The sequence below is a fragment of the Thiopseudomonas denitrificans genome (assembly GCF_002866065.1).
GTDB lineage: Bacteria > Pseudomonadota > Gammaproteobacteria > Pseudomonadales > Pseudomonadaceae > Thiopseudomonas > Thiopseudomonas denitrificans.
On record NZ_LNJZ01000009.1, the window covers coordinates 403,701 to 516,343 of the forward strand.

Consider the following 112,643-nt stretch of genomic DNA (forward strand, 5'->3'; position numbering starts at 1 on the left):
ACCCGCGTACCGCCGACTTCGTACTGGAACTGACAGAACGCATCGTGGCAGAAAAACAACTGACCACCATGATGGTCACCCACAGCATGCGCCAGGCGCTGGATGTCGGTGACCGCACCGTCATGCTGCATCAGGGCCAGGTGGTGTTGGACGTCAGTGGAGAACAACGCAAAGGCATGCAGATCACCGATCTGCTGCACATGTTTGAAAAGGTACGTGGCGAGAAAATCAGCGACGACGCCCTGTTGCTGGGCTGACCCGCTGACCGCACAGGACGTGCAGAATGACCTGCGGGAGCGGGCTCATCCACGGCCCGTGCTGCGCACACGAACCGCGAGCAAGTCCGCTCCTGTACAGGAGCAGGAAAATACCGGCAGGCTTATATGCCCGTTCAGGAGTTGAGGTCAACCTCGCAGGAAGCGGACACCGTATCCAGCTTCTGGCCAATCTCCGCATTCAGCTCGGCAGCCGTGAAACCGATCTTGTCCAGGTAGGATTCAAGAGCAACCACATGGCCCTTGATGTACCGGGAGTACATCTGGCAACCCAGCGGCTTGCCATCATCGGTAATCACCGCATTGCTGTGCAACTTGAAAAACGCCTCCGAATAGCGCAGGGCCGCATCCACATAGCACGCCTTGTATGCCTGACGCGCAGCCGCTGCCGTCGCCTTTTCAGCCACATTCTTCGCTGCAAGGCCGGCAATGTGAGTGCACTCATACACTGGCAAATCACCTTCTGACGATTTTTCCCAGGCACCCTGAAAACTCTTAAGATAAGGTTCGGCAACCCCGGGCATGGCTGCATCAGCCAGCGCCGGACCGGCCAGCACCATTCCCAGCATGCACACAGACAGCATTTTAACGTTCATACATTCACCTTTTTGGCTCTAACAATTCCGCATCATCGCAGCTCTTGCCCGCCTGTATCATCTTGCTCAGGTAGTTGCGCAACCCTGACCACAGAAGACTCGCCGCGTCTGCCGGGCACGGAAATCCTACTCCTGTTCATTACAAAAATGGCGAACTGTGACATTATGCCGCCCTGCCTGACAGACAAAAAATACCGCCACCGCATGGCCTCAAGCCTTGCACAGCTGCTCAAGATCAATCACCAGCCTGTTTTGCTGCCCCAGCAGCCGGACCAGCACCACTGCCCTCTCCTCGCCACTGTATCCCTGAAATATCGCCTCGTAATCCCTGAACGGCCCGTCGGTCAGCTGCACCCTGTCTCCCTTCTGCAGCACCTCTGCCGTCTGCGGCACGATAATGCGTCGCCGGATATCCTCAACAATCGCATCAGCAACCACCACCGGCTGCTCGGCAAAGCGCAGAAACCCGCGCACGCCATAGGTCGAACGTACTCTCCCATATAATCCGCCGGCCATCCCCGTTTTGAGAAACAGGTAACCCGGAAACAACACCTCATCCACCAGGCAGCGCTTGCCGCGCACTATGCGCTCCGCCCGCAGCATGGGCAAGAATACCTCGCCCCCCTGACCCGACAGGTTTCGTGCCGCCCGCAGCTCCTGGCGGGGCCGGGTCAGAACCACATGCCACTGTGCAGTCATGGCTTCACCCATGCTTGCTACTCCTGTCTCGCTGACCATTTCCGGTCTTGATTCTGACGATCGTCTTGCTGCAATCCGGAACGGCCACGGCCACCCGGTACTCGTCGGCCCTGGCCGTCATCTGTTACGCCCACCTGACGCCTGTCCACTTTCGGAATGCTGTCAGCATAAACCCGTTAAATTCTTTCGACACTTTTCCGACACTTCTACCCGAGAAAAGAAAAACCCCTGAAAATGTCTAGCATAATCAGGGGCTTAACTTTGCTTGTTGGTGGAGCCGGGGGGATTTGAACCCCCGTCCGCCAGCACTCCGCTATCGGTTCTACATGCGTAGTCATCTCTATTAGGTTAACTCCTCACCGCCCGAGTGACAGGGTGTTTGGAGCGAGCTGCGTAAGTTTTAGCCGTTACGCCCGCAGCGTGCTTGGCGGCGATCCTGTTCTATCTGACTGTCCTGAATTCGGGTTTACAGGCATCCCCTAAGGACAGCTGGCGGGCTTAAGCCGCCAGAGCGTAGTTGTCGTCGTTGGCAACTATCAGTGTGCAACAGTGGATTTACGAGTTCTGTTACCAACTCGGCATGCCCCTCAAGTTTTGCAACCGGCGTCGAATCCTAATCGGCCCCGACAGGGTTGTACCTGTGGTTGGAGCGGGATGATAACAGCTTTGCAACGCACTGTCGATTCATCCCTTCCGCTTATCCGGTTAATGGGGACGCTCCGGAATACTTCAAGCCTTGCGTTGCAATAATGCCGAACCCCAGGACAGGCCGACGCCAAAGCCGCTGATCAGCACGTTTTTCCATTCCGGATTGCTGGCGTAGTGTTCCAGCAGCATGGGAATGGATGAAGACACCGTATTGCCGGCACCAAACATGTCCCTGATCACCTTGTTGCCATGCTCGTCGCCCAGCCGCTTGGCAATCGCGTCGACAATGGCACCACTGCCCTGATGCAGGCAGATCGCCTGCACGTCGTCAAAGGTCAGGCCGGCCTCGTCGAGCACTTCCTGCATGTGCGGGATGATCTTCAGGCTGGCAAAGTTGAATACCTGCCGGCCGTTCATGTGGAAATGGCCGTCACGCACCACCAGATATTCGGCACCGCCACCGTCACCACCAAAGGCACTGGCTCCCAGCAACCATTGTGGCTGGTCGCTGGTCATCCAGGTGGCGGTAGCCGCATCGCCAAACAGCAAGGTGGTCATGCGGTCTTCGCGGTCCATGATCTTGGAATAGGGGTCGGCGGTAACCAGTACGGCATTTTTCAGACCGGTGGCCTGCATGAAGCCTTTGGCCACATACAAACCATACACATAGCCCGAACAACCCAGGGACACGTCAAAACAGGCCGCTGTGGTCGGCAGGCCAAGTTTGTGCTGGACAATCGCCGAGGTATGCGGCAACTGTTCGGCATCGCCGTTTTGCGTGACCACGATCAGCGCCTGGATGTCCTCGCGTTTCAGTTGCGCATTGTTGTCCAGCAAGCGCTCAACCGCCTTGACCGCCAGATCAGAGGTTTCTTCGTGATCCGCCTTGACCGAGAGGGTTGTGGTGCCGAGTTTGGCATTGACAAAGTCCTCGTCACGCCCGAATTTCTGTGCCTGGGCAATATTGTCGATCCGCCCTTCGGGGATGTAACTTGCAATGCTGCGAATACCGATCATTGTGTTTTTTCCGATTTCTGCTCGCCGGGGCTGACTCACAGCCCTACATTAGACCACCAGGTCACCCGCAGGCAAAAAAACACACGTCCAGACGTGCGTTTGCCAAAATGCCTGCCTTGCTCGGGCAGACCAAGGATAGACGCAGCAGTTTAATGGCAAGACACATCCAGCGCCATAGACCAAAGGCCGTAAGCATGACGATACCCTTCCCGGCCAGTGTGCCCGGAGCACTGTTGTGGCATAATGCGCCCCTTTTTCAACTTTGCTGTATATGGCCATGCAACCGCCCCGCGATACCCTGTTTGATACCCCGCTGCATCAGGTTCCCGATTTCGTTTTCAACGAGGATGTTGTCCGTGTCTTTCCGGACATGATCAAGCGTTCGGTGCCCGGTTACCCGGCGATTGTGGAAAACAGCGGCGTGCTGGCCGCACAATTTGCCAGGCCCGACAGCCTGATCTACGACCTGGGCTGCTCGCTCGGTGCCGTCACCCAGGCCATGCGCCGCCATGTACGTCAGCATGGCTGCCGCATTGTTGCAGTGGACAACTCGGCAGCCATGGTTGAGCGCTGTCGCGAGTACCTGCAGGCGCAGGATGCCATGCACCAGGAGCTGCTGCCGGCCGAGGTAATCGAGGCCGACATTCTGCAATTGCAACTGCAGCCCTGCTCGGTGGTCGCGCTCAATTTCACCCTGCAGTTCATCGCTCCCGGCCAGCGTCTTGAGTTGTTGACCCGTATCCGCCAGCAACTGTTGCCCGGCGGCGCGCTGATCCTGTCGGAGAAGCTGCGCTTTGCCGATGAAACGGAACACCAGCTGCTCAATGAACTGCACCTGGCCTTTAAGCGTGCCAATGGTTACAGCGAGCTGGAAATTGCCCAAAAACGCCGCGCCATCGAGAAAGTGATGCTGCCCGACAGCCTGGAAGAGCACCGCCAACGCTTGCAGGATGCCGGTTTTGGCCGTGTCCACCTGTGGTTCCAGTGCATCAACTTCGCCTCGCTGATTGCCCTGCCATGATCGACTTCACCTCCTTTGCCCGTCACCTGGACCGCACCCCGTTGAAAGCCTGGGCGCGCTCGGTACAGGACCAGTTCAACCAGCACTTTGACACCGGTCATGGCGACCTGCCACGCTGGATGAATGCGGTACAGGCGATCCCGCCGTTGCCGCTGGAGCAGCACGAACTGCTTCACAGGCTGCAGCTGGACGGCCCTTGCAGCGATGCCGAACGCGAACAGCTGACGGCAGCCCTGCGCGGCCTGCATCCGTGGCGCAAGGGGCCATTCCACCTGTTCGGCCTGCATGTCGATACCGAGTGGCGTTCGGACTGGAAGTGGGAGCGGGTGGCACCGCACCTGCAACTGGAGGGCAAGCGCATCCTGGATGTAGGTTGCGGCAACGGCTACTACATGTGGCGCATGCTCGGCAGTGGCGCCAAAACAGTGGTCGGGGTTGACCCCAACTGGCTGTTCTTCTGCCAGTTTCATGCCGTCAAGAAATTCCTGCCACATGCGCCGGCCTGGCATCTACCTTTCGCCCTGGAAGACCTGCCGCCAAAACTGGAAGGTTTTGACACGGTTTTTTCCATGGGTGTGCTCTATCACCGCAAATCACCCATCGACCACCTGCTGGCACTGAAAGACTGCCTGCTGCCCGGTGGCGAGCTGGTGCTGGAAACACTGGTCGTCGAGGGAGACGAGCAACAGGTGCTGGTGCCCGAAGACCGTTACGCGCAAATGCGCAACGTCTGGTTTTTGCCATCGGTACCGGCACTGATGCTGTGGCTGCGCCGCGCCGGCTTTCGTGACGTGCGCTGCGTCGATGAAAGCATCACCACCGTTGCCGAACAGCGCAGCACCGACTGGATGCAGTGGCAATCACTGGAGTCTTTCCTCGACCCGGCCGACCACAGTCGTACGGTAGAAGGCTTGCCGGCTCCCCGCCGGGCGGTGGTTCTGGCGCGCAAACCGTCCTGATCCGCCATCCCGACACTCGACACTCGACACCTGCGCCATCAGTCTTAAGGGCAACTTTAACTGTCAAATGTCGAGCGTCAGAATACAGGCGATTTTCGACTAAGGGCGAGTTACAATTTCCTGCCAAACCCTGCACATTCAGCCAACAACAAAAACAGGGCAACAATAAGGAGCCTACCTTGACGCGCTTACTGATCGCCATGGCATTCTGGACTGCGGTTCTCCCTTCCCTGGCTACCGCCGAACCTGACGACTCCATCCTTATCGGCCTGAGCTACCCCCGCACCGGCCACTACCGCGAAGAAGGCCTGGCACAGATGCGCGGCGCCCTGCTGGCCATTGACGAAATCAATCGCGATGGTGGCGTACTTGGCAAACCGCTGCGGCTGGTCAACCGCGACAGCGCCGCCCGGCCGGAAAAGGCCCGCCGCAACGTTGACAGCATGGTCGCCGAAGGCGCCGTCATGCTGTTTGGCAGCGTCTCCAGCGCGGAAGCCATCGCCGCCGGCGAGCAGGCCAAGACTCATGACCGCCTGTACTTTGCCACCATCGGCTACTCCAATGATGTCACCACAGAGAAAGGCCATCGCCATATCTTCCGCGAAAGTACCAGCGCCACCATGACCGGCCGCGCCCTGGGGCAATACCTGACGCAGCATTTCCCCGACAAGAAGTATTTTTACATCACGGCGGACTACAACTGGGGGCACACCTCGGAAGACTCTCTGCGCAGCAATACCCACACCACCGACCGGGCACTGCACCCGGGCGTGACCATTCCCTTCCCGACGGCCAAACAGTCCGACTACAGCACCGCCCTGCAACAGGCCGATGCCAGTGATGCCGACGTCCTGGTACTGGTACTGTACGGCCACGACCTGGTGCGTGCGATACGTACGGCCGACAACATGGGCCTGAGCCGCGACAAACAGATCGTCGCGCCCAACCTGACCCAGTCCGTCATCGAGCAGACCGGTTCCAGCATCATGGTTGGTGCCATTGGTGCCGAGCACTGGCTGTGGCGTGTTCCGGAGCGGGAAAACTCCAAGACCGGCATGGCCTTTGTGGACAACTTCAATCAGAAGTACGGCATATATCCGCCCAGCGCGGCAGCTTCGGCCTATACTGTCATCCACCAGTGGGCCGATGCGGTCAGGCGCAGCCAGACGCTGAACACTGCAGCCGTGACCAAGGCGCTAGAAAACCACACTTACAGCCTGCTCAAGGGCCCTGCCCAGTGGCGCGGGCTTGATCACCAGAATGTTCAGCGGGTCTATGTGGTCAAGGTCAACGACCGTTCCACGGTGATCCAGCACCCGTCCAAACAGGACTATTTCCAGATCGTGCATCAACTCGATGGTGAGGATGCCGTCATCAGCCCCGATGAGTGGCGCAGCGCCCGCAGGGTGGCCGGCCAGCCGGAGACCCTGCAATAGCACTGTACATGACGCTGGCAATACCGCCGGACCATCGGGCATTTTGTAAAAGGAGTATCACTTGAAACATCTACTGACCGTTCTGGCGCTGTGGACCTTCGCCATTCTGCCACCTGTCGCTGCAGCCGAGCCTGCGGAGCCGGTTGTCATCGGTCTCAGCTACCCGCGCACCGGACACTACAAGGAAGAGGGCTTGGCGCAGATGCGGGCCGCCCTGCTGGCTGTCGAGCAAATCAACGCGCGTGGTGGCGTGCTCGGCCGACCACTGGCACTGACCCATCGTGACAGCGCAGCCCGTCCGGAAAAGGCCCGCGCCAATATCGACAGCATGGCAGCCGAAGGAGCCACCATGTTTTTCGGCAGCGTCTCCAGTGCCGAAGCCATTGCTGCCGGGGAACAGGCCAAACAGCATGACCGCCTGTACTTTGCCACCATCGGTTACTCCAATGACGTGACCACGGAAAAGGGCCATCGCCATATCTTCCGCGAAAGTACCAGCGCCACCATGACCGGTCGTGCTCTGGGCCAGTACCTGACCCGGCACTTCCCCGACAAAAAATATTTTTACATCACGGCAGACTACAACTGGGGCCATACATCCGAATCGTCCTTGCGTGAACACACCGACACCCTGGACAGCAATGTGCACCCGGGCGTGACGGTGCCTTTCCCCAATGCCCGCCGGGTCGACCACGTCTCCGCGCTGGAACAGGCCGCCGCCAGTGATGCCGATGTGCTGGTGCTGGTGCTGTATGGCAACGAGCTGGTGCGTGCCATGCGTATCGCCGACAGCATGGGCCTGAACCGCAGCAAGCAGATCGTGGTGCCCAACCTGACCCAGACCGTGCTGGAGCAGATCGGTCCAAGCATTTCGGTAGGCACCATAGGTGCCGAACACTGGCTCTGGCGCGTACCCGAACAGGAAAACTCGCAAGCCGGCCGTGACTTTATCGAGCACTACAAGAAAAAATACGAACACTACCCTTCCAGCGCGTCGGCTTCGGCCTACACCGTCATCTACCAATGGGCCGATGCGGTTGAGCGCAGCAGGAGCTTTGCTACCGGTGCCGTGCAGAAAGCACTGGAAAATCATAGCTACAGCCTGCTCAAGGGCCCGTCCCAATGGCGCTCCTTCGACCACCAGAATGTACAGACGGTATATGTAATCAAGGTCAACGACCTTGCCACCGTCATCGGGCATCCCTCCCGGCAGGATTATTTCGAAATCGTGCACCAGCTCAATGGTGAGCAGGCAGCCATTGGCCACGAGCAGTGGCTGGCAGCCCGCAAAGCTGCCGGCCAGGCAGAAACCCTGCAATAAAAACGCTGCACCCACCCAACAAAATACCCGGCATTTGCCGGGTATTTTGCATGTATCGCCGGGCTGAAGCCGGTACCACAGACCCGCGCAACCTACAGGTTCAGGCCGCTTTCCCGCTCCCAGACACAGCGGATACGCAACTGCTCTTCCGGTGTCAGCAGCTCGAATGACTCGGACTGCCAGCTGAAGCGGTGCGAGCCATGGCTCTCCGCCTCCAGATGGACCACAGCAGTCGACCAGTACAGGCGCTTGAGCAAGCCTTCAAACTGTTTCACCCAGCAGTCCCACTCATATTCCACCGAGCGGTACGTGGCGGCAAAATGGATCACCTGGCTGGTCGGTGACAGCTGGTCCAGTGACGGACTGACGGAAAACATCTCCCGGTTCAGCAGCGCCCAGGTTTCGCTGTGCGGGAGCTCGCCCAGCACCCCGCCATTATGTCGGCTGCGGGCCTGCTGACGCTCGAAGTCCTGCATCGGCCAGTCGCGGATGCAGCCATAAACCACGGATTCGCTGAACACCTTCGCCTCCCGCCCGTTACTCAGCAGCCATCACGGGCATCTGCATACGCCTGCTCCGCCTTGGCAAAACGTGCGGCCATGCTGTCTGATGGTGCCCTGTCAAACAGGCTCACCAGCACAATGGCCAGCGCCGACAGTGCAAAGCCGGGAATGATTTCATACAGGCCAAGGCCGATGAACTCCTTCCACACCACCACGGTTACCGCTCCCGCCAGCATCCGGCCAGTGCACCGTTGCGGGTCATGCGCGACCAGGTCACCGACAGCAGCACCACCGGCCCGAAAGCAGCACCAAAGCCGGCCCAGGCGTAAGCCACCAGCCCCAGCACCTTGCTCTCGGGGTTGGCAGCAATCACCACCGCCACCAGCGCAATCACCAGCACCATCAGCCGGCCGATCCAGACCAGTTCCTTTTGCGAAGCGTTCTTGCGCAAAAAGGCTTTATACAGGTCTTCAGTCATGGCGCTGGCACTGACCAGCAACTGGCAGCTCAATGTACTCATGACGGCGGCCAGTACCGCCGCCAGCACCACACCGGCCACCCAGGGATTGAACAGGATCTTGGCCAGTTCCATGAACACCCGTTCGCTGTTCTGCGTCACCGCGCCGGCCTGCTCCGGGTTGTCGGCAAACCAGGCTATGCCGAAAAAGCCGACGGCAACCGCGCCACCCAGCGTCAGGATCATCCAGGTGATACCAATGCGGCGCGCCGCAGGAATACTCTGCACTGAGCGGGCGGCCATGAAACGCACCAGAATGTGCGGCTGTCCGAAGTAGCCCAGCCCCCAGCCAAACAGGGAAATCAGGGCGATGAAGGACAGCCCCTCAAACATGTTGAAGCCCTGCGGGCGCACCTGCTCGATGGTAGCCAGGGTCGCTGGCAGGTCACCCAGCGCCAGCACCACAAACAGTGGCGTGACCAGCAGGGCAAAAATCATCAGGCTGGCCTGTACGGTATCGGTCCAGCTGACGGCAAGAAAGCCGCCAATGAACACATAAATTACCGTTGCCGCCGCTCCCAGCCACAGGGCCGTGTCATAGTCGAGACCGAAGGTACTTTCGAACAGGCGCGCACCGGCCACCATGCCTGACGCACAATAAATGGTGAAAAACACCAAGATCACGGCCGCCGACATGATGCGCAGGATGCGACTGGAGTCTTCGAACCTGTGGGTAAAGTAGTCCGGCAGGGTCAGGGCGTTGTTGTTGAGTTCGGTGTGCACACGCAGGCGTCCTGCCACCAGTAGCCAGTTCAGGTAGGCACCGGTGACCAGGCCAATGGCAATCCAGCTTTCCGACAGACCGGACAGATACACCGCGCCGGGCAGACCCATCAGCAGCCAGCCGCTCATGTCGGAGGCACCGGCCGACAGCGCGGTAACCCAGCTGCCCAGGCTGCGTCCGCCAAGAATATAGTCCGAGAAGTTTTTCGTTGCCCGCCAGGCAACGAAGCCGATCAGCACCATGGCCGATATGTATATGGTGAACGTAATCAGTACGGGAGTGGAGACAGCCATGCGTGTTTTTATTCCATTTATCCAGAAACGCTGCAAGATTACCCTGACTGGCCGTTTTTTTACAGGCCGGGCGCAGCAAAGCGCTATCCGGCCACTGTTCGGGTTAACATGATGCATCCATGTTTTTATCTGCAAGGAAACCGGTCAATGAGCAATACGCCGCCCGTGCGCGCTACACGCCCAAGCCGGGCGGGCACACTGCTGCGCCTGTTGCTGTTGCTGGCGCTGCTGGTCACTGCCCTGCTGGCATGGCTTCCAGTCCTGCTGCCCCAGGTGCTGCAGCAACAAGGCATCAGCCTGCATTGGCAAGGTGCACGCTGGGGCCTGCATGGTCTTGAATTGCGCCAGCTGCAGCTGGAGCATGAAGGGCAGTCACTGCAGGCGTCCGATGTGCAACTGGACTGGCGTTGGGCAGGGTATCCGCTGCAGTCGCTCAGCATCGGCGAGCTTAAGCTGGCCGCCGTCCTGCCCAAGCAGAACGATACAACAGCAACCGATGGCGATAACGGACTGGCCGCACTGGCCCCCTGGTTGCCGCAACAGCTATCCATAGACAGCCTGGAAGCCGATATTGCCGGTGTGGGCCGCATTGGCGGCTCGCTCCGGGTACAGACTGATGCCGGTCGCCCCCTGTGGCAACCCGCCCGGCTTGAGCTTGATTTCGAACTGACCCGGCTGAACCCGCAGTGGCTTGACGGCATCCCGCCCGAACTGCAACCCGAGCAGCTGCGCATACGCACCCTGACCCGGCCCGACAGCGAATCAGCACCGGATGCCTTGCAATCATTATCGCTCGACATTCACAGCCTGGGCCGGTCACAGGCACAGCTGTCAGGCATTTTGAACCTGCATCACGACTCCGGCTGGCGCGGAACGCTTGAGCAGGCCCGCCTGCATCTGGAATTGCCCCGGCTTGAGCTGGCCGGCGTTCCTCTGGAGCATCTGCAAACCCAACTGCATTTTACGGCCACAGCCGATGAGCGGGGTTTCGGCCTGCAGCTGTCACAGCCGGCCACCCTGACCGTCAACCAGCTGGATGCCGACCCGCAAACCCGCCTGCAGCAGGTGAGCTTGACCCTTGCCCGCCTGCAACTGGACGGTGAGTGGCAGACAGGAGGCAATATCAGTCTTGAAGCTGACTATCATGCCGCCGCCGGGCAATTACAACACCCCCTGCTGCGCGCACAGGGCTGGAATGCGACCGGCACGCTATCCGGCCACCTGTCAGATCTGCAAGCCACTGCTGCCGTCAGCAACGCCGACGGCCTGCAGCTGAACAGTAACTGGCTACTGCAGGGTAACGACCTGGGCGGACAGGTGACGCTGACTGATGTTTTCTTGCGGGCCGGCAATCCGCTACAAAAAACCCTGCCCGACTGGCCGGCACTGGTGGAGTTCGACAATGGTCGCCTGGGCGGACAGGCCAGCATCAGTCTGCCGGCCCGCAAACCATTGCAGGTCACCGGCCAGCTCAATGGCAACGGCCTGGGCGGCATTGTCAATCGCAGCGAAATGGGCGGGCTGGATTTTACCGCGTTTTTCCGTCTTGACCAGGGCGGGCAGCTGCGTCTGGACATGCCCCGGCTGGTGGTGGGCGAGCTTGATCCGGGCGTGCCCGTCCGGCAGCTGACGGTACTGGATGGCAGCTACAGCGGGCATCTGGATCATTTGCTGCAGGGCAGCGCCAGCTGGAGCAGCATCAGGGGAAGCCTGCTGGGAGGCGAATTCAGCGTCAAAGCCAATCGCATCCGTCTGGATGCCGATAACCGCTTGCAACTGCAGCTGGCCGGCATCCAGTTGCAGGACGCTTTGGCCCTGTACCCGACCGAAGGACTCTACGGCCAGGCCACGATTGACGGCAGCCTGCCCTTGTTGATCAACTCACAGGGCGTCTTTGTCGAGCAGGGACAGCTACAGGCACGCCAGCCGGGTACGCTCCGCTTCCAGTCCGAACAGATCCGCTCGCTGGGCAGGGCCAACCCGGGCATGCAACTGGTCGCCGAAGCACTGGATGATTTCCACTTCAATGTGCTCAGCAGCAAGCTGGATTACGAACCTTCGGGTAAACTGTTGTTCAATGTAAGACTGGAAGGCAAGAATCCGGCGGTCGAGCAAGGCCGCCCGATCCATCTGAACCTGAATCTGGAAGAAGACCTGCCAGCCCTGCTGGCCAGCATCCAGCTCAGCAACCATGTCAGCGAAACCATTCAGGAGCGGATTCGTCAGCGCCTGCAAAACCGATAAGGAACCTGTCATGCCCCTAGCCAAACTGATCACCGGACTGCTGCTGGGCGCTGCAGTGGCCGCCTGTACACCTACAGTGCAGGTCGCCATGCCCAGCGAGCCGATCAACATCAACCTGAACGTCAAGATCGAACACGAAATCTACATCAAGGTCGACAAGGCCCTGGACAACCTGTTCGACGAATCCAGCGGCCTGTTCTAAGGAGTCAGCCATGTCAATGCGTACTTTTTTTGCCACTGCGGCACTGGCCGCCAGCCTGCTGGCTACCCCGGCATGGGCACTCGATCTCAACGGTGCCATGGGCAGCCTGCCCCAGGCCAAGGCCGCCGGCCTGCTTGGCGAGCAACCCAACGGCTATCTGGGCGTGGTCAACAACCAGAACAATGCAGCCGAAATCGCACGCCTGATCAACCAGGCACGCAAGTCCGAGTACCAACGTCTGGCCAGGGACAACAACCTGCAACTGCCGGATGTGGAAACCATGGCGGGCAAAAAAGCCATCGAAAAAACCCCCGGCGGGCAGTACATTCTGGTCAACGGCCGCTGGATGACGAAGTAATCACCCCGGGCCCTTCCCTTTTGCGCGGGGCTCGCCTATAATGCGCAGCGTTTCGGGCAACCGGAACTTGTCGGGGCGTAGCGCAGCCCGGTAGCGCACTTGCATGGGGTGCAAGGGGTCGAGTGTTCGAATCACTCCGTCCCGACCAAACAACCCCAAAAAAAACCGTTGATTTATCAGCGGTTTTTTTATGCCTGCCGTTCAGGTGTCGATAAAGTGTCGAAAAAATCCAGACATCATCACATGCCAAACTGCCTGTCAGACAAACCCGCTTTCATGGAGTAATCACCGCATGACCCCATATCCTGCCGCACACTGGCATGCCCGTAATTTCATTCTGCTGCAGCTGGCCAGTTTCATCCTGCTGCTGAGCTGGGCCATGCCTGCTACCAAACCTCTCTGGCACGCAATCGATGAGCCGGTTTTTCGCTTGCTGAACGGTTCGCTGGGACACCTGCCGGCCTGGGACTTCCTTTGGGCCCTGCTCAGCACCCGTATCGCCGACCTTCTGGCAGCCCTGATCATGCTGTGCAGCCTGATTCTCGGCGGCATCATGTTTGACAGGCACCACCTGCTGCGTGCCCTGCTAACCTTTATCTGCCTGCTGGTATTCACCCTGGTAGTACGCACGCTATTCACCCGCGCAGTGGATACAGCCGGGCTGCAGCATGCCAGTCCGTCGGTATTCTTCGGTGACGGCTTCAGCCTGAGCCGGGCCTACCCCTGGATGGAAGAGATCATGGAAATCAAGGATCGCTCCAGTCGCAGCTTCCCGGGTGATCATGCCTCGGTATTGCTGTTGTGGACTGCGTACCTGAGTCTGTTTGTGCGCGGCAAGCGCCTGCTATTGGTATGGTTGACCGGTATCTTCCTGCTGCTGCCAAGGCTGGTTGCCGGTGCCCACTGGCTCAGCGACAATCTGGCCGGCGGCGGTTTTGTCGTGATGCAGACACTGGCCTGGGGTTATTACACCACGGCAGGCAAGCAGGTTTACCGGTTGCTGAACGCGCTGGCGATACCCTGCATCCGCCTGGCACGCAAGATTCCGGGCATCAACCGGCTGGCCATCATCCGGCTGGAGCAGTACTGACACACAAAAAAACAGGCGTGCCGGAAACCCCGTCACGCCTGTCTGGCCAACCAGGCCGGACTCTTATTGAGCGCCCAGCTTTTTCAGTTCCTCGTCGCGCAGTTCACGCCGCAGGATCTTGCCTACGTTGGTGGTAGGCAGCTCGTCACGGAACTCAACCTGGCGGGCAACCTTATAAGCGGTCAGGTTCTTGCGCATGTGGGCAATCACCTCGTCACGGGTCAGGCTTTCGCCCGGACGCAGAACTATGAACACCTTGATCGCCTCGCCGGACTTCTCGTCAGGCACACCAATCGCCGCACACTGCAATACCTGCGGCAAATCCGCAAGCACGTCTTCAATTTCATTGGGGAACACATTGAAGCCGGATACCAGGATCATGTCCTTCTTGCGGTCAACCAGGCGGATGTAGCCATCCTCTTGGATAATGCCGATATCTCCGGTACGCAACCAGCCGCCGGCATCCAGCACTTCGCGGGTGGCATCGTCGCGCAACCAGTAGCCCTTCATGACCTGAGGCCCCTTGACGCATAGCTCGCCCACCTCACCAAGCCCCAGCTCGCGACCTTCGTCATCAATGATCTTGCACAGGGTTGAAGGCGCCGGAATGCCGATGGTGCCCAGCTGGATGTTCTGGATCGGGTTGACTGATGCGATGGGGCTGGTCTCGGTCATGCCGTAACCTTCACAGATCGGGCAGCCGGTGACCTCTGTCCAGCGTTTGGCGGTAGCGATCTGTAGGGCCATGCCGCCGGATACCGTCATTTTCAGCGCGGAGAAATCCAGCTTGCGGAAGTCCTGGTTATTGCACAGTGCGGCAAACAGGGTATTGAGCCCGACAAAACCGCTGAACTTGTATTTGCCCAGATCCTTGACCATCGACGGCAGATCACGCGGGTTGGTAATCAGCAGGTTGTGGTTGCCGGTCAGCATCATCGCCATGCAGTGAAAGGTGAAGGCATAGATGTGGTAGAGCGGTAACGGCGCGACCACCGTTTCCTCTCCATCGTTGAGGTTGGATGCCATGATTGCCTGCGCCTGCAGCATGTTGGCAATCAGGTTGCGGTGGGTCAGCATCGCGCCCTTGGCAACGCCGGTGGTGCCACCGGTGTATTGCAACACCGCGATATCCTCACCGGTCGCTTCCACATTGCAGGCTACCTTCTTGCTGCCGACTGCCAGCACATCATTGAGTTTGTGCGCCTTGGGCAGGTGGTAGGCCGGCACCATTTTTTTTACATACTTGACCACACTATTGACCAGCAAGCGCTTCAGCGGCGGCAGCATGTCGCCAACCTCGGTCATGATCACCGTGCTGATGCCGGTTTTGGGTACCACCTGCTCGACCAGATGCCCCATGTTGGCCAGACTGACCAGCGCCTTGGCACCGGAATCGTTGAACTGGTGTTCCATCTCGCGGGCGGTGTACAACGGATTGGTATTCACCACCACCATGCCGGCACGAATGGCCCCAAACACTACCACCGGATACTGCAGCACGTTGGGCAGCTGGATCGCAATACGGTCACCCGGTTGCAGGTCGGTATGGTTCTGCAACCAGGCGGCAAAGTCACCGGACAGGCGGTACAGCTCTCCGTATGTCATGGTCCGGCCCATGTTGCTGAACGCAGGCAAGCCGGCATAGCGCTCGCAGGATTGGCTCAGAACAGCCTGGATACTGGGATACAGGTCGGCATCGATTTCTGCCGGAATGCCGGCCGGGTATTTGTCCTTCCAGAAGTTTTCGTTCATGCGCGGCTCCAGGGCAACTGCAAATGGTGTGTCATTTCATGACGTACGCTGGCAAGGCTGCAATGAACACAGCACGGCTTGTGGATAAAAAACCGGCACCAACTGTCTATGACAATAATTGTTGTTATCCTGCTTCAGTTCGAGGATTCAGGCAAGTCAGGTTAGCAGCTTCATCCTCGGCAAACCAGCACCACAAACTCAACTTTAGTCACAATAGACCCCGCAAATAAATACCAGTCACAAACAGGGAGCTGGGCAAGCGCTTCCAGCTCCCTTATCATGGCAAAAGCTGCACCATGACAATCTGCTGCAGCCTCACCCGCTGACCAACGGGAGGACAGCACCATGCACGATACCTCCTTCTGGCTGCCGACCCTGGATGCGACCCGCATTCATGTGCACCATTGGCAAACTGACGGGCCTGCCAGGGCCAGCCTGCTCATCAGCCATGGCATGGCCGAGCACGGCGGCCGTTACCAGATGCTGGGCCAGGCGCTGGCGAACGCCGGTATTGCCGTATACGCGCCGGACTTGCGCGGTCACGGGCTTACCGCCGGGGAAGGACTCCATGGCCATTTTGCCGATGTCGATGGCTGGAATCTGGTGATCGAAGACCTGCGCGCCCTCAACCATTACATTCGCTGCGAAAACCCGCACATTCCGCTGTTCATGCTCGGACACAGCCTGGGCAGCTATCTGGTCATGAGTTACCTGATGCAATACAGCTGTAGCGTACAGGGCGCCCTGCTGTCCGGCCCGCAGTACCTGCGCACCACCCTGCGTTACCGGCTGGCCCGGCTGATTGCCCGCGCCGAATGCTGGCGTCAGGGCCCCCGCGGGCGCAGCAAGCTGCTGCACGCCCTGGTTTTCCGTCCGATACAACGCTCGATACAGCCGCAACAAAGCATTCACGACTGGCTCAGCAGCGATCCGGCCGCGGTACAGCAATATCTCGCTGACCCCATGTGCGGCTTCATGTGTACCAACCAGCTCTGGCTCGACGTACTGGATGGATTACAGCGCATCACGCCCATGCAGAGCATGAGCCAGATTCACCATCAGTTGCCGCTGTTCCTGTTTGGCGGCGAACAGGACCCGCTGCACCAGGGCAAGCGGCTGCTCGACCTGGCCTATGCACTGCGCGAATCCGGACAGCGCAGCGTGGATGTCAAGCTCTACCCGGGCATGCGTCATGAGCCGCTCAACGAGCGTCATCGCGCACGGGTCTTTACCGATATAATCGCCTGGATCAGGCAACAATGTGACGGCTTGCCTGCCCCGCACCCGGACAGTCCGGGATCACACCTTCAATAGAAACCGGTCATCCGGTAACCCGGACTGCGGATAAACCCGCATCTGTCCGGCAGGCAAGCCTTGCCATTTCCCCACAGACATTTATATTCACTGCCTGCACTCCCTTTTTCCAGGTTTCCATGGAGCCACTCATGTCAGACACCGTTTATAGCACTTCTTATGACGACCTTACCGTCGGGCAAAGCGCCAGCCAGACACACTGCGTCACTGAAACCGACATACAGCTGTTTGCCGCCGTATCCGGCGACAACAACCCCGTTCACCTCGACAGCGAATTTGCCGCCGGCAGCCGCTTCAAGGAGCGCATTGCCCATGGCATGTTCACTGGCGCACTGATCAGCGCCGCCCTTGCCTGCAAGCTGCCCGGTCCCGGCAGTGTCTATCTGGGCCAGCAGCTGAGCTTCCTGCGCCCGGTAAAGATAGGTGACACGCTGGAAATCCAGCTGGAAGTGCTGGAAAAACTGCCCAGGAACCAGGTACGCATCCGCACCCGCGTGATCAATCAGCAGGGCAAGGCTGTGGTTGATGGCGAAGCCCTGGCGCTGGCACCGGACAGCTCGCAAGCAGTGCGCATGCCTGCCATCCCCAGGTTTGCACGGCAAGACTGACCCGGGCCTGACAGCCCGGATACACGCATCCCAGGAGACCCGCAAGGCAGATAATGAACACCGAGAAACGTTACGAAATTTTCCGCCGTTTTCGTGAAGACAACCCCAAGCCGGAAACCGAACTGAACTACTCATCCGACTTCGAACTGCTGATCGCCGTGCTGCTCTCGGCGCAGGCCACCGACGTGGGCGTCAACAAGGCCACCAAAAAACTGTTTGAAGATGCCCCCACCCCCGAAGCCATGTTCGCGCTCGGCGTGGAAGGGGTAACGGAATACATCAAGACCATTGGCCTGTTCCGCACCAAGGCCAAAAACGTCATCGAGACCTGCCGCCTGCTGATTGAAAAGCACGCCAGCCAGGTACCACAAACCCGAGAAGAACTGGAAGCCCTGCCCGGTGTCGGCCGCAAAACCGCCAACGTGGTGCTCAATACCGCGTTCGGCCAGATTGCCATGGCCGTTGATACGCACATCTTCCGGGTCAGCAACCGCACCGGGATCGCTCCGGGCAAGACTGTCCTCGAAGTCGAAAAGAAACTTTTGCGCTTTGTCCCCAGGGAGTTTTTACTCGATGCACACCACTGGCTGATTCTCCACGGCCGCTATGTTTGCCAGGCGCGCAAGCCGCGTTGTGGTAGCTGCCGCATTGAGGATCTGTGTGAATACAAGGGCAAAACCATCGACTATTGATGGCCGAACACAAAAACAATCATGCCGATAGAGAAAATCTTTTTTACTTTTTTACACGCCCGAATTATAAGACGCCCACAACAGTTGTCCTGCAATGGAGGCTAAACAATGAGCAAAGAAGATCTGGAACTGGATGATGATTTCATCGACGAAGACGGCGAGGAAATCAATGAAGTCGACCCTGCCACAACAAGCAAGAACAGCCTGACCAAACGTCGGGTGATCGACAACCTGCTGGACGAACGCCGGCTGAGCAAGGAACTGGCCGACTACGACTACGACCTGGACTGACGCAACAGGCCCTGCCTGTTGCACCCGGTCAGCCCCTCTAACCGCCAGCCTTTTTCGCCTTGTATCCCTGTCCGGCAAGCCATGGCAGAATCTTGTCCACCTGGTCACCCTGAATCTCTACCACTCCGTCCTTGACGGCCCCGCCAACACCGCAGGCCTGCTTGAGCTGCCTGGCCACATCCTTGAGCTGCCCAGCATTCAACGGCAGTCCCGTGACCAGTGTCACCACCTTGCCGCCACGCCCCTTGCTTTCACGCCTGACCCGCACATTGCCGTCACCCAGCAAAACGTCATCTTCGGCACAACAGCAGGCCTCCAGTGGCTGCCCGCACTCGGGACAATGCCGGCCCGCATCGGTGGAATACACCAGCGAGCCCAGCGCGGCAAACGAACCGGTTTTTTTCATTCGATCAACTCCTCAATTCCGGCAGCAGCCGTGCACCTCGATTACAGCCAGCGCCTGACCTTTTTGCAGTAGCGACTGTAGTCGGCGCCAAAATGTTTTTGCAGCAGCACCTCTTCATGACGCACGATGCCAAACTGCAACAGCAACACCAGCAGCGGAAACAGCATCAGCCACCACAGGTTGGCAGTCAGCAAACCCACTCCCAGATAGATGACCAGCAATGCAACATACAACGGATTACGGCTGACACGGAACGGGCCCTCACACAGCAGCTGCTGCGGTTTGCCATAGGGGTTCAACGTAGTCTTGCGCCACAGCATCAGCCAGACGGTCCAGAGCAGCAGCACCATGCCGACATCCACCAGGAACCAGCCGCCATACCACCAGCCAATCTCTGCCGGCAGCGGCATCGGCCATAGATGCCCCAGCAAGGCGGCTATGCCCCCAATGGCAACAAACAGCACCGGAGCGGGAACCACAAAATAAGGTCGTTGCATGTCAGACACCTTCAAGGATCGGTCCGCCTACAGTTTACCTTTCCCGCCAATAAAAATCTGCGCAGCTGACAGACATAAAAAAACACCTGGCAGCCGGGCTACCAGGTGTTTTTCATAAAAGCATGCGCCGTTATTTCTTGCGCGTACCACGACCGAAATAACTGATGTTCTGCTGTCCGCTTTGGCCGGTCGGGACTTTCTCGATCTTGCCACCCTGCTTGAGAAAAGCCTTGCGTTGCGCTTCAAGCATGCTGCTGCGCGTCTGGGCATGGCTGATTTCATTAATGGCCTCACTTCCTTTGCGACTCATCCTGGCTCCTCCTCTCTCTTCATTAAAGGTGGAAGTATAACACGAGACTCTCAACCAGACAAAATCGATAGCAATTAGCTATAAGTAAGATCAGCCACGCGGGTGGTGCTCGGCATGCAATGCCTGCAACCGCGCCTGGGCCACATGAGTATAGATTTGCGTTGTGGACAGGTCACTATGACCCAGCAACATCTGCACCACCCGCAAGTCTGCACCGTGGTTGAGCAGGTGAGTGGCAAAGGCATGCCTGAGCGTATGCGGCGACAGGGGCTTGAGGATCCCCGCAGTTTGCGCATGCAGCTTGATCCGGTGCCAGAAGGTCTGGCGCGTCATCTGCTGGCCACGCTGGCTGGGAAACACCACATCACTGGTCTTGCCACCCAGCAGCAACGGCCTGCCTTGCGCCAGGTATTGCTCCAGCCAGTCCAGCGCCTGCTCGCCCAGCGGCACCAAGCGCTCCTTGCTACCCTTGCCCATGACCCGTACCACTCCCTGACGCAGGCTGACTTCATCCAGCCGCAGACCGACCAGTTCGCTGACCCGCAGCCCGCTGGCGTACAGTACTTCAAGCATGCAGCGATCACGCAAACCCAGCGGCTGATCCGTCTCCGGTGCCGCCAGCAATGCCTCGACATCCGCCTCGCTCAGGGTATCAGGCAGACTGCGACCGATTTTTGGCATATCCACCAGTGCACCCGGATCCTGAAGGATTTCGCCCCGTTCCAGCGCCTGCTGATAGAAACGTCGCGCCGCCGACAAAAAACGCGCGGTCGAACTGGCCTTGTAACCCTTGTGCAGACGCCAGCCCAGGTACTCCAGCAGATGCTCGCGCTGCACTTGCAGCATGCCCAGCCGGCGCCCGGCCAGCCAGCTGGAAAACTGCTCAAGATCGGCCTGATAGGCCGCCCTGGTGTTATCGGACAGGCCATCATGCAGCCAGAGCCGTTCAAGAAAATTTTCAATCAGTTGCATGTCATTCGGCATGATGGACATTCACCTTTTCCGCATTGATACATGCTGCCTAATAATTTGAACTGACAAACAGCCGAGGTTCCTGTGCGAATAAATTCGCACCTACAGCCGCTCCTGTCTGCTTTACACGGACCAAATGCAGACTCGAATTCATTCGAACAAACCAGAAGCCGCCAAACAACAGCGGTTCCTGTGCGAATGAATTCGCACCTACAGCCGCTGGCCTGCATTTACCCGGACCAGGTGTAGGTTCGAATTTATTCGAACAAGACGTGGCATCAGGTCACAGCATAAACTCCGGACACAAAAAAGCAGCCCGAAGGCTGCTTTTCTGAACACCGGTCTTAGTTGAGCTTCTCTTTGATTCGAGCAGCTTTACCAGACAGGTTACGCAGATAGTACAGCTTGGCCTTGCGCACGTCACCGCGACGCTTGACGGTAATGCTGTCAACCAGCGGGCTGTAAGTCTGGAAAGTACGCTCCACACCCACACCACTGGAAATCTTGCGCACGGTGAAGGCACTGTTCAGACCACGGCTACGAATGCCGATCACGACGCCTTCGTAGGCCTGAAGGCGCTGACGATCGCCTTCCTTGACCTTCACCTGCACGATTACAGTGTCACCCGGCGCGAACGCAGGGATTTCTTTGTTCATTTGTTCAGCTTCAAGTTGCTGAATGATCTTGTTGGTCATTTGTATGCTCCGTAAGACAAACCTCAGGGTTTGCCATCGATACCTAAATCGTTCCGCTGGGCAAAGTATTCATCCAGCAGCCTTTGTTCTTCTCCAGAAAGCGAGCGGCCATCCAGAAGATCAGCGCGACGCTCTGCAGTTCGGCCCAGGGCCTGTTGCAATCGCCAACGCCGGATATGTTCGTGGTTGCCGCCAAGCAGCACCAGGGGAACATCTTTACCCGCATACGTAACCGGTCGCGTGTAGTGCGGGCAATCGAGCAAGCCGTCGGTAAAGGAATCCTCCACCGCAGATTCCGCATGGCCCAACGCGCCAGGCAGAAGCCGTATCACGGCATCCATCAGCACCATCGCCGGCAGCTCGCCACCGGACAGTACATAGTCGCCAATGGACCATTCTTCATCGACGTGCGCCTCGATAAATCGCTCGTCAATGCCTTCGTAGCGTCCGGCTATCAGGATGAGTTTCTCCTCCTGCGCCATCTCGCCTACCGCTGCCTGCTTCAGAACCTGACCCTGGGGCGACAGGTAAATCACCCGCGCATCCTGGCCCAGCTCCGCTTTGGCCGCAGCCAGAGCACGCTCCAGCGGTTCGATTTTCATGACCATGCCGGGGCCACCGCCGAAGGGCCGGTCGTCCACGGTCTGGTGGCGATCCTCGGTAAAGCTGCGCGGGTTCCAGCACTGAATGCTGACCAGCTCCTGCTGTACCGCCCGCCGGGTAATGCCATGCTCGCTGATCGCTGCGAACATCTCGGGAAACAGGCTGATGACTCCGATTTTCAACATGTCGGGGTCAGAAGTCCGCATCCCATTCAACACTGATCACACCCTCGTCTAGATCGACCTGCTCAACACAGTCATCGGTATAGGGCAGCAAGCGTTCACGACCATCCAGGCTACCGGCACAGGGCCGCACCACCAGAACGTCGTTGGCTCCGGTTTCGAGCAGATGACTCACCTTGCCCAGCAATTGCTGTTCACGGTTGACCACCTGAAGACCTACCAGCTGATGCCAGTAATATTCACCCTGCTCCAGTTCGGGCAATTCACTGCGCGGCACGCAAATCTCGAAGCCGGTGTAAGTCCGTGCAATTTCACGGTCTTCCAGTCCTTCGATTCTTGCCACCAGTCCCTTGCCCTGGGAACGGGCACTGGCCAGCCTCACCTGCCTGGTCTCTCCGTCGCGGCGCAAATGCCAGAGCGGATAGTCAAACAGGTTTTCCATCGGATCGGTAAAGGAATGGATCTTCACTTCTCCGCGCACACCATGCACAGCACCGATTTTACCCATTACGATCAAATCGTCCGCGCTCATGTACGTTTACCTCGTTCGCCTGGACTTCAAGCAGTCTGGGCAGCAGCTTCTTTCAGCAGTTGCTCAACGCGCTCGGATGCCTTGGCACCCTGGCCCAGCCAGTAGTTGGCGCGCTCCTGGTCAACAGACAGACGAACTTCTGCACCACGGGCAATTGGGTTGAAGAAACCGATACGCTCGATGAAACGGCCATCACGGAACTTGCGGCTGTCGGCCACGGTCACGTGATAGAAAGGACGTTTTTTAGAGCCACCACGTGCAAGACGGATAGTTACCATTAAACTTCTTTCCTGTAGTTGAAAAATGAACAAAGCCCTTCGCATGCGCAAGGCACACACGAAAGGCCGCATATTCTAAGCGCAAACGCAGGGTTTGCAAAGGGCTATTTCGGAATTCTAGAGTTTCGGCATCCCGCCCATACCCGGAATCATGCCGCCCAGGCCACGCATCATCTTGCCCATGCCCTTGCCCATGAATTTCTTCATCATTTTCTGCATCTGCTTGTGCTGCTTGATCAACCGGCCCACATCCTGCACCTGGGTACCGGAACCCAGTGCGATGCGGCGGCGGCGTGAACCGCTGATGATGTCCGGGTTGCGGCGCTCTTCCGGAGTCATGGAGTTGATGATGGACTCCATCTGCTTGAACTGCTTTTCGGCATTGCCCTGCAGGCCCTGCACCTGGGACAGGTTGACGCCCCCCATGTTGGGCATCTTTTCCAGCAGACCACCCATGCCGCCCATGTTGTTCATCTGTTGCAGCTGGTCGCGGAAGTCTTCAAGGTCGAAGCCCTTGCCTTTCTTGAGCTTTTTGGTCAGCTTTTCCGCCTTGTCGCGGTCCAGCTTCTGCTCGGCCTGCTCGATCAGGCTCATCACGTCGCCCATGCCGAGAATGCGCGAGGCGATACGGTCAGGGTGGAACGGTTCCAGGGCATCGGTCTTCTCGCCCATACCAAGGAACTTGATCGGTTTGCCGGTAATGGCACGTACCGACAGGGCGGCACCACCACGGGCATCACCGTCAACCTTGGTCAGCACCACACCGGTTAGCGGCAGCGCTTCGTTGAACGCCTTGGCGGTGTTGGCGGCATCCTGACCGGTCATGGCATCAACCACGAACAGGGTTTCCACCGGTTTCACCGCAGCATGCAGGGCGGTGATTTCGGCCATCATCTCGTCATCGATGGCGAGACGGCCGGCGGTATCCACCAGCACCACATCGATGAACTTGAGTTTGGCTTCCCTGATGGCGGCATTGGCGATATCAACCGGCTTCTGGCTGATATCCGACGGGAAGAAGATCGCATCGACCTCGCCAGCCAGGGTTTCCAGCTGCTTGATCGCGGCCGGACGGTAGACGTCGGCAGACACCACCATCACGCTTTTCTTCTTGCGCTCTTTCAGGTGCTTGGCCAGCTTGGCCACAGTGGTGGTTTTACCGGCACCCTGCAAACCGGCCATCAGTACCACGGCGGGTGGCACGGCACTGAGCGACAGCTCTTCGTTGGCCGCGCCCATCATGGTTTCCAGCTCGCCCTGAACAATCTTCAGGAACGCCTGGCCCGGCGACAGGCTGCGGGATACTTCAGCACCCACGGCACGGTCACGCACCGCATTGACGAAGTCCTTGACCACCGGCAGCGCCACGTCGGCTTCCAGCAGTGCCATACGCACTTCGCGCAGGGTATCCTTGATGTTATCTTCGGTCAGCCGGGACTTGCCGGTGACATGACGTAGCGTTTGCGAGAGACGTTCGCTAAGATTGTCGAACATGTAGAACCTCAATAGTGGTAAAGCCTGCAATGCGCAACAGTATACCTGATTCCGCAGGCGGCTTTGCACCCGTCCGCCTCCCGGAATCCTGCGTATGCGTCCACTGGTTTTAGCCTCCGGCTCTCTCTATCGCCGGGAACTGCTGCAGCGCTTGCAGCTGCCTTTTGTCTGTCACAGCCCGAATATCGATGAAACCCCGCATGCGAATGAAGAGGCCGTCACACTGGTGCAACGTCTGGCTGTCGCCAAGGCCTGCACCCTGCGCAAACAGTTTTTACAGCACCTGATCATCGGCTCGGACCAGGTAGCCGTGCTCGACGGGCAGATCATCGGCAAGCCGGGCAGCCGGGCGGCCGCAATTGCCCAGCTGCAGACGGCCAGCGGACGCAGCCTGACTTTTTATACCGGGCTGTGTTTACTGGACAGTGCCAGCAACCGGCTACAGGTTGATTGCGTCCCCTTTACCGTGCATTTCCGCCAGCTGACTGATGCGCAGATCGAGCGCTATGTGGACAGGGAGAAGCCCTTTGATTGTGCCGGCAGTTTCAAATCAGAGGGGCTGGGCATCAGCCTGTTTCGCACCACCGAAGGCGAAGACGCCACCGCCCTGGTCGGCCTGCCGCTGATACGGTTGTGTGACATGCTGAATCAGGCGGGGATCGAGGTTCCGTAGAGTTCAATTGCTGTAGGTGCGAATTTATTCGCACATGGTTTTGAGTCTAGAGTTGTGCGAATAAATTCGCACCTACAGATCAAAGCCGAATCAACAGGTTCAGGACTGTTCCGTTCCAGCCACCGGCAGGCGCCACAGATAGGTGGTAACCCCGACCGCCGTCAGCAGCATGGCCAGTTTGGCCCAGATGAAATCAACCCAGAATACGCCAAACAGGATACTCAGCCAGAGCAGGCTGATGGCCAGATACTTGGCCCGCATCGGCAGGCCCTTGCCGGCCAGATAGTCGGCAATCATCGGCCCGTAACGGTGGTGGGAGGTGATCCAGCAGTAGAACCGCTCCGAGCTGCGCGCAAAGCAGGCGGCAGCCAGCAGCATGAAGGGCGTGGTCGGCAACAGGGGCAGGAATACGCCAAGCACACCCAGGCCAACGCTGAGCCAGCCCAGGGCAAACAGCAGGGAACGCAACAGCGGGTTGGCAACCAGCCGCACTTCCCGCCCTGCAGTCTGTCCGCTCACGGATCAGTCACGCGGCTTGAGCAAAACCGGCTTTTCCTCGGGAGCCTGCAACAACAGGAACAGCGTGGTGAGAATGTCGGGGATCTGTACCAGCATGCTGGCAACCAGCTCCTCGTCATTGGCGATTTCGGCAAAATCCGGCTGCTCGTCAAACAGGCCCGAACCGACCATCACCGGCAGCAGCAGTTCGCTGACTTCTTCCTCATCATCCTCGAACCAGATGTCCTCCCGCAGGAAAACACCTTCCATGAAGCCGATGCACCAGGCACGAATATCGGAATCGGCCGGTTCATCGCCCAGATCGAACTCGCAGGGAAACTCGAAGTCCTCGTCGCTGGCCAGCTGACGGGCAATCTGTGCCTTCAGCTGACGCAGGGCTTCGGTGATCTCTTCCTGCTCGGCCGTGTCCTGGTACTCCGGCTCCTGGCCGAACAGCTCCAGCATCCACTCTTCTTCCTCTACCAGATCGGGGCAGATGGACAGAGCAGTCAGATAGCCATGTGTCGCCACATAGTCGAGCGCTTCCTCGTACAGGTCATCGGCATCAAGAAAAGCGCGCAAGCGGGCCTGCTGTTCGGAGAAAGACATGGGCTGTTACCTTGTTGGCTTCAAAATGAACATCATTGTAGACCAGCATCAGCAGTACGGCCAGAGCCGGCAGAGCCGGAACAACAAAGTTTTGCGGAAAATCGTATAATGCCGGCCGGTTTTGGAGATCATCATGTCAGGGCAAGCCCTCAGCATTCTTAAAAGCGTTTTCGGTTACGATGCCTTTCGCGGTCGCCAGGCGGACATCATCAAGCAGGTGGCCGATGGCGGCGATGCCCTGGTGCTGATGCCCACCGGCGGCGGCAAATCACTGTGTTACCAGATCCCGGCATTGATGCGTGATGGCATCGCCATTGTCATCTCGCCCCTGATTGCGCTGATGCAGGACCAGGTCAGCCACCTTGAAGAGGCCGGCATCAGTGCCGCCGCCCTCAACTCGGCCATGAGTATCGACGAGCGCCGCGACATTGCGTCACGCCTGCGTCGCAACGAGATCAGGCTGCTGTATCTGGCGCCCGAGCGCCTGCTGCAGGAGCATACCCTGTCGTTTTTGCAGCAGCTGCCGATCAGCCTGTTCGCCATCGACGAGGCCCACTGTGTTTCCCAGTGGGGCCATGACTTTCGCCCTGAATACCTGCAGCTGGGCCAGCTGGCCGGGCTGTTTCCCGGCGTGCCGCGCATTGCCCTGACCGCCACCGCCGACACCCGTACCCGCCAGGAGATCGTGCAACGCCTGCAATTGCAGGATGCCCGCGAATTCATCTCAAGCTTCGACCGGCCCAACATCTTTTACCGCATTGCACCGAAGAACAATCCGCGCAAACAGTTGCTGGATTTTCTCGCCGCACGCAAGGGCGACTCGGGCATCGTCTATTGCCTGTCACGCAAAAGCGTCGACAGCACTGCCGAATTTCTGGTCGAGAAAGGCTACAGCGCCCTGCCCTATCATGCCGGACTGGACAACGAGCTACGTGCCTTTCACCAGCAACGCTTCATCAATGAAGAAGGCCTGATCATGGTGGCCACCATCGCCTTCGGCATGGGCATCGACAAGTCCAACGTGCGCTTCGTCGCCCATCTGGATCTGCCCAAATCGATCGAGGCCTACTATCAGGAAACCGGCCGCGCCGGCCGCGACGGTCTGGCAGCTGACGCCTGGATGGTCTATGGCCTGCAGGATGTGCTGTTTCTCAAGCAAATGCTGGCCAGCTCGGAAGGCGAAGAGCGTTTCAAGCGCATCGAACAACACAAGCTCGATGCCATGTTGGCCCTCTGTGAAGAGACCCGCTGCCGTCGCCAGACACTGCTGGGCTACTTTGACGAGCAACTGGACAAGCCCTGCGGCCATTGCGACAACTGCATCGAACCGCCAAGGACCTGGGACGCCACCGAAGCCGCACGCCAGGCACTATCAACCGTGTACCGCACGGGCCAGCGCTACGGTGTTGGCCATTTGCTGGATGTATTGCTAGGCCGGGAAAACGACCGCATCCGCTCCATGGGCCATCAGCACCTGTCGGTGTTCGGTATCGGCAAGGCGATCGGCGAGCACCAGTGGCGCTCGCTGTTTCGCCAGCTGGTGGCGCGCAATCTGGTCGATGTCGATGTGGAAGGCTTTGGCGGCCTGCGCCTGAACGACTCCTGCCGTCCGCTGTTGCGCGGCGAGGTCAGCCTGCAACTGCGCGAAGAAACTGCCAAAGCGGCCAAGCCGCAGCGCAGCCAGGCCAGCCAGCTGGTACGCGCCCACGAACAGGGCACCTGGGAGCGCCTGCGCACGCTGCGCAAACGGCTGGCCGACGAGCACGGCGTACCGCCCTATGTGATTTTCCCCGACTCGACCCTGCTCGACATGCTGCGCCAGCAACCGGGCAGCATGAGCGACATGGCACAGGTCAGCGGTGTCGGCCAGGTCAAGCTGGAGCGCTACGGTGCCGAGTTCCTGGCCGTTTTCAATGACACCGACACCGCTCCGGCAATCGCCGAACCTACACATGACCTGCAACATGAAATTGTCACTCTGGCCCGCCATGGCATGACGCCAGAGCAGATCGCGCGCCAGCACAGCTGTTCGCTGAAAAACGTCTACAGCCATCTGGCCCGGGCCATCGGCAACGAGCAGCTGAGTCTAGAGCAGGCGCTGGATCTGCCCGAAGAGCTATTGGGCGAAATCCAGGATGCCTTCCTCGATGGCGACGGCGAGCTACCATCAGCCAGCGAAGTAGCACGTCAATTCGCCAGCCTGGACGAAGGTGTGCTCTACTGCATCCGCGCCGCCCTGCAAGCCGAGTTTGGCCAGGCCTGAGCCTGTCTCCGACGGGTTATGACATGCTGGCAAGCACGCATGAGCAGGTGTCTGCGCATGCAGGACCGGTTGACGCTTTCAGGCTAAAATACCCCACTTTTTATTTATCATCAGGTTATTCCGCACCATGAACATGCCCCTGCTCTGGGTACTCACCCTGCTGCTGATATCCGTCATCCTGTTTGTCCGCAACAAGCCGCGCATGGATGTCGTCGCCCTGTTGATGATTGTCGCCCTGCCCCTGACCGGCGTGCTGACCATGGAAGAAACCCTGGCCGGCTTCAGCGACCCGAGCGTGATTGTCATTGCTGCCCTGTTTGTCGTTGGCGAAGGGCTGGTGCGCACCGGCATCGCCAACCAGATGGGCGAACAGCTGGTCAAACATGCCGGCAACAGCGAAGCTCGCCTGATCATCCTGCTGATGGTGGCCGTTACCGGACTGGGCTCGGTGATGAGCTCGACCGGGGTGGTGGCAATCTTCATTCCGGTGGTGCTGAGCATGGCCAGCCGCCTTAATATCCACCCCAGCCGGCTGATGATGCCGCTAAGCTTTGCCGGTCTGATCAGCGGCATGCAAACCCTGGTCGCCACACCACCGAACATGGTGATTCACAGTGAACTGGTACGTAATGGGCACGAAGGTTTCAGCTTTCTTGCCTTCACACCCATCGGGCTGGTCATTCTGGCGCTGGGTACCGGCTACATGCTGCTGGCGCGCAAATGGCTGGGTAATGACAGTACCGACAAGGACAGCAAGGAACCGCGTCACCGCATCCAGGACCTGGTTCGTGAGTACCGGCTGGAAGGTCGCGAGCGCCGCCTGCGGGTCAAGGCCAACTCGATCCTGACCGGCCAGACCCTCGACGAACTGCAGCTGCGCAAGCAGTACGGCATCAATGTGATCGCGGTCGAGCGCCAGCAACGCTTTCGTCGCAACCTGCTCAGTGCCACCGGCAGCACCGAAGTACGCGCCGGCGACATTCTGTTGGCCAATCTGGTCAGCCCGACCATTGACCTGCTCACCTCATACTACGAACTCGGGGTGGAGCCGCTATCGACCGAAGACAGCTACTTTGGCGACCATAGCCGCATTCTCGGGCTGGCCGAGGTAATGCTGCCGCCCGACTCGGGCCTGATCGGCAAGACCATCCAGGAGCTGGGTTTCCGCTCCCGCCGCAAGCTGAACGTGATCGGACTGCGCCGCAACCGTGCAGCACTCGACGGCCTGCTGGTGGATGAAGTGCTGAAAGCCGGTGATACCCTACTGGTTGCCGGCAACTGGAAGCACATCCATGCCCTGCAAGGCTATACCCGGGATTTTCTGGTACTCAGCCTGCCGGCCGAGGTCGACCAGGGCGCTCCCGCACTGGTCAAGGCGCCGCATGCGTTGTTCAGTCTGGCGGTGATGGTGGGTCTGATGGTGACCGGAGCGGTACCCAACGTGATGGCGGTACTGATCGCCGGCCTGTTGATGGGAGCCTTTCGCTGTATCAATATGGACTCGGCCTACAAGTCGATTCACTGGCAGAGCATCATCCTGATTGTCGGCATGCTGCCCTTTGCCACCGCGCTGCAAAAGACTGGCGGTATCGATCTGGCTGTGCAGGGGCTGATGGGGGCTTTTGGTGATGCCGGACCACGCATGATTCTGGCGATCCTGTTTGTTGCCACTGCCGTGACCGGACTGTTCATCTCCAACACCGCCACAGCAGTGCTGATGGCTCCGGTGGCAATTGCCAGTGCCGGTGTGATGGGAGCTTCGCCGGCCCCCTTTGCCATGACGGTGGCGCTGGCTGCGTCAGCTGCTTTCATGACGCCGGTGTCCTCACCGGTCAATACGCTGGTACTGGGCCCGGGGCAATATCGCTTTTCCGATTTCTTGCGTATCGGCGTGCCCTTTACCCTGATTGTACTGGTGGCCACTGTTCTGCTGGTTCCGGTGCTGTTTCCCTTCTAGAGCTGCAAGCTATTAATGCGGCAATCTAATAGAGCATAGTGTATAATCTCAACATTATGAAAATAGATGCCCGAAAACTGAGTCCTGAAGAGCAGCGTGAAAAGCGAACTATCGCTTTGCGCATGCGTGAACAGGGCTATACATTTAAAGCCACTGCTGAAGCAGTGGGTGTTCACATGCGCACTGTCGCTAAATGGACTGAAACAGCAGCACAAGAAGGTAAACAGGCGGCCATTAAAGGTGGTCAGCGTGGAGCCAAAGCCGGTGAGCGGCGCAGCTTGAGCAGTAGTCAGGAAGTTCTCATTCAGACGCTGATTACCGACAAAATGCCCGACCAGCTCAAGTTGGGTTTTGCTCTGTGGACACGCGATGCGGTGCGCGAGCTGATTCAGGAACGCTGCGACTTTCTGATGCCGGTACGTACTGTAGGCGAGTACCTCAAGCGCTGGGGTTACACTCCACAGCGTCCGCTAAAGCGGGCTTATCAGCAGAATCCAAAGGTGGTGCAGCGCTGGCTGGATGAGGAATATCCGCTGATTGCCCAGCGTGCAAAGGTCGAAAACGCCGAAATCCAGTGGGCTGACGAGACTGGAGTACGTAGCGACAGCCACGGTGGCCGCAGCTTTGCACCGGCAGGCAAGACACCAGTACGACTGGTTAGCGGTAGCCGGTTTGCAACCAATATGATTTCTAGTGTTACCAACCGAGGTAAATTGCGCTTCATGATGTACCGGGAAACGATGACATCCCAGGTGTTGATTCGCTTTCTGGATCGCCTTGTTCGCGGCTCGGAAGGCAGAAAAATATTTCTGATTCTCGATAACCTGCGAGTGCACCACAGCAAGAAAGTCGCAGCTTGGGTCGAGGCCAGAAAAGAGCAAATTGAGTTATTTTTTCTGCCCGCTTATGCGCCAGAGCTCAATCCAGACGAATACCTGAACGGCGACCTTAAACAACAGTTAAAAACTGGCAGGGCTGCGCGTACGCAGGCTGAACTTGAAGAGCGGGTTCGTTCAATACTAAGGCGTATCCAGCGGAGGCCGGGACGAGTTTCTTCTTACTTCCGACACCCCAAGATTGCTTATGCCGCCTGATATGGCCTATTTAATTGCCGAGGTAATATGCCCGGGTTGCGATTTGCGGTATCTGTACACCGATACCGCCGACCAATTCCGTGCACGCAGCAAGAATTAAAAGCAATTCTCTGCTATGCCAGTATGACTAACTTCATGCAAACGGTTTGTACACCCGACCACATGGCATGCGGTCTTACCAGGAAAGCAAAAAGCCCTGCAGTTCAAATGCAGGGCTTTTTGCTGGATAAGCAACGGGGTTGCTCTTGTGCTTTAAGCGTATCGCAATCATCCGAAAACAGCGCTGCTGCTTGCGCAGCAGCGCCGGAGCATGAGTGGAGCAAACCCTGCTGAATCTGCGCACCATGACTGCAGGCGCAAATCCGGCAAGGCCTCCCCGCCCCGCAGCAACATCATTGCTGTTGCTGTGGTTCTTGCTTGTCTGCTTCCTCAGCCTGTACGGCCGACTCGGCATCAGCCACTACAGTGGCCGCCGGCTCCGCTGTTTCAGGTGCAGGTGTTTCAACCGTTTCAGCTTCCTTCTGGACCTCCGCAATCGCTGCGGCTGGCTGCTGCTCCTGCGCCGGCTCTACCGGTTCAGGTTGCACGGCTTCCACCGTGGTTTCAGCAGCAGGCTCTTGTGAGGCCCCGGTAACCAGCTCCAGTTGCTCCGCCGGGGCGGGTTCTTCCTGTGTTGCAACCTGTTGCCGGGCTTCTTCAGCTTCACGGGCGGCCTGTTCACGAGCCAGTCGCTCGCGACGGCGGCGTTCACGCGGATCGTTGGCTGCACGGCCCTGGCTTGCGGGTGCAACAGGCTCGCTGGCGACAACGTCAGCCACAGGCTGAGCCGTCTCTACTGCTGCCGGTGCAGCCTGCTGCTCAGGGCTGGCTTGCTCCTGACGTGCGGGGGCCGCTGCTTCAACAGCTTCAGGCTCGGTGATCTGCAGCAGTTTTTCAGGCTCTTCCAGTTTCAGTGCCGGTGCCTGCGCTTCTGTCACGGCCGGATCGAATGCCTGCACGGCGATCACAGGAGCGGCAACTGCCGCTGCCTCTGCTGCCGGCTGCTGACGCCGGGCCGGTTCCTGCTGACCGCTCTCATCAGCCTGCTGTGCAACATCAGCACCACCTTCTGCCTGTTCCGGCTGACGCTCACGACGGGCGGCCGGGCGACGGCGCTGACCACGAGAACGACGGCGCGGACGCTCTTCCTCGCTGCCGGCTTCCACCGGCTCAGCAACCATTTCGGTGTCTTGCACTTCAGCGGCTTCAGCTTCGTGCTGCTGTTTCAGTTCCAGCTCTGCCTCGTCCTGCGTGCGCTGCCGGCGGTTGTTGCGTGCAACAGCCTCATCCTCACGTGGCTTGCCGGTCTCCTGCCGGCGCTCATTGCGGCGGTTGTTGCCAGCCGGACGCTCCTGTGGCTGACGTTCCTGCTGCTGGCGCTCTGGCTGTGCCGGACGATCCTGCTGGGCCGAACGCTCTTCGCGTTGTGGCCTGTCGCGACGGCTGCCGGATTCCTGCTGGGTCTTGCGCTCCTCGCGCGGCTTGCGTTCGTCATCACGGTTACGCGGACCACCTTCACGGCGGCGACCACCAATCTGCCGGTTGTTGCTGCGCTCGTTGCGCTTGCCGCCAGCCTGTTCGGCCTTGGGCTCCGGTGCAGCCTCTGCCTCGGCATTGGCAAACAGGCCGACCAGCGACTTGACCAGCCCTTTCAACAGGCCTTTTTCCGTACCCGCTGCAGGCGTCCTGGCTGCGGCCGGTGCAGGCGCTGCCGGTGCCGCGACCGGACCACGATCGCGGGCAGAGGTCTTGACTGCAGCTTCTTCACGTACCAGCGCACGGGTGGTGCTGGCAGTGACCTGGCTGTCGTCCATCTCTTCACTGGCCATCTCGTAACTGGACAGCCCGGATTGCGCTTCAGGGCTGTCATCGCGCAAGCGCTGAACATCGAAGTGCGGGGTTTCCAGGTGGTCATCCGGCAGGATAAAGATACGCACACGGGTGCGCAGCTCGATCTTGGTAATGGCATTGCGTTTTTCGTTGAGCAGGAAAGCCGCGACCTGCAGCGGTACGCGGGCGCGCACCTCGGCGGTACGATCCTTCAGGGCTTCCTCTTCGATCAGGCGCAAAATGGCCAGGGAAATGGATTCGACATCACGAATCACGCCCTGTCCGTTACAGCGCGGGCACACCATGCCGCTGGTCTCGCCCAGTGACGGACGCAGGCGCTGGCGCGACATTTCCAGCAGGCCGAAGCGCGAGATCCGGCCAATCTGGACGCGGGCGCGGTCTGCTTCCAGACATTCGCGCATGCGGTCTTCAACTGCACGCTGGTTTTTCATCGGCGTCATGTCGATGAAGTCGATGACGATCAGGCCGCCGATATCACGCAGGCGCAGCTGGCGGGCAATCTCTTCGGCCGCTTCCAGGTTAGTCTGCAGCGCGGTTTCCTCGATGTCGCTGCCACGGGTGGCACGCGCCGAGTTGATGTCGATGGAGACCAGTGCCTCGGTCGGGTCGATCACCAGCGCACCGCCGGATGGCAGCTTCACTTCGCGCTGGAAGGCGGTCTCGATCTGGCTCTCGATCTGGAAACGGTTGAACAGGGGCACCGGGTCCTGGTACAGCTTGACCTTGCTGGCGTACTGCGGCATGACCTGCTGGATGAAGGCCAGTGCCTCGTCGTAGGCGTCATGGCTGTCGATCAGCACTTCGCCGATGTCCTGGCGCAGGTAGTCGCGGATGGCGCGAATGATGACGTTGCTTTCCTGGTAGATCAGGAACGGCGCCTGGCGGCCCTTGCCGGCATCCCTGATGGCGGTCCACAGCTGGATCAGGTAGTCGAGGTCCCACTGCAGCTCTTCGGTGCTGCGGCCCAGACCGGCAGTACGCACGATCAGGCCCATGTCGGCCGGGGCGTTCAGGCCGCTGAGCGCTTCGCGTAGTTCCTGGCGCTCTTCGCCCTCGATGCGGCGGGAGATGCCGCCGGCACGCGGGTTGTTGGGCATCAGCACCATGTAGCGGCCAGCCAGGCTGATAAAGGTGGTCAGGGCTGCGCCCTTGTTGCCACGCTCTTCCTTGTCGACCTGGACAATGACTTCCTGGCCTTCGTTGAGTACGTCCTTGATGTTGACGCGGCCACCCTCAACCGGCTTGTTGAAGTATTCGCGGGAAATTTCCTTCAGCGGCAAAAAGCCGTGGCGGTCAGAGCCGAAATCGACAAAAGCCGCCTCCAGGCTGGGCTCGATGCGGGTGATGCGACCCTTGTAGATATTGGATTTTTTCTGTTCCCGGGCGCCGGATTCGATATCGATATCAAACAGGCGTTGGCCGTCAACCAGTGCAACACGCAACTCTTCGGGCTGGGTTGCGTTAATCAGCATTCTTTTCATGGGGTACCAGTACATTCCGTGTCACGGAAAAGCATTGGCACTCGACCCCTTCCAGATTGTGTTGGGTGCGCGCAATTGGGTATACCCAATCGTGTCCAGCAACGGAACCTGTATGTTCCGCGCGACTGCGTCTCCGGCTGTGCGGCTTCTGGCCTGTAGCCGGTTCATGCACACGGTCTGACCGGAGCAGCAATCTCTACTGTCTGCCGGACTGCGGGCCGCATACACATGGCGTGCTGCTCCGCACCGGAGTGCATTTACCAGGAGGAGGAATCCGCCCGGCAGCGTACATTGATTGCCCTGTCAGTATCTGGGGCTGTACCCGCCCGGGTTCGGTGCATCTCCACCCTACACATGTTTTCAGCTGCACCAGCGTGCGTGCTGCAAGACGGGCAATCCGCGCCAGGCCGGGCAGCATGACTACACCGGTCTTGTCTGGCCCGGGCATTACATCCGGCCTTGCCAGCCTTTGCCGGCCAGCATGTACGTATCCTTGGTTGATCGGGTGCCGCTCTTTTACGTGAGCGGGTTCATTAACATGCCGGGAGAGGCTTGCCGGTGCGGACTCACTCACGCTGCCGTACAATTCTCCTGGCGTACAGTGTTGTCGACTCTTCCGTCAGCGGCCAGTTTGCTGCCACCGGCGAGGCGGTCGTTGCCTTTCGAACATTTTCCGGGCTTGTGCACTGAATAGTTAGAATAAAGTATGCGCACCTGCTAGATTACCCGACTGCAAAGCGCAGCAGCGAGAATATAGCAGCAAGCTGCCCGCGCATCAATTGCCTGCTAGCGGTCTTCACCTACAAATGAGCAATTCTGTGACATCCACCCCTGCCCGGGTCGAGTTTGTCGAAGTCAGCGACGGCTTTGCCGGCCAGCGCATCGACAACTTCCTCATCAGCCACCTCAAGGGCACGCCCAAAACCCTGATCTACCGCATCCTGCGCAAGGGCGAAGTACGGGTCAACAAGGGGCGCATCAAGCCCGAGTATCGCCTGCAGGCGGGCGACCTGATCCGCATACCGCCCTTGCGCCTGCCGCCGCCCGACAGCCCGCCAACGGTTGCGCAGGGCTTGCTGGAGCGCCTGGAAGCAGCCATCGTGTACGAAGACAACCAGATGCTGGTGGTCAACAAGCCGGCCGGCATTGCCGTGCATGGCGGCAGCGGTTTGCAGTTCGGCATCATCGAGGCCTTTCGCCAGTTGCGCCCGCAATGCAGTGAACTGGAGCTGGTGCACCGCCTCGACCGTGACACCTCCGGTCTGTTGATGCTGGCCAAAAAGCGCAGCCAGCTGCGCCGGCTGCATGCGGCACTGCGTGACGGCAGTATCGACAAGGGCTACATGGCACTGGTTGCCGGCAGCTGGCCGACCGCCCGCAAGCAGGTCAATGCCCCGCTGCTGCGCAGCAACCTGCGTTCCGGCGAGCGCATGGTCGAGGTCAACCCGGAAGGCAAGGAATCCCTGACACGTTTCAGGGTGCAGCAACGCTTCGGCAGCTTTGCCACCCTGGTCGAGGCCAGTCCGGTGACCGGCCGCACTCACCAGATCCGGGTGCACGCCCTGTATGCCGGCCATCCGATTGCCGGCGACAGTAAATATGGCGATGACGATTTCAGTAAGGAAATCCGCCAGCTCGGCGGCAAACGCCTGTTCCTGCATGCCCACCACCTGCGCATTCCACAGGATGATGGTGCCAGCCTGGAGCTGAGCGCAACACCGGATGCGATGTGGATCAACACACTGGAGAAGCTGAGTGAATAAACAGATACGCCTGTTGGTCTTCGACTGGGACGGAACCCTGGTCGACTCGCTGGACCGCATCGTGGCCTCGATGCATCACGCCGCCACCACATGCGGCATCCCCCTGTGCAGCGATGCCGAGATTCACGCGATCATCGGCCTGTCGCTGGAGCACGCCTATTTCAGGCTGTACCCGCAAGCCGCACTGGCCGAGCTGTGCGAGCCGTTTCGTCAAGCCTACAGCACACATTACCTGAGCCAGGAACAGGAGCCTTCGCCCTTCTACCCCGGCGTACGTGACACCCTGGACAATTTTCGTACGGCCGGCTACCAGCTGGCCGTTGCCACCGGCAAAAGCCGCCAGGGGCTGGCCCGCGTACTGGAAGGCCACGGCATGCAGGATTTTTTCGACATCACCCGCTGCGCTGACGAAACCCGCAGCAAGCCCGACCCGCTGATGCTGCAGCAGATCCTGCTGCATTGCGAACAGCCAGCCAGCCGCGCGATCATGGTCGGCGACTCGCCATTCGATCTGCAGATGGCCAACCACGCCGGCATTGCACCGGTTGCCGTCAGTTACGGTGCCCAGCCGCTGGCAGTCCTGCAGCAGGAACGCCCCGTGCTGTCCATCGACAAGTTCAGCGAACTGCATGACTGGCTGGCGGCCAGTTGACAACCCAACCTAGGAAGCAATCATGACCGATCCCTGGAAAGAAACAGCAGACAATACCCACCCCGTCAATGCCGGCAATCCGGCCGGGCGCCCGACGGACGACAAGGCCTGGAAGTTGCTGGAAAAGGCTGTACTGGCCGGCGTACAGGAGCAGCGCCGTAGCCGCCGCTGGGGCATTTTCTTCAAATCCCTGACATTTCTGTACCTGTTTGGCGCCATCTTCCTGTTCGGCTCCGCCTTCAATACGGAAATCAAGGGCGGCAGTGACGCCCACACCGCCGTGATTGAAGTGCGCGGCATGATTGCCGACCAGGAAAACGCCAGCGCTGACAAGATCATCAGCGCCCTGCGCAATGCATTCGAAGACAAAGGTACCCGTGGCGTAGTCCTGCGCATCAACAGCCCCGGCGGCAGCCCGGTCCAGTCAGGCTACATCTATGATGAAATCAAGCGTTTGCGCCTGCTCTATCCGGCCGTTCCGGTGTATGCGGTGATCACCGACCTGGGCGCTTCCGGTGCCTATTACATTGCCAGTGCCGCAGATCGCATCTACGCCGACAAGGCCAGTCTGGTCGGTTCGATCGGCGTCACCGCCGCCAGTTTCGGTTTTGTCGACACTCTGGAGAAGCTCGGCATCGAGCGTCGTGTCTACACCTCCGGTGAACACAAGGCGTTTCTGGACCCATTCCAGCCACGCAAGGACAGCGAAACCGAGTTCTGGCAATCGGTACTGGCCACCACTCACCAGCAGTTCATCGACAGCGTAAAGAAAGGCCGTGGCGAGCGCCTGAAGGATCGGCAACACCCCGAGCTGTTTTCCGGCCTGATCTGGTCGGGCGAACAGGCACTGGAACTGGGCCTGATCGATGCGCTGGGCAGCACCAGCATGGTGGCCCGCGATGTCATCGGGCACAGCAATCTGGTGGACTTCACAGTCGAGGATTCGCCCTTTGACCGCTTTGCCAAGCGCTTCGGGGCCAGTGTGGCTGAACAGCTGGCCATCAGGCTGGGGCTGCAACAAACGCAACAATTACGCTGACTTGTGACAATAACGCACTAAACTGTAGGTGCGAATTCATTCGCACATGACTCCTGCTCCGGTGTGGCCGGATCTGCAGTTGTTCGAATAAATTCGAACCTACAGGGGCGATAAGGCCGTTATTTTACTTAAGCTGATTATGCTCAGAAACGCGCACCCAGCCGCAGGTACCAGGCTCTACCGTTATACCCGCCGTATGCGAGTGGCGCACGCAGGTTTTCGGCGGCCATGCCGGCCAGTTGGTGCAGGGTACGGATGGACTGCTCACGCTCTGCCACCCACACCAGAGAAAACAGCAAGGCACCGGACAAGGCCAGCCCGGCAATAGAGCCAAACCCCATTAACACGGTCAGTTTGTTGCGTATCGACAGGCGATTAAACAGCTTTTTCATGGCACGGCACTCTCCTGAGTGCCGTGCCGGCAAGCAGCCGGGCATGCACCAAGGCCCGGGGTTCTCTGCAATTACCGCAGTGGACGATCACTGAATGTAGCAAATTGCCTGCAGGACCAGAACCCGGGCTCCTTAGACTTTTGCACGATAAAAACTGGCTATTCGCCACTGTGAGCGATTTTGTTGATCCCGGGTACTTGACGATCCGTTGCATCCACGCAAAACCAGTCAGCCGGGCCGGCCACCTTGCGCCGCCGATAAAAAAACCTTGCCGAAGCAAGGTCTTTTTATCGATGAAAATGGTCAGGCGTTACCGGTGACTGCCATGCGGGCGGCGCTGGTAAAGTCAAGCATCCGCTGTAGCGGCTTGACCGCCTTGGGCACCAGGGCCGGATCGACCAATACTTCGTTGCTGCCAGTCTGCAGGCTATGCAGCAGGGCCTCCAGGGTATTCATCGCCATCCACGGGCAACTGGCGCAGCTGCGGCAACTCGCACCCTCGCCTGCCGTTGGTGCCTCGATGAAGGTTTTACCCGGGCTCAGTTGCTGCATCTTGTAGAAGATGCCCTTGTCGGTGGCAACGATAAATGTCTGCTGCTCCATTTCCTGTGAAGCCCGGATCAGCTGGCTGGTGGAACCGACCACATCGGCCAGCTCGATCACCGCTTCGGGTGATTCCGGATGCACCAGCACCACGGCTTCCGGATACAGTGCCATCATGTCTTCCAGTTGCTGGGTCTTGAACTCTTCGTGAACGATGCAGGCACCATCCCAGAGCAGCATGTCGGCACCGGTTTCACGCTGGATGTAACGACCCAGATGCTTGTCCGGACCCCAGATGATCTTTTCGCCGTTGTCCATCAGGCTCTCGACGATTTCCAGGGCACAGCTGGAGGTCACCACCCAGTCGGCACGCGCCTTGACCGCTGCAGAGGTGTTGGCATACACCACCACCGTACGCTCGGGGTGCTGGTCACAGAACGCGGAAAACTCCTGTACCGGGCAGCCCAGATCGAGTGAGCAGGTCGCCTCCAGGGTCGGCATCAGGATACGTTTTTCCGGACTGAGGATCTTGGCCGTCTCACCCATGAAACGGACACCGGCCACCACCAGGGTCTGCGCCTTGTGGTCACGGCCGAAACGGGCCATTTCCAGCGAGTCGGCTACACAGCCGCCGGTTTTTTCCGCCAGCTCCTGCAGTACCGGATCGCAATAGTAGTGGGCAACCAGAACGGCGTTCTGACGTTCCAGCTCGGCGCTGATCTGTTCAAAGTAGGCGGCTTGTTGCTCGGCAGTCAGCGGCTTGATCTGCTTGGCCGCGAGGTGTGCTTGAACCAAGATGCGTTCAGCAATCTGTGTCATCGTTATGCAATTCCCAAAAGCAGCGGAGGCGCAACCTTATCAAGTGTTGCCTGCGCATGCAAAGCACCCTTGCAGTACTGAAAGGAAATGGTGGGTCGTGCGGGGTTCGAACCTGCGACCAATTGGTTAAAAGCCAACTGCTCTACCACTGAGCTAACGACCCGTAAGGGTGGCAAATGATACGCAATTTTTCGCTCATTTCAAGCAAAAAATCCTGCCATTCCATTTGCCGGCAAACATCCGTCACTGGATGCGCTGCAGATCCTGGCGGGCCAGATTGGCAGCAGAGCTGTCGGGAAACTGGCTGATGACCTGACGATACAGGGCTTCGGCACGTTCATAACGCCCGAGACGTTGCTCGACAACGGCCAGCTTGTAGGTCGAGTCAGGAACCTTGGCATGCTGTGGCCAGTCTTCAATAACCGTGGCAAAAGCCTTGCCGGCTGCCTGCAGGTCATTTTTCACCAGACCGATTTCACCCAGCCAGTAGTGGGCATTGGCAGCATACTTGCCTTGCGGATAGCGGCCCAGGAATGCGGTAAACGCCTGCTGGGCACGATCGAAGTCGCGGGCCTGGATCAGGCTGTAGGCTGCTTCGTAAAACTGTTGTTCTTTGGCCGGATCGCCCGCTGCGGTTGCGGGTTGCTGCTGTGCACCGTTTTCATCCGGGGACAGCCCGGAGCCGGCAGCAGCTGTATCAGCGGCAGAGCCGTTACCCTGGCTGATGCGGCTGTCAAGCGCCTGGAAGCGGTCTTTGCTGTCCTCTTCCAGGCGGTTGATGCGGTTTTGCTGTTCTTCAACCATGCCGCGCAATGCAGCAATCTCTTGCTGCATTTGCTGCAATTGCATGAACAGCTGACCCTGAGCAGACAGTCCTGCGCCATCATTGGCAGACACACCGGAACAAACGGCCAGTGACAGAATGGCAAGCAGGGCAGGAACTGTCTTTCTCATGGTCTTAGTCGCGCAGCTCTACACGACGGTTCTGGGCCCAGTCGAACTCGGTGTGACCACCAGCAACCGGACGCTCCTCACCGTAGGAGACCAGCTCCAGCTGTGCCGGAGATACGCCCTGCAGCACCAGGTAGCGCTGAACAGCCTTGGCACGACGCTCGCCCAGAGCCATGTTGTACTCGCGGGTGCCGCGCTCGTCGGTGTGGCCTTCCAGCACGACACGCTTGCCGCTGCCTTGCAGGTCACGGGCATGAACGTCCAGGGCACGCATGGCGTCCTGCTTCAGGTCGGAGCTGTCGAACTCGAAGTAGAAGGTCTTGATTGCACGCAGTGCGGCTTCGCTGCTGCTGTCGAACTCGCTACCGTAGCTGGAGCCCTGACCAGCAGTCATGCCGGCGTTTGGATCCAGGGTCTCGTTGCCAGCGGTGTCGCCACCTTTGGAAGTACAGCCTACTGCAAACAGCAGAGCCAGTGACAGGGCAGTCAGCTTGCCATATTTCATTGTTACCATTTGTTTTAAAGCTCCAACGCTAGGTTGATGATTAAGTTTCGGATTGGCGATTCATCAGTTTAAAAAAGGCGACCATGAAGGCTCACGAATCTCCCCTTCAATGCCGGGCAATACGGTTCTCACCCGTCCATTGAGCGAGGTCAGCATCAGCACTCCTTTACCCTGTTGACGCGTTGCATAGATTACCATGCTTCCATTGGGCGCAACAGTGGGCGACTCGTCCAGACTGGTGTCGGAAAGAATGCGCAACGTACCGCGCTGCAGGTCCTGGGCTGCCACCTTGAACACCTTGTAACCGTCCTGGCGATGAATCATGACCAGGGTCTTCTCGTCAGCGGACAGTTTGGGATTGGCATTGTAGTTGCCGCTAAAGGTAACCCGCTGTGCCTCACCACCATTGATGCTGGCGCGGTAGATCTGGGGTCTGCCGGAGCGGTCCGAGGTGAAGTAGAGCGTATGACCATCCTTGCCCCAGAAAGGTTCGGTATCAATTGCCATGTGGTTGGTTACCCGGCGCACCTGGCGGCTGGCCATTTCCATTACATAGATTTCCGGGTTGCCGTCCTTGGACAGGACAAAGGCCAGTTTGCTGCTGTCCGGTGACCAGGCCGGCGCACCGTTGAGGCCTTCAAAATTGGTGACCTGCTCGCGCTGTCCGGTTTCCACCTGCTGCACATAGATGCGCGGGCGTTTCTGCTCGAACGACACATAGGCAATGCGCTGGCCGTCTGGTGCATAGGTCGGCGACAGAATCGGCTCACGGGATTGCAGCAGGGTCACCGCCCGGGCACCGTCATAATCGGCACGGTACAGGGTATAGCGGCGGTCACTGACCGGGCCGGATGCAGTGACAAACAGCAACCGGGTGGAAAATGCCCCCTTGATGCCGGTGATCTTCTCGTGGGCCTGGTCGGCAATATGGTGCGCCAGGTCGCGCAACTGTTGCACCGTGCCGGTGACAGTACCGGCATGCACCTGCTGCTCGCTGGTCACGTTAAGCAGGTGATAGCGGATCTGCACGCGGCCATCAGCCTGGCTTGCCATCTCGCCGATCAGCAGGTACTGGGCACCCACTGCACGCCAGTCACGGTAGATGATCTCGTCGGGGCGGGCCGGCATGCTGATCATGTGCTCGCGTGCCAACGGGTTGAAAAAGCCGGAATTATGCAGGTCGTTGCCGATGATGCGGGCCGGATCCTCGGGCAGGCTGGCTGCACCGGAAAGGCCGAACGGCACCACCGCTATCGGAATGGCACGATCGGTACCACGGGTGATGACCAGCGGATCAGCGGCAAAAACCGTCCCGGCAGCCATCGCCAGACAGGCGATCAATAGGCGTATCATGATTTTCACTGACTCAAGTCCTCCGGCCTGAAGGCCATGCTGCGTTTACGGTAAAAACGTTCATAGGTGGCGCGGTCGAGATTCTGGATCTCGCGCACCCGCGCGACGTTCCTGACTGCCGCCAGCGCCGAGTTGTCGAACGCGGCATTGCCGCTGCTGCGTGCCACCGCCACCCGGCTGATGGTGCCATCGGCCAGAAACTCCACGTCCAGCACCACCTGCATGCCGTTGCGGGCCGCATCCGGGCGGCTCCAGTTCTGGCTGACCAGCTGGATGATCAGGTCGTCCAGCCGTGCCGCCTGCTGTTCGCCCTGGCGGTCGGCCACGCTACTCTGGAACTGTGGCTCGCCATCGCCCAGCAGTTCGGCCAGCGCAGCGGCGGTGCGATCTTCCTGCGCCTTGCGCTCGGCGGCGCGGGCCTTCTCTGCTGCCACCTTGGCCGCCTGTTCGGCTTCACGCTTTTTCTTCTCTGCCTCGGCTTTCTGGCGGGCCTGCTCGGCGGCTCTTTTCTTTTCTTCTTCAGCCTTCTTGCGTTCGGCTTCAGCTTTTTTCTTCGCTTCCTCGGCCTTTTTCTTCTCGGCCTCGGCTTTCTTCTTCGCTTCTTCCGCCGCCTTCAGGCGGGCCGCCTCGGCTTTCTGCAATTCTAGCTTCTTCTGTTCGGCCGCTTTCTGTTCGGCCAGCTTCTTCTGCTCGGCAGCCTTTTTCTCTTCAGCGGCTTTTTGTGCAGCCACTTTCTTCTGTTCTTCGGCTTTCTGCGCAGCTACCTTGCGCTCTTCCTCGGCCTTGCGGCGCGCGGCGGCTTCCTGTTCCTGCTCGCGCTTTTTCTGCTCCAGCTGCTCCTGTGCATAATCCTGCGTGCGGGTTTTCTCCGCCTCGCCGGCTATCTTTTGCGAAGTCTGGCTGGTTGCCATGTTCTGTGATTCGAGCTGGTACAGGGTAGCCTTGACAATGGGCCGTGAAGGCGGCAAGTCCGGCGTGCTGGAAAAACTGACAAACAGCAGTGACAGCAGCACGACATGGATGAGGGCCGCCCAGATCACCGGCCAGAACAGCTTGTCCCGCGGATACGTCTGCCTGTCCATCAGGGCGCCTCGGTGATCAGGCCCACATCGGTAACTCCGGCCTGCTGCAGACCGCCCATGGCCTGCATGACGCTGCCGTAATCAACGCTCTTGTCGGCCCGCACATAGACCTGCACCTGCTTGCCCTGCGTCCTGTTGGCCGCCAGCACCGCTGTGGCTGCCCGTATCATGTCGTCCAGCGCCACAGCGGTCTCGTCCACGCTTTCAACATCCACTTCAGTGCCGGTGGTCCAGTAATAGCTCTTGTCCGCCTTGATCGATACGGTGAGAATCACCGCGTCATTGTCCTGCGGCAGTACCTCGCTGGAGACCTGCGGCAGCTCGACCTTGACCCCCTGGTTGAGCATTGGCGCGGTCACCATGAAGATCACCAGCAGCACCAGCATCACGTCGATGTAAGGCACCACGTTCATTTCGGCGACAGGTTTTCTGCGATTGCGTATGCGGGCCATGTCCGTACTCCCGCTCAGTTCTTGGCGTGCACGGTACGGTGCAGGATCGCGTGCAGCTCGTCGGCAAAGGTGTAGTAACGGGCAATCAGCACTTCACTGCGGGCGGCAAAGCGGTTGTAGGCAACCACCGCCGGAATGGCGGCAAACAGGCCGATGGCAGTGGCAATCAGCGCTTCGGCAATGCCCGGCGCAACCGTGGCCAGAGTGGCCTGCTGCACCTGGGCCAGACCGCGAAACGAGTTCATGATGCCCCAGACGGTACCAAACAGGCCGACATAGGGACTGGTCGAGCCGACCGTGGCCAGGAACGGCAGGTTCTGTTCAAGGTGTTCCTCCTCGCGGGAGATGGCCACGCGCATGGCTCGGGCCACTGCGTCCATGATGGCATCCGGCTGCATGCCGGGCTGCTGGCGCAAACGGGAGAACTCCTTGAACCCGGCCTGAAAGATGCGCTCTGAACCGGTCAGGTCCTGCTTGCCGCTGACCTCGCGATACAGGCGGGACAGGTCGACGCCGGACCAGAAGCGCTCCTCGAACTGCTCCAGCCCTTTCTTGGCGGTGCCCAGCGTGGTGCTGCGCTGAAAGATGATGATCCAGGAAATGATCGAGGCCAGCAGCAGGCTCAACATGACCAGCTGGACCAGCAGGCTGGCATTGCTGACCAGGCTCCACATTGACATTGAATCGGCTTGATTGGCGCCCACAAAGGCCTCCCTTAAGGCAAAAGATCATTCTGAAAGGTTGCATGCAATACGGCCGGCATTGCCACGGGTCTGAAACTGTCGGCAGCAACACTGGCAATGGTGAAACGGCCTTCGCATAGCAACCGGTCATCACCATGGCGGCGCACCTGCTGAACGAATTCCAGCCGGGCCTTGCCCAGTTTTTCCACCTGCGCCGTGACCCGCAATTCGTCATCCAGCCGCGCCGGCGCATGATAGCGGGTTTGCGCACTGTGTACGACAAAAAGCAGGTTTTGCGCGGCCAGTTCGTGCTGGCTGTAACCCAGCGCACGCAGGCGTTCGGTGCGTGCCCTTTCCATATATTTCAGGTAGTTGACGTAATACACCACGCCACCGGCATCGGTGTCCTCGTAGTAGACACGACAAGGCCAGCTAAATTCCGTTGCTGTCATCAAAGATGTCCTGCTGATCAGGTTGATTTTGATCGCGCGGCACCGGCAGGCCGAAATGCAGCCAGGCATGGCGGGTTACCACCCGGCCGCGGGGTGTGCGCATGATGTAGCCCTGCTGGATCAGGTAGGGCTCCAGCACGTCTTCGATGGTATGCCGCTCTTCGCTGATGGCAGCGGCCAGGTTGTCCAGGCCGACCGGTCCGCCATCGAATTTTTCCATCATGGTCAGCAGCAGGCGGCGGTCCTGGTGGTCCAGCCCCAGCTCGTCGACATCCAGCATGTTCAGCGCCTGGTCGGCAATTGCCCGGCTAATCTCGCCGGTGCCGCGCACCTGGGCGAAGTCGCGCACCCGGCGCAGCAGACGGTTGGCGATACGGGGCGTGCCACGCGAGCGGCGGGCAATCTCGAAGGCACCCTCAGGATCAATCGGCATGCCGAGGATGCCGGCAGCACGCTCGACAATCCGGCTCAGGTCGCCATGACTGTAGAACTCCAGCCGCTGCACGATGCCGAAACGGTCACGCAGCGGGTTGGTCAGCATGCCGGCCCGGGTGGTGGCACCGACCAGGGTAAAGGGTGGCAGGTCGAGCTTGATCGAACGCGCTGCCGGGCCTTCACCGATCATGATATCAAGCTGAAAGTCCTCCATCGCCGGATACAACACCTCCTCCACCACAGGTGGCAGGCGGTGAATCTCGTCAATGAACAGCACATCCCCTTCATTCAGGTTGGTCAGCAGCGCGGCCAGATCCCCTGCCCGCTCCAGCACCGGACCCGACGTGCTCTTCAGCGATACGCCCATCTCGGTGGCGATGATGTTGGCCAATGTAGTCTTGCCCAGCCCCGGCGGGCCGAAGATCAGCGTATGGTCCAGTGCTTCATTGCGTTGCCGGGCAGCCTGCATGAACAGGCCCATCTGGTCGCGCACCACCGGCTGGCCGATGTATTCCTCGAGACTGAGCGGGCGGATGGCGCGATCAAACTGCTCTTCGCGCTCTTTGGCGGTGCCCGAGATCAGGCGGTCGGCTTCAATCATGACAGGTACCGGAAAAATGAATTACTGGCCAAGCCCGCGCAGGGCCAGGCGGATCAGGTCTTCGCTGCGCAGGTCATCGGCATATACGGCACGCACTGCACGGCTGGCCTCGGCCGGCTTGAAGCCGAGGCTGACCAGCGCACTGACGGCATCCTGCTCGGCACCCGCACCCGCACCGGCCTGCGCCGTAGCCGCCTCGGCCGGCAGGCTGATGCCGGAGAGGGTTACATCCCAGTCCTTGAATTTGCCCTTGAGTTCGACCAGCAGACGCTCGGCGGTTTTCTTGCCCACACCCGGCACCTTCATCAACCGGGCGGTATCTTCGGCATGCACGCAACCGATCAGTTCATCGGCACTCATGCCGGACATCAGCGCCAGCGCCAGCTTGGGGCCGACACCGTTGAGGCGGATCAGCTCGCGAAACATCTGCCGGTCACGCTTGCAGTAAAAGCCGTACAACAGCTGGGCGTCCTCGCGCACCACCAGATGGGTGTGCAGTTCCAGCGGCTTGCCGGTTTCCGGCAGCTGGAACAACGTGCTCATGGGCACTTCCAGCTCATAACCGACGCCATTGACGTCGAGCGTGACAAAGGGCGGCTGCTTGTCGAGCAATGTACCGCGTAGAAAACCGATCATGAAAATCTTCCTTGTGGCAGGGCATCCAGGCGCAGACGACCACCGCGGGTGCGTGCTCCATTCAGGTCATGGGGAATCAGGGTCTGTCGGTGGTGAGCATGGCAGAGTGCCACGGCCAGCGCGTCGGAAGCATCGATTTGTGGCGTGCTGGTCAGCTTGAGCAGATGCATGACCATCATCTGCACCTGCTCCTTGGCGGCACGGCCGCTGCCGACCACCGCCGACTTGATCTGGGTGGCGCTGTACTCACTGACCGCCAGTCCGGCCCGGGTGCCGGCAACAATGGCCGCGCCACGGGCCTGTCCCAGCTTGAGTGCCGAGTCGGCATTGCGTGCCATGAATACCTGCTCGATACCCATCAATTCGGGCTGGTACAGCTCGATCACCTGGCTGACCCCGGCAAACACCGCATCCAGCCGCTCGGCCAGTTCTCCGCTGCCGGTCCGGATACAGCCTGAAGCGACGTACTCGCAACCGCGCCCGGTATCGCGTACCACGCCATAGCCTGTAATGCGCGAGCCGGGGTCGATGCCAAGGATCAGGGTCATGGAGAACTCTTGCTGGCCAACGTTAGTGGGGATACGGGCAAAGTAGCACAAAATACTGTGTATTCATACAGCTGAAATCCGTTCTGCCCCCACCACGTTCGCTATTTTCGGTCAAATGCAGTTACACCAGTCATCGTGACGTGCTGTGCGAATGAATTCGCACCTACAGCTGTGCAAGCCCCTTCGTACAGAGTCCGGGCCTTACAGCTGCTCCATGATCTCGTCAGGGATCTCGGCGTTGGAATAGACGTTCTGCACATCGTCCAGATCTTCCAGCGCGTCGATCAGCTTCATGATCTTCTGCGCGTTTTCCAGATCCAGTGCGGCGGTAGTGCTCGGGATCATGGTCACTTCCGCTTCTTCGGCATTGAAGCCGGCTTCTTTCAAGGCCTCGTTGACGCTGATGAAATCGGCAAAGCTGGTCAGCACCTCGGCAGAACCGTCATCGTTGACGACGATGTCATCGGCACCGGCTTCCAGCGCGGCATCCATCAGGGCTTCCTCGTCCACACCGGGCGCAAACAGGATCTGCCCCTTGCGCTCAAACAGGTAGGCGACCGAGCCGTCGGTACCCAGGTTGCCGCCGTGCTTGCTGAAGGCATGACGCACTTCGGCAGCGGTACGGTTGCGGTTGTCGGTCATGGCCTCGACATACACCGCCACGCCGGCAATACCGTAACCCTCATAGGACAGCTCTTCGACGTTGTCAGCATCGTTGGTGCCGGCACCCCGGGCAATGGCACGGTCAATCACGTCACGGCTCATATTGGCGCCCAGCGCCTTGTCCACCGCCAGACGCAGGCGCGGGTTATCGGCAACAATGCCGCCACCGGCCTTGGCGGCAACGGTCAGCTCACGGATTAGCTTGGTGAAGATCTTGCCGCGCTGCGCGTCCTGACGCGCCTTGCGGTGCTTGATATTGGCCCATTTGGAATGTCCAGCCATAACAGTTCCTCTTTGTCTCTTGAGATTTAATGTTGGCAAATACTCTGTGGGGCAAGCGCGAGATGACGAGAGCATTCTGCACGGTTGAATGCTGCGCCAACCAAATACAACCCCTTCACGCGACAGCAGCCCGGCAGCGCCGGGCCACCCCTTCACCCACAACACTCGGTGTATGGGGCGGGGGTCAGGCTGGCGAAAGCCTCAGCGAGCGTCTCGAAGCTTGCTTCGAGAGGTGAAGCGCAGCTTTAAGCCGGCCTGACCCCGCCCCGAGCACCCGCAAGGTAAAAAATCACCCTTCAGTTTTAGCCTGCTCGCGCAAACGGATATTCAGCTCGCGCAGCTGCCTGGCATCCACAGTCCCCGGCGCCTGGGTCATGACACAGGCCGCACTCTGGGTTTTCGGGAAGGCAATCACTTCACGGATCGAATTGGCACCGGTCATCAGCATCACCAGACGGTCCAGGCCGAAGGCCAGGCCACCATGGGGCGGCGCACCGTAACGCAGGGCATCAAGCAGGAAGCCGAACTTCTCTTTCTGCTCGGCCTCGTCAATGCCCAACACTTCGAATACCGTCTGCTGCATCTGCTTGTCGTGAATACGGATCGAGCCGCCACCCAATTCGGTACCGTTGAGCACCATGTCATAGGCACGGGACAACGCTGCACCCGGTGCGGCCTTCAGCTCGTCGGGGGTGCACTTGGGTGAAGTGAACGGGTGGTGCAATGCGCTCAGCGAGCCGTCGTCGTTTTCCTCGAACATCGGGAAATCCACCACCCATAGCGGTGCCCACTTGGCCGTCAGCAAGTTAAGGTCATGGCCCAGACGAATGCGCAGTGCACCCAGCGCATCACTGACCACCTGCGCCTTGTCGGCACCGAAGAACACGATATCGCCATCCACTGCACCAACACGGTCAAGAATGGTATTCAGATTGTCTTCGGGAATGAACTTGACGATCGGCGACTGCAGGCCTTCAGGGCCTTTGGCGCGCTCGTTAACCTTGATATAGGCGAGCCCCTTGGCACCGTACAGGCCGACATACTTGGTGTAGTCGTCGATCTGGCCACGTGGCATGGCGCCCTGGCCGGGCACACGCAGGGCGGCAACACGACCCTTCGGATCGTTGGCCGGTCCGCTGAACACCTTGAACTCCACGTCTTTGAGCTGGTCGGCAATGTCCACCAGTTCCAGCGGAATGCGCAGGTCGGGCTTGTCGGAGCCGAAGCGGCGCATGGCTTCTTCGTATGGCATGTGCGGGAACTCGCCCAGCTCCACATCCAGCACTTCCTTGAACAGGTTGCGGATCATGGTTTCGGTCAGACCCATGATGTCCGACTCGTCCATGAAGCTGGTCTCGATGTCGATCTGGGTGAACTCCGGCTGACGGTCGGCGCGCAGATCTTCGTCACGGAAGCACTTGGCAATCTGGTAGTAGCGGTCAAAGCCAGCCACCATCAGCAGTTGCTTGAACAGTTGCGGCGACTGCGGCAGGGCAAAGAAGCTGCCCTGGTGTGTGCGGCTCGGTACCAGATAGTCGCGCGCACCTTCCGGCGTGGCACGGGTCAGGATCGGGGTTTCCACATCGAGGAAGCCGTTATCATCGAGGAAACGGCGGATGCTGGAGCTGATGCGCGAGCGCAGTTTGAGCTTTTCGGCCATTTCCGGACGGCGCAGGTCGATGTAGCGGAAACGCAGGCGGGTTTCCTCACCCACATCGGAGTGCTCATCAAGCGGGAATGGCGGGGTGTCGGCCTGGCTGAGGATTTCCAGACCGGTGGCAATCACTTCGATCTCGCCACTGGCCAGGTTCGGGTTGGTTGCACCATCAGGGCGGCGACGCACCACACCGGTGGCCTTGACCACATATTCGCTGCGCACGCGGTCGGCCGTGGCAAAGGTATCGACGTTTTCCGGATTGAACACTACCTGCGCCAGACCTTCGCGGTCACGGATATCGAGGAAAATCACCCCGCCATGGTCGCGGCGACGGTGTACCCATCCGCACAGGGTGACAGTTTGACCTTCAAGGCCGGCGTTGAGGTGGCCGCAATAGTGGCTGCGCATCATGATCTTGTTCACTTCCCGGATTGTTCTGAAATTAAAGCGGTGACAGGCCCGGCACAAACAATAGCCAGCGGCGTGTCCGACCGGCCCAGCCGGTCATCCCGAAAACGGCAGATTATATAGCTTTCCATGCTCCACGACCATGCCTGACAATATTCAGGCATGGTCTGGCGATTTCAACGGCCCCGCCCGTTGAGCCTTCGTCCAAAAGCGGCAGTCCCGGCAAAAACCCGGCTCTCCATTTGAGTCGGATCAAGCTTTACGGTTTAATAGCCAGTCAGCCGCAACAGGGAGCCGGCGAGCCGTCGTCACGCCGCGCAGGCACTGGCGTTCCGCCACCATCCCTTCCTCTCGCTGCACCCGCAGCGCGGCCGAAACCAACGTTTTATTTATCTGTTAACGAGTTGAGCCACCATGTCAAAATCCCTGTGTTTTGTAACCTCATCACTTCTGGTTGCCGCCACCGCCGCTCAGGCCACCAGCCTTTTTGTCGACCTGCCTGTCTTGCCCGTGATCGGTCTGGCACTGACCGCTGCAGGCACCCTGTTTTATCTGCTTTCCGGGCGACCAGGCCCCACACCACAGGCTGCCGGGCGCAGCACCGACTATCCTGCAGAACCCATTGCCGCCGGTGCCTACCATGATGCCGAGCGCGAAACCGGTACCGTCAAATGGTTCAACACAACCAAGGGCTTCGGCTTCATCTCCCGCGATAACGGCGATGACATCTTTGTTCACTTCCGCGCCATCAGAGGCGAAGGCCATCGTGTACTCAGCGAAGGCCAGCGCGTCGAATACAATGTGGTGGCCCGGGAAAAAGGACTGCAAGCCGAAGACGTGATCGACATTTCAGCCTGATCACTGCGCCAGCCGGATACAACCATGCTCCGGCTGGCGCTTTTCCGCACCTGTCTCGCCCCCACCGCTTCGCTCGCCCTCTTAGAGCTTGCGTGCAACCAGCTGAAAAACAAAAACTTTCAGTCCCGCAAAAACCAGCCTCACCCCCGTTTGTGACAGCCTGCCACGGCGCCACCAGCCCTGCCCGATCCGCAAGAAAATACCCAAACCGGGCAATTGTGCTTAGAATGGCACGTTTGCACGCAGCCTGTATCCGGCCCGGTCACCAGCCTGCCGGCGGCATCCTGCAGGCAAATCTGCTTGATAACTGCTTTTATAAAAACTACAACGGTGTGAGCATGACACAACAATCCAATTCCTATATTCCTTCCTATCTCAACGCTGAAGACCCCGGCCCATGGGGTATTTTCTTGCAACAGGTCGACCGTGTCGAACCCTACCTGGGCGAGCTGGGCAAGTGGGTCGGCACCCTCAAGCATCCGGAAAAAATCCTGGTCGTCGATGTGCCGGTACGTCTGGACGACGGCAGTATTGCCCACTTTGAAGGCTACCGCGTCCAGCACAGCCTCAACTGCGGCCCGGGCAAGGGCGGTATCCGCTACCACCAGGATGTCACCCTGTCGGAAGTCATGGCGCTGTCAGCCTGGATGTCGATCAAGACCGCCGTGGTCGGCCTGCCCTACGGCGGCGCCAAGGGCGGCATTCGCTTCAATCCCCGTGATTACTCGAAGTCGGAAGTAGAGCGCATCACCCGCCGCTACATCAACGAAATCAGCGACTTCATCGGCGTGGAAAAAGACATTCCCGGGCCTGACGTCAATACCAACGCCCAGACCATGGCCTGGATGATGGACACCTACTCCATGAACGCCGGAAAGGACTGCCCCGGTATCGTCACCGGCAAGCCGATCGCCATTGGCGGCAGCCTGGGCCGGGTGGAAGCGACCGGCCGCGGCGTGTTCATTGTCGGAGCCGCCGCCGCACAGGATGCAGGACTTGATTTATGTGGTGCCCGCATCTGCATCCAGGGTTTTGGCAATGTCGGCAGCACCGCTGCCCGCCTGTTCACCGAAGCCGGCGCCCGGGTGATTGCCGTGCAGGATCACACCGGCTCGGTTTACAACCCCGACGGCCTGCAGATTGATGCACTGATCGAACATGTAGCAGCCCACGGTGGCGTAGCCGGCAAACCCAATGTACAGAACATCAGCAACGACGAGTTCTGGGAAGTTCAGTCCGACATCCTGATTCCCGCCGCACTGGAAGGCCAGATCCACCAGGGCAACGCCGGCAGAATCCGCACCCGCATCATTGTCGAAGGAGCCAACGGTCCTACTACTCCGGAAGCCGATGACATCCTCGCCAACAGCGGCATCATCATTGTTCCCGACGTGCTGGCCAATGCCGGCGGCGTCACCGTCAGCTACTTCGAGTGGGTACAGAATTCGGCAAATTTCTACTGGAGCGAGGAAGAAATCAACCAGCGCCTGGAGACCATCATGGACAATGCCTACAAAACGCTGTCGGCAACTGCCAGCGAACACCGGGTCACCCTGCGCACGGCCGCCTTCATCACCGCCTGCACCCGCATCCTGCAGGTCCGCGAACTGAGGGGCCTGTATCCCTGATATTGGCCGGCATTCGGCATGTAGCACTGCAGGTCCGGATTTATCCGGACAAAGCCCGGCAAGGCCGGGCAACAATGACATGTGCGAATAAATTCGCACCTACAGCGATCCCTGCACAACTGTAGGTCCGGATTTATCCGGACAAAGCCCGGCAAGGCCGGGCAACAATGACATGTGCGAATGAATTCGCACCTACAGGCGACAGCTGATCCGCCAGTCGGCACCCACCGCGCGGATATCGGCAATCTGCAGATCCACCGCTTGCGCCATCCGCAGCAGGGGCAGATCAAACAGGGGCCTGGCATCGCTGCCCAGCAGTTTCGGTGCCATGTAGACCACCAGCTCATCCAGCAAACCGGCCTGCAAAAAAGCACCTGCCAGCCGGGCGCCAGCCTCGACCAGCACTTCGTTGGCCTGATGTTCCTGTGCCAGCTTCAGCAGCAACGCATGCAAATCGACATGCCCTTCCCTTTCCGGCAGCAGCAGCAACCCCGCCTGTTCCGGCAGCGGCTGTAGCGGTTGCCGCATGGCTGCCAGCCAGGCACCGGGCTCCCGATAGAATGCACAGTCAAAGGGCACCCGCCCACGCCCGTCCACCAATACCCGCATTGGCGGACGTTGCAGAGCCAGCTGTTTCTGCACTTCGGGCAATTCCAGCTGCCCGGCCCTGACGGTCAGTCGCGCATCATCCAGCAACACCGTATCGGCACCGCTCACCACCACGCTGCTGCGTGCCCGCAGCCGCTGCACGTCGGCCCGCGCAGCCGGCCCGGTGATCCACTGGCTTTCACCGCTGGCCATTGCCGTACGGCCATCCAGACTCATCGCCAGCTTGGCACTCACCCATGGCAAGCCGCTACGCATGCGTTTGACAAAGCCCCGGTTCAATTCCAGCGCCTGTTGTTGCAAGGCACCCTCCAGAACCTGAACCGCAATGCCGGCACTGCGCAATAGCTCAAGACCACGACCTGCCACCTGCGGGTTGGGGTCCTGCATTGCCGCCACCACCCGTACGACACCCGCATCCACCAGCGCCTGCGCACAGGGTGGCGTGCGCCCGTGATGGCTGCAGGGTTCCAGTGAAACGTAGGCCGTCGCACCACGGGCCAGTTCACCCGCAGCAGCCAGGGCGTGAACTTCGGCATGCGGAGTGCCCGCCATCCGGTGCCAGCCCTCACCGACAATACGGCCGTCCCTGACCAGCACACAGCCCACACGCGGGTTCGGATGGACGGAATACAACCCCTGCTCTGCCAGTTGCAAGGCTCGTGCCATGAATGCCTGGTCACTCATTCCTCAAGCGGCTCCCGCGACAGGCGGTCGATTTCTTCACGAAACTCGTTCAGGTCCTGGAACCGGCGATACACCGAGGCAAAGCGGATATAGGCCACTTCGTCCAGCTTGCGCAGCTCGTTCATCACCAGCTGGCCAGCCACCAGCGACTTGATTTCCCGCTCGCCGGTAGCGCGCAGCTTGCGCTTGATGTTGGCGACCGCCTCTTCCACCCGTTCGAGGCTGACAGGGCGTTTCTCCAGTGCCCGCATCATGCCGGCACGCAACTTGTTTTCGTCAAACGGCTGACGGCTGCCGTCCTGCTTGATCAGCCGCGGCAACTGCAATTCGGCGGTTTCGAAGGTGGTGAAACGCTCCCCGCACGAAATGCACTCGCGCCGCCTGCGCACCTGGTCACCATTGGTGACCAACCGCGAATCAACAACCTTGGTGTCATTGGCACCACAAAACGGGCAATACATGAGGGCAGCTCCTTCCGGGAATTTGATGGCAGTATGTTACCTCATCACCAGCGCGGGCCGCACACAATTACCCGGCAGATCCGTGCGGAATCAAGAAATCCGGCAGCCACCCTTTGCCGCCACTTGCCGTGCCACCTATAATGCCGGGTTTGTTTGATCACTCCAGCTACAGGATGCCGCCATGGCCAAAAAACTTTTTATTGAAACCCACGGTTGTCAGATGAACGAGTACGACAGCTCGCGCATGGCCGACCTGCTGGGCGAGCAGGAAGCCATGGAAGCCACCGACGACCCGGCCGAAGCCGACGTCATCCTGCTCAACACCTGCTCGATCCGTGAAAAGGCCCAAGAAAAGGTATTTTCCCAGCTTGGCCGCTGGCGCGAGTTGAAGCAGGCCAACCCGGAGCTGGTGATCGGTGTCGGCGGCTGTGTGGCCAGCCAGGAAGGTGCCGCCATCCGCGACCGCGCGCCCTATGTCGACGTGGTGTTCGGCCCGCAAACCCTGCACCGGTTACCGGAAATGATCGACGCCGTACGCAGTACCGGCGAGGCCCAGGTGGATATTTCGTTCCCGGAAATCGAGAAGTTCGACCGTTTGCCTGAACCACGTGTCGACGGCCCCACTGCTTTTGTCTCGATCATGGAAGGCTGCAGCAAATACTGCACCTTCTGCGTGGTACCCTACACCCGCGGCGAAGAGGTCAGTCGCCCGGCTGCCGACGTGCTGAGCGAAATTCGTCACCTGGCCGACAACGGCGTACGCGAAGTGACCCTGCTCGGCCAGAACGTCAACGGCTATCGTGGCGAATTCGAAGTAGCCGGCATTGGGCAGATCATCGATCTGGCCGATCTGCTGCGTCTGGTGTCGGATATTGACGGTATCGAGCGCATCCGCTACACCACCTCGCACCCGCTGGAATTCTCCGACGCTCTGATCGAGGCCCATGCCACACTGCCCAAGCTGGTACGTTACCTGCACCTGCCGGTACAGTCCGGCTCCGACCGGGTATTGGCGAACATGAAACGCAACCACACCGCGCTGGAATACAAATCCCGCATCCGCAAACTGAAGAAAGCGGTACCGGACATCCTGATCAGCTCGGACTTCATCGTCGGCTTTCCCGGAGAAAGTGACAAGGACTTCGAGCAAACCATGAACCTGATTGCCGAGGTCGGCTTCGATTTTTCCTACTCGTTCGTGTACAGCGCCCGCCCCGGTACCCCGGCAGCCGAGCTGCAGGACAATACACCGGAAGAAGTCAAAAAAGAACGCCTGGGCCTGCTGCAGCAGCGCCTGCAGCAACAGGGCTTTGAACACAGCCGGCGCATGGTCGGCCAGACCCAGCGCGTACTGGTCACCGACTACTCGAAAAAGGACCCCGGCATGCTGCAGGGGCGCAACGAATTCAACCGTGTGGTCAATTTCCGCAGCGATAACCCGCTGCTGATCGGCAAATTTGTCGACTGCGAAATCATGGAAGCACGACCGTTTTCCCTGCTGGGCTCCCTCATCCCGGGTAGCGAAGCCTAACGAGCCGCCTGTACGAGCGGGCTCTGCTGTCTGCGAAGCCTTGCGGCAGCAAGCCTGCCGCAGGGTCCGGCGCTACAACGCCCCCTCAGGGCTAACAGAAAACGCGAAGCAGATCGCCTTATACTCTAGTGGTGCTGGCCATAACCCGAACTTTCTGGTAATTTCGCCGGCTTGAAATGGCAGAGGCATCTGCCTCGAGTTTTTTAGTTGTGGGAGGCACAGAGTTATGCCCAAGAAAGAAGAGCAACCGGCCAGTCAGCTGACACGCGCCTTTGTCCCCTATAAAGAAAGCAAGGACGAAGAGTACATGGGCGAAAAAATGCGCGCCCACTTTGTCGAAATTCTCAACAACTGGAAGCAGGAACTGCGCGAGGAAGTCGACCGCACCGTCAACTACATGAAAGACGAAGCGGCCAACTTTCCCGATCCGGCCGACCGCGCCAGCCAGGAAGAAGAATTCAGCCTCGAGCTGCGCACCCGTGACCGCGAGCGCAAGCTGATCAAGAAAATCGATGAAACCCTGCAGCTGATCGAGGACGAAGATTACGGCTGGTGTGAAGCCTGCGGCGTCGAAATCGGCCTGCGCCGTCTGGAAGCCCGCCCGACAGCAACCCTGTGCATCGACTGCAAGACCCTGGCAGAAATCAAGGAAAAGCAGATGGGTTCCTAAACGAAACCTGACCTGCAAACGGGGCCCACAAGGCCCCGTTTTTTATTGTTCGTTGTGTCGGTTGACGTCCTGTCGATATCCGTTTGTTGTGCGAATAAATTCGCACTTACAGGGAGTGAGATTGCTGAATTGTAGGTGCGAATTTATTCGCACAACTTGCATCTGAAGGGCAATCCGGTATTTTCGTTACCTGCCACGGGGAACCAACTTGCCCTTGCAAGTCAGCCCCCCGGAAGCGGCTGGCCACATTCGCCCCTTATGCCGGACCAGCCCGGGCCACGGCCAGCACACTGAAGCGCTTAATCTGCCACCAGTTCGCGAACCGCCTCCAGCGCCTGCTGGCAGGCCGCCTCGTCGGCCAGTACCACACTGGCCGCCACCCGCTCGCCATTGTGCAACGCCAGCAACTGCAGCCCCTCAATTTGCAAGTCCAGCTCGCCGGCCTGCAGCGCCTTGAGCACCATGCCGGCGGCACGACCATCAGCAAAACCGCTGGACAGCAACACATCTTCGCCGGCTGCATTCAGCACACGGAAACGGAAACCTGACTCGTCACGGAAACTGACCGTACGTGCACCCTTTTTGGCCTTTTTGGCTTTTTTCTCGCCGGCAACAGCTATCTGTGCAAAATTGCGCAGGCCGACCGCCTCGCGCAATTCAGCCAGGAACGGCGTGGCAATGCGGCGGGCCTTGACTGCACCAGCCTGCAAAATATCTTCCAGATCCTGCGGGCGGGCCAGCAGCTCGTGGTAGCGCTCGCGGGGTTCGGCCAGCTGGCCGTCCAGCAGTTCGAACAAGCGCTGCTTGGCCTCGCCCCAGGCCAGACCGGCGCCCAGCTCGGCATGCATCTGCACGCTCTGCTCCGCCGTGGCAAATGCCTTGTACAGGGTGAACAGATGGGATGCATCGGCATCCTTGGGCTCGCCGGGCAAGCGCGAGTCGGTAACAATGCGCGCAATCGCCGCCTTCAGCTCCTTGCTTGAGGAAAACAGCGGGATAGTGTTGTCGTAACTTTTCGACATCTTGCGCCCATCCAGCCCCGGGAGGGTGGCAACTTCCTCGGCGATCTCCGCTTCCGGCATGACGAAGAACTCGCGCCCGCCACCAAACAGATGGTTAAAACGCTGCCCGATATCACGCGCCATCTCGACATGCTGGATCTGATCGCGCCCAACCGGAACACGATTGGCGTTGAACATCAGGATATCAGCCGCCATCAGCACCGGGTAACTGAACAGCCCCATACTGATGCCCGCATCCGGATCTTCGCCCGCCCCGGTATTCTGGTCCACCGCAGCCTTGTAGGCATGGGCGCGGTTGAGCAGGCCCTTGGCTGCCACACAGGTCAGCAACCAGGTCAGCTCGGGGATTTCCGGGATATCGGACTGGCGGTAAAAGGTGGCCCGTTCGGGGTCCAGCCCGCCAGCTAGCCAGGTGGCAGCAATTTCCAGCCGCGACTGCTGGATGCGGGCCGGGTCATCGCATTTGATCAATGCGTGATAGTCGGCCAGAAAATAGAAGGATTCCACATCCGCCGCCTTGCTGGCCTCGATGGCGGGACGGATGGCACCGGCATAGTTGCCCAGGTGCGGGGTTCCGGTGGTGGTGATGCCGGTCAGTACACGTTTTTTCATCAAATCAGTCCATCAGGTGCCCGGAGTAGCCTAAGCGTCGGGATCTGCAGAAGCATCCGCTCCTGCTGTGTTCATATCAAATACATGCTGCAATACGGCATCTTTCAGCTCGATCAGTTTGCCATGGAAAAAATGACCACTATCGGCAATGCGGACGAGTTGCAGCGGGCGCTGTTGCGCCTGTGCCCAGTCATACACCAGCTGCGGATCTATCACTTCATCCTGTTCCGGCTGAATCACCGTCAGGCGTCCCTGGCCAGATAGCCAGTGGGGTGCAACGATACGGGTGACCGCCGGCGCAGCCAGGCAGATCCGCACCGCCGGCTCGCCACGCAGCTCCAGCCGACCGGACAGGCTGGCGGCAACAAAACCGCCAAAGGAAAAACCGAACAGGTATACCGGCAAGCCGGGGTGACGCTCCTGTAGCCAGGCCAGTGCGGCCTCAGCATCATCGACTTCACCGCCCCCCATGTCGTGGGTTCCGTCACTCTTGCCGGTGCCGCGATAATTGAACCTGAGAGTTGCCAGCCCCTGGTCTCGCGCGGTGCGCTGCAGGGTCGACACCACCTTGTTGAGCATGGTCCCCCCCTGCTGCGGGTTGGGGTGGCACAGTAACGCAATGCCGCACGCACCGGTGTCATCCAGATACATGGCTTCCAGGTTTCCTGTCGGACCGGGAACCATTATCCGCTCTTCACGTACCAACACTCTATGTTTGAACCTCGTTTGTCGTTTCGTCTGATTGCAAAAAAACCATCAAACCCTATAGTTGACCCGATGCTGCTACATCGCCCTCAAGTTTGCGCTATTCTATGCCTTGCATTGCAGACGGTGCCACAGGCGCCGGGCTTTCATTGATCACCCGAAGAGGATATTCCGTGGACAATTCAATTCCCGTCTGGTTACTTCCGCTGCTCAGCTTCATTGTCGGTGTTGCCGTCACCCTGCTGGTCACCCGCATGATGCGCAACGGCTCCCCGGCCAATACCGAAAACCGTCTGGATGACCTGCAACAGCGCTTTGACAGCTACCAGGACGAAGTCGTGGCACACTTTAGCACGACCGCCGAACTGGTCAACAAGCTGACCGAAAACTACCACAACGTGCAGGAACACCTGCTGCAATCTGCCGAACGCCTGGCCCTGGACGAAAGCACCCGCCAGCGTCTGCTCAACAGCCTGGTCGACACCAAGGCCCTGGAACGCCCGCAAGAGCCGGCAGCAGCATCCGCCGCCAAGGCAGACACGCCAGTCGCCAAAGAAGAAAGCGCCGAGATTCCCGAGCCGCCACGCGACTATGCCAACAAGGAAGAAGGTGAAGTCGGCACCCTGGACGAAAGCTTCGGCCTGAAAAAAGACTGATCACAGGCTGCCGGGCCTTCAGCCTTACTGCTGGGGTCCGGCCAGTACCGGGCGCATGCCCACTTCAGCCTGCAGCACCACTGCTTCTCCCTGACGCAACACTTCCATTTCCACGGCCTTGCCCGGCCGCATGTTGGCCACCTGGTTCATCGAGCTGCGGCCATCAACGGCCGCCTGCCCGGCAATCGACAGGATGATGTCACCGGGCAACAACCCGGCCTCTGCAGCAGGGCCGTCCCGCAGTACTCCGGCGACCAGAATGCCGGTACGTTGCTGCAAGCCGAAGGTTTCGGCCAGCTCTGGCGTCAACGCCTGCACTTCCAGCCCGAGCCAGCCACGCACCACCTGCCCATGCTCGATGATCGACTCCATGACGCTGAGTGCCAACTTGACCGGAATGGCAAAGCCGATGCCCTGCGAGCCCCCACTGCGCGAGAAAATGGCGGTATTGATGCCCAGCAGCCGGCCCCGCGCATCGACCAGCGCACCACCCGAGTTGCCCGGGTTGATCGCCGCATCGGTCTGGATGAAGTCTTCGTAAGTGTTGATGCCCAGCTGATTGCGCCCGGTGGCGCTGACAATGCCCATGGTCACTGTCTGACCGACACCAAAGGGGTTGCCAATCGCCAGGGCGACATCACCGATACGCACCTGGTCGGACTGGCCGGTGCTGATCGCTGGCAAGTCCGGCAAGTCGACCTTCAACACCGCAAGATCGGTTTCCGGGTCGGTACCAATGACTCTGGCCAGCGTCTCGCGACCGTCCTTGAGCGCAACGACAATCTGCTCGGCACCGGCAATCACATGATTATTGGTCAGCAGATAGCCTTCGGTACTCATGAGTACCGCCGAGCCCAGGCTGGACTCTAGGCGGCGCTGCTGCGGCAGGCTGTCACCAAAAAAATGCCGCAGGGACGGGTCGGAAAACAACGGATGAATGGGTTCGCTGACCATCTTGGTGCTGTACAGGTTGGCCACCGCAGGCGAGGCGTAACTGACCGCAGCCGCATACGACTCCGGCCCTGTCGCGGCCACTGCCGCCGGTCCTGACACCTGCCTTGTCGGCAGGCCCAGCTGCTCGGGGAACCAGCCCATGATGACCAGCGCTCCCAGCACACCGGCCAGTACCGGCCAGCCCAGCTGCCGCACCTGTTCTCGCATACAAACCCCTTGTCAACGCTGCTTCCGATACAAAACTGGCATGCATTATAGTCGGGTCAACCGGCATGACCCAAGCATGCCATCATTTTTAATCTTCAAAAACGGGCATAATGACCGGCAGTCTGACCAAGGAGAAAAACATGAGCACCAGCACCCGGGTTTTGCTATCCGCACTGAATGATTATCTAGCTGCCGACAGCATCAGCGACTACTGCCCGAATGGGCTGCAGGTCGAAGGCCGGCCACAGATCCGTCGAATCATTTCCGGCGTGACTGCCAGCCAGGCACTGATTGACGCCGCCATCAAACGCAAGGCCGATGCCATTCTGGTGCATCACGGCTATTTCTGGAAAGGCGAAAACCCGGTTATTACCGGCATGAAGCAACGCCGCATCAAGAGCCTGTTGCAACACGATATCAACCTGATCGCCTACCACCTGCCACTGGATGTACACCCCGAGGTCGGCAACAACGTGCAACTGGCGCAACGTCTCGGGCTAACCATCACCGGCCCGCTCGAAGCAGGCAATCCGCGCAGCGTCGGCCTGATCGGCGAGCTGCCACAAACGCTGCACAGCGACCAGTTCGCCAGCCTGATCGAAGCGGCCCTGCAGCGCACACCCATGGTGATTGATGCCGGCAAGCCGGTTCGTACCGTCGGCTGGTGTACCGGAGGCGCACAAGGCTACATTGACCACGCCATTGCCGCCGGCGTGGACGCTTTCATCACCGGCGAAATTTCCGAGCACAGCACCCACAGCGCCCTGGAAAACGGCATCAGCTATTTCGCCGCCGGTCACCACGCCACCGAACGTTACGGCGTGCAGGCGCTGGGCGAATGGATTGCTGCGCAGTTTGATATCGAACATGAATATGTGGAGTGCCCGAATCCGGTTTAGCGCGTGGCACCCGTGTTGGCCTCACGCATATCTTAATTCCATTTCAGTCTTGATAACCACTTGGTTATAACAACCGCTCACGATAGAGTACATCCTACTCAATCATGTATAACCGGACTGTTGCGAGCACTCCATGGCCGACACCCTGACCCATCTGAAACAGCTGGAAGCCGAGAGCATCCATATCATTCGTGAAGTAGCTGCCGAGTTTGACAATCCGGTGATGCTCTATTCCATCGGCAAGGATTCGGCCGTCATGCTGCACCTGGCCCGCAAGGCTTTCTATCCGGGCAAACTGCCCTTTCCCGTACTGCACGTGGATACGCGCTGGAAGTTTCAGGAGATGTACCGCTTCCGCGAGCGCATGGTGCAGGATTACGAGCTGGACCTGCTCACCCACATCAACCCGGACGGTATCGCCCAGGACATCAATCCCTTTGTGCATGGCAGCGCCAGGCACACCGACATCATGAAAACCGAGGGGCTGAAGCAGGCACTGGACAAGTACGGCTTCGATGCAGCCTTTGGCGGTGCGCGCCGTGACGAGGAAAAATCCCGCGCCAAGGAGCGCGTGTATTCCTTCCGTGACAACAAACACCGCTGGGACCCGAAAAACCAGCGCCCCGAGCTGTGGAACATCTATAACGGCAAGATCAACAAGGGCGAGTCGATCCGCGTGTTCCCGCTGTCCAACTGGACCGAGCTGGACATCTGGCAATACATCTATCTGGAGCAGATCCCGATTGTTCCACTGTACTTTGCCGCCGAGCGCCAGGTGATCGAGCGTGACGGCACGCTGATCCTGATCGACGACGAACGCATCCTCGAGCACCTGAGTGACGAGGAAAAAGCCCGCATCGAGACCCGCAGCGTGCGTTTCAGGACGCTGGGCTGTTATCCGCTAACCGGTGCGGTGGAGTCCACCGCCAGCACCTTGCCGGAAATCATCCAGGAGATGCTGCTGACACGGACTTCCGAGCGGCAAGGGCGGGTGATTGACCATGATGGAGCCGGCTCGATGGAAGAGAAAAAACGACAGGGATATTTTTAGATTTTTTACTGTGGCTGCAGGTGTACCGGTTTTTGGCTGTAGTTTGAAGGTGTGTGCCTTGCTGGTGTAGTTACGTAAAGACGCCGCAAGTACATCCATGTAGGCTCGGGGACGGCATCCATGCCGTCCACGCTTTACTCCACTACACCAGCAAGGCCTGCAACTCCGTGCAGTGACCAGCCAAAAACCGCTACACAAATCCGCCACAGCGGTGGAGGGAGGGAAGGCCCGCCTGCAGCGGGCTGCTGACGCGGTGAAGACTGCAAGAAATCAGCATGTCAGCCAACGCGCGCGGTACGCACGCAGCGATGCGCAGCATCGCCAACCTCCCCAAAGAAAGTGTGCGACGCTGCTTTTTTCGGAATCTGCAGCCAGCACAAGGTTTCAGGGCCGTCTGGCAGGCTGCTGTAAAGCGTGGGCGGCATGGATGCCGCCCACGAGCCTACATGGACGTACTTGCGGCGTCTTTACAGCAGCCTGCCAGACGTCTCAACACTCAAGTCCAAAACACATCCAGACAAAGCACACAAAAGAGAAAACCCATGAGTCATCAATCAGAACTGATCAGCCAGGACATTCTCGGTTATCTGGCCCAGCACGAGCGCAAGGAGTTGTTGCGCTTTCTTACCTGCGGCAATGTCGATGACGGCAAGAGCACCCTGATCGGCCGCCTGCTGCATGACTCGAAGATGATTTACGAAGACCACCTGGAAGCCATCACCCGCGACTCGAAAAAGAGCGGTACCACCGGCGACGAAGTGGATCTGGCCCTGCTGGTGGACGGCCTGCAGGCCGAGCGTGAGCAAGGCATTACCATCGATGTCGCCTACCGCTACTTCAGCACTGCCAAGCGCAAGTTCATCATTGCCGACACCCCCGGCCATGAGCAGTACACCCGCAACATGGCAACCGGTGCTTCCACCTGTGATCTGGCGATCATTCTGGTCGATGCCCGCAAAGGAGTGCAGAACCAGACACGCCGCCACAGCTATATCGCTTCCCTGCTCGGCATCCGTCATCTAGTGGTGGCCATCAACAAGATGGACCTTGTCGATTACGACGAGGAGCGCTTCAACAGCATTCGCGAGGACTACCTGCAATTTGCCCAGTCACTGCAAATCGATACGGATTCACTGTATTTTGTCCCGCTGTCGGCCCTGAAAGGCGACAACGTGGTCAACGCCAGCCCGCAAACACCCTGGTACCAGGGCCCGACCCTGATGCAGCTGCTGGAGAGCGTCCCGATACAGCACAAGGCCGAAACCAGCGCCATGCGCTTCCCGGTGCAATACGTCAACCGCCCCAACCTCAACTTCCGCGGTTTCGCCGGCACCCTGGCCAGCGGCCAGATCCGCAAGGGTGACCCGATCAAGGTGCTGCCGGCCGGCACGCAAAGCCGCATCAAGTCGATCGTCACATTCGAGGGCGAACTGGATGCAGCCATTGCCGGGCAAGCCGTCACCCTGACGCTGGAAGACGAAATCGACATTTCCCGTGGTGATCTGATCGTTCATGATGGCAGCCAGCCACTAGTCAGCAACCAGCTCAAGGCGACACTGGTCTGGCTGGCCGAAGACCCGCTGCAGCCGGGCAAGCGCTATGACTTCAAACGCGCCACCAGCTACATTCCCGGCAACGTGGTGCAGATCGACCAGCGCATTGATGTCAACAATCTGGAAAAAAGCCCCGCCAGCCAGTTACAGCTCAACGAGGTGGCCGAGGTCAGCATCAGTCTGGATGCTCCCCTGGCCATCGACAGCTACCAGGACAACCGTACCACCGGTGCATTCATCGTCATTGACCGCATGACCAACATCACTGTCGGTGCCGGCATGATCCACAGTCCGGTACGCAGCGATGGCGGACGCGAACTGGGCAAGGGCCGGGTCAGTAATGCCGAGCGCCAGCTGCGGCTGGGCCAGCAACCGGCCACCCTGCTGTTCACCGGGCTGTCTGGTGCCGGCAAGAGCACCCTGGCCTATGCGCTGGAACGCAAGCTATTCGACAGCGGCCGTGCCGTGTTTGTGCTTGACGGGCAGAACCTGCGCCACGACCTGAACAAGGGCTTGCCGCAGGACCGCTCCGGCCGGACGGAAAACTGGCGGCGTGCCGCACAGGTCGCCCGCCAGTTCAATGAAGCCGGACTGATCAGCCTCTGCGCCTTTGTCGCCCCGGATGCCGAAGGTCGCGAACAGGCCCGTGCCATCATCGGCAAAGAGCGGCTCATCACCATTTATGTGCAAGCATCGCCGGATGTCTGCCGTGAACGGGACCCGCAGGGGCTGTATGCTGCCGGCGAGGACAACATTCCCGGCGAGTCCTTCCCCTACGACATTCCGCTGGATGCCGACCTGGTGATCAATACCCAGCTGACCTCTGTTGACGAAGCCGTCGAGCAGCTGATCAGCCTGCTGCGGGCACGTGACAGCCTGTAGTTGAAACAGGTGCGCCACAAACAACAACGGGGCCAATTGGCCCCGTTGTTGTTTGTGCCCGACAGTCAGTATTCAAGCATGCGCGGCAGTTCCTTGGCCTGAGCGACCCACTTTGTCACTTCGGTCTCGCTGGGGACACGGCGGGTCAGATTCTTCTCTTCATTGACCTCCGTCATGGCCTTGGCCAGGTTGGCCGCGTTGCGCTGGGCCAGTTCCGGTACGGTATCAACCCCGGCAGCTTCCAGCAGCTCCGAGTATTCCGAACCGACACCATTGATGCGGTACAGGTCAACCATGTTGGCAAAACGCAGAATCAGCCTGGGGGAAATTTCGGTTTTTTCCGCCAGCTCCTTGCGCTGTTTGGGTGTCAATACATTTTGCAGCAGGGTATCGGTATCCTTGATACCGACTTCGCGAAGCTTCTCACCCATTACCGGGCCAATGCCTTCTACATCTTCGATCGGATAGTTTGCCATTTACATTCTCCAGCGGGGACAGGATCGATCCGGGCAAAGTGTTTGCCGGACACTTTTATTGCTCTTTGCATCAGGGCCGTTACGGCGGCTCCGTCTAATACTGCTGTCTGTCTTATACCCCTGGCCTGCCTGACTGCACAAGGGGTCCACTGCAAAACTGCGATGCAGTTCTGCCATCAGTCTTACCGGGCCGACAGCGGCAAACCGAAAATGCGGTCGAAAAACCAGTTGAAAACGAAGGTATAAACCAGGAAAAATAGCAAAAAACCGGCATCCAGCCAGAACGCATCCCACAAGTTGATCTCAAGCCACCAGGCGAACAACGGAATGGTCATCAGCGCCAGCCCGCCCTCAAAGCCCACCGCATGGGCGGTACGCCGCCGGATGCTGCGACCGCGCACGCTCTGACGCGCCTCCCAGAACTCGAAGCCGGTATTCCAGGTCAGGTTCCAGACCACCGCGATCACCGACACCACCACCGACACGGTGCCCGAATGGAAAAGGTCGTGGCCCAGCGCCATCAGGATCAGGCTGGTTAAAACAATGGCGAGGGTTTCAAACAGGCTGACATAGACCAATTTGCGTTTCAGGCCTTGCATGGGTTTTCCTTTTTTCTTTTGACCTGTTGATGCCAGCCGGCAGAGCGTATCAAACCGCCTTTGCCTGCTGTACGGCCAAAAATATTACTAAAAATGATACCATCCGGTTTTCCCTGATTACCGGCATGATCCCGCATGAACAATACAACATCCGCCCCCTCGTCCAGCGACACCCAAGGCAAGCGCAATCTCTGGCTGCTGGTCGGTGCCCAGTCACTGGGCGGGGCTTCGCCACCCATCATCATCTCGCTGGGCGGTCTGGTCGGTTTGCAACTGGCCAGTGATCCCTCACTGGCGACCCTGCCGGTCAGCCTGTTCAATCTCGGCCTGGCACTGTCCACCATTCCTGCGGCGATGCTGATGCGTTATCTGGGCCGCCGTCAGGCCTATACCCTGGGCGCCCTGCTGGCCGTTGCCGCCGGGCTGGTCTCCGCCTACGGAATTGCACAACACAGTTTCACGCTGTTTTGTATCGGCACCACGCTGGCCGGCTTCTATGCCGCCAACGTGCAGAACTACCGCTTTGCCGCCTCCGACAGCGTCCCGCCGGCACAGCGCCCAATGGCCATTTCACGCATCATGATCGGCGGGCTGGCTGCCGCGATCATCGGACCACAAGTGGTCATCTGGACGCGTGACGCCTGGGCCGGGCTGCCCTTTGCCGGCAGCTTCGTCAGCCAGGCCGGACTGGCTCTGCTGGCCTTGCCGCTACTGCTCATGCTGCGTCTGCCCAGCCTGCAGTTTGCCGTCGACACCGGTACCGCACGACCACTGCTGGATATTGCCCGGCAGCAGCGCTTCATCGTTGCCGTGGTTGCCGGCATTGTCTCTTACGGGCTGATGGCCTTCATCATGACCGCCGCCCCCATGGCCATGGTCATGCACGGTTACAATTCCGACCAGGCCACACTGGGCATCCAGTGGCATGTGCTGGCCATGTTCGGTCCCAGCTTTTTTACCGGCAAGCTGATCAACCGCTACGGCAAGATCAGCATGACCGCAGCCGGGCTGGTCATCATCGGCCTGTCCGCCCTGCTGGCACTGGCAGGCATGGAACTACTCAACTTCTGGGGCTCGCTGATCCTGCTGGGCATCGGTTGGAACTTCGGCTTTATCGGTGCCACAGCCCTGGTCACCGACACCTACAGCCAGTCCGAACGCTCCAAGGCGCAAGCCATGAACGACTTCCTGATTTTCGGCACCGTTGCCGCCGGCTCCTTCAGCTCCGGCTATCTGCTCAACACGCTGGGCTGGAGCCAGATCAACCTGTTCATGCTGCCGGTGCTGGGTGCGGTACTGCTACTGCTGTGGTGGCTGCACCTGACCGGCACTCACAGGTCGGCGCAGTAGTCCTTTTCTTCCGTCGCCGGAGTGTACCAGACATAATCGGCCATCTCCGGCGCAACCTGCTGGCCGGCTTCAAGGAAAATCAGCACCCTGAACGCCTGCCCGGGCTTCAGCGTCTGCAGATGCAAGGGAACGCCCAGGTCCTTGCGCACATGATAGGAACCGGCAATCAGCAGGCCCGGACTCGCACTGTCGAGCAACGCGCCGGCCATGGCCAGATCACGCTGCTGTTGCACGGCCACCATCGCCGGCACCTGACTGTCGGGCAGCTTGCCGCAATGGGACTCGACGATGGTCGCGCCCAGCTGCTCCTGTACCTGCGGCCGCGCCGCCGGCCCGCTCTGCAGCGGCTGCGGATCACGGTAGATCGACATCAGGGCTTCCCGGTCCAGATTGCCGGCGCGTAACGCCCACGGCCGGTTCACCGCATACTCGACAAGCGGGCCGTATTGCTGCCAGTCCCAGCCCTTGCTCCACTCCAGCGCGGCTGGCAAATCTGCTATCGCCTCCCCGGCGGCAAGGCGGGCACGTACCCCGTCCACCAGGAGTTGTTGGCCCGATGTCAGCATTTCCAGCACCAGGCTGCCCTGCGCACGCTCCCGCTCCAGTGCCTGCAGTAGCCAGAGCTGCAAGGCATGGTGGTCGGGATTGTCGTGTTTTTCCCCCAGCAGCACCAGCGGCTCACCGGCCAGCTCGCCAACCAGTTCGACAGCATCAAGCACACGGCCGCTGGCCAGGCTGACAATCCGGCCGGTATCGGGATGATCCAGCAAGCGCGGGCTTTGCCAGGCCGGTAACGGCTGTCCGGCACCAACCGCCGTGCAGCCCTGCACTGCAGCCAGAACGCAAGCAGCCAGACACCATGGCAGAAGTTTTGCTATTTTCACCGGTTTTCCTTTTCAGCATGTGAAGTGACGCACAACCCGGAGGCGTGCATCGGAAGGCGGTCGTCAGTCGCCAAAGCTGATGTCCATGTCACGGGCGGTCAGGACGGTATCCCCCCTGGGATCAACCCGTTTCTCGACACTCAGCGCCTCGGCCATGGTCACCAGGGCAATGCGGTCGGACTTGAGCGCAACCATGTGGCCCAACTTGCCGGCCTCGATCGCGCGCACCGCCGCCGCACCGAAGCGCAGCGCCAGCAGCCGGTCAAAGGTGGTCGGCGAGCCACCGCGCTGCAGGTGTCCGAGCACCAGCGAACGGGTGTCCTTGCCAGTGCGACTGGCGATTTCCTGTGCCACATATTCGGCAATGCCGCCCAGCACCACATGCTCACGCCCCAGGCCGGCCTCGCTTTTGACAACCACGTCACCGCCCGCCGGCATGGCCCCTTCGGCCACGACGACAATGCCGTATTTGCGACCATTGAGCTCGTTACCCATCAAGTGGGCACAGATCTTGTCGATATCGAACGGGATCTCCGGGATCAGGATGACATCCGCATTGCCGGAAATCCCGCTGTTCAGGGCAATGAAGCCGGCATCACGGCCCATCACTTCCACTACCATGATGCGGTCGTGTGACTTGGCCGTGGAGTGCAGGCGATCAATCGCTTCGGTGGCAATACCGGTGGCGGTATCAAAACCGAAGGTCATTTCGGTGCCGCCCAGGTCATTGTCGATCGTCTTGGGCACGCCAATCACCGGCATGCCCAGGTCGGAAAAGCGTTTGGCAATTTCCATGCTGCCATCGCCACCCACAGCAATCAGCGCATCAAAACCCAACCGTTTGAAGTTTTCCAGCACCTTGCCGGACAGGTCACGCTCTTCACAGTCGCCCGCCACATTGCATACCGGCATGCGAAACGGGTTGCCCTTGTTGGTGCTGCCCAGAATGGTACCGCCCTGAATGGCGATGCCGTCCACCACCTTGGGCGTCAGACGGATGATGTCATTGGTGTTGAGCAGCCCGGCATAACCCGACCTGATGCCATAGACTTCCCACTGGCGGTGGTGGGCAGCCATGGTCACGGCTTCAATCACAGCATTCAAACCGGGGGCATCACCACCACCGGTGTTGATGCAAATCTTCAAACGTCTGGACATGGAAGCCTCCCTGAAAAATGCGGCCAATATAGCATACTTGCCGGGAAACTATTGTGACTGCCCAGCACTTGCAGACGCATGATCCGGATGCAGGAAACAGCCGGTCAGGTGGTCATTGACCATTCCCATCGACTGCATGAACGCATAACAGCCGGTTGGGCCGACAAAGGCAAAGCCGGCCTTTTTCAGCGCCCTGCTCATGGCAGCCGACTCGGGGGTTTGTGTCGGCACTTCACGCATATCGGCAAACCGGTTGATACGCGGCTGGCCGCCAACAAAGCCCCACAGCCAGGCGGAAAAATCAACACCCTGTTGCTGCAACCGCAAATAAGCCTGCGCATTGCTGCGGACGGCCTCAAGCTTGCCGCGATGACGGATCAGGCCCCTGTCCTGCACCAGCCGGTCCAGCTCGGCGTCGGTCATGCACGCGACTTTCTGCGGATCAAAGTCATGAAAACACTGCCGGTAACGGGCACGTTTGCGCAAAACCACCAGCCAGCTCAGCCCGGCCTGCTGGCCTTCCAGGCACAGCTTTTCCAGCAACTTGCGGCTGTCATGACAGGGCCTGCCCCACTCATGGTCATGATACTCGATGTAATCGGCGTGCTGGCCCGGCCAGGGGCAGCGGTGTCTTGGCTCCACGCGGTATTCCTTGTACTGGTCAGACAGCAACAGTTGCGACAACAGGTCATCGTGTTTTCCGGCTGGTGGCATGTTAGCGTGAAAACATTGATGCCTGCACTCCGCCGCTGTCAAACACTTCGCACCGCAAGCCCGTAGCGCCTTGTGCGCAATGCCTGCCCGCATGGCAGAGCGGCTGTGCTGCCATATGGGAGGTAACCGGCAGATGCAACAGATATCCCGGATTGACCGTGCAGTGGATGCCTTGCGTTCGCGCAGCACACTGTTCCTGCTGGCCGGACTCGCAGCCGGCTGGTTGCTGTTTTCCCGTCCGGTCCCGCCGGGCATCATGCTGGTCACCTTCCATAACCAAAGCGACATGATGATCCATTCGATACATCTTGAGTTCGGTTTCAACCTCAACCAGTCCGACCTGCTCATGTTGCAACTGCGCCCGGGCGAGTCACGCACCATTGCCATCAACCATGTGCCGGGGCGCGGCTTCAATACCGAAGCCAGCTATGCCGATGGCCACGTACAAAGCTTCTGCGCCAACAGAGGCATCACCGGTCAGTACCAGAGCGTGGTGCTGCAGCGCTAGCGGCCTCTTGCAAGATTTCCTGCCAGCCATCCCGGATTCCAGTCCCGGAAAAACGAAGCCCGCTGGGGCGCGGGCTTCGGGCATTGCATCAAACAACCGGCAACACCGGAGCTGCAATCATTCCCACTCGATGGTGGCAGGCGGCTTGCTCGATACGTCATACACTACGCGGGAAATACCCTCCAGCTCGGTGATGATGCGGGTCGAGACCTTTTCGATCAGCTCGTAAGGCAGATGTGCCCAGCGGGCGGTCATGAAGTCGATGGTTTCCACTGCACGCAGGGAAATCACCCAGGCATAGCGGCGCTGGTCGTTGACCACGCCCACCGACCTGACCGGCACAAACACGGCAAACGCCTGGCTGGTCTTGTCGTACCAGCCGGCCGCTCGCAGCTCCTCGATGAAGATATGATCGGCCTGGCGCAGCAGGTCGGCATACTCCTTCCTGATCTCGCCCAAAATGCGCACACCCAGGCCGGGGCCGGGGAACGGATGACGGTAGACCATCTCGCGCGGCAGGCCCAGCTCGACGCCCAGCTTGCGCACCTCGTCCTTGAACAGCTCCTTGAGCGGCTCGACCAGCTCGAACTTCATGTCTTCGGGCAGGCCGCCGACGTTGTGGTGGGACTTGATCACCCGCGCCTTGCCATGCTTGATCGCCACCGACTCGATGATGTCGGGGTAGATGGTGCCCTGCGCAAGGAAGTCGATGCCTTCCAGCTTGGCGGATTCCTCGTCGAACACCTCGATAAAGGTACGGCCAATGATCTTGCGCTTCTCTTCCGGATCATTGACGCCCTTGAGCAGGTCGAGGAAACGCTGTTCGGCATCCACACGAATCACCTTGACACCCATGTTCTCGGCAAACATGCGCATCACCTGGTCACCCTCGTGCAGGCGCATCAGGCCGTGGTCGACAAATACGCAGGTCAGCTGGTCGCCAATGGCGCGGTGCAGCAATGCCGCTACCACCGATGAGTCCACCCCGCCGGACAGGCCCAGCAATACCTGGCGCTCGCCAACCTGGGCACGCACCTTGGCAATGGCATCCTCGATGATGTTGGCCGGCGTCCACAGGCCCTGGCAGGCGCAGTCCTGCAAGACAAAGTTTTCTACAAGCGCAGGCGTGTTGCTGTCGTCATAGGCACCAATCCGGCGGGCCACAGCAGGCAGGCCGGGATGTTCGTAACCGACGCTCAACAGTGGTACGTCCAGCTGATAGGCGGCAGCCACCGGCTGCGGATCAGCCACCAGCGGCTCGGCATCCGGATCACATGAAAGGATGATGCCTTTGGCATTGAAGGCGCGTATAGCAGCCTCATCCAGATCAAAGGGGTGAACTTCGCAATAAACACCCGCACTGCGGACCTTGCGGGCGATCAGCTGGGTGTATTCGCTGCCAAAATCGAGAACGAGGATGCGTTCGGCATGGATGTCTGGTGTAGTCATGAGGTCTGTCTCTCGAGTTGTCAGGTTGTAACCGGATTTTTGCAATTCACCCTGTAGGTGCGAATTCATTCGCACATGAGCCTCTGTTGCCCGGCTCTGCCGGGCTTGTCCGAATAAATTCGCACCTACAGGAAGCGGGTTAAACCGGATGTTTCAGCATAAAACAACAAACCGCCGTTAAGGCGGTTTGTTTCCAGGGTCAGCCCACGCGGTAGTTGGGCGCTTCCTTGGTGATCTGCACGTCATGGACGTGCGACTCGGCCATGCCGGCTCCGGTGATGCGCACAAACTGCGGTTTGCTACGCATCTCCTCGATGCTGGCACTGCCGGTGTAGCCCATGGCGGCACGCAGGCCACCCATCAGCTGGTGCACGATGGCGGACATGCTGCCCTTGTAGGGCACGCGCCCTTCAATGCCTTCGGGTACCAGTTTCTCGGCTCCGCCGGTGCTGTCCTGGAAGTAGCGGTCGGACGAGCCCTGTGCCTGCGCCATGGCGCCCAGCGAACCCATGCCACGGTAGGACTTGTACGAGCGGCCCTGGAACAGCTCGATCTCGCCGGGCGACTCTTCGGTACCGGCAAACATGGAGCCCATCATCACGGTATCCGCGCCGGCGACGATCGCCTTGGCCAGGTCACCGGAAAAGCGGATGCCGCCATCGGCGATCATCGGTACACCGGTGCCCTTGAGCGCCGCTGAAACATTGGCAATCGCGCTGATTTGCGGTACACCAACGCCGGCAACAATGCGGGTAGTGCAGATGGAGCCGGGGCCGATGCCGACCTTGACCGCGTCGGCACCAGCCTTGACCAGATCCAGCGCGGCTTCGGCAGTAGCGATATTGCCACCGATCACCTGCACCTGCGGGAAGTTTTCCTTGACCCAGCGTACGCGGTCGATCACGCCCCTGGAATGGCCGTGTGCGGTATCCACCACGACCACGTCGACGCCAACAGCAGCCAGGGCGCGGATGCGCTCTTCGGTGTCGGCACCGGTGCCTACGGCAGCGCCCACACGCAGGCGGCCCTGTTCGTCCTTGGAGGCCAGCGGGTAGCTCTTGGCTTTTTCGATGTCGCGGAAAGTAACCATGCCGCGCAACTCGAACTGGTCATTGACGATCAGCATTTTCTCGATGCGGTGCTCGTACAGCTTGGCCTTGATCTCTTCCAGGCCAGTGCCTTCCGGGACGGTCACCAGACGCTCTTTCGGCGTCATGATGGCGGCCACGGTATCGCAGGTGTTCGGCATCACGCGCAGGTCACGGCCGGTAACGATGCCGACCAGCTTGCCGCCCTCGATCACCGGAAAGCCGGAGAAACCCAGCTCGCGGGTCTGCGCCAGCAGGTCAACGGTTTTCATGTCGGGGGTGACGGTGACCGGATCGTGGACAATCGCGGTCTCATGGCGCTTGACCTTGCGTACTTGCGCGGCCTGCTGCTCGATGGTCATGTTCTTGTGCACGATGCCGATGCCGCCTTCCTGGGCCATGGCAATGGCCAGACGGGCTTCGGTCACGGTATCCATGGCCGCAGACAGCAACGGGATGTTGATTTCAATATCGCGGGTCAGGCGGGTTTTCAGGGTCACGTCCTTGGGCAGAACTTCGGAGTAACCGGGGATAAGTAGCACGTCGTCGAACGTGAGGGCTTCTTGACTGATACGCAGCATGTTGGGTGCTCCCGTACGGGAAAATTGAAAGCGCCGAATTATAGCTTGCGGGATGTTTTTTTTCTAGCGGTGTTTAATTTTTCGGAGTTGCTTGTGGTCTGGTTTGAGCCGTTGCGGGCCGGCAGGACACTCCGCAAAGCTCGCGTCGCCACGCCCGGCAAGCCGGACATGCCGACAAGGCTTTGCTACGGTCCCGCCAGCCCGATGCACACCGCTGTTATTGGAGAGATTTCTGGTCCGGCTGCGCCGGACTGCTGTCGCCAGGTGCTGGCCAAATCCGGAGGCACAAGTACAGCACCGCGGAACAGGCTCACACGGCGACAGCAGCCCGGCATGGCCGGGCCCTCTCCCCCACCCCGCACAAGTGGCAAGTCCGGGTGGCAGGACCGGAGCAAGGCATCAGCAACAGGGACGAAGCTTCGCTTCGGCACTGGCAGCGTCAGCCTTGCGGAGTGTCCTGCCACCCGGACCAGCGCAGTGCAAAACCCACAAACCCAGCCTTGCGCAGCACCTCGCCACCCGCACCAGCGCAGTGCAAACCCCAATCCACCAAAAACCAGATCAGGCTGTATAGGTGTACTCGGGGTCCTTGCGCCGCTTGTAGGGAAACACATCAATGACCTTGCCTTCCCGAATGGCCTCCTGCAGCCCCTGCCAATAGCCGGCCCTGAACAAGTCACCATGCAGCTGGCTGAAGATCTTGCGGTGCCGGATATCGGTGAACAAAAACACCGGAAACTCCTCCGGAAACACGTCATTCGGAGCGACCGAATACCAGGGCTCGGCCGCCCACTCGTCTTCCGGGTAGCGCGGTGGCGGAATCACGCGAAAGTTCACCTCGGTCAGGTAGGTAATCTCGTCGTAATCGTAGAACACCACCCGCCCGTGCCGGGTCACGCCAAAGTTCTTCAGCAGCATGTCACCGGGGAAAATGTTCGCTGCCGCCAGCTGTTTGATCGCCCAGCCATAGTCATCCAGCGCATCACGCATCTGCTGCTCGCTGGTGGCATTGTCCAGGTAGATGTTCAATGGCGTCATGCGCCGTTCGGTCCAGCAGTGGCGCACCAGCACCTCGTCACCCTGCACCTCGATGGTGGATGGAGCCACATCCAGCAGTTCTTCCAGACACTCGGGATCAAACTTGGCCAGCGGAAAGCGCAGGTCGGAAAACTCCTGCGTATCGGCCAGCCGGCCCACCCGGTCAACATATTTGACCAGCCGGTAGCGGTCGATCACCATGGCGCGATCCACGGTTTTGGATGGCGAAAAACGGTCCTTGATCACCTTGAATACCGTGTTATAGCCGGGCAGGGTGAACACCGTCATGACCATGCCGCGAATGCCCGGTGCCATCATGAAACGGTCATCGGTTTCGTCCAGGTGGCGCATCAGCGAACGGTAGAACTCGGTCTTGCCCTGCTTGTAGAAACCGATCGAGGTATACAGCTCCCACAGATGCTTGCGCGGCAGAATCTTCTGCAGGAAGCTGATGAACTCCGACGGATAGGCCACCCGCACCATGAAATACGAGCGGGTGAATGAAAAGATGATCGAGGCTTCCGCCTCGTCGGTAATCGCCGCGTCAAAGCGCACTCCCTGCCCCTCGATATTGAGCAACGGAAACAGCAACGGCCACTGCTCTTCGGCAGTGAAGACCCGCCCGATGATATAGGCGCCCTTGTTGCGGTACAGCCGCGAACTGTACAGCTCGATGCTCAGGTCCGGGTCCTTGCATACCCATTCCGGCAGGCTTTGTCGCAACTGGTATTCGATGCGCTCCAGATCCCCCTCCGGGTTGGCAAAGGGGATCTCGAAGCGATAATCACCCATGATCTGGCGCAGCGTACCCTTCAGGTCACCGGCCGGACGATACAGCCGGATCTGCATCGGCGTCTCGCCGCTCACCCGCCCCTGCCGGGTGGTCTGCACAAACATGTTCTCGTTGCAGATCTTGTCATGGCTGAACAGGCTGTTGAACACCGAGTTGTACCAGGTCTCCGACAGCTCATCGTCCAGCCGCAGGTCAATCTGCCCCATATAGGACTGCTTGATCGCCGACCAGTTACCCACATCCAGCAGCACGGCCTCGCCATACAGGCTGACCAGCCCGTCACGGGTCTGCTCGATGTGTTCCTTGTAAATCTGGATACGGCGGGCGGAGGCGTGCTGGATTTCCTGCCACTGGGCCTGCTCGAAGCGATAGCGCCCCAGGTTGGTGATCTGCCGGAACTCCTTGCGATAGGCATCAAAGCCATTGAGGATCTGCCGGGCAATGGCAGTGGCAGGGCATCGGGCTGTCATCGGGGCGTCTCCTTGACCTTGGGCACATCAAATGCCCGCATTGTGGCATCTTTTATTGCCGTTGTCCCACGCACTCCGCGCAGGACAACGGCCCTCTTACTGCTGCAATTCCTGCTCGGTGAACAGGCCGTCAAACAGCATGCTGGACAGATAACGCTCGCCGGAATCCGGCAGCACCACCACAATGGTCTTGCCCTGCATGGCCGGCTGCTGCGCCAGCCGTACCGCCGCCACCATCGCCGCTCCGCTGGAAATGCCGCTCAGGATGCCTTCCTCGCGCATCAGGCGCAGCGCCATCTGCTTGGCATCCTCATCATCAACCTGCTCCACCTGGTCGACCAGGCTCATGTCCAGATTGCCCGGAATGAAGCCGGCACCCAGCCCCTGGATCTTGTGCGGCGCCGGGGTCAATTCCTGGCCGGCCCTGGCCTGGCTGATCACCGGCGAGCCGGTCGGCTCCACCGCCACCGTCAGGATGTTCTTGCCACACTGCTGCTTGATGTAGCGGGACACACCGGTCAGGGTACCGCCGGTACCGACACCGCTGACCAGCACGTCAATCGCGCCATCGGTATCGTTCCAGATCTCCGGACCCGTGGTTTTTTCATGGATGTCGGGGTTGGCCGGATTCTCGAACTGCTGCAGCATGATGACATTGTCGGGGTCGGCATCCACCAGCTCCTGCGCCCTGGCGATGGCACCCTTCATGCCCTTGGCCGGCTCGGTCAACACCAGTTCGGCACCCAGTGCCTTGAGAATCTTGCGCCGTTCCAGGCTCATCGAGGACGGCATGGTCAGGATCAGCCGGTAACCCTTGGCCGCAGCGACAAACGCCAGGCCGATGCCGGTGTTGCCGGAGGTCGGCTCAACCATGGTTACACCGGGCTTGAGACGGCCACTGCGCTCGGCAGCCTCGATCATGGCGGCACCAATGCGGCACTTGACCGAACCGGCCGGGTTACGCGACTCGACCTTGGCCAGGATGCTGACGCCCTTCGGCGCGAGCCGGTTGATTTGCACCAGCGGCGTGTTGCCGACACTCTGCGCGTTGTCGATATAGATTTTGGCCATTAGCTGTTGCCCTCTTTTTGCATGTCTGTTGTATACCCCGGCAGTGCAGGCGCTGATACGCTCCCGCCAACCATTCGCTTGCTGTTATAGTCACAACATCTAACCATAAGCCGCTGCCGCATGCAGCGACGAAAAACACATAACTTTAGTACAAGAGCCACGCATGAAATTTACCGGTACCTCCTCCTACGTCGCCACCGATGACCTGAAACTGGCGGTCAACGCCGCCATCACCCTCGAACGCCCGCTGCTGGTAAAAGGCGAGCCCGGCACCGGCAAGACCATGCTCGCCGAAGAGCTGGCCGACGCCTTCGGCGCCCGCCTGATCACCTGGCACATCAAGTCCACCACCAAGGCCCACCAGGGCCTGTACGAGTACGACGCGGTCAGCCGCCTGCGCGACTCCCAGCTCAACTCCGAGCGGGTACACGACATCGGCAACTACATCGTCAAGGGCAAGCTGTGGGAAGCCTTCGAGGCCGAAGACCGTGTGATCCTGCTGATTGATGAAATCGACAAGGCCGACATCGAATTCCCCAACGACCTGCTACAAGAGCTGGATCGCATGGAGTTCTACGTCTACGAAACCGACCAGACCATCAGGGCGAAAAAGCGCCCGATCATCATCATCACTTCCAACAACGAGAAAGAGCTGCCGGACGCCTTCCTGCGCCGCTGCTTCTTCCACTACATCGCCTTCCCGGATGCCGAAACCTTGCGCCAGATCGTCGATGTACACTACCCCGACATCAGCCAGCAGCTGGTCAGCCAGGCGCTGGAAATCTTTTTCGACATCCGCAAGGCACCCGGCCTGAAAAAGAAGCCCTCCACCAGCGAACTGGTAGACTGGCTCAAGCTGCTGATGGCCGACCAGATCGGTGTCGATGCCCTGCGCGAGGCCGATGCCAGCAAGGCACTGCCGCCACTGGCCGGCGCACTGGTCAAGAACGAACAGGACATCATGCTGCTGGAGCGGCTGGCCTTCATGAACCGCAATCGCCGCTAAGGGCCCGTCATGCTGTTAAGCCTGTTTCACGAGCTGCGCGCGGCGCGCGTGCCGGTCTCGCTGCGCGAGCTGCTCGACCTGATCGCCGCGCTGGAGCGCAATGTGGTGTTCGCCGACATGGACGAATTCTACTATCTGGCGCGCGCCCTGCTGGTCAAGGACGAGCGCCATTACGACAAGTTCGACCGCGCCTTTGCCGCCTATTTCAAGGGGCTGAAAAATCTTCAGGAGCACATCGAGGCGCTGATCCCCGACGAATGGCTGCGCCGAGAGTTCATGCGCCAGCTCAGCGAAGAAGACAAGGCGAAAATCGAGTCTCTCGGCGGGCTGGACAAGCTGATCGAGACCTTCAAGCAGCGCCTGCAAGAACAGCAAAAGAAACATGCCGGCGGCAACAAGTGGATAGGTACCGGCGGCACCAGTCCGTTCGGCTCCGGTGGCTACCACCCGGAAGGCATCCGCATCGGCAATGCCGGCGAACGCCAGGGCCGTGCGGTCAAGGTGTGGGAGCAGCGCGAATACAAGAATCTGGACGAGGACGAGCAGCTCAATACCCGTTCGATCCAGATGGCACTACGCCGCCTGCGCCAGTTTGCCCGCCAGGGTGCCGCCGAGGAACTGGACCTGCAAGGCACCATCGAACACACCGCCCGCGATGGCGGCCTGCTCAATATCCGCATGCGGCCGGAGCGGCGCAATACCGTCAAGCTGCTGATCCTGTTCGATATCGGCGGCTCGATGGACGCCCATATCGAGGAATGCCAGGCGCTGTTCAGTGCCTGCCGCAGCGAGTTCAAGCATCTGGAGTATTACTATTTCCACAATTTCATTTACGAATCAGTGTGGAAAAACAACATGCGCCGTACCAGCGAGCGCACGCCCACCTACGACCTGCTGCACACCTATGGCAGCGACTGGAAGGTGATCTTTGTCGGTGATGCCAGCATGGCGCCCTACGAGGTGAGTCATGCCGGCGGCAGTGTCGAACACTGGAATGACGAGCCCGGTTACCTCTGGATGCAGCGCTTCATGCAGCACTTCGACCGGCTGGTGTGGCTCAACCCCTACCCGCAGCACAGCTGGCACTACACCCGCTCAATCGGCATGATCCGCGAGCTGGTGGAAGGCGAAATGTACCCCATGACCCTGTCCGGACTGGAACAGGCGATGCAGTCTTTGTCGCGCTGATACAACTGTAGGTGCGAATTCATTCGCACAAAAACTGCACTACCGTGCGCATAAATTCGTGCACTGCTGTGTGAATAAGCTGGTGCACTGCTGTGCGAATAAATTCGCACCTGTTACAGCTTCGCACCTACAGCCCGCCCTGCGCCAGCACCTCACCGTTGCGCCAGAGCACCCACTCGCCAGGCTGGTAGATGTGCCAGTTCTCGTTGTCGGTCAGCGGCTCGGTAGCAATCACGCTAACCACATCGTTTGGTGTGGTCTCGGCATGGAAATCGACAGTCAGGTCGGCATCTTTCAGGGTGGCCGGGCCAAAGGGCGCACGGCGGGTGATGCGCGCCAGCTTGGTCGAGCAATAGCTGAACAGCCAGTCTCCATTGCTCAGCAGGCAGTTGAATACGCCCTTGCCGCGATATTCCTCACAGGCGGCAACCAGTACCGGCAGCATGGCATCCGGCTCCGGTGCATCGGCAAAGGTGCTGCGCAGGCGATTGAGCAGATCACAAAAGGCCGCCTCGCTGTCGGTATCCCCGACCGGCCGGTAAAATCCCGGCTCCGGAGCAAAGCCCGCCAGCTGGCCATTGTGGGCAAAACACCAGTTGCGCCCCCACAGCTCGCGCACAAAGGGATGGGTATTGGCCAGGCTCACAGCGCCGACATTGGCCTGGCGAATATGGCCAATCACCGCCGTGCTCTTGATCGGATAACGCTGCACCAGCTGCGCCACCTCCGAATCGACACTAGCCTGCGGGTCCTGGAACAGGCGCAGGCCACGGCCTTCATAAAAACCGATCCCCCAGCCATCGCGGTGCGGGCCGGTACCGCCACCACGCTGCATCAGCCCGGTAAAGCTGAAAACGATATCCGTTGGCACGTTGGCACTCATGCCCAGCAACTCGCACATGACAGCCTCCTAACGACGGGCAACAATGCCCGGCTCCCCGGTATCAAACAGCTCTTTCTGGTCCAGCAGCTCGCGCAGGGTTGGCTCGGTCTGCGGCACTGCTTCCCCGGGCGTCTGCTGGCCGGCTTTTTCCGCACGGCGCGGTTTGAGCCAGTAATGCTCGACCAGAAAACGCAAGATGGCAAAAATCAGATAGAGCGTGAACGCCACGGTGCCATACAGCATGATGTCGGCCAGCGCCCGCCAGGCATCGTTATTGACCTTGAAGGCAATGTCCATCGCCGCCATGGCCAGCGACGGCACCCACGCCGTGCCATTGGGATCGACCAGCGTCGGGCTGAACAGCAATACCGCCACCGCCAGCCACAGCGGCTCGCGCAGGTAACGCCACATCCAGCGGGTGAAAAACGTCCACACCCAGAAACACCCCAGTGCTGCCACGCCGTACAGCACCCAGGCCAGTTCGTATTCGTTGCTAATCATGCCATGCCCACCGATAAACAGGGCGCATATCATAACGAAAAGCCACCGCCCCGGTAAGGGCCATGCCCGGCAAGACGCAAGGCAAAATCATAATCACCGGCTCAGGCCAGGCAGGCGCGATCGTTCGTGCCGACCGCCCTACAAACGCCAGGCCCGCACCATCGCCAACAACAAAGCCGCAGCGAGGCAGCCCAGCAGCGGCACCCAGCCCCAGTGCTGCCATACCCAGCCCATCACGTACCCAAGCACACTGGAGCCAAGATAATAGGCACACAGGTACAGCGCCGATGCCTGTGCCCTGGCCCCGCCGGCCCGTTGTCCGACCAGTCCGCTGGCCACCGCATGGGCGGCAAAAAAACCGGTGGTAAACAGCGCCAGCCCGCCAACGATCAGCGGCAGCCATGGCACCAGGCACAGCAAGATACCCGCCAGCATCATCACCAGCGCCGCCAGCAACACCGTTCGTGCACCACGGGCACTGACCAGCTTGCCCGCCGCATTGGAACTCCAGATGCCAAGCAAATAGACCAGAAACAGAAAACCGATCAGGGTACCGGACAGGCTGAACGGTTCACTCGACAGGTAGAAACCGATGTAATTGAACAGGGCGACAAAGCTGCCCATCAGCAGAAAAGACAGGAAAAACAGCACCCGCAAATCGGCATTGGCCAGGTGGCGGCCAAAGTTGCCCAGCAAGCCGCGCAACGACAGGGGCTGCGCGACAAAGTGGCGTGACGGCGGCAGCAGCCAGACGAACAGCACACTGGCCAGCAGGCCCAGCGCGGCAATCCCGCCCAGCGCCAGCGTCCAGCCACCCAGATCACTCAATACCCCGGTCAGCAAGCGCCCGAGCAAACCGCCCAGCGCCGTGCCGCCGATATACAGCCCCATCGCCACCGGCAAGGAAGCGGGATCGAATTCTTCACCAATATAAGCCATGGCCAGCGCCGGCAGACCGCTCAGGGCCAGCCCCAACAGGGTGCGCAACACCAGCAGCAGGTGCCAGTCGCGCACCAGCGCCGTGGCCAGCCCCAGGCTACAGGCCAGCAGCAATGCCGTCACCATCACCGGCTTGCGCCCCCAGCTTTCGCTCAGGGCACCGGACAACAGCAACCCGCCGGCCAGACCGAAGGTGGTCACCGACAGTGCCAAGCTGCTGCTGGCCGACGATACGCCAAAAAACTCGGCCAGCTGCGGCAACAGCGGCTGTACGCAGTACAGCAGGGCAAAGGTGGCAAAACCGCCGCAAAACAGCGCCAGCGTCGCCCGCCGGTACTCACGGCTGCCCAGTACAATGAATTCCGCCACACGCTACCCCACCAGTCCACCCACACCAAGCCAAGCACCTGCCTGCCATTCTGTGCGCAGTGCAGTCGCAGAACCCGTCACGGGTTGCATTCTGTTCCTACGTTTTCACACAGAGTGACACACTAAAGTCCCCGGCAGTGTATCGGCAAAATTGCAAGCAAGCTATCGTCTTGCTATACATCCAGCATCGGCAATACCGCATAGGCCGGCTCCTCATACGGGTGCGCCGTGCGCAATGCCTGCATCACGTCTCCGAGCGCCGCTTCCGGCACCAGCATTTCCACCCGCCACTCGGGCAACTGCTCCAGCCGGCCCTGCTCGCCAATGAATGGTGCGGCACCGGGCAGCGGCTGAAACTGCCCCTGCCCCAGCACCTGCCAACAACACTGCTGATAGTCCCCCAGGCGGCCCGCCCCGGCGCCAAATACCGCCGCCTTGACCGCATCAAGATGAGATTCGGGAACATAAAAAATCAGGGTGTAATGCACGGCAACCTCCACAACACGGCATGCGACAACCGGTCATGCCGACAATTTTGTCTGTTTCGCAAATTAGATTACTATAACCTTAAATAAAAACCGCGCTGCGCCACACCGGCAGCGCTGCATGCCTTTCAGCCAACGAGGAAACCTCACGTGTTCAGCCCCCGCTTTGCTCCGCTGGCGTTTGCCATCCTGATGTCATTCTACATGGTCAGCGGCATGACCTTTGTCATTACCTGGGTCAACACCGGCCTGGGCGGCGACTTTTTACTGCGCTGGGGCAAGGCATTCCTGGTGGCCTGGCCGGTTGCATTTTTGCTGGTCCTGGCCGGCGCACCGCGCATCCGCCGGCTGGTTGAAGGCCTGGTAATCAAACCACAGCAATCTTGATGGCAGATGCCGCTTGGGCCGGTCCGGACAGTACCTGACCTGCCTGCCGCACGAAAACCCTCGCTTACGCTCACAGGCAGCCGCGCCGGCTGCCGTCGTGACAGGCTGCGCCAGCCCTTCCTCATGATCACACCCCATACCAAAGACCAACCATCCCGCCCGATATAACCCTCTATACTGGCCACAGGAAAGGAATCCCATAACGACAGGAGGTCACATGGCAAAGCACCATGATACCGGCTATAAGGAGCTGTTCAGCCACCCCGAATTTGTCGAGGCATTGCTGGATGGCTTTGTTCCCCGCCCCATCAGCCAGCTGCTGGATTACAGCACCCTCGCCAGCCAGCCCGGCCACTACATCACACCGCTGCTTGATGAAAAAATCGAGGACGCGGTCTGGTCAGTACAATTCAGGGCAGATGCCAGCAGACATGCAACGCGTAGCCAGAGAAATTGCCGACACCTTCGAAGCCCTGTTTGCCTGACGACAAGATTCCCGCCCGCACATCCAATACCACCACTGCAGGAGCGAATTGCCACGCTCCTGCAGCCAGCTATTTTCAGGCCCCGATTACAGCCTGCGCAAAATCACGCTACCCACAGAATAGCCCGCGCCAAAGGAACTGATCACGCCCAGCGCACCGGCAGCCAGGTCATCCTGGTTCAGGTGAAAGGCAATGATCGAACCGGCCGAGCTGGTGTTGGCATAGGTATCCAGAATCACCGGAGCTTCCTCCGCCGTGGCTTCGCGCCCCAGCAGGCGGCGGGTGATCAGCTGGTTCATGCTCAGGTTGGCCTGGTGCAGCCAGAAGCGGCTCACCTGCGCCGGCTCAAGCTGGTTGGCCTGCAGCTGCTCGCCGATGATCTGCGCCACCATCGGGCAGACATCCTTGAACACCTTGCGGCCTTCCTGCACGAACAACTTGTCGCCGGCACCAATGCCTTCCTCCGCACAGCGGTTGAGAAAGCCGAAGTTGTTGCGGATGTTGTTGGAAAACACCGTCTTCAGCGTGCTGTCCACCCCCTGCCACTGATGGGCCGAGCTGGCCAGCGCAGCATCTTCCAGCACCACCGCCGTACAGGCATCGCCAAAGATGAAATGGCTGTCACGGTCACGGAAGTTCAGGTGGCCGGTGCAGATCTCCGGGTTCACCATCAGCACTGCCCGTGCCTGGCCGCTCCGGATGGCGTTGGCGGCATTCTGGATACCGAAGGTGGCAGAAGAACAGGCCACGTTCATGTCATAGGCATAGCCGTCAATGCCCAGCGCCTGCTGCACCTCGATGGCAATCGCCGGGTACGGCCGCTGCAGGTTGGAGCAGGCGACAATCACCATGTCGATATCGGCAGCGCTCTTGCAGGCACGCTCCAGCGCCTGGCGGGCCGCGGCAACGGCCATCTCACACAGAATGCCCGGCTCGTCGTTGCTGCGCTCGGGAATGCGCGGTGCCATGCGCTGCGGATCGAGAATGCCTTCCTTGTCGATAACGAAGCGGCTCCGGATGCCGGACGCCTTGAGGATGAACTCGGCACTGGACTCCGGCTGCTCGGCCAGCTCGCCCCGGGCAATTGCCTCGGCGTTGTCGGCGTTGTACTGCCGCGCCCAGGTATTGAAGGCCGTTACCAGCTCCTCGTTGGAAATGCTTTGCGATGGCGTGTACAGACCTGTACCACTGATCACAACCTGCTTCATATCGACTCCCTAACGGCCAGCACCGCTAATACAAAAACAAGAAAAAAGACGGAAACTGACCCGCCACACGAAATGAGTCAAGTATAGCCCTGTTCACCACTCCGGTGGCAGTACAAAAACCCAATCAGCCTGCGATCAGTCCCCGGTCCACACCGCCAGCTGCTCGCGGGCGATTGCATGGCCATGCACGGCCGCCTTGGATAGCCATAGAAAGGCCTGGCTGCGGTCCTGGGCAAGGCCACAACAGCCCCCCCCCCCCCGAGTGCTCGATACCATGCAAATACAGCCTGCTAAGGTGGTGCATGGCGTCGGAATGCCCCTGCTCCGCAGCCAGTTTGAACCAGTGCAGCGCAACCGGCCCCTGTGCCTGCTCCAGACAGAGAATGCCCAACTCGTTTTGCGCCACGGCACTGCCCCGGTCGGCCTCGACCAGCAGGCTGGCATCCCCTTCATCATCCAGCCGGATGCACAGCAGCGGCCCGAGGTCGGCCAGCGCCAGCAGCGCCCGGCCCCGCTCATCGGTACCGCTGCGGCCGATCTGGCCATCCTGCACCCGTCGCCACAAAGTGCGCCGGCTTACCGTAGCCAACAGCACTGCCGAATCCAGACTGATTGCTGGTTGTGTCATTGCTTGTCTCCCGCCTGTTAACGGCCATCAATTCTGGCACAGCCCCTTGCATGCCGGCACAGTCTTTAGTGTGCCGCCAGACCCTGTTGGCACAACAAAAGCTGTGCCAACCGCTCTGCCAACAGCAACCGAATATGGCCTGTTTGTGGCTGCATTGTCCAATAACTGCGGGAATAAAACCAGCTGACAAAATTGTGATACAAGTCACAAACAGCTCGCCGTAAAAATAGAAATTTCTTTTATTTTCAACAGATTAAAACAACAAAAAAACATCAGGAAATTCAAGACACATTGCAAATATTCATTTTATTCATCCTAAACAGTCCGCTTGACAGCTGTGCCAGAAAAGCTGGCATGCCCGTTGCAATAGCTCCTGCAGGTTCACCGGCAACCGGGACCATCCCCGCCGGGCCTGATCTAACATTTAGGAGAGACAAAATGAAAAACATGCAAAAGGGCTTCACCCTTATCGAACTGATGATCGTTGTGGCGATTATCGGTATTTTGGCTGCCGTGGCTATTCCGCAGTATCAGACTTATGTAGCGAAATCCCAAGTTTCTCGTGTTATGGGTGAAGCAGGTAGTCTGCGAACTTCGTCTGAAGTATGTTTACTTGAGGGTCGCACCACAGTTCATTCTAACCTGCCAGCCGGCACTGATCCTGCTGCCACAGACTGCGACTTGCAAGCATCAGCTTCCTCTGTGCTTACGGGAGCAGCACAAGGCAACGGCGTTGCAGCACCAGCTGGAACCGGCTATCCAACCGTTACCCTTAGCGGAAGCGCTGACTCAACTATCGTGGCTACATTTGGTAATTCGGCAGCCGCTCAACTCACCACCGCTGGAAGCAACACTCTGACCTGGACCAGAAATCAACAAGGCACTTGGACTTGCACTACTTCTGTTGACTCAAAATACCGCCCAGCCGGATGTGGTGCCGGTAGCTAACCAAACAATACACCCAGTAAAAGGTATCACACCTAAAGCACTGGAAATAGTATAAGGGACCCACTCACAAGGTGGGTTTCTTTTTATTTAAGGAAGCGCTGAATAAATCGATTTTTCACCATGGAGCGGGTGTATCTCATTGATTTGTATATTGCCCAAATTGAATGGCACGAATTGTTCAGCATCTCCTTAAAACATTAAAAGACAAAAGGAAATCAACAATAAAACATATAAGAACTATCAAAACATAAAGGCATAATCGTAACCGAGCAACTCTAAAATGACGCATACAAACAAAGCCCTATCCTCACAGTCCTTCCTACTACTAGGAGCAACATTGCTAGCATGGCAGATCGTAATGTACTGTGCAGCATCCTATTTCCATATAGGAAGACCCCTATTAAACATAGACTATGCCTTTATTCTAATTTTATCTTTTTTCACACCAAGACCGATAAGTATCTTGCTTTTTTTAATCGTGATCTTGATCGACTACTTCATGCTTCCTGTTCAAATATTACCATTCACCAGACTCATTGACTTCATTTATTTTATAGGCAAATTAGAATTTATCAACAGAAGCATAACCTTCTCACTTGCAGGATGCATTATCTTAGCAATCACTGTATCCATCTTCACGATGAATATTGCAAAAAAATCAAGCAAGCTCACGCTAATACTGACATTTAATTTATTTATTATATCTAGCGCTATCAGCAAAACAATAACAGAAGAAAGTCATGACAATAGGTTTTACCGGGTTGCAAATAAGTATTTTTCCGATAGCGTTTTCCTATATGCCTACAACTACAGAACATCTGGATTTGTAAGCTCGTCCAATCTTAAAAACCAATCCTTATCAGAAACAAAGGACACAAGAGCATTATGTATAAACATAAACTGCGATTTACCACCAGAAAACAAAACCCTGTTTATTATAAATGAATCTTGGGGAGACTATAAAGATCCAAAAACACAAGAAGAAATTTTAAAACCTGTGAACAGCTGGATCTTAACGAAAGGAACTATAAGCTTTACCGGACTTACAGTAGAAGCAGAACTAAAAGAACTGTGTGGCCTGCATGCTGAAAGCCTTTATTTTAAAGAAACAAACATTGAAGACTTTAAGAATTGCTATCCTGAAAAAATAAAAAAACTAGGTTACAAAACTTATTCCTATCATGCCGCTGGCAGTATGATGTACGATAGGCACCACTGGTATCCATTAGCAGGATTTGAAAAATCTACTTTTTTCGACACTCAAAAATGGCCAGCTCGCTGCTACTCTTTTCCCGGAGCATGCGATAAAGATATAGCGCAAAAAATAATTAACGATATAAAAAAACCAGGAATAGCATTATTTTATTGGCTAACTCTAAACACCCACCACAACTACAATCTTAAAGACCTAAAAACAAAAACATTTAACTGCAAAGAACTAGATATAAAAAACAATGAAATATGCCGCAACGCAAAACTCCAAAATCAATTCTTTTTAATATTAAAAAACATAATATTAAATCTATCAGAGCTAGAAGAAAATCTAACCATAATTATCGTAGGCGACCATTCCCCCCCAATAACGAACACTCAAGCAAAGGAACTGTACTTCAACACAAAAAAAGTTCCATATATAAAAATCAAATTACAGCATCGAAATACAAAATAAGATCGTATCTGGTACTTTATCAAACCACCCTGGCAACGCACTATAATTTTCACAACACGCCCATAAAACAACACAAGTATATTAAAGCAATCACAAGCATAACCCCCCATATTGTCGACAATAATTTGGGGGTTCTATGTACGTATCTACGCAATGGGTACCCAGCGCCCACTATGGTTTTACTGTGGCAGAGGCCGGTGCCGCCTTGTTGATCCTGTCACAGCCGGCCTGGCTGGGCGGGCGTTTCTGGAGCTGGCTGGCAACACTGTCATACAGCTGGTACCTGTGGCATTACTACTTCATGAAGATCCTGCAATATTACGGAGCAGTCTGGCAGATCAGTTTGCTGGTTGGCGGGCTGGGCGGCCTGCTGGCCGCTTCCGCCAGCTACCATCTGGTGGAGCGCAAATTCTACCGGCCCAGCCATAAGAAATAGGTATAGCTCCATTCAGCCATGGGCTCCGGATGCATGCAGGCCCGGCTTTGCCGAAATTTACGAGCGCGAAGGCAGTCGCGTTACCGTGATTTTATTTGGTGAAGTACGGGGGTTTCACCGCCCCTCACCCAAGCACTGATACCGACAAGGGAGCAGTTGCAAGCATCCGCAAATGGTTACATACGCATGGGGTGAAGCCATGAATACAATGACACTTGGCAATTACAAAGCGCTTATAGAGTACGGCCCTGAGCTTGACCTTTTTCGGGGTGAAATTCTGGGCCTGTCTGGCGGCGCTGATTTTTATGGAGCCAGCCCGGACGAGTTGCGCAAAGAATTTCGCAAGTCACTTGATACCTATCTCGAGGTATGCCGGGAGCATGGAATAGCACCAAGAAAACAATACTCGGGCAAGTTCAATTTGCGGGTACCTGTGCAGCTGGCCTGAGCCGGCATCAGCAGGACGCAAGCGCACGTTTATTCCTGAAACACCGCCTCGATGCTGTCGGCAAACAAAATGCGCTCGGTCCACAGCTCCAGCTCGGCCTCGCTGGCATTGTCCAGCCGGGCCAGGACGGCAGCATCCAGACCACGGAATTTCAGTTGCAACAGCTTATGCAAAGTAGTGGCACGGCCTTTATCAATGCCTCGTTCGATCCCTTGTTCGATACCCTGCTCAATCCCTTTGGCAAAGGATTCACGCTTGTAAATCGCCATGTAACCCATGGTTTCGTCCTCCTGTTCGATCAGGTCGATGTGTTCATTATAGTAGTCCAGCTCCTGCTTGGGTATACGGATCATCCACTCGATAAAGTCGTGCATCAGGAAGATATGCTGACGGCTGTAGCCCTTCTTTCGGGCCATGCGGTAGAAGCTGAGCACCGCATCGGTGCGCTGACGCGGATTTTTCACCTGTTTGGCAATCAGCTGTGCAGCCACCAGCAGGGCAAAGATGTTGTCACTGGCCAGCATGACGTCCAGCTGAGGTTGCAGGTCGAGCAGCTTCACACAAATGAAGTCGAAGCGGATGCTGCAGCCCATCAGCTCCTGCCGGTAGTGGTCCGGGCGGAAGTTTTTGCGCGTGTCGGCGAGGATCGCCATGCTCACCACGGGCTCGTCAAAGCGCTCGACCAGGCGGTAGTAGTAGGTGAACATACGCCGGGTGAATTCCGTTTCCGGCTCGCCCTGCACCTCGATGTGCAGAAGAATCCAGCGATACTCGCCACTGAGGGTGCATACCCGGATCAGCTTGTCGACATGGCGACGCGAGTCGCTGCTGTCGCTGGTCAGTTTCTGTAACTCCTTGTCCATGAAGACCGGTTCGTGGTGCCAGTCCAGCTGGCTGGCCACGTGCGGGAACAGCAGCTCCATGCAGGGCTGGAAAAACACCTCGATGGCGGATTTCCACGGGCTGTCGTGGTCACTGGAGTCATCGGGATTTACGGCTGACGACAGATCATTCATGCAAACTCCTTTTGCAATGACAAGATGACTCCTGAACTTATCGCGGTGCAGATTTGATGTCGGGCAGGTTGACGGGGTTACTCCTGAAACACCGCTTCAACGCTATCGGCAAACAGGATACGTTCGGTCCAAAGCTCCAGCTCGGTCTCGCTGGCATTGTCCAGCCGGGCCAGGACGGCAGCATCCAGATCACGGAATTTGAGTTGCAACTGCTTGCGCAGGGTGGCAGCGCGGCCTTTATCAATGCCTCGCTCGATCCCTTGTTCGATACCCTGCTCAATCCCTTTGGCAAAGGATTCACGCTTATAAATCGCCATGTAACCCATGGTTTCGTCCTCCTGTTCGATCAGGTCGATGTGTTCATTATAGTAGTCCAGTTCCTGCTTGGGTATGCGGATCATCCACTCGATAAAATCGTGCATCAGAAAGATATGCTGGCGACTGTAGCCCTTCTTTCGCGCCATGCGGTAGAAGCTGAGCACCGCATCGGTGCGCTGACGCGGATTTTTTACCTGTTTGGCAATCAGCTGTGCAGCCACCAGCAGGGCAAAGATGTTGTCACTGGCCAGCATGGCATCCAGCCGGGGTTGCAGGTCGAGCAGCTTTACACAAATGAAGTCGAAGCGGATGCTGCAGCCCATCAATTCCTGCCGGTAGTGGTCCGGGCGGAAGCTTTTGCGCGTGTCGGTGAGGATCGCCATGCTCACCACGGGCTCGTCAAAGCGCTCGACCAGACGGTAGTAGTAGGTGAACATGCGCCGGGTGAATTCCGTTTCCGGCTCGCCCTGCACCTCGATGTGCAGAAGAATCCAGCGATACTCGCCACTGAGGGTGCATACCCGGATCAGCTTGTCGACATGGCGACGCGAGTCGCTGCTGTCGCTGGTCAGTTTCTGTAACTCCTTGTCCATGAAGACCGGTTCGTGGTGCCAGTCCAGCTGGCTGGCCACGTGCGGGAACAGCAGCTCCATGCAGGGCTGGAAAAACACCTCGATGGCGGATTTCCACGGGCTGTCGTGATCGCTGGTGTCATCGGGATTTACGGGTGGTGACAGATCATTCATGCAAACTCCTTTTGCAGTGACAGGGTTATTCCTTTAACCGACTATAATCCGCAGCGAACAACCAGTCGAAAATTTTTTCCGCGACGCGAGAGTTGTCACACCTTTGCTGTTCAGGCTTCGGTCACATCCACCAGCCGCAGCTCTTTGGGCATGGAGAAGGTGACATTTTCCTTGCGACCGTCCAGCTCTTCAGCCACCTGTGCGCCCCATTCGTGCAGCTGGGCAATCACTTCCCGCACCAGCACTTCGGGAGCGGAAGCACCGGCGGTCACGCCGACGCGGGCTTCATCGACAAACCATTCTCGCTGCAAATCGGCTGCGCCGTCGATCAGGTAAGCCGGAGTGCCCATGCGCTCGGCCAGTTCGCGCAGGCGGTTGGAGTTGGAGCTATTGGGGCTGCCCACCACCAGCACCACATCGCAATCACTGGCCAGCTGCTTGACCGCGTCCTGACGGTTTTGCGTGGCATAGCAGATGTCGTCCTTGCGCGGCCCGCTGATGGCGGGAAAGCGGGTACGCAAGGCATCAATCACCCGGCTGGTGTCGTCCATCGACAGGGTGGTCTGGGTGACGAAGGCCAGCGTATCCGGATGCCTGACCTGTAACTGGGCCACATCTTCCTCGTTTTCCACCAGATAGATCTGCCCGCCCTGGCTAGCATCATACTGGCCCATGGTGCCTTCCACTTCCGGGTGGCCGGCATGGCCAATCAGCACGCATTCGCGGCCTTCACGGCTGTAGCGCAGCACTTCCAGATGCACCTTGGTCACCAGCGGACAGGTGGCATCGAACACTTTCAGACCACGGCGGGCCGCTTCATCCTGTACCGCACGGGATACGCCGTGAGCACTGAAGATGACAATGGCGTCATCCGGCACCTGGTGCAGCTCCTCGACAAACACCGCGCCGCGGTTGCGCAGGTCTTCCACCACGAACTTGTTGTGCACCACTTCGTGGCGGACATAGATCGGCGGCTGGAACACTTCCAGGGCACGGTTGACGATCTCGATGGCACGGTCAACACCGGCACAGAAACCACGGGGATTGGCGAGTTTGATTTGCATGCTGTTTTCTACTGTGTTGTCAGGCCGGGTTTTCGACCTTGATGATTTCCACTTCGAAGGTGATGTCGCGGCCGGCCAGCGGGTGGTTGAAGTTGATCACTACTTCGTTTTCGTCAAAGGTTTTGACCACGCCGGGCATTTCGTTGCGGCGTGCATCCTGGAAGATCACCAGCATGCCTTCGCTCAGCTCCATGTCGTCGAAGTCCTTGCGCGGCATGGTTTGCAGGTTGGCATCATTGCCACGGCCAAAGGCACGCTCGGGCGGGATCACCACGGTGCGCTTGTCACCAGCCTTGTAGCCGTACAGCGTCTGCTCGAAACCCGGCAACAGGTTGCCGTCACCAACGGTAAATGTGGCCGGCTCCTTGTCGAAATTGCTGTCCACCACGTCGCCGTTGTCCAGCTTGAGGGCGAAATGCAAGGTTACGGTGCTCTTTTGCCCGATGCGTTGTTCAGTCATTGCTCTGCTCTTTTTTGTTCACGATCATGTCCAGAATCAGGATGCCGGCACCCATTGTGATGGCGCTATCAGCCAGGTTGAAGGCCGGGAAAAACCAGCGGTCCTGCCAGTGCACCAGAATGAAGTCCACCACGTGACCAAGCACCACCCGGTCGTACAGGTTGCCCAGTGCGCCGCCCAGCACCAGCGCCAAGCCAACGGCCAGCAGGCGCTCGTGGCTTTTCAGCCGTTTCAGCCAGACCACCAGCACCACGCTGGCAACCAGCGCCACCAGCGCAAAGAACCAGCGTTGCCAGCCGCCCTGATCCGCCAGGAAACTGAACGCTGCGCCACGGTTGTAGGCCAGCGTCCAGCTGAACAGGTCGGGAATCACCACGATCTGCTCATACAGCGACAGGTTATGCTCAAACCAGTGTTTGCTGGCTTGATCAAGAACAACCACCAGCACACTGAGCCACAACCAGACCAGCTTGCCAGCCTTAGGCATAGTGGCGCACCTCGCCCTTGCCTTCGATGTTGTCAACGCAGCGGACACAGATGGCCGGGTGTGCGGGGTTGCTACCGACATCGGCACGGTGGTGCCAGCAACGCTCGCACTTGGGCTCGGCCGACTTGACCACGCTCAGGCGCAGGCCCTCCACTTCGGTGTCAACAGCGTTATCCGGCGCGGACGCCAGCGGCTGCACGGCGGCAGTCGAGGTGATGGTGACAAAGCGCAGCTCGTCACCCAGCTGGCCCAGCAGCTGTACCAGCTGCTCGTTGGCATACAGGGTCACTTCGGCCTGCAGGTTGCCACCGATCGCCTTGGCATTGCGCTGGTTTTCCAGCTCCTTGTTGACCGCGTCCTTGACTGCCATCACCTGCTGCCAGTAGCTGTTATCCAGCTCTGCACCAGCCGGCAGACGGCTCAGCCCCTGATACCAGGTGTTGAGCATCACGGACTCGTTACGCTCGCCGGGCAGGTGCTGCCAGATTTCCTCGGCGGTGAAGCTCAGCACCGGCGCGATCCAGCGCACCAGCGCCTCGGCAATCTGATACATGGCAGTCTGGCAGGAACGGCGTGCCAGGCTGTCGGTGCCGGTGGTGTACTGGCGGTCCTTGATGATGTCCAGATAGAAACCGCCCAGCTCCTGCACGCAGAAGTTGTGTACTTTCTGGTACACGTTGTGGAAACGATATTCCTCATAGGAGGCATGAATCTCGTCCTGCAGACGGGCGGCGGCATCCACCGCCCAGCGGTCCAGCGCCAGCATGTCTTCGGCAGCCACCTGATCCTTGGCCGGATCAAAGCCGTTGAGGTTGGCCAGCAGGAAGCGCGCGGTGTTGCGGATGCGGCGGTAGGCATCGGCGCTGCGCTGCAGGATGGTCTTGGATACCGACATCTCGCCGGAATAGTCCGCCGAGGATACCCACAGGCGCAGGATGTCGGCACCCAGGCTGTTGGTCACTTCCTGCGGGGCAATCACGTTGCCCACGGACTTGGACATCTTGCGGCCCTTCTCGTCCACGGTGAAGCCGTGGGTCAGCAGGCCGCGATAGGGCGCGTGGCCGTCAATGGCGCAACCGGTCAGCAGGGACGAGTGGAACCAGCCCCGGTGCTGGTCGGAGCCTTCCAGATAAAGGTCGGCACGCGGGCCCTGCTCATGGCCTTGCGGGTGCGAACCACGCAGCACATGGCTGTGGGTGGTACCGGAGTCGAACCACACATCCAGGGTGTCAGAGATTTTTTCGTAATCGGCCGCTTCGTCACCCAGCAGCTCGGCCGGCTCCAGCTTGAACCAGGCCTCGATACCGCTCTGCTCGATGCGCTGCGCCACCTGCTCGATCAGCTCGACGGTGCGCGGGTGCAGCTCGCCGGTGACCTTGTGCAGGAAGAACGGCAGCGGTACGCCCCAGTTACGCTGGCGGGAAATACACCAGTCGGGACGGCCGGCAATCATGTTGTGCAGGCGCGCCTGGCCCCAGGCCGGGGTGAACACGGTCTGCTCGATGGCGTTCAGCGCACGCTCGCGCAGGGTGTCGCCGGCTGCGACCTGCTTGTCCATGCCGACAAACCACTGCGCAGTGGCGCGGTAGACCAGCGGCGTCTTGTGGCGCCAGCAGTGCATGTAGCTGTGCTGAATGGTTTCGTGCTTGAGCAGCGCACCGACTTCGTCCAGCTTGGCGACGATGTTGGCATTGGCCTTCCAGATGAACTGGCCGCCAAAGTGCTCCAGCGCCGGCTCGAACACACCATTGCTCTGCACCGGACGCAGGATGTCGTCCTGGTGCATGCCGTATTTCAGGCAGGTGTAGAAGTCGTCCTCACCATAGGCAGGTGCGGAGTGAACAATACCGGTACCGGCATCCAGCTCGACATAGTCCGCCAGATACACGGGCGAATAACGCTCATACAGCGGATGCTGGAAGTTGATCAGCTCCAGTTTGTCGCCGGTGGTGCGGGCGATGATCTCGCCTTCCAGGCCATAGCGTTGCAGCGATCCTTCGACCAGGGTTTCCGCCAGCAGCAGCAGGCGGTCACCAACATCGACCAGCGCATAAATGGCTTCAGGATGGATGTTCAGCGCCTGGTTGCCGGGAATGGTCCAGGGTGTGGTGGTCCAGATCACGATCTGTACCGGCTTGCTCAGCTCGACGCCAAAGGCGGCGGCCAGCTTGTCGGTATCGACACAGGTGAAGCCCACATCGATGGCATCGGACTTCTTGTCCTGATACTCGACCTCGGCCTCGGCCAGTGCCGAACCACAATCAAAACACCAGTTGACCGGCTTCAGGCCCTGAAACACGAAACCGCCTTCGACCATTTTCGCCAGCGCACGCACGATGCCGGCCTCATTGGCGAACTCCATGGTCTTGTAGGGGTTGTCCCAGTCACCGAGCACGCCCAGACGGATGAAGTCGGCCTTCTGGCCCTCGATCTGCTCGGCAGCGTATTCGCGGCACAGCTCGCGCACCTTGTCGGCCGGCAGGTTCTTGCCATGCTTGACCTCGACGCGGTGCTCGATCGGCAGACCGTGACAGTCCCAGCCCGGCACATAGGGCGCATCGAAACCGGACAGCGTCTTGCTGCGCACGATGATGTCCTTGATCACCTTGTTGACTGCGTGACCGATATGAATGTCGCCGTTGGCATAGGGAGGGCCGTCGTGCAGTACAAACAGCGGACGACCGTTGCCCTGCTCGCGCATCTTCTGGTACAGCCCGATGCTGTCCCATTGCGCCAGCGTTTGCGGCTCGCGGTTGGGCAGACCACCGCGCATGGGGAATTCGGTCTCGGGCAGGTTCAACGTGGTTTTATAGTCGGTCATGGTGGTCTGGTCTATTTTTGGTGATCTGTATGTTTTATCTGTTTTGTATTGTTTGTGCATGGTGGTAACAGGTGCAGTTACGCGTAGATGCCGTGAATACATCCTGGCAATCTTCGGTCGCATCTGACCGCCACGGATGGCGGAAATGCTGTTTTTGCAGGAGCAAAAAACAGCCTTGGCGACCAAGGCTTTACTCCACTGCACCTGCTACCACCTTAAAATTCGTGCAGGCCGCTCACAGCCTGCTTTTAAAGTCTTTCAACAACGCCACGGTATACCCCTGACAAGCGTCAGCAGCCCGACATGGTCGGGCCTCTTCCTCCCCGGCTCTGCGGAGTTTCATGCTGGCTGGAAACTGTGCCAGGCATTTAGCCCCGTGTCGAAGCTCGCTTCGGCGCGGGAGCGCAGCCGCAGCACAGGTTTCAGCCAGCATTACACTAAGCTATAAGCCAAAACTTCCGCGCCAGCGCAATATCCTGCTCTATCGCCGCCTGCAGCTCTGCAAGGGTGGCAAATTTTTCCTCTTCGCGCAGCTTGCGATGAAACTCCACCACCAGCCGCTGCCCATATATGTCTTCACTGAAGTCCAGCAAATGCACTTCCAGATGGGCAATCTCGTTCTGTTGCTCCACTGTCGGCCGCATGCCGATGTTGGCCACGCCCGGCAGCACGCGGCCATCCGCCAGATGCGCCGCCACCATGTATACCCCGCGCAGCGGCGCGTGCCGGCGCTTAAGCTGGATATTGGCCGTCGGCACACCCAGCTGACGTCCCAGCTTCTGGCCATGCAATACCCGGCCCTGAATACAGTATGGGCGGCCCAGCAGCCTTTTCACTGCTGCAAAGTCGCCTTCTACCAATTTTTGCCGTACCAGCGTGCTGCTGATGCGCTGCCCGTCCAGGGTAACGGTACAGGTCGGCTCCACCGTGAAGCCATGCTGCTGCCCGGCCTGCTGCAAGTAGGCAAAATCACCGCTACGGCCGCAGCCGAAACGGAAATCGTCCCCCACCTGCAAGTGCCTGACACCCAGCGCCCGCACCAGCACCTGTTCAACAAATTCCTGCGCACTCATGTGCTGAAAGCGACTGTTGAAGGCGATGCACAGCACCCGGTCAACACCGGCGGCGGCAAACAGCTCAAGCTTGTCACGCAGCCGGGTCAGGCGTACCGGAGCCAGCTCCGGGCGGAAGAACTCCATAGGCTGCGGCTCAAAAATGATCACGCAAGACGGCAACCCCAACGCCTGGCTGCGGGCACGCAAAGCGGCAAGGATTTTCTGGTGACCCAGATGCACCCCGTCAAAATTGCCAATGGTTGCCACACAGCCCGCAAAAGCCGGTTGCACATTGTGTAAGCCGCGTACCAGTTGCATAACTGCAGTCTTGCCCAAAAATGCCGGATTATACCCTTTACCACAGCTTCCTGCACCCGTGAAACAGGGCAGCAACGAAACATCCAATGCAGTACACTCCGCCGTAGGTTCGAATTTAGCTGTAGGTTCGAATTTATTCGAACAAGCCAAGCACCCTCAGGTGCATCATGGTTCGTGTGCGAATGAATTCGCACCTACAACAATGACCCCGGCTCATTCGAACCAACAGGCTCAGAAACCTCGCCCACAACCAACCAGCTGCAATAAAACACCATGCCCCAGGACAACCCGCCGCCTCCCTTCAATGCCGATGACTTCCTGCGCCTGTGCACCCGGCATCCTGGCGTGTACCGCATGTACGACGCCAAAGGCACGCTGCTGTATGTCGGCAAGGCAAAAAACCTGAAGAACCGCCTGACCAGCTACTTCAAGACCCAGCAGCTGTCACCGAAAACCGCAGCGCTGGTCGGCAAGATCACCCATATCGAAACCACCATCACGCCCAGCGAAACCGAAGCCCTGCTGCTGGAACAAACCCTGATCAAGCAGTGGCGACCGCCCTACAACATCCTGCTGCGTGATGACAAGTCCTACCCTTACGTACTGCTGAGCAATGACGAATTCCCCAGTCTGAGCGTGCAGCGCGGGCAGAAAAAGGGCGCCGGCCGCTATTTTGGCCCCTATCCCAGCACCGGAGCGATCCGTGAAAGTCTGAGCCTGCTGCAAAAAGCCTTCAAGGTGCGCCAGTGCAGCAACAGTTTCTACAACAACCGCAGCCGGCCCTGCCTGCAATACCAGATCAAGCGCTGCAAGGCACCCTGTGTCGGCCTGGTTGATGCCGACGAATACGCCGAAGACGTCCGTCTGTCCACGCTGTTCCTGGAAGGACGCAGCGACCATCTGGCCCACGAACTGGGCCAGCGCATGGAACAGGCATCCGCCGCGCTGGAGTTCGAGCAGGCCGCCCAGTACCGCGACCAGATCAGTCTGGTGCGCCGCGTGCAGGACCAGCAAAGCATGGAAGGCGGCCACGGCAATGTGGATGTCATAGCCGCCTTCAGCCTGCCTGGTGGTGCCTGCGTGCACATACTCACCGTGCGTGACGGCCGTGTACTGGGCGGGCAGAACCACTTCCCGAAAACCGCCATCGAACAGGACAACGCCGACATCCTCAACGCCTTTCTCGGCCAGTATTATTTGTCCGGCCGCACCCGCGACCTGCCCGACGAGCTGATCGTCAACCTGAGCCATCCCGATTTCTCCCTGCTTGGCGATGCCTTCCAGCAGCTGCACGGCAAAAGCCTGACCATCAGCCGACAGGTACGGGGCACCCGCGCCCGCTGGCAGCGGCTGGCAGTGGTCAATGCCGAGCAGGCACTGCAGGCCCGCCTGGCGAGCCACAGCCAGACCGCCCAGCGCTTCGAGCAGCTGGCCGACACCCTGGGGCTGGACAATCTGCAGCGCATCGAATGCTTCGATATCAGCCACACCCAAGGCGAGGCCACCGTAGCCTCCTGCGTGGTATTCAACCCGGAAGGTGCCCTGAAGTCCGCCTACCGCCGCTTCAACATCGAGGGCATCACCCCCGGTGACGACTACGCCGCCATGCATCAGGCGTTGATGCGCCGTTTCGGCAAGCATAGCGACGGCGAAGGCCAGCTGCCCGACGTACTGCTGATCGATGGCGGCAAGGGCCAGCTGCACATGGCGCAGGACGTACTGCAGGAGCTGGCCATCAGCGGCATCACCCTGATCGGCGTGGCCAAGGGAGTCACGCGCAAGGCCGGCATGGAAACCCTGTTCCTCAACGACAGCAACACCACCCTGGAGCTGGACGACCATGCCCCGGCCCTGCACCTGATCCAGCAGGTACGTGACGAGGCCCACCGTTTTGCCATCACCGGGCACCGCGCCCGGCGCGGCAAGGCACGCCGCACCTCGACGCTGGAAGGAATCCCCGGTGTGGGGCCCAAACGGCGGCGGGAACTGCTAAACTACTTCGGCGGCTTGCAGGAGCTGTCGCGTGCCAGCATTGACGAAATCGCGAAAACACCGGGCATCAGCACGACCCTGGCGGAAACCATCTACCAGGCCTTGCACCAGGACTAACCCTCTATCGCAGTACCCGCCATGAACATACCAAACATACTGACCTCCATGCGTGTTGCCCTGATTCCGGTACTGGTACTGGTTTACCTGCTGCCATTCAAGGGGCATTACTGGGTGGCTTGCGGCATTTTTGCGCTGGCCAGCATCACCGACTGGCTCGATGGCTACCTGGCCCGCAAGTGGAACCAGAGCACGCCCTTCGGTGCCTTTCTCGACCCGGTCGCCGACAAGCTGCTGGTGGCGGTAGCACTGGTACTGCTGGCCCAACACCACCAGCACCTGCTGATGACCCTGCCGGCACTGGTGATCATCTGCCGTGAAATCCTGGTCTCGGCCCTGCGCGAATGGATGGCAGAAATGGGTGCCCGCGGCATAGTGGCCGTTTCCAATATCGGCAAATGGAAAACCGCCGCCCAGATGGTGGCCCTGCTGATCCTGCTGTCGCAGCCGCCCGGTTTCACCTGGCTGGTGATTGCCGGATATGTGCTGCTGCTGATCTCTGCCGTCCTGACCCTGTGGTCGATGCTGCAGTACCTGCTGGCAGCCCGCCGCTGGCTTGGTCAGGAATAAATATTCCCCATGTAATCGGAGCTGGCCTCAACTTCCCCGCCATGGTTCAGCCACTGTGCGAATTTATTCGCACATGGGCCAAAACCGATCAAATAAAGCCCGATTTGTTCGAATAAATTCGAACCTACATGTCCACGCAAAGTTTTGTATCAAGGTAGCTTGCCCCTGCCAGCGACATTCTGGTTTCTCAGGGCCAAGCCCCTTCGCACAACATGCGCCTGCCCCATATGCCAACTTTGCAAAGGCTTCTTTTTCCACCCAACTCTTGACAAGCACAAAAAAAACCCTAGAATGCACATCCGTCACCAAGACAAGCGGGAATAGCTCAGTTGGTAGAGCACAACCTTGCCAAGGTTGGGGTCGCGAGTTCGAGTCTCGTTTCCCGCTCCAGTTTGAAAGCGAAACCGCCGCTGATGATGTTAGCGGCGTTTTTGTTTAGGCCGGGTGGCAGAGTGGCTCATGCAGCGGATTGCAAATCCGTCTATGCCGGTTCGATTCCGGCCTCGGCCTCCATATCAAAGCTCCTGCTGATTCGTCACAGGAGCTTTTTTATTACCTGCGACAAAGCACCGCCACAGCAGCCGCAAAACAGGCCAGGCAAGCCCCTGCTGATATCAGAACGCCTGAAAAGTTCCGCCCAGAACACTGTTTTTCTGAATAATCCCTGAATAACCCCTACCGAAGTCTCGCAAACGTTATACAACTTAGGTATGCTACGCCTCGAATTATCCAAAGCTGGCTAAGATAAGCCGGCAGTACAACAATCTGTTCTACTAGGAGCAAACACCATGCAAAAGATGAAATGGAGCGTTATTGCTTTCGCCGTAGCTGCTGCCAGCACCCAGATGGCTGTTGCCAGCCAGCAGTCCGAGTCCAACGGTTTTATCGAAGACAGCAAGCTGGACGTTCACGCCCGCACCCTGTATTTCAACCGTGATCAGAAAAACAACAAGCCTCGCAGCGCACAAAGCTACAGTGAAGATTTCGGTCTGGGCCTGAAAGCCATCTACGAGTCCGGCTTCACCCAGGGCACCGTGGGCTTTGGTGTTGATGCTTTTGCCATGACCGGTATTCGCCTCGACAGCGGTCGTGGTCGCAATGGCAACGGCCAGTTCCCGACCCGTGATAACGGCAAGCCAGAAACCACCTATGGTGAAGTAGGCGGTGCCATCAAAGCTCGCATCTCCAATACCACCCTGAAGTACGGTGAGCAGTTTGTGGACTTGCCTGTTCTGTCCATGGACGATGCCCGCCTGCTGCCAGAAAGCACCACCGGCTTCCTGGTTACCAGTGAAGAAATCGACGGCTTGGTCCTGCATGCTGGTCACTTCACCGCCATCAATGCTCTGGACCAGACTGGTCGTGACAGCGCCAACGGCGGCCTGCTGCGCTCCATCGACCTTGCCGGTGCTCGCTACAATTTCACCGACGACCTGAGCGCCGCTTACTACTACTCAGATGCTGATCTGGGCCATAAAGGTGTAAATCGCGAAAAAGCCAAGAAGCAATACCTGAACGTCAACTACGTTCACCCAATTGCTGACGACCAAAGCGTAACTGTTGACTTCAACGCTTACAGCACCCGCTTCCAAGATAAAGAAGCAGCTGCTGACCGTACCAGCAAGAACAACATCCGCAGCCTGTCTGTCGCCTACAACCTGGGTGCCCACACTTTCACCGTTGGTGGTCAGAAAGTTGAAGGTAACCACGCAGGCGGCTACGATTATGGCTACGATGGCGGCGGTGCTGTTTACGTATTGAACGACGTTCAGTACTACTGGTTCGGTGCCAAAGGCGAGAAGTCCTACCAAGCCCGCTATGACCTGGACTTTGCCCAGTACGGCATTCCTGGCCTGAGCTTCATGACCCGTTACGTACGCGGTTCCAAGATTGAAGGTGCTGACGGTCGTCGCCAGGGTAAAAACTGGGAACGCGATACCGATATTGCCTACACAGTACAGAGCGGCGCTGCCAAGGATCTGTCCATGCGCGTACGCAACGCTACCTATCGCTCCAACAGTGCTGCAATTGAAGGCGGTGCCCGCACCGACGTCAACGAAGTACGCTTCATCGTAGAGTACCCACTGAGCATCCTGTAATGCTTGTGTGACTCCACGCATAAAGAACCCGGCCTGGCGCCGGGTTCTTTTGTTTTGGCGCATAAAAGGGGTCAAGTTCATTTAACGCGTTAAATGTACCTGACCCCTTTTATGCTCTACAATGCTGGCCATTTCCATCCATCTTCTCGTGTAGAGCCCACAGCAATGCGCGCCTCGAATTACCTGATTGCCACCCTGAAAGAAACCCCCGCCGATGCCGTAGTGATCAGCCACCAGCTGATGCTGCGTGCCGGCATGATCCGCCGCCTGGCATCCGGCCTCTACACCTGGCTGCCGCTGGGCCTGCGTTCGCTGCGCAAGGCCGAGGCTGTTGTACGTGAAGAAATGAATGCCGCCGGCGCACTCGAAGTATTGATGCCGGCCATCCAGCCGGCCGAGCTGTGGCAGGAATCCGGCCGCTGGGAAGAATACGGCCCCGAGCTGCTGCGCCTGAAAGACCGTCATCAACGCGAGTTCTGTGTCGGCCCGACTCACGAAGAAGTCATCACCGACCTGGCCCGCAACGAGCTGTCCAGTTACAAGCAGCTGCCGGTCAATTTCTACCAGATCCAGACCAAGTTCCGCGACGAGATCCGCCCGCGCTTCGGCCTGATGCGTGGCCGCGAGTTCATCATGAAGGATGCCTACTCCTTCCATCTCGACCAGGCCAGCCTGCAACAGACCTACGACCGCATGCACCAGGCTTACTGCAACATCTTCAGCCGTCTGGGCCTGGACTTCCGCCCGGTGGAAGCCGACACCGGCTCCATTGGCGGCACAGGCTCGCACGAATTCCATGTGCTGGCCTCATCCGGTGAGGACGAAATCGCCTTCAGTACCGGCTCCGACTATGCCGCCAATATCGAGAAGGCTGCAGCTCTGCCCCGCGAAAGCGAACGCCCTGCCCCACAGCAGGAGCTGCAGCTGGTCGATACACCAAATGTAAAAACCATCGACGAGCTGGTGCAGCAGTTTGACCTGGCCATCGAGAAAACCATCAAGACCCTGGTGGTACATGCCGCCGAAGAAGGCAAGCTGATCGCGCTGATCGTGCGTGGCGATCACAGCCTGAACGAGATCAAGGCCGGCAACCTGCCCCAAGTGGCCAGCCCGCTGACCTTTGCCAGCGACGCCGAGATTCATGCCGCTGTCGGTGCCAACCCCGGCTCACTGGGCCCGAAAGAGCTGGCCATTCCCTGTATCATTGACCGCTCCGTACAGTTCATGAGCGACTTTGCCGCCGGCGCCAACCAGGACGGCAAGCACTATTTCGGCCTGAACTGGGAGCGCGACCTGCCTCTGCCCGAAATCGCCGACCTGCGTAACGTGGTCGCCGGAGATCCCAGCCCCTGCGGCAATGGCGTACTGGAAATCAAGCGCGGTATCGAGGTCGGTCATATCTTCCAGCTGGGTACCAAATACAGCGAAGCGATGAACTGCACCGTGATGGGTGAAGACGGCAAGCCCGCCACCCTGACCATGGGTTGCTACGGCATTGGGGTTTCCCGTGTGGTGGCGGCTGCCATCGAACAGAACCATGACGAACGCGGCATCATCTGGCCGGACGCCCTGGCACCCTTCCAGGTAGCACTGGTGCCGATGAAGTATGAAAAGGAAGACGTGCGCAAGGCGACTGATGCCCTCTATGAGCAGCTGACCGCCGCCGGCATCGAGGTACTGCTGGATGACCGCGACAAGAAGACCAGCCCCGGCGTGAAGTTTGCCGACATGGAGCTGATGGGCATTCCCCACCGCATCGTGGTCAGCGACAAGGGCATTGCTGCCGGCAGCTACGAGTACAAGGGCCGTCGCGACAGCGAAACCACTGCTGTTCCGGTTACCGAGGTGCTGGGCTTCCTGCAAGAGAAAACCAGCTAAGAAGCACCACTATTTAGCCACAAAAAACGCCAGCATAATGCTGGCGTTTTCGTTTGGTAAGCTTGCTCACGCCACATCAATTGCATGTTCCAGCATGGCTGCGATACTCAAATGATAGTCCAGCGCAGGCCACTCTATACCTGTAGCATCGCATATCAGCTGCCAATCATTTCTAAGTTCTGGTGAAGCCTGCTTCAACTCTGCATACCACGATAGAGGCGTAGAAATTCTCCGGCCGTCCTGCAGATCCACATGCAAAAACTGCTCATCAAAAAACACGTGTTTACCGCTGAAACCAGTCATCCCAGGCCTCCTGAAACTCGTTTTTATGCCTGGCCAGCAACATGCTGACCATCCGCATTTCGTTCGCCTTCAAGCTGGAGTATACAACACGCGTGCTGCCCAACTCGATTTTTGCCCATCTCCCCGCCTTCATAACATGAATATGTGCAGGCGGATGATCATTGGCATAGAAGAAAAACTTGTAACCCTGATAAATCAATAATGTCGGCATCTGTCCACTTCCATGTAACTGTTTACGACTCGATTACCTTAACAAACGCTGCACCCAGTCCATGGGATAACCGCGATATAGCAGAAATCTTGCCTGTTTGCCAAAGGCTTTCTGGTCGGCCGGTTTCTCACCAAACTTGCGCTGCCATAGCTCGTGCAGCTGTTCCTGCCAGTCGATATCGGCCTCGTCCAGGGCTATGTCTATATCCTGCCGGCTGAGTCCACGCTGGGTCAGCTCTTCGCGGATACGTGCCGGTCCGCGCCCGCCCAGGCCGCGACTGCGAATGTAGCTTTCCAGATAGCGCTGTTCTGACAGCAGGCCTTCGTCCTGGAGTTTTTGCAACTCGATGGCCAACAAAGCCTGCTCTGCTCCACGTTGCTGCAGTTTGCGCGACAACTCCTGGACACCATGCTCGCGCCGCGCGAGCAAGTCCATGGCAGCGCGGCGAATGGCGGTTGGTGTATCAAGCATGGGTAGTCTCCGGGTAGAGCCCTGCGCGCTACCAAGCAGCCGGGTCAGTCTTCCAGCGCGTCGGCGTCAGTTTCTTCCCTGGCTGCGACTGCACCTGTGGTCAGCAACTGGGCGCGAATCTGCTGTTCCAGGCTGTTGCACAACTCGGGGTTCTCTTCCAGGAAACGTGCGGAGTTGGCCTTGCCCTGGCCAATCTTGGTGCCCTGGTGGCTGTACCAGGCACCGGCTTTTTCCAGCAAGCCTAGTTGTACACCGAGGTCGATGATCTCGCCGGTGCGGTAGATGCCACGGCCATAGAGGATCTGGAATTCGGCCTGGCGGAACGGTGGTGCCACCTTGTTCTTGACCACTTTGACCCGGGTTTCGCTGCCGACAATTTCGTCGCCTTCCTTGACCGCGCCGATGCGGCGGATGTCCAGACGTACCGAAGAATAGAACTTGAGGGCATTACCGCCCGTGGTGGTTTCCGGGCTGCCGAACATGACGCCGATCTTCATGCGGATCTGGTTGATGAAGATGACCAGACAGTTGGCGTTCTTGATGTTACCGGTGATCTTGCGCAGCGCCTGGCTCATCAGGCGGGCCTGCAGGCCGACATGGGTATCACCCATTTCACCTTCGATCTCGGCCTTGGGTACCAGGGCAGCCACCGAGTCCACCACGATGACGTCAACGGCATTGGAGCGTACCAGCATGTCGGTGATTTCCAGCGCCTGCTCGCCGGTATCCGGCTGTGACACGTACAGGTCATCGACATTGACGCCCAGTTTGCCGGCGTACTCAGGGTCCAGCGCGTGTTCGGCATCAACGAAGGCACAGGTGGCCCCCTGCTTTTGCGCTTCGGCGATCACGGACAGGGTCAGCGTGGTTTTACCGGAAGACTCCGGGCCGTAGATCTCGACAATGCGGCCTTTGGGCAGACCGCCAATGCCGAGGGCGATGTCCAGCCCCAGGGAGCCGGTGGAAATGGCAGGAATGGCCTGACGTTCCTGGTCACCCATGCGCATCACTGCGCCCTTGCCGAACTGGCGCTCGATCTGGCCCAGCGCTGCGGCAAGTGCCTTTTTCTTGTTCTCGTCCATTTGTTTCCACCTCGTTTTGCATCATGGTTCGGCTTGCCGGAGCAAACCACTGTATGGTTAACCAGTATTATGCCTGTTTTTTTGCAAATGACAACAGGAGAATTTGGCTGGTGTGGTAACTGGCTGCCGTGTATGCGTTATCGGGGTACAGGCTCTGCAGGGGCAGTGCAAGTACGCCCATATAAGCCTGGCACCGCCATTCCTCAACTCAACAGCAAAACCAGCCTCTCCAACGCATGCTCAATGGTTTTGCGGCGGATGACATGTCGGTCGCCGGTAAATACCAGCCGCTGGCTGACCAGCCGTTCGCCGTCGGCCCAGGCAAAGCAGACAGTGCCGACCGGTTTGTCCGGGCTACCGCCTGCCGGGCCGGCAATGCCGCTGACAGCGATGGCATAGCGGGCCCCGCTGTGCTGCTGCGCCCCACGGGCCATGGCTTCCACCACCGGCTGGCTGACCGCTCCATGGGCCTGCAGCAGTTCTTCCGGAACCTGCAGCATGGCGGTTTTCTGGCTGTTGGAGTAGGTCACATAACCGGCCTCGAACCATGCCGAACAACCGGCAACACGGGTAATAGCCTCGGCAATGCCGCCGCCGGTACAGGACTCGGCAGTACTCACCTGCTCGCCCGTCGCCTGCAGTGCAGCACCAAGCTGACGTGACAATCCGGTTATTTGTGGCATGGCTACATCCCCTTCATTACACAAACAGTTCCCGCACCTCGACCGGTGCGGACCAGAGCGCCGGCAATGCCTGCTGCATGGCAGCGACACTGCCGGTGGTGTACATGATTTCGCCGCCGGGCGCGTCGGCCAGCAGGGCCTGTTCTGACAGCAGCTGCTGCAAACGCCGCGCCACCGCTGCACCGGTATCAATGATGGCAACATCCTCACCGACCATCTCGCGCAGCAGGGGCCTGATGAACGGATAATGGGTACAGCCCAGGATCAGGCTGTCACAGCCGGCGTCCAGCAGCGGCTGCACGTAACCGGCGAGCAGTTCGCGGGTGGCTGCACTGTGCAGCTCGCCCGCCTCAATACGCTCAACCAGCCCCGGACAGGGCTGGGTAAAGACCTGCACCTGCGCCGAATAACGCTCCAGCAGGGCAGCAAATTTGGCGCTGCGTAATGTGCCGGTGGTGGCCAGCACGCCAATCCTGCCGCTGGCAGACCGCGCGGCGGCGGGTTTGACTGCCGGCTCCATGCCAACCAGGATCAGCTCCGGCCAGCGTTCGCGCAAGGTCTGGATGGCGGCGGCAGTGGCGGTATTGCAGGCAACCACCAGCGCCTTGACACCCTGGTCAAGCAGGAAGCCGCTGATCTGGATGCTGCGCTCGATGATCTGCTCTGCGGTTTTCTCGCCGTAGGGCACGTAGGCGCTATCAGCCACGTAGATCAGGCTTTCGTCCGGCAACAGCCGGCGTATCTCGCCCAGTACCGACAGCCCGCCAAGCCCCGAGTCGAATACACCCACCGGCATCTGCCCGTGCACGGCTAATCACCACATACCGGGCAATGCGGGTCGCGACTGATGCGCAGTTCACGAAACTGGCTGCTGCCCATATCGACCAGCAAAAGACGCCCGCGCAGGGTACGGCCAAGGCCGGTCAGGTGCTTGATGGCTTCGGCAGCCTGGATGCTGCCGACCACGCCGACCAGCGGCCCGAGCACACCGGCCTCGTTACAGCCCGGCCCGTTTTCGGCCGTGTCCGGGAACAGGCAGCGGTAACAGGGGCTGTCCGCTTGGCGCGGATCGAACAGGGTCACCTGTCCGGACAGACGGATGGCGGCACCACTGACCCAAGGCACCGCATGGGCCACACAGGCCCGGTTTAGCTGGTCACGAATGGCAAAGTTGTCGGTGCAATCGAGTACCAGATCCATGCCGGGAACCAGCTGTTCCAGACTTGTACTGTCGAGTTGCCGCTCGTGCACCTGCAGCCTGATCAGCGGATTCAGTGCGTGCAGCCGCTGGCGGGCCGAGGCGGTCTTGGGCTGTCCGTTGCTGGCAGTTTCGTGCAGGATCTGGCGTTGCAGGTTGCTGCTGTCAACCCTGTCGAAATCCGCCAGATGCAGCTCGCCAACACCGGCCGCGGCCAGGTACAGGGCTACCGGCGAGCCCAGCCCGCCCAGCCCGACAATCAGTACCTTGCTGTTCTTGAGGCGCAACTGGCCTTCGATATCAATCCCGGCCAGCAGGATGTGGCGGCTGTAGCGCAGCAGCTCGTCATCCGTCAGCATGCCAGTGCCTTTTGCCGGTGTTGCCACTGCCCCAGGGTAATGCGCTCGTGCCCGGCCAGGTCGCACACGCTGCGCACCCCGGTAAAGCCGGCATGGCGCATCAGGTCACGCACGGCGGCCGCCTGTTGCCAGCCGTGCTCCAGCAACAGCCAGCCGGACTCGTGCAAATGCTGGCCGGCATCGGCCAGAATGCGGCGGATGTCATCCAGCCCGTCGCGCCCGGACACCAGGGCACTCATCGGCTCAAAGCGTACGTCACCCTGTTCCAGATGGGGGTCGTCCAGCGCGATGTAGGGCGGATTGCTGATGATCAGGTCAAAATGCTCGCCGTTCAGCGCGGCAAACCAGTCACTGTCGAGAAAGCGCACACCACCCAGGCCGCACCCCAGAGCGTTGTGACGGGCCAGCTGTACGGCTTCGGGTACCCGGTCGACGCCGGTGACCTGCCAGCGCGGCCGCTCACTGGCCAGCGCCAGGGCGATGGCACCGGTCCCGGTGCCCAGATCAAGCACCCGCAAGCTGCTACCGGCACTGCCCAGCTGCAGGGTGGTTTCCACCAGCAGCTCGGTTTCCGGCCGTGGAATCAGGGTGTTCGGGCTAACCTGCAAGTCCAGCGTCCAGAAGCCCTGCCGGCCAAGCAGATAAGCAACCGGTTCGCCGGCCAGACGGCGTGCGAATTGTGTGTTGAAGGTTGTCAGCTGTTGCGCCGTGACTTCCTTGCCCGGCCAGGTGTACAGATAGCTGCGCGACTGGCCCAGCACATCGGCCAGCAGCAGTTCGACATCCAGTTTGGCACTGGGCGAATCAAGCTCCCGCGCACGCTGCAACAGGCTGGCGATGGTGGTCATGGCTCAGTCGTCCAGTGCGGCGAGCTGGTCGGCCTGGTACTCCAGCAGCAACGGGTCGATGACCTGCCCGAGCCCGCCACCCTGGATGATGTCATCCAGCGAGTACAAAGTCAGGTTGATGCGATGGTCGGTGACGCGGCCCTGCGGGTAGTTGTAGGTGCGGATGCGCTCGGAGCGGTCACCGCTGCCCACCAGCGAGCGGCGGGCATCGGTCATTTCCTTCTGTGCGGCAGCGGTTTGCTGGTCCTGCAAGCGGGCAGCCAGCCAGCCCATGGCACGGGCACGGTTCTTGTGCTGCGACCGCTCCTCCTGGCACTCCACCACGATACCGGTCGGCAGGTGGGTGATGCGCACGGCCGAGTCGGTCTTGTTGACGTGCTGACCGCCGGCACCGGAGGCCCGGTAAGTGTCCACGCGCAAATCGGCCGGGTTGATGTCGATGGCCGCCTGCTCGTCCGGCTCGGCCAGTACCGCCACGGTACAGGCCGAAGTGTGCACCCGGCCCTGGGACTCGGTTTCCGGCACACGCTGGACCCGGTGGGCACCGGACTCGAATTTCAGCCGGCCATAGACGTTGTCGCCCTCGACCCGGGCAATGACTTCCTTGAAGCCGCCATGCTCGCCCTCGTGCTCCGAGAGGATTTCCACCCGCCAGCCCTGCCGTTCAGCATAGCGCGAATACATGCGAAACAGGTCGCCGGAGAAAATCGCCGCCTCGTCGCCGCCGGTACCGGCACGGATCTCCAGAAACACGTTGCGGCTGTCGTTGGGGTCTTTGGGCAGCAGCAGGATCTGCAGCAGGTCTTCCAGCTGCTCGATGCCTTCGCGGCAACCGGCGATTTCCTCTTCGGCCATTTCACGCACCTCGGGATCGCTGTCCTTGAGCAGCGCCTGCGCTTCGGCCAGATCACTGTTGAGCCTGACCCAGCGCTGATAGGCCTGCACCACCGGCTCGACCTCGGCATACTCCTTCGAGTAGTCGCGAAACTGCTTCTGGTCGCTGATTACCTGGGCATCACCCAGCAGCGCGGTCAGTTCTTCGTAGCGGTCTTGCAGTGTGTCCAGGCGGCTGATTAACGATGCCTTCATGAGTTGGAATTACCTGAGGTCAAGCCGAACAGTTCCCGGGCCACGGCCAGCGCTTCATGGCGGCCATCGGCAGACAGGCGTTTGAGCTGCACGCTGGGCGTATGCAGCAGTTTGTTGGTCAGCCCGCGCGCCAGCTGTCCCAGCACATCTTCGGCGGCGCTGCCGTTGGCCAGCGCCCGCAGGGCCTTTTGCAATTCTTCGTCGCGGCTGGCTTCGCCCTGCTGGCGGTAGGCCCGCAACACGTCGACGGCGGCCAGCTCACGCATGCGTGCCATGAAATCGGCCGTGCCCTGCACCACCAGCTCCTCGGCGGCCTGCGCCGCGCCCTGGCGGCTTTTCAGGTTTTCCGCGACCACTTCGTGCAGGTCGTCGACGGTATACAGATAGACGTCGTCCAATTCGCCGACCTGCGGTTCGATGTCCCGCGGCACGGCGATATCAACCATGAAGATCGGCTTGTGCTTGCGCAGTTTCAGCGCCCGCTCCACCGCTCCCTTGCCCAGCACCGGCAGCTGGCTGGCAGTCGAGCTGATGACGATGTCGCTGTTGACCAGCGCATCGGGAATGTCCGACAACACCACTGCCTCGGCACCGAACTCGTCCGACAGCAACCGGGCGCGCTCCAGTGTGCGGTTGGCGACGACAATGCGCCTTACGCCCTGTTCGTGCAGGTGGCGAGCCACCAGCGTGATGGTTTCTCCGGCACCGATCAGCAACGCCTGGCTCTGGCCCAGGTCGGCAAAAATCTGTTTGGCCAGGCTGACTGCAGCAAAGGCAACGGATACCGGGTTCTCGCCAATGGCGGTATCGGTACGCACGGTCTTGGCAGTACTGAACGTGGCCTGGAACAGCCGCCCGAGCAACGGGCCGATGGTGCCGGCCTCACGTGCCACATCGTAGGAATCCTTGATCTGGCCAAGAATCTGCGGCTCGCCCAGCACCAGCGAATCCAGCCCGCAGGCCACCCGCATCATGTGCCGTACCGCCTCGTCCTCTTCATGGGCATAGGCACAGCCTTGCAGGTCCTCCAGCGGCAGCCCGTGGTAGCCGGCCAGCCAGCCCAACACCCGTTCCTGCTGGGCCGTTTCCATCTCCAGATACAGCTCGCTGCGGTTGCAGGTCGACAGGATCGCCGCCTCGCGGGCACCGCCCTCGCGGCAGAGCTGGCGCAAGGCATCCGCCAGCTGGTCAGGGCTGAACGCCACGCGCTCGCGCACATCCACCGACGCCGTCTTGTGATTGATTCCCAGAGCAATAAAAGCCATGCCAGATGCTAAAACTCGATGTCTGTAAAAGCAGGTGATTGTCCTATTTCGTAACCGGTAGAACAACTGCCCGCCAGAAAAAAGCAGAAAAAATTGATTTGCATATCGTTTGCCGCTGCCGGCATGCCGCCGGTCGTGCGCATTTTTGCCGGCAAGTCTAGCACAGTGGTTATTCCGGGGCCTGCTGTGTCATGATGCACGCACTCATTACCGCTTGTTGCCCGTCCGAAATGAACAGATCCCTGCCCTTTACTTTATCCCTGCTGCTTCTGGCCGGCTGTCAGACCCTGCCGGAGCCGGTGGGCGGCAACGCTGCGCCGGCCACCACCAGCAGCGAACCCGCCACAGTGCCCGGCCGCAATTTTGAGCGCGAAACCCTGTACGACCTGCTGGTCGCCGAACTGGCCGGCCAGCGCCAGCAGCCCGGCATTGCCCTGCAGCGCTACCGCCGCCAGCTGCCACAGGCGCAAAGCCCATTGGTGGCCGAACGGGCCTTCCAGATTGCCGACTACCTGGACGAACGCAACCTGGCCCGGCAAAGC

The 112,643-nt window shown here is 59.2% G+C and carries 111 protein-coding genes, 4 tRNA genes, 1 other RNA gene and 2 pseudogenes (2 of these 118 cut by a window edge); 46 read left to right on the top strand and 72 right to left on the bottom strand.

What is annotated here, in order from left to right; genetic code table 11:
* Positions 1-257, top strand: the 3' portion of a protein-coding gene (locus tag AR306_RS11055; protein ID WP_101497619.1) for an ABC transporter ATP-binding protein. Its footprint begins 538 nt before the window's first position; 257 of the gene's 795 nt are visible here — the last part of the coding sequence; its start codon lies off the left edge, out of view; it ends in the stop codon at positions 255-257.
* A 134-nt stretch (positions 258-391) separates the two neighbouring features.
* Here AR306_RS11055 and AR306_RS11060 read toward each other — a convergent pair whose 3' ends face one another.
* The 4 genes from AR306_RS11060 to AR306_RS11075 all read right to left on the bottom strand — a co-directional run bounded on the left by AR306_RS11060 (position 392) and on the right by AR306_RS11075 (position 3,235).
* On the bottom strand, positions 392-871 hold the full coding sequence (locus AR306_RS11060) for a hypothetical protein (protein ID WP_101497620.1): 480 nt from the start codon (positions 869-871) through the stop codon (positions 392-394).
* Between the two features lie 210 nt (positions 872-1,081).
* Complete coding sequence (locus AR306_RS11065; protein WP_166627879.1) at positions 1,082-1,582, bottom strand: transcription termination/antitermination NusG family protein; 501 nt, start codon at positions 1,580-1,582, stop codon at positions 1,082-1,084.
* 257 nt (positions 1,583-1,839) lie between these two features.
* Positions 1,840-2,195: a transfer-messenger RNA gene (ssrA, locus tag AR306_RS11070) on the bottom strand.
* A gap of 104 nt (positions 2,196-2,299) precedes the next feature.
* Positions 2,300-3,235 (bottom strand): ketoacyl-ACP synthase III, encoded by a 936-nt coding sequence (locus AR306_RS11075; RefSeq protein WP_101497622.1) that lies wholly within the window; start codon positions 3,233-3,235, stop codon positions 2,300-2,302.
* A 271-nt stretch (positions 3,236-3,506) separates the two neighbouring features.
* Here AR306_RS11075 and cmoA point away from each other — a divergent pair, with 271 nt between their 5' ends.
* The 4 genes from cmoA (at position 3,507) to AR306_RS11095 (ending at position 7,972) form a co-directional block, all read left to right on the top strand.
* Entirely contained in the window at positions 3,507-4,256 is a 750-nt protein-coding gene (gene cmoA, locus AR306_RS11080; protein WP_101498011.1) for a carboxy-S-adenosyl-L-methionine synthase CmoA, read from the top strand.
* Positions 4,253-5,215 carry a tRNA 5-methoxyuridine(34)/uridine 5-oxyacetic acid(34) synthase CmoB gene (gene cmoB, locus AR306_RS11085; RefSeq protein WP_101497623.1) on the top strand — a complete coding sequence of 321 codons (963 nt, stop codon included), beginning with the start codon at positions 4,253-4,255 and terminating at the stop codon, positions 5,213-5,215. Before cmoA ends, cmoB begins: the two co-directional genes overlap by 4 nt.
* A gap of 179 nt (positions 5,216-5,394) precedes the next feature.
* Positions 5,395-6,651, top strand: coding sequence for an ABC transporter substrate-binding protein (locus AR306_RS11090; protein ID WP_338066598.1), 1,257 nt, complete (start codon positions 5,395-5,397; stop codon positions 6,649-6,651).
* 61 nt (positions 6,652-6,712) lie between these two features.
* Positions 6,713-7,972: an ABC transporter substrate-binding protein gene (locus tag AR306_RS11095; protein WP_101497625.1), complete on the top strand. Its 1,260-nt coding sequence runs from the start codon at positions 6,713-6,715 to the stop codon at positions 7,970-7,972.
* Between the two features lie 92 nt (positions 7,973-8,064).
* Here the strand turns inward: AR306_RS11095 and AR306_RS11100 are convergent, their stop codons facing one another.
* Complete coding sequence (locus tag AR306_RS11100) at positions 8,065-8,493, bottom strand: hypothetical protein (protein ID WP_101497626.1); 429 nt, start codon at positions 8,491-8,493, stop codon at positions 8,065-8,067.
* Between the two features lie 20 nt (positions 8,494-8,513).
* A pseudogene (gene putP / locus AR306_RS11105) lies at positions 8,514-10,009 on the bottom strand (sodium/proline symporter PutP).
* Positions 10,010-10,156: 147 nt separating this feature from the next.
* On the opposite strand from putP, the gene AR306_RS11110 reads away from it, so the two are divergent.
* From AR306_RS11110 to AR306_RS11130, 5 genes are all read left to right on the top strand, one after another.
* On the top strand, positions 10,157-12,253 hold the full coding sequence (locus AR306_RS11110; RefSeq protein ID WP_166627878.1) for an intermembrane phospholipid transport protein YdbH family protein: 2,097 nt from the start codon (positions 10,157-10,159) through the stop codon (positions 12,251-12,253).
* 10 nt (positions 12,254-12,263) lie between these two features.
* On the top strand, positions 12,264-12,455 hold the full coding sequence (locus AR306_RS11115; protein ID WP_101497628.1) for a YnbE family lipoprotein: 192 nt from the start codon (positions 12,264-12,266) through the stop codon (positions 12,453-12,455).
* Positions 12,456-12,471: 16 nt separating this feature from the next.
* Complete coding sequence (locus AR306_RS11120; RefSeq protein ID WP_101498012.1) at positions 12,472-12,813, top strand: YdbL family protein; 342 nt, start codon at positions 12,472-12,474, stop codon at positions 12,811-12,813.
* Between the two features lie 71 nt (positions 12,814-12,884).
* Positions 12,885-12,961 (top strand) — tRNA-Pro (locus AR306_RS11125).
* Between the two features lie 144 nt (positions 12,962-13,105).
* On the top strand, positions 13,106-13,903 hold the full coding sequence (locus tag AR306_RS11130) for a phosphatase PAP2 family protein (RefSeq protein ID WP_166627877.1): 798 nt from the start codon (positions 13,106-13,108) through the stop codon (positions 13,901-13,903).
* 63 nt (positions 13,904-13,966) lie between these two features.
* On the opposite strand, the gene fadD1 is transcribed toward AR306_RS11130, so the two are convergent.
* Both fadD1 and AR306_RS13410 read right to left on the bottom strand, forming a co-directional pair.
* Complete coding sequence (fadD1, locus tag AR306_RS11135; RefSeq protein ID WP_101497630.1) at positions 13,967-15,655, bottom strand: long-chain-fatty-acid--CoA ligase FadD1; 1,689 nt, start codon at positions 15,653-15,655, stop codon at positions 13,967-13,969.
* 170 nt (positions 15,656-15,825) lie between these two features.
* The gene (locus tag AR306_RS13410) at positions 15,826-16,002 is read right to left on the bottom strand and encodes a hypothetical protein (protein WP_166627876.1); all 177 of its coding nucleotides are present in this window, start codon (positions 16,000-16,002) and stop codon (positions 15,826-15,828) included.
* Between AR306_RS13410 and AR306_RS11140 the strand changes: the two genes are divergently transcribed.
* The 4 genes from AR306_RS11140 to AR306_RS11155 all read left to right on the top strand — a co-directional run bounded on the left by AR306_RS11140 (position 16,001) and on the right by AR306_RS11155 (position 18,560).
* Positions 16,001-16,969, top strand: coding sequence for an alpha/beta hydrolase (locus tag AR306_RS11140; protein ID WP_101497631.1), 969 nt, complete (start codon positions 16,001-16,003; stop codon positions 16,967-16,969). The genes AR306_RS13410 and AR306_RS11140 overlap by 2 nt on opposite strands.
* 131 nt (positions 16,970-17,100) lie before the next feature.
* Positions 17,101-17,577, top strand: coding sequence for a MaoC family dehydratase (locus tag AR306_RS11145; RefSeq protein ID WP_101497632.1), 477 nt, complete (start codon positions 17,101-17,103; stop codon positions 17,575-17,577).
* 53 nt (positions 17,578-17,630) lie between these two features.
* Positions 17,631-18,269 (top strand): endonuclease III, encoded by a 639-nt coding sequence (nth, locus tag AR306_RS11150; RefSeq protein ID WP_101497633.1) that lies wholly within the window; start codon positions 17,631-17,633, stop codon positions 18,267-18,269.
* Positions 18,270-18,377: 108 nt separating this feature from the next.
* Positions 18,378-18,560 (top strand): PA3496 family putative envelope integrity protein, encoded by a 183-nt coding sequence (locus tag AR306_RS11155; RefSeq protein ID WP_101497634.1) that lies wholly within the window; start codon positions 18,378-18,380, stop codon positions 18,558-18,560.
* Positions 18,561-18,597: 37 nt separating this feature from the next.
* Here AR306_RS11155 and AR306_RS11160 read toward each other — a convergent pair whose 3' ends face one another.
* The 9 genes from AR306_RS11160 to ffh form a co-directional block, all read right to left on the bottom strand.
* The gene (locus AR306_RS11160; protein ID WP_101497635.1) at positions 18,598-18,966 is read right to left on the bottom strand and encodes a translation initiation factor Sui1; all 369 of its coding nucleotides are present in this window, start codon (positions 18,964-18,966) and stop codon (positions 18,598-18,600) included.
* A 41-nt stretch (positions 18,967-19,007) separates the two neighbouring features.
* Positions 19,008-19,463, bottom strand: coding sequence for a methyltransferase family protein (locus AR306_RS11165; protein WP_101497636.1), 456 nt, complete (start codon positions 19,461-19,463; stop codon positions 19,008-19,010).
* Positions 19,464-19,593: 130 nt separating this feature from the next.
* A complete protein-coding gene (locus AR306_RS11170; RefSeq protein ID WP_101497637.1) occupies positions 19,594-19,773 on the bottom strand; it encodes a hypothetical protein in 180 nt (59 codons plus the stop codon).
* Between the two features lie 90 nt (positions 19,774-19,863).
* On the bottom strand, positions 19,864-20,757 hold the full coding sequence (gene xerD / locus AR306_RS11175; protein ID WP_407071215.1) for a site-specific tyrosine recombinase XerD: 894 nt from the start codon (positions 20,755-20,757) through the stop codon (positions 19,864-19,866).
* A gap of 332 nt (positions 20,758-21,089) precedes the next feature.
* On the bottom strand, positions 21,090-21,440 hold the full coding sequence (gene rplS, locus AR306_RS11180; protein WP_101497639.1) for a 50S ribosomal protein L19: 351 nt from the start codon (positions 21,438-21,440) through the stop codon (positions 21,090-21,092).
* A 23-nt stretch (positions 21,441-21,463) separates the two neighbouring features.
* Complete coding sequence (trmD, locus tag AR306_RS11185) at positions 21,464-22,228, bottom strand: tRNA (guanosine(37)-N1)-methyltransferase TrmD (RefSeq protein WP_101498013.1); 765 nt, start codon at positions 22,226-22,228, stop codon at positions 21,464-21,466.
* Positions 22,229-22,235: 7 nt separating this feature from the next.
* Positions 22,236-22,757, bottom strand: coding sequence for a ribosome maturation factor RimM (gene rimM / locus AR306_RS11190; RefSeq protein WP_101497640.1), 522 nt, complete (start codon positions 22,755-22,757; stop codon positions 22,236-22,238).
* A 26-nt stretch (positions 22,758-22,783) separates the two neighbouring features.
* A complete protein-coding gene (gene rpsP, locus AR306_RS11195; protein ID WP_101497641.1) occupies positions 22,784-23,035 on the bottom strand; it encodes a 30S ribosomal protein S16 in 252 nt (83 codons plus the stop codon).
* 117 nt (positions 23,036-23,152) lie between these two features.
* Positions 23,153-24,529 carry a signal recognition particle protein gene (gene ffh, locus AR306_RS11200; RefSeq protein ID WP_101497642.1) on the bottom strand — a complete coding sequence of 459 codons (1,377 nt, stop codon included), beginning with the start codon at positions 24,527-24,529 and terminating at the stop codon, positions 23,153-23,155.
* Positions 24,530-24,623: 94 nt separating this feature from the next.
* Between ffh and AR306_RS11205 the strand changes: the two genes are divergently transcribed.
* A complete protein-coding gene (locus AR306_RS11205) occupies positions 24,624-25,202 on the top strand; it encodes a Maf family protein (protein WP_101497643.1) in 579 nt (192 codons plus the stop codon).
* A gap of 99 nt (positions 25,203-25,301) precedes the next feature.
* Here AR306_RS11205 and AR306_RS11210 read toward each other — a convergent pair whose 3' ends face one another.
* Complete coding sequence (locus AR306_RS11210; protein ID WP_101497644.1) at positions 25,302-25,721, bottom strand: YbaN family protein; 420 nt, start codon at positions 25,719-25,721, stop codon at positions 25,302-25,304.
* A 3-nt stretch (positions 25,722-25,724) separates the two neighbouring features.
* The gene (locus AR306_RS11215; protein WP_101497645.1) at positions 25,725-26,309 is read right to left on the bottom strand and encodes a UPF0149 family protein; all 585 of its coding nucleotides are present in this window, start codon (positions 26,307-26,309) and stop codon (positions 25,725-25,727) included.
* Positions 26,310-26,442: 133 nt separating this feature from the next.
* Here AR306_RS11215 and recQ point away from each other — a divergent pair, with 133 nt between their 5' ends.
* The 3 genes from recQ to AR306_RS11230 all read left to right on the top strand — a co-directional run bounded on the left by recQ (position 26,443) and on the right by AR306_RS11230 (position 31,623).
* A complete protein-coding gene (recQ, locus tag AR306_RS11220; RefSeq protein ID WP_101498014.1) occupies positions 26,443-28,572 on the top strand; it encodes a DNA helicase RecQ in 2,130 nt (709 codons plus the stop codon).
* A gap of 127 nt (positions 28,573-28,699) precedes the next feature.
* Positions 28,700-30,529, top strand: a complete 1,830-nt coding sequence (locus tag AR306_RS11225) for an SLC13 family permease (RefSeq protein WP_101497646.1) — start codon at positions 28,700-28,702, stop codon at positions 30,527-30,529.
* 56 nt (positions 30,530-30,585) lie between these two features.
* A complete protein-coding gene (locus AR306_RS11230; RefSeq protein ID WP_101496076.1) occupies positions 30,586-31,623 on the top strand; it encodes an IS630 family transposase in 1,038 nt (345 codons plus the stop codon).
* 392 nt (positions 31,624-32,015) lie between these two features.
* Here the strand turns inward: AR306_RS11230 and rne are convergent, their stop codons facing one another.
* Positions 32,016-34,994, bottom strand: coding sequence for a ribonuclease E (rne, locus tag AR306_RS11235; RefSeq protein WP_206168006.1), 2,979 nt, complete (start codon positions 34,992-34,994; stop codon positions 32,016-32,018).
* A gap of 806 nt (positions 34,995-35,800) precedes the next feature.
* Between rne and rluC the strand changes: the two genes are divergently transcribed.
* The 3 genes from rluC to sppA are packed head-to-tail and all read left to right on the top strand — an operon-like array spanning position 35,801 to position 38,448.
* Positions 35,801-36,757 (top strand): 23S rRNA pseudouridine(955/2504/2580) synthase RluC, encoded by a 957-nt coding sequence (gene rluC / locus AR306_RS11240; RefSeq protein ID WP_101497648.1) that lies wholly within the window; start codon positions 35,801-35,803, stop codon positions 36,755-36,757.
* Positions 36,750-37,409 (top strand): HAD-IA family hydrolase, encoded by a 660-nt coding sequence (locus tag AR306_RS11245; protein ID WP_101497649.1) that lies wholly within the window; start codon positions 36,750-36,752, stop codon positions 37,407-37,409. The genes rluC and AR306_RS11245 overlap by 8 nt, the downstream gene beginning before the upstream one ends.
* Positions 37,410-37,431: 22 nt before the next feature.
* Complete coding sequence (sppA, locus tag AR306_RS11250; protein ID WP_101497650.1) at positions 37,432-38,448, top strand: signal peptide peptidase SppA; 1,017 nt, start codon at positions 37,432-37,434, stop codon at positions 38,446-38,448.
* 143 nt (positions 38,449-38,591) lie between these two features.
* Here the strand turns inward: sppA and AR306_RS11255 are convergent, their stop codons facing one another.
* The 15 genes from AR306_RS11255 to aspS form a co-directional block, all read right to left on the bottom strand.
* A complete protein-coding gene (locus tag AR306_RS11255) occupies positions 38,592-38,840 on the bottom strand; it encodes a hypothetical protein (protein ID WP_101497651.1) in 249 nt (82 codons plus the stop codon).
* Positions 38,841-39,143: 303 nt separating this feature from the next.
* The gene (gene nadA, locus AR306_RS11260; protein WP_101497652.1) at positions 39,144-40,202 is read right to left on the bottom strand and encodes a quinolinate synthase NadA; all 1,059 of its coding nucleotides are present in this window, start codon (positions 40,200-40,202) and stop codon (positions 39,144-39,146) included.
* Between the two features lie 88 nt (positions 40,203-40,290).
* A tRNA-Lys gene (locus tag AR306_RS11265) sits at positions 40,291-40,365 on the bottom strand.
* 80 nt (positions 40,366-40,445) lie between these two features.
* A complete protein-coding gene (gene ybgF / locus AR306_RS11270) occupies positions 40,446-41,156 on the bottom strand; it encodes a tol-pal system protein YbgF (RefSeq protein WP_101497653.1) in 711 nt (236 codons plus the stop codon).
* 4 nt (positions 41,157-41,160) lie between these two features.
* Positions 41,161-41,667 (bottom strand): peptidoglycan-associated lipoprotein Pal, encoded by a 507-nt coding sequence (pal, locus tag AR306_RS11275; RefSeq protein ID WP_101497654.1) that lies wholly within the window; start codon positions 41,665-41,667, stop codon positions 41,161-41,163.
* A gap of 54 nt (positions 41,668-41,721) precedes the next feature.
* On the bottom strand, positions 41,722-43,011 hold the full coding sequence (gene tolB / locus AR306_RS11280; protein WP_407071216.1) for a Tol-Pal system beta propeller repeat protein TolB: 1,290 nt from the start codon (positions 43,009-43,011) through the stop codon (positions 41,722-41,724).
* A gap of 5 nt (positions 43,012-43,016) precedes the next feature.
* Positions 43,017-44,093 (bottom strand): cell envelope integrity protein TolA, encoded by a 1,077-nt coding sequence (gene tolA / locus AR306_RS11285; protein WP_101497656.1) that lies wholly within the window; start codon positions 44,091-44,093, stop codon positions 43,017-43,019.
* Entirely contained in the window at positions 44,093-44,545 is a 453-nt protein-coding gene (gene tolR, locus AR306_RS11290) for a protein TolR (RefSeq protein WP_101497657.1), read from the bottom strand. Before tolR ends, tolA begins: the two co-directional genes overlap by 1 nt.
* 14 nt (positions 44,546-44,559) lie before the next feature.
* The gene (tolQ, locus tag AR306_RS11295; protein WP_101498015.1) at positions 44,560-45,225 is read right to left on the bottom strand and encodes a protein TolQ; all 666 of its coding nucleotides are present in this window, start codon (positions 45,223-45,225) and stop codon (positions 44,560-44,562) included.
* A gap of 35 nt (positions 45,226-45,260) precedes the next feature.
* A complete protein-coding gene (gene ybgC / locus AR306_RS11300) occupies positions 45,261-45,680 on the bottom strand; it encodes a tol-pal system-associated acyl-CoA thioesterase (RefSeq protein WP_101497658.1) in 420 nt (139 codons plus the stop codon).
* The gene (gene ruvB / locus AR306_RS11305) at positions 45,661-46,716 is read right to left on the bottom strand and encodes a Holliday junction branch migration DNA helicase RuvB (RefSeq protein WP_101497659.1); all 1,056 of its coding nucleotides are present in this window, start codon (positions 46,714-46,716) and stop codon (positions 45,661-45,663) included. Before ruvB ends, ybgC begins: the two co-directional genes overlap by 20 nt.
* Positions 46,717-46,737: 21 nt before the next feature.
* Positions 46,738-47,352, bottom strand: a complete 615-nt coding sequence (ruvA, locus tag AR306_RS11310; protein WP_101497660.1) for a Holliday junction branch migration protein RuvA — start codon at positions 47,350-47,352, stop codon at positions 46,738-46,740.
* Entirely contained in the window at positions 47,349-47,900 is a 552-nt protein-coding gene (ruvC, locus tag AR306_RS11315; protein WP_101497661.1) for a crossover junction endodeoxyribonuclease RuvC, read from the bottom strand. Before ruvC ends, ruvA begins: the two co-directional genes overlap by 4 nt.
* Positions 47,901-48,101: 201 nt before the next feature.
* Positions 48,102-48,845 carry a YebC/PmpR family DNA-binding transcriptional regulator gene (locus AR306_RS11320; protein ID WP_101497662.1) on the bottom strand — a complete coding sequence of 248 codons (744 nt, stop codon included), beginning with the start codon at positions 48,843-48,845 and terminating at the stop codon, positions 48,102-48,104.
* 289 nt (positions 48,846-49,134) lie between these two features.
* On the bottom strand, positions 49,135-50,913 hold the full coding sequence (gene aspS, locus AR306_RS11325) for an aspartate--tRNA ligase (RefSeq protein WP_101497663.1): 1,779 nt from the start codon (positions 50,911-50,913) through the stop codon (positions 49,135-49,137).
* 411 nt (positions 50,914-51,324) lie between these two features.
* Here aspS and AR306_RS13750 point away from each other — a divergent pair, with 411 nt between their 5' ends.
* Positions 51,325-51,768 (top strand): cold-shock protein, encoded by a 444-nt coding sequence (locus AR306_RS13750; protein WP_407071211.1) that lies wholly within the window; start codon positions 51,325-51,327, stop codon positions 51,766-51,768.
* Positions 51,769-52,106: 338 nt separating this feature from the next.
* Positions 52,107-53,396 (top strand): Glu/Leu/Phe/Val family dehydrogenase, encoded by a 1,290-nt coding sequence (locus tag AR306_RS11335; protein WP_101498016.1) that lies wholly within the window; start codon positions 52,107-52,109, stop codon positions 53,394-53,396.
* Positions 53,397-53,588: 192 nt separating this feature from the next.
* On the opposite strand, the gene ribD is transcribed toward AR306_RS11335, so the two are convergent.
* Both ribD and nrdR read right to left on the bottom strand, forming a co-directional pair.
* A complete protein-coding gene (ribD, locus tag AR306_RS11340) occupies positions 53,589-54,689 on the bottom strand; it encodes a bifunctional diaminohydroxyphosphoribosylaminopyrimidine deaminase/5-amino-6-(5-phosphoribosylamino)uracil reductase RibD (RefSeq protein ID WP_101497664.1) in 1,101 nt (366 codons plus the stop codon).
* Positions 54,686-55,150 carry a transcriptional regulator NrdR gene (gene nrdR / locus AR306_RS11345; protein WP_101497665.1) on the bottom strand — a complete coding sequence of 155 codons (465 nt, stop codon included), beginning with the start codon at positions 55,148-55,150 and terminating at the stop codon, positions 54,686-54,688. The genes ribD and nrdR overlap by 4 nt, the downstream gene beginning before the upstream one ends.
* 181 nt (positions 55,151-55,331) lie before the next feature.
* Between nrdR and miaB the strand changes: the two genes are divergently transcribed.
* Positions 55,332-56,681, top strand: coding sequence for a tRNA (N6-isopentenyl adenosine(37)-C2)-methylthiotransferase MiaB (gene miaB, locus AR306_RS11350; protein WP_101497666.1), 1,350 nt, complete (start codon positions 55,332-55,334; stop codon positions 56,679-56,681).
* A 226-nt stretch (positions 56,682-56,907) separates the two neighbouring features.
* A complete protein-coding gene (dksA, locus tag AR306_RS11355; RefSeq protein WP_101497667.1) occupies positions 56,908-57,351 on the top strand; it encodes an RNA polymerase-binding protein DksA in 444 nt (147 codons plus the stop codon).
* Between the two features lie 299 nt (positions 57,352-57,650).
* Here the strand turns inward: dksA and AR306_RS11360 are convergent, their stop codons facing one another.
* Together AR306_RS11360 and AR306_RS11365 are read right to left on the bottom strand one after the other, a co-directional pair.
* Positions 57,651-58,985, bottom strand: coding sequence for a tryptophan--tRNA ligase (locus AR306_RS11360; RefSeq protein ID WP_101497668.1), 1,335 nt, complete (start codon positions 58,983-58,985; stop codon positions 57,651-57,653).
* Between the two features lie 30 nt (positions 58,986-59,015).
* The gene (locus AR306_RS11365) at positions 59,016-59,693 is read right to left on the bottom strand and encodes an alpha/beta hydrolase (RefSeq protein WP_101497669.1); all 678 of its coding nucleotides are present in this window, start codon (positions 59,691-59,693) and stop codon (positions 59,016-59,018) included.
* Positions 59,694-59,863: 170 nt separating this feature from the next.
* On the opposite strand from AR306_RS11365, the gene AR306_RS11370 reads away from it, so the two are divergent.
* A complete protein-coding gene (locus AR306_RS11370; protein WP_101497670.1) occupies positions 59,864-60,346 on the top strand; it encodes a YhcB family protein in 483 nt (160 codons plus the stop codon).
* Positions 60,347-60,370: 24 nt separating this feature from the next.
* On the opposite strand, the gene AR306_RS11375 is transcribed toward AR306_RS11370, so the two are convergent.
* Positions 60,371-61,507: a S1C family serine protease gene (locus tag AR306_RS11375; RefSeq protein ID WP_101497671.1), complete on the bottom strand. Its 1,137-nt coding sequence runs from the start codon at positions 61,505-61,507 to the stop codon at positions 60,371-60,373.
* Positions 61,508-61,647: 140 nt separating this feature from the next.
* Between AR306_RS11375 and AR306_RS11380 the strand changes: the two genes are divergently transcribed.
* The 3 genes from AR306_RS11380 to cysN all read left to right on the top strand — a co-directional run bounded on the left by AR306_RS11380 (position 61,648) and on the right by cysN (position 65,892).
* Positions 61,648-62,406: a Nif3-like dinuclear metal center hexameric protein gene (locus AR306_RS11380; RefSeq protein WP_101498017.1), complete on the top strand. Its 759-nt coding sequence runs from the start codon at positions 61,648-61,650 to the stop codon at positions 62,404-62,406.
* A gap of 133 nt (positions 62,407-62,539) precedes the next feature.
* Positions 62,540-63,457, top strand: coding sequence for a sulfate adenylyltransferase subunit CysD (gene cysD, locus AR306_RS11385; protein ID WP_101497672.1), 918 nt, complete (start codon positions 62,540-62,542; stop codon positions 63,455-63,457).
* A 542-nt stretch (positions 63,458-63,999) separates the two neighbouring features.
* Positions 64,000-65,892, top strand: coding sequence for a sulfate adenylyltransferase subunit CysN (cysN, locus tag AR306_RS11390; RefSeq protein WP_101497673.1), 1,893 nt, complete (start codon positions 64,000-64,002; stop codon positions 65,890-65,892).
* Between the two features lie 65 nt (positions 65,893-65,957).
* Here the strand turns inward: cysN and AR306_RS11395 are convergent, their stop codons facing one another.
* Positions 65,958-66,368: a DUF4332 domain-containing protein gene (locus AR306_RS11395; protein ID WP_101497674.1), complete on the bottom strand. Its 411-nt coding sequence runs from the start codon at positions 66,366-66,368 to the stop codon at positions 65,958-65,960.
* 182 nt (positions 66,369-66,550) lie between these two features.
* Positions 66,551-66,967 (bottom strand): PACE efflux transporter, encoded by a 417-nt coding sequence (locus AR306_RS11400; protein ID WP_101497675.1) that lies wholly within the window; start codon positions 66,965-66,967, stop codon positions 66,551-66,553.
* 135 nt (positions 66,968-67,102) lie between these two features.
* Here AR306_RS11400 and AR306_RS11405 point away from each other — a divergent pair, with 135 nt between their 5' ends.
* Positions 67,103-68,317 carry an MFS transporter gene (locus AR306_RS11405; protein WP_101497676.1) on the top strand — a complete coding sequence of 405 codons (1,215 nt, stop codon included), beginning with the start codon at positions 67,103-67,105 and terminating at the stop codon, positions 68,315-68,317.
* Here the strand turns inward: AR306_RS11405 and AR306_RS11410 are convergent.
* The 3 genes from AR306_RS11410 to AR306_RS11420 all read right to left on the bottom strand — a co-directional run bounded on the left by AR306_RS11410 (position 68,299) and on the right by AR306_RS11420 (position 71,001).
* Positions 68,299-69,195, bottom strand: a complete 897-nt coding sequence (locus tag AR306_RS11410) for a ChaN family lipoprotein (protein ID WP_407071217.1) — start codon at positions 69,193-69,195, stop codon at positions 68,299-68,301. The genes AR306_RS11405 and AR306_RS11410 overlap by 19 nt on opposite strands.
* Positions 69,196-69,264: 69 nt before the next feature.
* Positions 69,265-70,359 carry a 6-phosphofructokinase gene (locus tag AR306_RS11415; protein WP_101497678.1) on the bottom strand — a complete coding sequence of 365 codons (1,095 nt, stop codon included), beginning with the start codon at positions 70,357-70,359 and terminating at the stop codon, positions 69,265-69,267.
* A gap of 48 nt (positions 70,360-70,407) precedes the next feature.
* The gene (locus tag AR306_RS11420; RefSeq protein ID WP_240622542.1) at positions 70,408-71,001 is read right to left on the bottom strand and encodes a DNA-3-methyladenine glycosylase I; all 594 of its coding nucleotides are present in this window, start codon (positions 70,999-71,001) and stop codon (positions 70,408-70,410) included.
* Positions 71,002-71,206: 205 nt separating this feature from the next.
* On the opposite strand from AR306_RS11420, the gene AR306_RS11425 reads away from it, so the two are divergent.
* Complete coding sequence (locus tag AR306_RS11425; protein ID WP_101497680.1) at positions 71,207-71,581, top strand: hypothetical protein; 375 nt, start codon at positions 71,207-71,209, stop codon at positions 71,579-71,581.
* A 117-nt stretch (positions 71,582-71,698) separates the two neighbouring features.
* Here the strand turns inward: AR306_RS11425 and guaA are convergent, their stop codons facing one another.
* The 4 genes from guaA to cysK form a co-directional block, all read right to left on the bottom strand.
* Complete coding sequence (gene guaA / locus AR306_RS11430; RefSeq protein WP_101497681.1) at positions 71,699-73,030, bottom strand: glutamine-hydrolyzing GMP synthase; 1,332 nt, start codon at positions 73,028-73,030, stop codon at positions 71,699-71,701.
* Between the two features lie 199 nt (positions 73,031-73,229).
* The gene (guaB, locus tag AR306_RS11435; protein ID WP_101497682.1) at positions 73,230-74,699 is read right to left on the bottom strand and encodes an IMP dehydrogenase; all 1,470 of its coding nucleotides are present in this window, start codon (positions 74,697-74,699) and stop codon (positions 73,230-73,232) included.
* Positions 74,700-75,260: 561 nt separating this feature from the next.
* The gene (aceK, locus tag AR306_RS11440) at positions 75,261-77,000 is read right to left on the bottom strand and encodes a bifunctional isocitrate dehydrogenase kinase/phosphatase (RefSeq protein WP_101497683.1); all 1,740 of its coding nucleotides are present in this window, start codon (positions 76,998-77,000) and stop codon (positions 75,261-75,263) included.
* A 96-nt stretch (positions 77,001-77,096) separates the two neighbouring features.
* Positions 77,097-78,071 carry a cysteine synthase A gene (gene cysK / locus AR306_RS11445; protein WP_101497684.1) on the bottom strand — a complete coding sequence of 325 codons (975 nt, stop codon included), beginning with the start codon at positions 78,069-78,071 and terminating at the stop codon, positions 77,097-77,099.
* A 163-nt stretch (positions 78,072-78,234) separates the two neighbouring features.
* On the opposite strand from cysK, the gene AR306_RS11450 reads away from it, so the two are divergent.
* On the top strand, positions 78,235-79,077 hold the full coding sequence (locus AR306_RS11450; RefSeq protein WP_101497685.1) for an AAA family ATPase: 843 nt from the start codon (positions 78,235-78,237) through the stop codon (positions 79,075-79,077).
* A 9-nt stretch (positions 79,078-79,086) separates the two neighbouring features.
* Positions 79,087-80,265 carry a vWA domain-containing protein gene (locus tag AR306_RS11455; protein WP_101497686.1) on the top strand — a complete coding sequence of 393 codons (1,179 nt, stop codon included), beginning with the start codon at positions 79,087-79,089 and terminating at the stop codon, positions 80,263-80,265.
* Between the two features lie 127 nt (positions 80,266-80,392).
* Here AR306_RS11455 and AR306_RS11460 read toward each other — a convergent pair whose 3' ends face one another.
* From AR306_RS11460 to AR306_RS11475, 4 genes are all read right to left on the bottom strand, one after another.
* Positions 80,393-81,166: a class II glutamine amidotransferase gene (locus AR306_RS11460; RefSeq protein ID WP_101497687.1), complete on the bottom strand. Its 774-nt coding sequence runs from the start codon at positions 81,164-81,166 to the stop codon at positions 80,393-80,395.
* A 9-nt stretch (positions 81,167-81,175) separates the two neighbouring features.
* Complete coding sequence (locus tag AR306_RS11465) at positions 81,176-81,649, bottom strand: MFS transporter (protein ID WP_101498018.1); 474 nt, start codon at positions 81,647-81,649, stop codon at positions 81,176-81,178.
* 138 nt (positions 81,650-81,787) lie between these two features.
* A complete protein-coding gene (locus tag AR306_RS11470; protein WP_101497688.1) occupies positions 81,788-82,957 on the bottom strand; it encodes an MFS transporter in 1,170 nt (389 codons plus the stop codon).
* A gap of 173 nt (positions 82,958-83,130) precedes the next feature.
* Positions 83,131-83,445: an NGG1p interacting factor NIF3 gene (locus AR306_RS11475; RefSeq protein WP_206168007.1), complete on the bottom strand. Its 315-nt coding sequence runs from the start codon at positions 83,443-83,445 to the stop codon at positions 83,131-83,133.
* A 147-nt stretch (positions 83,446-83,592) separates the two neighbouring features.
* Here AR306_RS11475 and AR306_RS11480 point away from each other — a divergent pair, with 147 nt between their 5' ends.
* Both AR306_RS11480 and AR306_RS11485 read left to right on the top strand, forming a co-directional pair.
* On the top strand, positions 83,593-83,829 hold the full coding sequence (locus AR306_RS11480; RefSeq protein WP_206168008.1) for a DUF2798 domain-containing protein: 237 nt from the start codon (positions 83,593-83,595) through the stop codon (positions 83,827-83,829).
* 217 nt (positions 83,830-84,046) lie between these two features.
* Positions 84,047-84,235 (top strand): annotated as a pseudogene (locus tag AR306_RS11485) (Rpn family recombination-promoting nuclease/putative transposase); the annotation flags it as partial.
* A gap of 165 nt (positions 84,236-84,400) precedes the next feature.
* On the opposite strand, the gene AR306_RS11490 reads toward AR306_RS11485, so the two are convergent.
* Together AR306_RS11490 and AR306_RS11495 are read right to left on the bottom strand one after the other, a co-directional pair.
* Positions 84,401-85,522 carry a beta-ketoacyl-ACP synthase III gene (locus AR306_RS11490; RefSeq protein WP_101497689.1) on the bottom strand — a complete coding sequence of 374 codons (1,122 nt, stop codon included), beginning with the start codon at positions 85,520-85,522 and terminating at the stop codon, positions 84,401-84,403.
* 124 nt (positions 85,523-85,646) lie between these two features.
* Positions 85,647-86,150 (bottom strand): SEL1-like repeat protein, encoded by a 504-nt coding sequence (locus AR306_RS11495; protein WP_101497690.1) that lies wholly within the window; start codon positions 86,148-86,150, stop codon positions 85,647-85,649.
* Between the two features lie 447 nt (positions 86,151-86,597).
* On the opposite strand from AR306_RS11495, the gene AR306_RS11500 reads away from it, so the two are divergent.
* The 4 genes from AR306_RS11500 (at position 86,598) to AR306_RS11510 (ending at position 89,651) form a co-directional block, all read left to right on the top strand.
* Complete coding sequence (locus tag AR306_RS11500; RefSeq protein ID WP_407071218.1) at positions 86,598-87,098, top strand: pilin; 501 nt, start codon at positions 86,598-86,600, stop codon at positions 87,096-87,098.
* A gap of 280 nt (positions 87,099-87,378) precedes the next feature.
* A complete protein-coding gene (locus AR306_RS13235) occupies positions 87,379-88,767 on the top strand; it encodes a sulfatase-like hydrolase/transferase (RefSeq protein ID WP_133539638.1) in 1,389 nt (462 codons plus the stop codon).
* A 136-nt stretch (positions 88,768-88,903) separates the two neighbouring features.
* Complete coding sequence (locus AR306_RS13240) at positions 88,904-89,203, top strand: hypothetical protein (RefSeq protein ID WP_133539636.1); 300 nt, start codon at positions 88,904-88,906, stop codon at positions 89,201-89,203.
* Positions 89,204-89,402: 199 nt separating this feature from the next.
* Positions 89,403-89,651: a type II toxin-antitoxin system HicB family antitoxin gene (locus AR306_RS11510; RefSeq protein ID WP_101497692.1), complete on the top strand. Its 249-nt coding sequence runs from the start codon at positions 89,403-89,405 to the stop codon at positions 89,649-89,651.
* A 29-nt stretch (positions 89,652-89,680) separates the two neighbouring features.
* Here the strand turns inward: AR306_RS11510 and AR306_RS11515 are convergent, their stop codons facing one another.
* From AR306_RS11515 to ribF, 7 genes are all read right to left on the bottom strand, one after another.
* Positions 89,681-90,667, bottom strand: coding sequence for an RpnC/YadD family protein (locus tag AR306_RS11515; protein ID WP_101497693.1), 987 nt, complete (start codon positions 90,665-90,667; stop codon positions 89,681-89,683).
* 77 nt (positions 90,668-90,744) lie between these two features.
* On the bottom strand, positions 90,745-91,731 hold the full coding sequence (locus tag AR306_RS11520) for an RpnC/YadD family protein (protein WP_101497694.1): 987 nt from the start codon (positions 91,729-91,731) through the stop codon (positions 90,745-90,747).
* Positions 91,732-91,841: 110 nt separating this feature from the next.
* Entirely contained in the window at positions 91,842-92,795 is a 954-nt protein-coding gene (gene ispH / locus AR306_RS11525) for a 4-hydroxy-3-methylbut-2-enyl diphosphate reductase (RefSeq protein ID WP_101497695.1), read from the bottom strand.
* 19 nt (positions 92,796-92,814) lie between these two features.
* A complete protein-coding gene (locus AR306_RS11530) occupies positions 92,815-93,255 on the bottom strand; it encodes an FKBP-type peptidyl-prolyl cis-trans isomerase (RefSeq protein ID WP_101497696.1) in 441 nt (146 codons plus the stop codon).
* Positions 93,248-93,742 (bottom strand): signal peptidase II, encoded by a 495-nt coding sequence (gene lspA / locus AR306_RS11535; RefSeq protein ID WP_101497697.1) that lies wholly within the window; start codon positions 93,740-93,742, stop codon positions 93,248-93,250. The genes AR306_RS11530 and lspA overlap by 8 nt, the downstream gene beginning before the upstream one ends.
* Entirely contained in the window at positions 93,735-96,563 is a 2,829-nt protein-coding gene (gene ileS / locus AR306_RS11540; RefSeq protein ID WP_101497698.1) for an isoleucine--tRNA ligase, read from the bottom strand. The genes lspA and ileS overlap by 8 nt, the downstream gene beginning before the upstream one ends.
* 437 nt (positions 96,564-97,000) lie before the next feature.
* Complete coding sequence (gene ribF, locus AR306_RS11550; protein WP_101497700.1) at positions 97,001-97,936, bottom strand: bifunctional riboflavin kinase/FAD synthetase; 936 nt, start codon at positions 97,934-97,936, stop codon at positions 97,001-97,003.
* A 273-nt stretch (positions 97,937-98,209) separates the two neighbouring features.
* Here ribF and uvrC point away from each other — a divergent pair, with 273 nt between their 5' ends.
* The 6 genes from uvrC (at position 98,210) to AR306_RS11580 (ending at position 104,592) form a co-directional block, all read left to right on the top strand.
* The gene (uvrC, locus tag AR306_RS11555; protein ID WP_101497701.1) at positions 98,210-100,045 is read left to right on the top strand and encodes an excinuclease ABC subunit UvrC; all 1,836 of its coding nucleotides are present in this window, start codon (positions 98,210-98,212) and stop codon (positions 100,043-100,045) included.
* A 21-nt stretch (positions 100,046-100,066) separates the two neighbouring features.
* Positions 100,067-100,615, top strand: coding sequence for a CDP-diacylglycerol--glycerol-3-phosphate 3-phosphatidyltransferase (gene pgsA, locus AR306_RS11560; protein WP_101497702.1), 549 nt, complete (start codon positions 100,067-100,069; stop codon positions 100,613-100,615).
* Positions 100,616-100,929: 314 nt separating this feature from the next.
* Positions 100,930-101,005, top strand: a tRNA-Gly gene (locus tag AR306_RS11565).
* Positions 101,006-101,053: 48 nt separating this feature from the next.
* A tRNA-Cys gene (locus AR306_RS11570) sits at positions 101,054-101,128 on the top strand.
* 275 nt (positions 101,129-101,403) lie between these two features.
* The gene (locus AR306_RS11575) at positions 101,404-102,714 is read left to right on the top strand and encodes an OprD family porin (protein WP_101497703.1); all 1,311 of its coding nucleotides are present in this window, start codon (positions 101,404-101,406) and stop codon (positions 102,712-102,714) included.
* A gap of 165 nt (positions 102,715-102,879) precedes the next feature.
* Entirely contained in the window at positions 102,880-104,592 is a 1,713-nt protein-coding gene (locus tag AR306_RS11580) for a proline--tRNA ligase (protein WP_101497704.1), read from the top strand.
* Between the two features lie 66 nt (positions 104,593-104,658).
* On the opposite strand, the gene AR306_RS11585 is transcribed toward AR306_RS11580, so the two are convergent.
* From AR306_RS11585 to hemA, 10 genes are all read right to left on the bottom strand, one after another.
* The gene (locus tag AR306_RS11585; protein ID WP_101497705.1) at positions 104,659-104,895 is read right to left on the bottom strand and encodes a DUF2442 domain-containing protein; all 237 of its coding nucleotides are present in this window, start codon (positions 104,893-104,895) and stop codon (positions 104,659-104,661) included.
* The gene (locus tag AR306_RS11590) at positions 104,876-105,106 is read right to left on the bottom strand and encodes a DUF4160 domain-containing protein (protein ID WP_101497706.1); all 231 of its coding nucleotides are present in this window, start codon (positions 105,104-105,106) and stop codon (positions 104,876-104,878) included. The genes AR306_RS11585 and AR306_RS11590 overlap by 20 nt, the downstream gene beginning before the upstream one ends.
* Positions 105,107-105,139: 33 nt before the next feature.
* Positions 105,140-105,577 (bottom strand): regulatory protein RecX, encoded by a 438-nt coding sequence (locus tag AR306_RS11595; protein ID WP_101497707.1) that lies wholly within the window; start codon positions 105,575-105,577, stop codon positions 105,140-105,142.
* Between the two features lie 44 nt (positions 105,578-105,621).
* Complete coding sequence (recA, locus tag AR306_RS11600; RefSeq protein WP_101497708.1) at positions 105,622-106,659, bottom strand: recombinase RecA; 1,038 nt, start codon at positions 106,657-106,659, stop codon at positions 105,622-105,624.
* A gap of 203 nt (positions 106,660-106,862) precedes the next feature.
* Positions 106,863-107,342 carry a CinA family protein gene (locus AR306_RS11605; protein WP_101497709.1) on the bottom strand — a complete coding sequence of 160 codons (480 nt, stop codon included), beginning with the start codon at positions 107,340-107,342 and terminating at the stop codon, positions 106,863-106,865.
* A gap of 16 nt (positions 107,343-107,358) precedes the next feature.
* Positions 107,359-108,138 (bottom strand): glutamate racemase, encoded by a 780-nt coding sequence (gene murI / locus AR306_RS11610; RefSeq protein ID WP_101497710.1) that lies wholly within the window; start codon positions 108,136-108,138, stop codon positions 107,359-107,361.
* A gap of 14 nt (positions 108,139-108,152) precedes the next feature.
* A complete protein-coding gene (locus AR306_RS11615) occupies positions 108,153-108,899 on the bottom strand; it encodes a HesA/MoeB/ThiF family protein (protein ID WP_101497711.1) in 747 nt (248 codons plus the stop codon).
* Positions 108,893-109,747 (bottom strand): peptide chain release factor N(5)-glutamine methyltransferase, encoded by an 855-nt coding sequence (prmC, locus tag AR306_RS11620; RefSeq protein WP_101497712.1) that lies wholly within the window; start codon positions 109,745-109,747, stop codon positions 108,893-108,895. Before prmC ends, AR306_RS11615 begins: the two co-directional genes overlap by 7 nt.
* Positions 109,748-109,750: 3 nt before the next feature.
* Positions 109,751-110,836 carry a peptide chain release factor 1 gene (gene prfA, locus AR306_RS11625; protein ID WP_101497713.1) on the bottom strand — a complete coding sequence of 362 codons (1,086 nt, stop codon included), beginning with the start codon at positions 110,834-110,836 and terminating at the stop codon, positions 109,751-109,753.
* Entirely contained in the window at positions 110,833-112,101 is a 1,269-nt protein-coding gene (hemA, locus tag AR306_RS11630; RefSeq protein ID WP_101497714.1) for a glutamyl-tRNA reductase, read from the bottom strand. The genes prfA and hemA overlap by 4 nt, the downstream gene beginning before the upstream one ends.
* A 230-nt stretch (positions 112,102-112,331) precedes the next feature.
* Between hemA and AR306_RS11635 the strand changes: the two genes are divergently transcribed.
* Positions 112,332-112,643, top strand: the start of a protein-coding gene (locus tag AR306_RS11635) for a tetratricopeptide repeat protein (protein ID WP_166627837.1). 1,413 nt of this gene lie beyond the right edge of the window; 312 of the gene's 1,725 nt are visible here — the first part of the coding sequence; it begins with the start codon at positions 112,332-112,334; the stop codon falls past the right edge of the window.

What these genes read in the sequence shown, in the direction of transcription:
- AR306_RS11060 (WP_101497620.1), bottom strand. Translation starts at nt 871, where the DNA reads ATGAACGTTAAAATGCTGTCTGTGTGCATGCTGGGAATGGTGCTGGCC.
- AR306_RS11065 (WP_166627879.1), bottom strand. Translation starts at nt 1,582, where the DNA reads ATGGGTGAAGCCATGACTGCACAGTGGCATGTGGTTCTGACCCGGCCC.
- AR306_RS11075 (WP_101497622.1), bottom strand. Translation starts at nt 3,235, where the DNA reads ATGATCGGTATTCGCAGCATTGCAAGTTACATCCCCGAAGGGCGGATC.
- cmoA (WP_101498011.1), top strand. Translation starts at nt 3,507, where the DNA reads ATGGCCATGCAACCGCCCCGCGATACCCTGTTTGATACCCCGCTGCAT.
- cmoB (WP_101497623.1), top strand. Translation starts at nt 4,253, where the DNA reads ATGATCGACTTCACCTCCTTTGCCCGTCACCTGGACCGCACCCCGTTG.
- AR306_RS11110 (WP_166627878.1), top strand. Translation starts at nt 10,157, where the DNA reads ATGAGCAATACGCCGCCCGTGCGCGCTACACGCCCAAGCCGGGCGGGC.
- AR306_RS11115 (WP_101497628.1), top strand. Translation starts at nt 12,264, where the DNA reads ATGCCCCTAGCCAAACTGATCACCGGACTGCTGCTGGGCGCTGCAGTG.
- AR306_RS11120 (WP_101498012.1), top strand. Translation starts at nt 12,472, where the DNA reads ATGCGTACTTTTTTTGCCACTGCGGCACTGGCCGCCAGCCTGCTGGCT.
- AR306_RS11130 (WP_166627877.1), top strand. Translation starts at nt 13,106, where the DNA reads ATGACCCCATATCCTGCCGCACACTGGCATGCCCGTAATTTCATTCTG.
- fadD1 (WP_101497630.1), bottom strand. Translation starts at nt 15,655, where the DNA reads ATGAACGAAAACTTCTGGAAGGACAAATACCCGGCCGGCATTCCGGCA.
- AR306_RS11140 (WP_101497631.1), top strand. Translation starts at nt 16,001, where the DNA reads ATGCACGATACCTCCTTCTGGCTGCCGACCCTGGATGCGACCCGCATT.
- AR306_RS13410 (WP_166627876.1), bottom strand. Translation starts at nt 16,002, where the DNA reads ATGGTGCTGTCCTCCCGTTGGTCAGCGGGTGAGGCTGCAGCAGATTGT.
- AR306_RS11145 (WP_101497632.1), top strand. Translation starts at nt 17,101, where the DNA reads ATGTCAGACACCGTTTATAGCACTTCTTATGACGACCTTACCGTCGGG.
- nth (WP_101497633.1), top strand. Translation starts at nt 17,631, where the DNA reads ATGAACACCGAGAAACGTTACGAAATTTTCCGCCGTTTTCGTGAAGAC.
- AR306_RS11155 (WP_101497634.1), top strand. Translation starts at nt 18,378, where the DNA reads ATGAGCAAAGAAGATCTGGAACTGGATGATGATTTCATCGACGAAGAC.
- AR306_RS11160 (WP_101497635.1), bottom strand. Translation starts at nt 18,966, where the DNA reads ATGAAAAAAACCGGTTCGTTTGCCGCGCTGGGCTCGCTGGTGTATTCC.
- AR306_RS11165 (WP_101497636.1), bottom strand. Translation starts at nt 19,463, where the DNA reads ATGCAACGACCTTATTTTGTGGTTCCCGCTCCGGTGCTGTTTGTTGCC.
- AR306_RS11170 (WP_101497637.1), bottom strand. Translation starts at nt 19,773, where the DNA reads ATGAGTCGCAAAGGAAGTGAGGCCATTAATGAAATCAGCCATGCCCAG.
- xerD (WP_407071215.1), bottom strand. Translation starts at nt 20,757, where the DNA reads ATGCCGAATGACATGCAACTGATTGAAAATTTTCTTGAACGGCTCTGG.
- rplS (WP_101497639.1), bottom strand. Translation starts at nt 21,440, where the DNA reads ATGACCAACAAGATCATTCAGCAACTTGAAGCTGAACAAATGAACAAA.
- trmD (WP_101498013.1), bottom strand. Translation starts at nt 22,228, where the DNA reads ATGTTGAAAATCGGAGTCATCAGCCTGTTTCCCGAGATGTTCGCAGCG.
- rimM (WP_101497640.1), bottom strand. Translation starts at nt 22,757, where the DNA reads ATGAGCGCGGACGATTTGATCGTAATGGGTAAAATCGGTGCTGTGCAT.
- rpsP (WP_101497641.1), bottom strand. Translation starts at nt 23,035, where the DNA reads ATGGTAACTATCCGTCTTGCACGTGGTGGCTCTAAAAAACGTCCTTTC.
- ffh (WP_101497642.1), bottom strand. Translation starts at nt 24,529, where the DNA reads ATGTTCGACAATCTTAGCGAACGTCTCTCGCAAACGCTACGTCATGTC.
- AR306_RS11205 (WP_101497643.1), top strand. Translation starts at nt 24,624, where the DNA reads ATGCGTCCACTGGTTTTAGCCTCCGGCTCTCTCTATCGCCGGGAACTG.
- AR306_RS11215 (WP_101497645.1), bottom strand. Translation starts at nt 26,309, where the DNA reads ATGTCTTTCTCCGAACAGCAGGCCCGCTTGCGCGCTTTTCTTGATGCC.
- recQ (WP_101498014.1), top strand. Translation starts at nt 26,443, where the DNA reads ATGTCAGGGCAAGCCCTCAGCATTCTTAAAAGCGTTTTCGGTTACGAT.
- AR306_RS11225 (WP_101497646.1), top strand. Translation starts at nt 28,700, where the DNA reads ATGAACATGCCCCTGCTCTGGGTACTCACCCTGCTGCTGATATCCGTC.
- AR306_RS11230 (WP_101496076.1), top strand. Translation starts at nt 30,586, where the DNA reads ATGAAAATAGATGCCCGAAAACTGAGTCCTGAAGAGCAGCGTGAAAAG.
- rne (WP_206168006.1), bottom strand. Translation starts at nt 34,994, where the DNA reads ATGAAAAGAATGCTGATTAACGCAACCCAGCCCGAAGAGTTGCGTGTT.
- rluC (WP_101497648.1), top strand. Translation starts at nt 35,801, where the DNA reads ATGAGCAATTCTGTGACATCCACCCCTGCCCGGGTCGAGTTTGTCGAA.
- sppA (WP_101497650.1), top strand. Translation starts at nt 37,432, where the DNA reads ATGACCGATCCCTGGAAAGAAACAGCAGACAATACCCACCCCGTCAAT.
- AR306_RS11255 (WP_101497651.1), bottom strand. Translation starts at nt 38,840, where the DNA reads ATGAAAAAGCTGTTTAATCGCCTGTCGATACGCAACAAACTGACCGTG.
- nadA (WP_101497652.1), bottom strand. Translation starts at nt 40,202, where the DNA reads ATGACACAGATTGCTGAACGCATCTTGGTTCAAGCACACCTCGCGGCC.
- ybgF (WP_101497653.1), bottom strand. Translation starts at nt 41,156, where the DNA reads ATGAGAAAGACAGTTCCTGCCCTGCTTGCCATTCTGTCACTGGCCGTT.
- pal (WP_101497654.1), bottom strand. Translation starts at nt 41,667, where the DNA reads ATGGTAACAATGAAATATGGCAAGCTGACTGCCCTGTCACTGGCTCTG.
- tolB (WP_407071216.1), bottom strand. Translation starts at nt 43,011, where the DNA reads ATGATACGCCTATTGATCGCCTGTCTGGCGATGGCTGCCGGGACGGTT.
- tolA (WP_101497656.1), bottom strand. Translation starts at nt 44,093, where the DNA reads ATGGACAGGCAGACGTATCCGCGGGACAAGCTGTTCTGGCCGGTGATC.
- tolR (WP_101497657.1), bottom strand. Translation starts at nt 44,545, where the DNA reads ATGGCCCGCATACGCAATCGCAGAAAACCTGTCGCCGAAATGAACGTG.
- tolQ (WP_101498015.1), bottom strand. Translation starts at nt 45,225, where the DNA reads ATGTCAATGTGGAGCCTGGTCAGCAATGCCAGCCTGCTGGTCCAGCTG.
- ybgC (WP_101497658.1), bottom strand. Translation starts at nt 45,680, where the DNA reads ATGACAGCAACGGAATTTAGCTGGCCTTGTCGTGTCTACTACGAGGAC.
- ruvB (WP_101497659.1), bottom strand. Translation starts at nt 46,716, where the DNA reads ATGATTGAAGCCGACCGCCTGATCTCGGGCACCGCCAAAGAGCGCGAA.
- ruvA (WP_101497660.1), bottom strand. Translation starts at nt 47,352, where the DNA reads ATGATCGGTTTTCTACGCGGTACATTGCTCGACAAGCAGCCGCCCTTT.
- ruvC (WP_101497661.1), bottom strand. Translation starts at nt 47,900, where the DNA reads ATGACCCTGATCCTTGGCATCGACCCCGGCTCGCGCATTACAGGCTAT.
- AR306_RS11320 (WP_101497662.1), bottom strand. Translation starts at nt 48,845, where the DNA reads ATGGCTGGACATTCCAAATGGGCCAATATCAAGCACCGCAAGGCGCGT.
- aspS (WP_101497663.1), bottom strand. Translation starts at nt 50,913, where the DNA reads ATGATGCGCAGCCACTATTGCGGCCACCTCAACGCCGGCCTTGAAGGT.
- AR306_RS13750 (WP_407071211.1), top strand. Translation starts at nt 51,325, where the DNA reads ATGTCAAAATCCCTGTGTTTTGTAACCTCATCACTTCTGGTTGCCGCC.
- AR306_RS11335 (WP_101498016.1), top strand. Translation starts at nt 52,107, where the DNA reads ATGACACAACAATCCAATTCCTATATTCCTTCCTATCTCAACGCTGAA.
- ribD (WP_101497664.1), bottom strand. Translation starts at nt 54,689, where the DNA reads ATGAGTGACCAGGCATTCATGGCACGAGCCTTGCAACTGGCAGAGCAG.
- nrdR (WP_101497665.1), bottom strand. Translation starts at nt 55,150, where the DNA reads ATGTATTGCCCGTTTTGTGGTGCCAATGACACCAAGGTTGTTGATTCG.
- miaB (WP_101497666.1), top strand. Translation starts at nt 55,332, where the DNA reads ATGGCCAAAAAACTTTTTATTGAAACCCACGGTTGTCAGATGAACGAG.
- dksA (WP_101497667.1), top strand. Translation starts at nt 56,908, where the DNA reads ATGCCCAAGAAAGAAGAGCAACCGGCCAGTCAGCTGACACGCGCCTTT.
- AR306_RS11360 (WP_101497668.1), bottom strand. Translation starts at nt 58,985, where the DNA reads ATGAAAAAACGTGTACTGACCGGCATCACCACCACCGGAACCCCGCAC.
- AR306_RS11375 (WP_101497671.1), bottom strand. Translation starts at nt 61,507, where the DNA reads ATGCGAGAACAGGTGCGGCAGCTGGGCTGGCCGGTACTGGCCGGTGTG.
- AR306_RS11380 (WP_101498017.1), top strand. Translation starts at nt 61,648, where the DNA reads ATGAGCACCAGCACCCGGGTTTTGCTATCCGCACTGAATGATTATCTA.
- cysD (WP_101497672.1), top strand. Translation starts at nt 62,540, where the DNA reads ATGGCCGACACCCTGACCCATCTGAAACAGCTGGAAGCCGAGAGCATC.
- cysN (WP_101497673.1), top strand. Translation starts at nt 64,000, where the DNA reads ATGAGTCATCAATCAGAACTGATCAGCCAGGACATTCTCGGTTATCTG.
- AR306_RS11395 (WP_101497674.1), bottom strand. Translation starts at nt 66,368, where the DNA reads ATGGCAAACTATCCGATCGAAGATGTAGAAGGCATTGGCCCGGTAATG.
- AR306_RS11400 (WP_101497675.1), bottom strand. Translation starts at nt 66,967, where the DNA reads ATGCAAGGCCTGAAACGCAAATTGGTCTATGTCAGCCTGTTTGAAACC.
- AR306_RS11405 (WP_101497676.1), top strand. Translation starts at nt 67,103, where the DNA reads ATGAACAATACAACATCCGCCCCCTCGTCCAGCGACACCCAAGGCAAG.
- AR306_RS11415 (WP_101497678.1), bottom strand. Translation starts at nt 70,359, where the DNA reads ATGTCCAGACGTTTGAAGATTTGCATCAACACCGGTGGTGGTGATGCC.
- AR306_RS11425 (WP_101497680.1), top strand. Translation starts at nt 71,207, where the DNA reads ATGCAACAGATATCCCGGATTGACCGTGCAGTGGATGCCTTGCGTTCG.
- guaA (WP_101497681.1), bottom strand. Translation starts at nt 73,030, where the DNA reads ATGACTACACCAGACATCCATGCCGAACGCATCCTCGTTCTCGATTTT.
- guaB (WP_101497682.1), bottom strand. Translation starts at nt 74,699, where the DNA reads ATGCTGCGTATCAGTCAAGAAGCCCTCACGTTCGACGACGTGCTACTT.
- aceK (WP_101497683.1), bottom strand. Translation starts at nt 77,000, where the DNA reads ATGACAGCCCGATGCCCTGCCACTGCCATTGCCCGGCAGATCCTCAAT.
- cysK (WP_101497684.1), bottom strand. Translation starts at nt 78,071, where the DNA reads ATGGCCAAAATCTATATCGACAACGCGCAGAGTGTCGGCAACACGCCG.
- AR306_RS11450 (WP_101497685.1), top strand. Translation starts at nt 78,235, where the DNA reads ATGAAATTTACCGGTACCTCCTCCTACGTCGCCACCGATGACCTGAAA.
- AR306_RS11455 (WP_101497686.1), top strand. Translation starts at nt 79,087, where the DNA reads ATGCTGTTAAGCCTGTTTCACGAGCTGCGCGCGGCGCGCGTGCCGGTC.
- AR306_RS11460 (WP_101497687.1), bottom strand. Translation starts at nt 81,166, where the DNA reads ATGTGCGAGTTGCTGGGCATGAGTGCCAACGTGCCAACGGATATCGTT.
- AR306_RS11465 (WP_101498018.1), bottom strand. Translation starts at nt 81,649, where the DNA reads ATGATTAGCAACGAATACGAACTGGCCTGGGTGCTGTACGGCGTGGCA.
- AR306_RS11490 (WP_101497689.1), bottom strand. Translation starts at nt 85,522, where the DNA reads ATGAAGCAGGTTGTGATCAGTGGTACAGGTCTGTACACGCCATCGCAA.
- AR306_RS11495 (WP_101497690.1), bottom strand. Translation starts at nt 86,150, where the DNA reads ATGACACAACCAGCAATCAGTCTGGATTCGGCAGTGCTGTTGGCTACG.
- AR306_RS11500 (WP_407071218.1), top strand. Translation starts at nt 86,598, where the DNA reads ATGCAAAAGGGCTTCACCCTTATCGAACTGATGATCGTTGTGGCGATT.
- AR306_RS13235 (WP_133539638.1), top strand. Translation starts at nt 87,379, where the DNA reads ATGACGCATACAAACAAAGCCCTATCCTCACAGTCCTTCCTACTACTA.
- AR306_RS13240 (WP_133539636.1), top strand. Translation starts at nt 88,904, where the DNA reads ATGTACGTATCTACGCAATGGGTACCCAGCGCCCACTATGGTTTTACT.
- AR306_RS11510 (WP_101497692.1), top strand. Translation starts at nt 89,403, where the DNA reads ATGAATACAATGACACTTGGCAATTACAAAGCGCTTATAGAGTACGGC.
- AR306_RS11515 (WP_101497693.1), bottom strand. Translation starts at nt 90,667, where the DNA reads ATGAATGATCTGTCGTCAGCCGTAAATCCCGATGACTCCAGTGACCAC.
- AR306_RS11520 (WP_101497694.1), bottom strand. Translation starts at nt 91,731, where the DNA reads ATGAATGATCTGTCACCACCCGTAAATCCCGATGACACCAGCGATCAC.
- ispH (WP_101497695.1), bottom strand. Translation starts at nt 92,795, where the DNA reads ATGCAAATCAAACTCGCCAATCCCCGTGGTTTCTGTGCCGGTGTTGAC.
- AR306_RS11530 (WP_101497696.1), bottom strand. Translation starts at nt 93,255, where the DNA reads ATGACTGAACAACGCATCGGGCAAAAGAGCACCGTAACCTTGCATTTC.
- lspA (WP_101497697.1), bottom strand. Translation starts at nt 93,742, where the DNA reads ATGCCTAAGGCTGGCAAGCTGGTCTGGTTGTGGCTCAGTGTGCTGGTG.
- ileS (WP_101497698.1), bottom strand. Translation starts at nt 96,563, where the DNA reads ATGACCGACTATAAAACCACGTTGAACCTGCCCGAGACCGAATTCCCC.
- ribF (WP_101497700.1), bottom strand. Translation starts at nt 97,936, where the DNA reads ATGCAACTGGTACGCGGCTTACACAATGTGCAACCGGCTTTTGCGGGC.
- uvrC (WP_101497701.1), top strand. Translation starts at nt 98,210, where the DNA reads ATGCCCCAGGACAACCCGCCGCCTCCCTTCAATGCCGATGACTTCCTG.
- pgsA (WP_101497702.1), top strand. Translation starts at nt 100,067, where the DNA reads ATGAACATACCAAACATACTGACCTCCATGCGTGTTGCCCTGATTCCG.
- AR306_RS11575 (WP_101497703.1), top strand. Translation starts at nt 101,404, where the DNA reads ATGCAAAAGATGAAATGGAGCGTTATTGCTTTCGCCGTAGCTGCTGCC.
- AR306_RS11580 (WP_101497704.1), top strand. Translation starts at nt 102,880, where the DNA reads ATGCGCGCCTCGAATTACCTGATTGCCACCCTGAAAGAAACCCCCGCC.
- AR306_RS11585 (WP_101497705.1), bottom strand. Translation starts at nt 104,895, where the DNA reads ATGACTGGTTTCAGCGGTAAACACGTGTTTTTTGATGAGCAGTTTTTG.
- AR306_RS11590 (WP_101497706.1), bottom strand. Translation starts at nt 105,106, where the DNA reads ATGCCGACATTATTGATTTATCAGGGTTACAAGTTTTTCTTCTATGCC.
- AR306_RS11595 (WP_101497707.1), bottom strand. Translation starts at nt 105,577, where the DNA reads ATGCTTGATACACCAACCGCCATTCGCCGCGCTGCCATGGACTTGCTC.
- recA (WP_101497708.1), bottom strand. Translation starts at nt 106,659, where the DNA reads ATGGACGAGAACAAGAAAAAGGCACTTGCCGCAGCGCTGGGCCAGATC.
- AR306_RS11605 (WP_101497709.1), bottom strand. Translation starts at nt 107,342, where the DNA reads ATGCCACAAATAACCGGATTGTCACGTCAGCTTGGTGCTGCACTGCAG.
- murI (WP_101497710.1), bottom strand. Translation starts at nt 108,138, where the DNA reads ATGCCGGTGGGTGTATTCGACTCGGGGCTTGGCGGGCTGTCGGTACTG.
- AR306_RS11615 (WP_101497711.1), bottom strand. Translation starts at nt 108,899, where the DNA reads ATGCTGACGGATGACGAGCTGCTGCGCTACAGCCGCCACATCCTGCTG.
- prmC (WP_101497712.1), bottom strand. Translation starts at nt 109,747, where the DNA reads ATGACCACCATCGCCAGCCTGTTGCAGCGTGCGCGGGAGCTTGATTCG.
- prfA (WP_101497713.1), bottom strand. Translation starts at nt 110,836, where the DNA reads ATGAAGGCATCGTTAATCAGCCGCCTGGACACACTGCAAGACCGCTAC.
- hemA (WP_101497714.1), bottom strand. Translation starts at nt 112,101, where the DNA reads ATGGCTTTTATTGCTCTGGGAATCAATCACAAGACGGCGTCGGTGGAT.